Below are 115040 nucleotides of genomic sequence, written 5' to 3'. Positions count from 1 at the left end.
CATCGTGGACATGCAGGACTGGGCCGCAGGCACCTCCTCCTGGTCCTCCAAGCTGGTGCACGGCGGGGTGCGCTACCTGTACCAGCTGGACCTGAAGCTGGTGGCGGAGGGGCTGCGCGAGCGCGGCATCCTGCTCACCAGGACCGCCCCACACCTGGTCAAGGCGCAGCCGTTCATCTGGCCGCTGAAGCAGCCGGTGATCGAGCGCATCTACAGCGCGCTGGGCATCGGGCTGTATGACGCGATGGCGGTGGTCGGCATGCGCGGCAAGGCGGTGCCCACGCAGAAGCACCTCTCCCGGGACGGGGTGCGCAAGCTCTTCCCGGACGTGCGCCGGGACAAGCTGGTCGGCGGCATCGAGTTCTACGACGCGCGCGTGGACGACGCCCGGCTGGTGATGACGCTGGTGCGCACTGCGCAGTCGTTCGGGGCGCACGCGGCCTCCCGCACCCAGGTGGTGGACTTCGTCAACGGGCCCGGCGGGCGGGTCACCGGCGCCGAGGTCGTGGACCTGGAGACCGGGCAGCGGCACACCATCCACGCCCGGCACGTGATCAACGCGACCGGGGTGTGGACCGAGTCCACCGAGGCGCTGGCCGACGGGCAGGAAGGACTGAAGGTGCTGGCGTCCAAGGGCATCCACGTGGTGATCCCGAAGGAGCGGATCCAGGGCGACACCGGTCTGTTCCTGCGCACGGAGAAGTCGGTGCTGTTCATCATCCCGTGGCAGCGGTACTGGATCATCGGCACCACCGACACCCCCTGGGAGCAGGACCGGCTGCACCCGGTGGCCACCCGGGCGGACGTGGACTACATCCTGGAGCACGCCAACGACGTGCTCTCCTCCGACCTCACGTTCGACGACCTGATCGGGGTGTACGCCGGGCTACGGCCGCTGGTGCAGCCCGCGACCGACGGCGGGTCCTCCACGAAGGTGTCCCGCGACCACGTGATCGTCGAGCCGGCGCCGGGGCTGACGGTGATCTCCGGAGGCAAGCTCACCTCCTACCGGCTGATGGCCGAGCATGCCGTGGACCACGCGCTCGGGGAGGTGCGGGCGAAGGCAAACCCGTCGGTGACCCCGGAGACGCCGCTGGTCGGGGCGCCGCGGCTGAAGGCGCTGACCCGGCAGGCACCACGCATCGCGGCGAAGTACGGCTGGGACCGCGCCCGGATGGAGCACCTGCTCGGCCGGTACGGTTCGGACCTCAGCGTGATCACCGACCTGGTGGACGACGACCCGGAGCTGGGCGAGCCGCTGGCAGCCGCGCCCGCGTACCTGCGCGCGGAGGTGGTGATGGCGGTGACGCACGAGGGTGCGCTGCACCTGGAGGACGTGGTGATGCGCCGGATCCGGTTGTTCTACGAGCAGCGCGACCGGGGAGTGGGTGCGCTGGAGGAGATCGCCGGGATCGTGGCTCCCCTGCTCGGCTGGGACGAGGAAACGACCCGGAAGGAGATCGCCTCCTACACCGCCGCCGCCGAGGCCGAGGAGGTTGCGCTGAGCACCCTCACCGACGCGGAGGCCGAGGCCGCCCGGCAGGTGGTCGAGGACCTCGTGCCGCTGGTGCCCCTGGAGGACTGACCCACCTGATCACGAACGCCCTGCTTCGCGGCCCGCGCCCGGCGTGTCGCCGCAAAGGGGAGCGTTCGCGGGCTCGTCTCCATCGCCAAGGCGCTCCTGGAGAACGCCCGCATCCTCATCCTCGATGAGCCCAGTGCGATCCTGACTCAGAACGAGATCGACGTCCTCTTCGACGTCATCCGTCGGCTGGCCAGCGACGGCGTCTCGATCGTGTACATCTCGCACCGCCTGGACGAGCTCTTCGAGATCGCCGACCAGGTCACGATCATGCGCGATGGTCAGACCGTCTCGTGCGACCCGATCGAGAACCTGAGCGTCCGGGTCATCGCAGAACGCATGGTCGGCGGTGAGCTTGCCGAGGGGGTGCGCAGTGCCGCAGCCGCCGGGGAGCCGATGCTGGTCCTGGAACAGCTCACCCTGGACGGGGCTTTCCAGGATGTCAGCCTCACGGTGCACCGGGGCGAGATCGTCGGACTGTACGGGCTGGTCGGCTCCGGGGCCGCCGAGGTCGGAGACGTGATCTACGGTCTCCGCAAGAGCGCCAGCGGCACGGTCCGCATCGGCACGAGCACACGGGCAGTGCGGTCCCCTGCGCACGCGAAGCAACGTGGCATCCGGATGGTGCCGGCGAACCGGTCGCAGCAGGGCACCTTCTCGTTCCAGTCGATCGCCTTCAACATCGGCATCGGCTCCTTGAACCTGCTCTCCCGGCTCCCCGGCTGGGTCAGCCCCAGGGCAGAACGCTCGATCGCCCGCCGGCTGATCGACCGGCTGGCGATCAAGACCCCGAGCGAGCGAGTGCCGGTGCGGTCGATGTCCGGCGGGAACGCGCAGAAGGTGGTGCTCGCCCGGCAGCTGGTGGAACAACCGGAGGTGCTGGTACTCGCCGAACCCACCCAGGGGGTGGACGTCGGCGCGAAGGAGGAGATCCACCAGATCGTCTCCGACCTCGCGAACGAGGGTGCCGCCGTGCTGGTGATCACCACGGACCTGGGTGAGGTACTGCGGATCTCCGACCGGATCCTCATCTTCCGCGCGGGAGCGATCACCGCCGAGCTGCCACCCACGGCGAGCCAGGCAGAGGTCCTGGCCATCGCCGCCGGTCAGGTCGGAGAGGAGAGCTGATGACTGCCACCGAGACCGATCCTTCCGCGGGCCGCCAGGCGATCGGACGCATCCTCCCGCCGGTAGTCACCGGTCAGGAGGTCGTGCTCCTCGTGGTGGTCGCAGTGCTCTGGGTGCTGCTGGGTCTGTTCACCCCGTCCTTCCTCACCCTAGGATCGATCGGCCCCTTGCTCGTGGCGGTCGCCCCAGTAGCGCTGATGGGGATCGGCATGACGTTCGTGATCATCACAGCGGGGATCGACGTCTCCATCGCCGGGATGATCATGGTCTGCGCCGTGATCACTGCGAAGCTGTTGGTGACGGTGAACCTTCCGCTCCTGCCCGCAGTGCTGGTCGCGATGGCGGTCGGGGCGCTGCTCGGGACGGTCAACGGGGTGCTGGTCGCCTACGGGCGGGTACACCCGATCATCATCACCTTCGGCACCTGGAACCTGTTCCTCTACATCGGCTACCGGGTGTTCGACTCCTCGACGGTCAACGGCATCCCCGGCACGCTGAGCGTGTTCGGACGTGGCGCGGCCGGTTCCACCTTCGGGGTCCCACACTCGTTCGCCATCGCCGTGGTCGCTGTCGCGGCGGCCTGGTGGTTCCTGCGCTACACCAGGCCCGGACGAAACCTCTATGCGATCGGCGGCGACCAGGAAGCAGCCCGGCTGGCAGGTATCGCGGTCCGACCTCGACTGGTCTGGGTCTACGCGCTCACCGGAGTGATGGTCGGTCTCTCCGCCTGCATCACCATCGCCACGGGCACCTCGACACTGGACCAGTCGGTCGGTCAGGGCAAGGAGCTCGAGGTCATCGCGGCCGTCGTCATCGGAGGCACGTCGATCATGGGCGGTCGCGGTTCTGTGGTCGGCACCCTGCTGGGCGCCCTCCTGGTGCAGTCGGTGCGCTCCGGTGTCACCCAGCTGGGTTGGCCGTCCCAGCTGGCATTCCTCTTCGTCGGACTGTTCATCATCATCGCCGTGGGGACAGACCTGCTCCGGGAACGTGCGAGGAGAGCACCATGAGCGCACGTCACCGCAGCCTGGCTGCACAGATCCGGCGGTGGACTGAGGGCGGTGGCCTCCGTGACCGCAACGTGCTGCTGCTGGCGTTGATCCTGGTGCTGCTGATCGGGATGACCATCCTGGACTCGGTAGGTGTCACCACCGGGTCGTTCAACTCCGACTACCTGGCCAGCTCGCTGATCAACTACGTGCCGTTGGCACTGCTTGCGCTCGCTGAGCTGTTCGTGATCACCACTGGCCGGGGCAGCATCGACCTGTCGGTCGGATCGATGGTCTCCGTCGTCGGCATGATCTTCGGGATCCTGTATGTGAACGCAGGCTGGTCCCTGGCCTCGGCAGTCGTGGTGGCGCTGCTGGCAAGCATGCTGCTCGGCGGTGTGAACGGTGTGCTCACTGCCTATTTTGGCTATCCGGCGTTGATCACCACGCTCGCGACGTACTACGCCTACCAGTCGATCGCTCTGGTGATCACCGGTGCGAGCCCGATCTCCGGTGCGCGGATCGCTGGGCTGTACTCCGCTGCGGACTCGATCGAGCTGCCTGTGATCGGTCAGTACTTCCCGCTGGTGCCGCTCGGGATGTTCACCTTCGTCCTCCCGGTGGCAGTGGTTGCCTGGCTGCTGCTGAACCGCACCACGTACGGGCGGTCGCTGTACGCCATCGGTACGAACACGACCGCGGCACAGTGGGCAGGTATCCAGACTCGCCGCACGCAGCTGCTCGCGTTCGTCGCCTCCGGCCTGGTCAGCGGTCTGGTCGCGATCTACACCGTGGCACAGTTCGCCTCGGCCCGACCGGACGCCGGCACCAGCGGAGCCGGTATGGCCCTGCCGGCTATCACGATCGCAGTGCTCGGCGGCGTGGCCATCACCGGTGGCATCGGGCGGCTCAGCGGTGTGCTCCTGGCCGCACTGCTGATCGTCTGGCTGAATGCCTCGATCTTGATCGTCGTCCCCGGGAACGCAGGAACACAGCTGCAGTTCCTGGCTCTGGCAGTGGTGCTTCTCGGGGCCTCGCTCGTCGACGCCCTGCCCACCCGGCTGCGCAGACGTGGATCTGGGGCGGACGGCCCCACCCTGCCCGTGCCTACCACCACCAACCCTCAATAACCCGGCTCGCGGCTGCACGCCTCGACCGGCACTCCACAAGGAGGTCACCATGCAGATCGGTGTCCATGGTCTGGTCTTCACCGGCGTCTTCGACGAAGCAGGACTCGTCCGAGCCGCACACGGCGCGCGCGCCGCGGGCTTCGACCTGCTCGAGGTTCCACTGATGGACCCGCACACCTTCGACGGTGCGCAGGTGCGGCGGGTCTTGGACGAGCACGGTCTAGCCATGACCGCGTCACTGGGCTTGTCGGCGCAGACCGACCTGTCCAGCCAGGACGAGGCGACCTCGCGCCGCGGTGAGGACCTGCTGCTGCGGGCGATCGACGTCGTCGCCGAGGCCGGGGGTACGGCGTTGTGCGGGGTGATCTACTCCGCGATGCAGAAGTACCTGACTCCGGCCACGCCAAGGAACCGTGCGACCGCCGCGGCCGCACTGCGCCGCCTCGGGGACGCGGCTGCGAACGCGGGCGTGGAGCTGTCCCTGGAGATCGTGAACCGGTACGAGACCAACATCGCCAACACTGCCCGCGCTGGTCTGGACTTCCTGGCGGAGGTGGGCCACGAGAACGTGCATCTGCACCTGGACACCTACCACATGAACATCGAGGAGTCCGGGATGCTCGAACCGATTCTCGACGCCGGCGACCGGTTGCGCTACTTCCACATCGGCGAGAGCCACAGGGGCTACCTGGGCACCGGCACAGTGGACTTCGACAGCGCCTTCCGCGCGCTGGCGCGATCGGGGTTCGACGGGCCGATCGTGTTCGAATCCTTCTCGAGCGCAGTCGTGAGCGCCTCGTTGTCCAACACGTTGGGTATCTGGCGAAACCTGTGGGTCGACTCCGACGACCTGGCCGCCCATGCGAACCGGTTCATCCGGGATCACCTGCGGGCCGTGCAGACCATCGCCATGCACTGACCCACCTGATCACGAACGCCCTGCTTCGCGGCCCGCGCCCGGCGTGTCGCCGCGAAGGGGAGCGTTCGCGGGTGGGGATCAGGCGCGCACGGCGAGCGGGTTGGTCAGCTGCCGGGCTGCCTCCTGCAGGGCTGCCGCGACCTCGTGCACCGTCGGCTCGTCGGTGCCCTCGGCCGGCAGGGCTGCCCCGATGGCCAGCAGCGGATCGCTGGGCGACCAAGGCGTCAACGGCACCGCCACCCCGATGACGCCGGCGAAGGACTCCCCACGGTCGACGGCGTAGCCTCGCTGGCGTACCTCTCGCACCCGGGCGAGCAGGTCGTCCAGGTGCCGCGGGGCCGGTTCGGCCACCGCGCGGACCTGCTCACCGGCGAGCAGGTCGGCGACCTGCTGCTCGTCCATGGTGGCCAGGATGGCGTTGCCGGTGGCGCTGAGCGCCGCGGGCAGGCGGGAGCCGATCGGGGTGCCGAGACTGTACGGTGCCCGGCCTTCGTGGCGGGCCAGGTACAGCACGTCGGCGCCGTCCAGCATGGCGATCTGCACCACCTGGCCGGCGAGCGCCGGGGAGGCGGCGCACACGTCGAAGAACTCCCGCACCTGGTTGAACCCCAGCGCGTACGCACCGCCGAGCTCAGCAGTGCGGCGACCCAACCGGTAGCCCTCCGCAGTGCGCTGGATCATCTCCCCCTGCTCCAGGGCCAGGCACAGGTTCGCCGTGGAGGACTTCGCCAGGCCCAGCGCCCGGGCGATGTCGGAGAGGGTGAGTGCCGTCCCGCTGGAATCGGCGAGCAGCCCGAGGATGCGCAGGCTGCGGGTGACCGCCGGAGCCGGGTCACGGTGCAGCCCGGACTCGTGCGCCCCGTCGCGGCCCTGGCCGGTTGCCATCGTCGCCGGTCTCAGTAGAACTCGACGGTGTCCACCACGTTGCGCAGCGGGCGGCCGTCCAGCAACCGGGTGGCGTTCTCGGCGAACAGCCGCACGATCCGCTCCGGCTCGCTGTGGTTCAGTGCGGCAGTGTGCGGGCTGACCACGACGTTCGGGTGCTCCCACAGCCGGCTGTCGGCCGGCAGTGGTTCGGTGGCGAACACGTCCAGTGCGGCGAAGGACACCTGACCGTTGTCCAGGGCGCGCACCAGCGCCGGCTCGTCGATCACGCTCCCGCGGCCCACGTTGGTCACGATCAGCCCCGGCTTGGCTGCGGAGAACACCTCGTCGTCGATGAGCCCCTCGGTCCGGTCCGTGCCGGGCAGGGTCACCACGAGCGCATCGACGTCCCCCATCACCGAGACCAGGTCCTCGATCGGGACCAGGCGAGCCACGCCGTCGACCTCTTCCCCGCTCCGGGTGGTGCCCCAGACGGTGGCACCCAGGGCGGCGAACTTCGCGGCCGCGGCGCGGCCGATCCCGCCGAGCCCGACCACCAGCACGGTGAGCTCGTCCAGCTGGCGCATCTCCCAGCGACCGGTCCAGGTGCGGTCGGCCTTCTGCTGCTGCAGCCGCGGCAGGTCCTTGGCCCCGGCGAGCACCCCGAACAGGGCGAACTCGGCCAGCGGCACCCCGTGCACCCCGGCGCTGGTGGTGAAGGTGACGCGCTGCAGCGCCTCAGCGCCCAGGTTCGCCGCACGCACCTGCCCACCGCCGCCGGCCGCCGTGGTGTGGACCCAGCGCAGCCTCGGGTTGGCGGCCACAGTGCGCGCGAGCGCGGCGGCGTCCACGTCCGGCACACCGAACAGCGCGTCGGCGGAGTCCACCATCCCCTCGAAGGCGGCCTGCTCCTCGTGCGTACGCCGGTGCTCAGGGTCGCCGCTCCAGTCGGCGACCACCCGCTGCGGGTGGTAGAGCCGGTGGTCGCGGACCACCTCGCAGCGCGGCTCGATCTCCTCGATCCGGGCGCAGAGCTCTTCGGCCAGGTCCAGCGCCACCACGACGCGCAGCTTCTCCGGCACCGTTCCTCCTTCGATCGAGACTGGTCCGATCCTAGCCTCCTTCCACCTGGTTGGACGCTGTCCGAGATATTGGCCAGCCGGTAGGATGGCCGGCAGTCCCGCCCACCCGGAACGATCAGGAGAGATCATGGACCCCCAGCAGCCCACCATCGGAGTCCTCGGTCTCGGCGCCATGGGGGCGCCGATGACCCGCCGCCTGCTCGAAGCCGGCAAGCACGTGGTGATCAGCTCCCGGCGGGAGAAGCCCGACCTGGTCACCGCCGGCGCCACGTGGGCGAGCACGCCGCGCGAGGTCGGCGCCGCCGCGGACGCAGTGCTGCTCATGCTGCCGGACCTGCCGGAGGTGGAGGAGGTGCTGGACGGTCCGGACGGGCTGCTCGCCGAGGCCGGTGACCTGCTGGTGATGATCGGGTCCACCTCCTCGGCCACCGGGGTACGGGAGCTGGACCAGCGGCTCCGGGCGGCCAGCGGTGACCGGGTGCGGGTGCTGGACTGCCCGGTCTCCGGCGGCCAGGACGGTGCCGAGGCGGGCACGCTGTCGATCATGGTCGGCGGCACCGAGGAGGACGCCGCACTGGCTGGTGAGCTGCTCGCCCCGTGCGGCAACCCGGTGCACCTGGGTCCCCTCGGTGCCGGTGAGGTGGCCAAGGCGTGCAACCAGATGGTGGTCGCGGCCACGATCCTGGCGATCGGAGAGGCCAGCGTGCTGGCGGAGCGCTCCGGTCTGGACCTGGAGCAGATGTGGACCCTGCTCGGCGGCGGCTACGCCGGCAGCACGCTGCTGCGGTCCCGGCACCGGAAGGTGGTCGACGGCGAGTACTCCGCCTCCGGGATGGCCAAGTACATGGTCAAGGACCTCACCTTCGCCACCGACGTCGCCGAGGTGACCGGCACGAACGCGGCGCTGCTGCCGGCGCTGCGCGCAGCGTTCACCGAGCTGGTCGAGAACGGCCTGGGTGATCTGGACATGTCGGTCACCCGGAAGTTCGTCGAGGAGCGCTGAGCAGCCCGGCCCGCTCGGCCAGCACGGCTACCTGCACCCGGTTGCCCACCCCGAGCTTCGCCTGCGCCGAGGCCAGGTGGGTCTTGACCGTGGCCACGGAGACGTACAGGCTCCGCGCGATCTCCTCGTTGCCCTGCCCGTGCCCCACCGCTGCTGCCACGTCCCGTTCCCGTTCGCTCAGCCGGCCCACCAGCTCGACGGCGGAGCGTCGGTCGGTCTGGGCCGCGTCGCTGGCAAGGTGGTCGAGCAGGCGTCGGGTGGTGCGCGGGGAGAGGATGGCATCGCCGGTCGCCACGGCGCGGACCGCCTCGATGATCTCGGTCGGGCCGGCGGTCTTCAGCAGGAAGCCCGCTGCGCCGGCGGCGATGCTGCGCAGCACCGCGTCGTCGAGGTCCCAGGAGGTGAGCACCACCACCTGCGGCGGGTTCGGCAGCGCCCGCACCGCCCGGGTGGCGCTGATGCCGTCCATGCGGGCCATGCCCAGGTCCATCAGCACCACGTCCGGGGCGTGCGCCTGCACCGCCGGGACCACCTCGTCGCCGTCACCGGCCTCGGCGACCACCTCGATGTCGTCGGCGCTGGTCAGGATCATCCGCAGACCGGTGCGGACCATGGCGTCGTCGTCCACGAGCAGCACACGGTGCGGGCGAGGCTCGGTGGACATGCTGCGATCTTAGGCGCCGGCACCCACGACGGCGGTCGCGCGGTGCGGGGGACGAGGAACGTCAGGCGCTGGCGCGCTCCTCACCGTCCGCAGCAGCCTGCGCCTCCCGCTCGGCCCGGCGCTTCGCCCGCTCCAGGGCGCGGCGGCGCTGCTCCTTGGCCTCCTCCTCCAGCTCGGCGGCACGGTCCTCGTCCCGGGTGAGGCTGTCGCCGGTCTCGGCATCGAAGATGTGCATCGAGTCCGGGTGGAACCACAGCTCAGCAGCGTCCCCGGCGCGTACGGTGCTCATCGAGTCCAGCGTGACCACCAGCTGGGTGCGCATCCCCTCCCCGTCCAGGTCACGGTCCAGCTCGGCGAGCTTCTCCCGCACCGCGTCGTGGGTCTCGAACGGCACGTAGGCATACAGCACCTCACCGAGCCACTCGGTCACGTCCACGTCCGCCTCGAAGCGGACCCCGCCCTCGGCCTTGTGCGGTTCCAGGGTGTCCACGTCCTCGTAGGCGTCCGGGCGGATGCCGACGATCACGATCTCCCGCTCGCCCACGGCAGTGCGCAACCGGTCGTCCAGCGGCACGTCCACCAGCGGCAGCCGGATCCGGTCTCCCTCGACGATGCCGGGCAGGAAGTTCATCGGCGGGGAACCGATGAACCCGGCGACGAACAGGTTCACCGGCTGGTCGTACAGCCCGCGCGGGCTGGCCACCTGCTGCAGCTCCCCGCGGCGCAGCACCGCCACCCGGTCACCGAGGGTCATCGCCTCGGTCTGGTCGTGGGTGACGTACACCGTGGTGGTGGCCAGGTTCCGTTGCAGCCGGGCGATCTCGGTGCGCATCTGCCCGCGCAGCTTGGCGTCCAGGTTCGAGAGCGGCTCGTCGAACAGGAACGCCTTCGCCTGGCGCACGATCGCCCGACCCATCGCCACCCGCTGGCGCTGCCCGCCGGAGAGGTTGGCCGGCTTGCGCTCCAGGTGCTCGTCGAGCTCCAGCAGCGCCGAGGCACGCCGCACCCGCTCGTCCACCTCGCTGTCGCTGAACTGCCCACGGGCCAGACGCAGCGGGAAGGCGATGTTCTCGTACACCGTCAGGTGCGGGTAGAGCGCATAGTTCTGGAACACCATCGCCAGGTCCCGGTCCCGGGGGGCGAGGTCGTTGACGACCTTCTCCCCGATCCGCAGCTCGCCGTCGGTGATGTCCTCGAGCCCGACGATCATCCGCAGCAGCGTCGACTTCCCACACCCGGAAGGGCCGACCAAGATCACGAACTCGCCGTCGGCGATGTCCAGGCTCACTCCCTTCACGGCGGTGAACCCGTCCGGGTAGGTCTTGACCACGTGGTCCAGGCTGATCGATGCCATGGGGGACTCCTTCGATCGGTAGCGGGCCTCAACCCTTGACGGCGCCCTGGGTGAGGCCGGAGACGATGCGGCGCTGGAAGATCAGCACGACGATCACGATCGGCACGGTCACCACGATCGCCGCAGCGGAGATCGCGCCGGTCGGTTCCTCGAACTGGGAGGCGCCGGTGAAGAACGACAGTGCCGCCGGCACCGGGCGCGCCGCACTCGTGGAGGTCAGCGAGATGCCGTAGACGAAGTCGTTCCAGGCGATGAAGAACGCGATGATCGCCGTGGTGAACACCCCTGGTGCGGCCAGCGGCACCACTGCCTTGCGGAACGCCTGGAACGGGGTGGCGCCGTCCACCTGCGCCGCCTGCTCCAGCTCCCAGGGGATCTGCCGGAAGAACGCCGCCAGGGTCCAGATGGAGATCGGCAGCGTCAACGACAGGTACGGGATGATCAGCCCGGGCCAGGTGTCGTACAGCCCGATGGAGCGCCACAGGTTGAACAGCGGGGTCACGATGGAGACCACCGGGAACACCGAGACCGCGAGCGCGGTGGTCAGGATCAGCTTCTTCCCGCGGAAGTCCAGCCGGGCGATCGCGTAGGCGCAGAAGGTGGCGAGCACCACTGCCACCACGGTGGAGATCAGCGAGATGCCGATCGAGTTGCGCAGCGAGGGCAGGAACAGGTCCTGGGCGCTGCCGCCCGGGGCGAGGATCGTGGCGTAGTTCTCCCAGGTCCACTCCGGGGGCAGGAACTTGCCGGAGAACAGGCCGGCCTGGGTCTTGAACGACGTCATCAGGATCGACACCACCGGGAACAACGACCACAGCAGCACGACCACGGTGATCACCACCCAGCCGATCCTCTGCTTCGTCGACATGCCACCCATCAGGTATCACCCCTCGTCCCGGCCAGGTCCACCTTGAACCCCTTGATCGCGATGAACGCGATGATCAGCACGCACAGGAACAGCAGCACCGAGATCGCCGATCCCAGCCCGATCTCCAGCCGCCCGATCGAGGTGTTGTAGGCGAGCAGGGAGAGCACCTCGGTGTTGTTGGCGCCGTTGGTCATGATGTAGACGTTGTCGAAGATCCGGAACGCCTCCAGTGCCCGGAACAGCACCGCGACCATGATCGCCGCCTTCATGTTCGGCAGGATCACCCGGCGCAGCACCTGCGCGCCGGTGGCGCCGTCCACCCGGGCCGCTTCCTCCAGCTCCCCGGGCACCTGCGCCAGCCCGGAGAGCAGCAGCAGGGAGATGAACGGGGTGGTCTTCCAGATCTCCGAGGCGATGATCACGAACATGGACGTGCCCTGGGCAGCGAACCAGTTCAGGTCCTCGGTGATCCCCGGCAGCCAGGAGAACCAGTTGTTGATGTAGCCGCCGGAGTTGATGTCGAAGGCGTAGAACCACGCGAACGCCGAGACCACGGTGACGATCCCGTACGGCACGAGGATCGCCGTCCGGACGATACCGCGCAGCTGCGTGGCCGCCCGATGCATCACCATCGCGAGGATGAAGCCGAGCACCAGCTCCACGGCCACCGTGATCACGGTGATCAGCACGGTGACCCACAGCGACTGCCAGAACGCCGGGTCGCCGAGCACCACCTGGTAGTTGCGGAACCAGATGAACTCGGTCTCGTCCAGTGCGGTCAGGCGCAGGCTGAACAGCGAGTCCCAGAGCGCCTGCAGGATCGGGTACAGCGTGACCAGCAGCATGATCACGAACGCCGGGCCGGCCAGGTACCAACCCAGCCGGGCCTCCGAGCGGGACCGGTCGCTGCCGCGCCGCCGCTTGCCGTTGGTGGGGGTGGCCTTCTCGGCCGCAGATGCCGGGGTGGTCATAGCAGCCTCTCGTCTCGCAGCACTGCCGTGATGAACTCGGCCGAGCTCGCCGGGGTGGTGTCCGGATCGATGGCGGCCGGTGGGTGCCAGGTCTCCTGCAGCCCGATGGAGACCTCGTTGTAGTACGGGGTCTGCGGGCGCGGCACACCCTGGTCCAGGGAGTCCCGGATCGTCTCGGCCATCGGGAACTCCTCGGCCACCTCCTCGTCGTCGTAGGCGGAGATCGACGACGGTGGGTTGCCGTTGGTCACGAAGTACTCCGACTGGTTCTCCGGCTGGACGATGCACTCCACCGCCTGATAAGCCAGGTCGACGTGCTCGGAGAACTCGCTCACCCCGAGATTGATGCCACCGACCGGGGTGGCCGCCTCGGTGCCCTCCTCCACCTGGGGGTAGATGGTCCAGCCGATGTCGTCGATCAGGTCAGGGTCGGAGTCCGAGATCGCCGGGTAGACGAACGGCCAGTTCACCATGAACGACCCGTTGTCGCCGGCGAACAGGTTCATCGAGGCGTTCTCGTCCGCGGTGGGGAACCCGGGCCCGGCCAGTCCCTCCTGCCCGATCCGGGACATGATCTGCGCGGCCTCCCGGCCGGCGTCGGAGTCCAGGCCGAGCTGCACCTCGTCGGCCGGTGCCTCCGGGTTGGTGATGATCTCCCCACCGGCGGAGGCGATCAGCGCGTTGATCCACACGGTCAGGGACTCGGCCTTGGCCCCCTGCACGCCGAGCAGGGTGTCGGTCTCCGCGGCGGCGTCCATGATCTGCTCCCAGGTGACCGGCTGGTCCATGTCCAGCCCGGCCTCCTCGGCCACCGACTCCCGGTACCAGAGCAGCTGGGTGTTCGCCCAGAACGGCACGGTGACCAGCTCGTCGTCCCAGGTGGCTGAGTCCACGGCGCCCTGCACCACGTCGTCGGTGTCCTGCAGGTCGTCAGGCACCGGGGCGAGGAAGCCGGCGGCGGCCATCTCCGGGATGAACGGCGGGTCCAGGCTCATGATGTCGATGGAGGTGTCGCTGGCCGCCAGGCGGCGGGCGAGCTGCTCCCGCTGGGACGAGGCGTCCCGGGGCAGCAACGAGGTCTGGATCTGGTAGTCCCCGCCCGCTTCCTCGGTGCAGCGCGCCGCGATCTCCTCCTGACCACCGTCGTCGGGGTTGATGTACCAGGTGAGCACCGGTGGACCGGACTCACCGGAGCACGCCACCAGACCCAGCGTCAGACCCAGGGCCATCACGGCCACTGCTGCCTGCGGTCGTCGCACGTGTCTCTCCCTCCCCGGCGCCCGGTCGCCGCTGATCAGATCACAGCCAGACAACACCATCTGGCTGAGGTGCGCATCCGGAGCAGGAGCGATCAGCAGCGCCAGGGCAGGGTGACGGTGACCCGGAACGTAGCCCCGCCGTCGTCCAGACCGTAGGCGAGGTGCCCGCCAAGCAGCTCGACCCGTTCAGCCACCCCCTGCAGACCTTGGCCGGGGCCGTGGCCGGCGCCCGCGCCTAGGTACGAGTTGCGGGCGTCGATGCAGATGCCCTCGGCCGGTCCGCCCTGCACGCTCAGTCGCACCTGCGCACCGGATGCGTGCTTACGCGCGTTGGTGAGCAGCTCCTGCACCACCCGGTAGACGGCGCGAGCCAGGGCAGGGTCGGCGGTCTCGGCCCGGTCCAGGAACACCGACGAGCTCACCGGTGCACCGGCTGCCACCGCCTCCTCGATCATCGCCGGCAGGTCCGCCAGCGATGGTTCCCGCATCGTGGGCTCAGCATCCGGATCCTCCCGGAGCACGGCGAGCAGGGAGCGCAGGTCGTCCATCGACCGGGCGGCGCTGGCCCGCACCAGCGCGGCGCTCTGGGCGAGCTGCGCGTCGTCGCGGGCGTTCACCTCCAGCGCACCGGCGTGCAGGTTCAGCAGGGACAGCCGGTGGCCGAGCACGTCGTGCACCTCGCGGGCGATCCGTTCCCGCTCCCGCTGGCGGGCGAGCTCGTCGCCGAGCTGTGCACGTTGCCGGCCGGCGCTGGCGGCCCGGGCGTCCGCCAGGCGGGTGGTTCTGTTCGCGCGGCGCAGCAGCCCGATGCCGACTGCCGGGCCCACGGTCAGCACGACGGCGATCGGCACCACCCACCAGCTCAACGGCACCAGCGCCTCCGGTGGTGTGTCCGGCGGGGCGAGGACCGTCTGCAGGAAGGCGGCACTGGCCGAGGGGGCCAGCACGTCCCGCACGAAGGTGACGGCCGTGGCCACGGCGACTGCCGCCGTCGCCGGCCACTCCCAGCGACTGCTGCGCCAGGTGAGCAGCGAGACCAGGGCGACCAACGCCGTCGACGTGCCCAGGGGCAGCAGCAGCGCGACGCCGGACACGACCAGCGTGATGGCCAGGGGGGCACGGTGGCGCCAGCACAGGCTGACCGGCAGCACCAGGGCGGCGAGGATGCCGAGCATGCCGACGAGCGGCACCGGGTCCTGACCCACCTCGGAGAAGACGAAGCTGGTCAGGCTCGCGAACATGCACAGCAGCACGAGCAGCGCGGTGCGCCAGATCGGCGGCCGCGGCACCGGTTCCAGCTGCTCGGTCACGGTGGCACTGTACGGCCGGGCACCGACAGTGCGCCTCCACCGACCGGCTGGGCACCGGGCCCGCCACCTCCGCCGATCGGCCAACCAGGTCCAGGCGTCCGGGGGAGGTCCGGGAGGGGCCCGACGGCGTTGGCTGGGTGCCGTACCAACGTTCCCGTTCTCCGGAGGTTCTCATGTCTCAGCCACACCAGCAGCACAGCGGTACGCACTCGCAGCTACCGCCGAGCTACTCCACACCGGGGCAGCCACCGGCCGGTGCCGCCCAGAGCGGCAGCGTCCCCCCGCAGGGGCCGGTGCCGCCCCCGGAACCGAAGAAGCGCAGCTGGTTCGCCCGGCACAAGATCCTCACCGCACTGCTGGTCGTGGTCGCGCTGGTGATCGCGATCAAGGCGTTCAGCGGCGGCTCCGACTCCGCCCCGGACGCCGAACCGGCCGCTGACCAGTCCGCCGCCGAGGCTGCCGACAGCGGAGACAGCGCTGCAGGAGCGGCCGGCGACCAGGACGAGGAGGTGGAGCCCGCCGGTCGGGACAACTCCACTGCGGAGCAGACCACACTGGGGGCCGGCACCTTCACCGTGGGCGAGGACGTACCACCGGGCCGGTACGTGATCGAACCGGGCGCCGGGCAGAGCGGCAACCTGTCCGCCTCGAGCGAGGAGGACCCGCTGGCGATCAACGAGATCCTCGGTGGCGAGGTGGGCTTCGGGGTGCCGTCGGTGACCTCGACCCTCACCGATGGCGAGCAGCTGGAGATCTCCGGCCTGTCCGAGGTGACCTTCACCCCGGCGGAGACCGAGCTGCGCAGCACCCTGTCGGCCGGTGACTGGGTGGTGGGTCTGGACATCGCCGCCGGCGACTACGTGGCCACCCCTGCCGATGGCGAGAGCGGCAACTTCGTGGTCTACGACGACTGGGGGCTGCCGGCGACGAACGAGATCCTCGGCGAGGACGACGGCTTCAGCGTCCCCGAGGTGACGGTCTCCCTGGCCGACGGTGACGAGATCGAGATCTCTGGTCTGTCCGAGGTGACCTTCACCGAGAAGTAGCCACCCCCAGTCCCGGGCCGTCCTGCCCAGCGTGCGCTAGAGCGCACTCTCGGCAGGACGACCTGGCGTGGCCAGGGTGCGCAGGAACAGGTCGACCATCGCCGGGACGTCCACGCCCAGGGCCACGTCCACCAGCGGACCGGTGCCCGCCAGCCCGTGCACCAGGTCCTCCCCGAGGCGGGTGCGCCGGTCCACCACGGTCTGCCCGCGGGAACCGCCGGCCAGCTCCACCTGCACCGGCCACCGCTGGGTGCGCACCAGCTCCGGGGCCACCAGCGCGCACACCGCACCGGCGTCGCCGACCAGGCGCAGCGCGCTCTCGTCGGCCTCCCCCAGCTGGGCGCGGAAGCCGAGCAGCTGCCCGGCCGCCCGCAGCACCGGGTCGCCTGCGCCGGCGAGCCGGTCCACCTCCTCCGCCGGGACCACCACCTCGTTGAACACGTCCAGCCCGTACATGGTCAGCTCCAGGCCGCTGCCGAGCACGATCGCCGCAGCCTCCGGGTCGTGCCAGACGTTGAACTCCGCGACGGCGCTGGCGTTGCCCACCGAGGCCGAACCGCCCATGAACACCACCCGGGCGATCCGGTCGACCACCTCCGGGTAGGTGCGCAGCAGCAGCGCGAGGTTGGTCATCGGTGCCAGGGTCACCAGCGTGATCGGTTCAGGCGCTTCGGTGAGCAGGTCACGCAGCAGCATCACGGCGTGCCGGGCGTCCACCGGTCGGTCGCTGGCCGGCAGGCCGAGGTTGCCCAGCCCGTCGGCGCCGTGCATGTGCGCGGCGTCCCGCGCCGGTTCGATCAGTGGCCGCTGCGCACCGGCGGCCACCGGCACGTCCCGCGCGCCGACCAGGTCGAGCACGGCGCAGGTGTTCGCTACCACGTTCGCCAGCGAGGTGTTCCCGGCCACACAGGTGATCCCGCGCAGGTCCAGCTCTGGGTGCCGGGCGGCGAACAGCAGCGCCAGCGCATCGTCGATACCGGTGTCCACGTCCAGGATGATCGGTGTTCGCACACCCTGATCCTGCTACATCTGCGCCGCTGTGCCACCAGCCAGGTCGTCAGCTACCACGCCCGGTCGATACCCGCGGTATCGCCTCCGTGCAGCAAGTATCTACTGAATGGATTCAGCGGAGGTGGGGTGGGGATGGTGGCGAGGGTGGGTCAGAGTCCGGGTCGACGGCGGAGCGCAGCCAGGTCTCGATCCCGCCGATGTGCACGGTCAGGGTGGCGCGCACCAGGTCAGCGTCCCGCCGGCGCAGCGCCGCCACGATCGCCGCGTGCTCGGCCAGCGTGCGCGAGACCGCCCGGTCCTCGGTGATCCCGCGCCACAACCGGGCCCGGGCGGTGGAGGAGGAGAGCGCATCGAGCAGGCTGGTCAGGTAGTCGTTGCCGCCGGCCGCGGTGATCCGGTGGTGGAACGCCAGGTCGTGGTCCACCAGCGCCTCGACCGACGTCTCCTGGCCCAGGGAGTCGATCTCGGCGGCCAGGGCGTCCAGCTCCGCCTCGGCGATCCGCGGCACCGCCAGCTCGGCCGCAGCTGGTTCCAGGATGCGGCGGACCGCGAAGATCTCCAGCACCGAGGCGTCCTGGTGCAGGTCCACCACGAAGCTCATCGCCTCCAGCAGCAGCTCCGGGCGCAGGCTGGTCACGTACGTCCCGTCGCCGCGGCGTACGTCCAGCACCCGGATCAGCTCCAGGGACTTCACCGCCTCGCGCAGCGAGTTCCGGGACAGGCCGAGGCGCTCACCGAGCTCCTTCTCCGGCGGCAGCCGCTGGCCCGGTTTGAGCTCTCCGGAGACGATCATGTCCTTGATCGTGGTGATTGCCGTATCGGTCACTGCCACGGCATCATCCTACCTTCGCGTCCCGCATCCTGACCCTTCGTTGCCGACTTCCCGGGGCAGAGGTAGCGTTGCCGCCGATACATCCGATGTCTTCGCCGGTGGGTGCTGCACTCAACCCGACCGGCACACTCAGCTAGGAGGCTGTATGAAGCTCGCCCGACTCGGCGAGGTGGGTCAGGAGATCCCCGTCCTGGTCACCGACGAGGCCACGTTCGACCTGCGCCCGGTGGTCGGCGACATCAGCGGCGAGCACCTCTCCCCCGCCAGCCTGCAGACGATCGCGCAGGCTGCGGCAGCGGGCACGCTGCCGCAGGTCCCGGGCGCCGGAGACCTGCGGGTCGGTTCCCCGATCGCTCGCCCTTCCTCGATCCTGTGCATCGGGCAGAACTACGCAGCGCACGCGGCGGAGTCCGGGGCGGAGCCGCCGGACGTGCCGATCCTGTTCTTCAAGGCGGCCAATACCCTCACCGGCCCGTTCGACGGTGTCGACATCCCCCGCCGGTCCACCAAGACCGACTGGGAGGTGGAGCTCGGTGTGGTGATCGGCACCCGTGCGCTCTACCTGGACTCCCCCGAGCAGGCGCGGTCGCACATCGCCGGGTTCGTCACCGCCGACGACCTGTCCGAGCGGGACTTCCAGCTCACCGTCTCCGGTGGGCAGTGGAGCAAGGGCAAGTCCGCTCCGGGGTTCTCCCCGCTGGGCCCGTACCTGGTGACGGCGGACGAGGTGGATCCGAACAACCTGCGCCTGCGCAGCTGGGTGAACGGGGAGGTGCGGCAGGACTCCACCACCGCGGACATGATCTTCGACGTGGACTACATCGTCTGGCACCTGAGCCAGTACCTGGCGCTGGACCCGGGTGACGTGATCCTCACCGGCACACCGCAGGGGGTGGCGCTCTCTGGCCGGTTCCCCTACCTGTCCGCCGGGGACGTGGTCGAGGTGGAGATCGAGGGCCTGGGCCGGCAGCGCACGGTGATGGGCTCGGCGGAGGCGGTCAGCTGATGACCGCGCCAGCACAGCAGACGGGCAGCGGAGAGTTTGCCGCCCTGGTGGCAGTGGTCACCGGGGGCGCCTCCGGGATCGGCGCTGCGGTCGCGCAGCGGTTGCACGACGGCGGAGCCCGGGTGGCGATCCTGGACCGGGCCGCCGTAGCGGCCCCCTCGGGCACCGCCGCCGAGGCGGCGGAGACGACCTGGCTGGAGCTGCAGGCGGACGTGAGCGACCAGACCAGCGTGAGCACCGCCGTCGAGCAGGTGATCGAGCGCTGGGGCCGGTTGGACGTGCTGGTGAACAACGCCGGGATCGGGGCGCAGGGCACGGTGGCCGACGGGACCGAGGAGCAGTGGCAGAAGGTGCTGGACGTGAACCTGATGGGCATGGTGCGCACCGCACGGGCTGCGCTGCCGCACCTGCGGTCCTCACCGGCCGCCGCGATCGTGAACGTCAGCTCGATCGCCGCGACCGCGGGCCTGCCGCAGCGGGCGCTGTACTCGGCGTCCAAGGGTGCGGTGCTGGCGCTGACCCGGGCGATGGCCGCCGACCACGTGCGCGAAGGCATCCGCGTGAACTGCGTGAGCCCGGGCACGGCGAACACACCGTGGGTGAACCGGCTGCTCGATGCTGCCGACGACCCGGACGCGGAGCGCGCCGCCCTGCAGGCCCGGCAGCCGCACGGCCGGCTGGTCGAGCCGGAGGAGGTGGCCGAGGCGGTGGCCTACCTGGCCAGCCCGCGCGCCGGCTCCACCTCCGGGGTGACGCTCGCGGTGGACGGCGGGATGGACGCCCTACGGTTGCGGCCGGCCTGAGATGAGCGCAGCACCGACCGAGCTGATCGACGCCCACGCACACGTGTGGGACCGGCGCGCCACCCCGCAACCGTGGATCGACCCGGACACGATGGCCGCGATCGACCAGGACTTCTCCCTGGCCGACCTGGCCGAGGTGCGCACCGAGAACCAGATCACCGGCACTGTGCTGGTGCAGTCCGCGCACAGTGCCGGCGAGACCCGGTCGCTGTGTGCGGCGGTGGACCACCACAGCGTGCTCGGCGCGGTCGGCTGGGTGGACCTGGCCGGGGACGTGCCCGGCCAGCTCGCCGCGATCGAGTCCCACGCCCCGGGCGCGCTGGTGGGCATCCGGCACCTGGCGCACCAGGACCCCGACCCACGGGTGCTGCTCACCCTGACCGACGGCATCATGGCAGTGGGTGCCGCCCGCCTGGCGGTGGACCTGGTGCTCCGCCCGGACCAGCTGGACCAGGCGGTCGCCCTGGCCGATGCCTGCCCGCAGGTGACGTTAGTGCTCGACCACCTGGGCAACCCGCCGCTGCTGGACGGCGAGGCGCTGCGGGCGTGGACGGCCACGCTGACCGAGCTGGCACAGCGGCAGAACGTGGTGGCCAAGCTCTCCGGCATCACCATGGGCGCCGACCACCAGACCTGGACGGCGGCAGACCTGGAACCGGTGGTGGCCACGGCACTGACCACCTTCGGCCCGGGGCGGCTGCTGCTCGGCACCGACTGGCCGGTGGTGCGGCTGACCGGTGGCGCGACCCGGTGGTTGGCGGCAGTGCACGAGCTGCTCGCCGACCTCACCGAGACCGAGCGGGCGGCGATCTGCGCCGGCACCGCCCGCCGGGTGTACCAGCTGGGCCGGCGGGCACCGGCCGGGAGCGATCGTGCGCACGCGTGACCTCACCGACCGTCTCCGGGTGACCGAGGTCGGCTTCGGTGCGGCGACTCTGGGGAACCTGTACCAGGCGATGACCGACGAACAGGCCCGCGCCTGCGTAGACGCCGCCTGGGACGCGGGCATCCGGTACTTCGACACCGCACCGCACTACGGCCTGGGCCTCTCCGAGCGACGGCTCGGCCGGGCGCTGGCCGACCGGCCGCGGGCGGAGTTCGTGCTCTCCACGAAGGTCGGCCGGTTGCTGGTGCCACGGGCGACGCCGCTGCCTCGGGACGACGACCTGTTCGAGGTGCCGGGCGACCAGGACCGGGTCTGGGACTTCACCGCCGGCGGTGTCCGCCGGTCGGTGGAGCAGAGCCTGGAGCGGCTCGACCTGGACCGCATCGACGTGGCCTACCTGCACGACCCGGACGTCTCCGGGGTGCCCGGCGCCCTGGAGGAGGGGCTCGCGGCGCTGTTCGACCTGCGCGCCGAGGGGATGGTGCACGCCGTGGGCGTGGGCACGAACGACACGGCGACGGTGACCGACTCCTTCGCCCGGTTCGACGTGGACACTGCGATGCTCGCCGGCCAGTACACGTTGCTGCGCCAGGACGGGTTCGAAGCGCTGGCCGAGGCCGCCGCAGGACGGCCGGTCGTGCTCGCCGGGGTGTTCAACTCCGGGATCCTCGCCCGGCCCACAGTGCCCACCGAGGCGACGATGGACTACCAGCAGGCGCCGGCCGAGGTGCTCGAGCAGGCCCGCCGGATCGCTGCGCTGGCTGCTGAGCACGGCACCACGCTGCCCACGCTGGCGGTCCAGCACGGGCTGCGGCATCCCGCCACTGCGGCGGTGGTGCTCGGGATGAGCAGCCCGGAGCAGGTGCAGCAGAACGTGGCCCGGTACGCCGAGACCATCCCGCCCCAGGTGTGGGCCGCCCTCGGTGCGCCGCACTGACCTGGGGAGCACCGCCGTCGACCTGGCACGCACCGACACGACGACAGGAGACCTGATGGAACGCATCGCTCTGCACACTGTGCTCAAGGAGGGCAAAGAAGCCACCTACGACCGGGTGCACGCACGCATCCCGGACGACCTGGACCCCGCGCTGCGGGCGGCCGGTGTGCACACCTGGGAGATCTGGCGAGACGGGCGGCACCTGTTCCACCTGGTGGAGTGCGAGGACTACCAGGCGATGCGCGAGGCGTTGCGGGAGCATCCGGCGAACGTGGCCTGGCAGGCGCGGATGGCCGAGCTGCTCGAGGTGGCCGACGACTACAGCGGCGGCGACACCGGTCTGGCGCAGGTCTGGCAGCTGCCGCCGCGGGGACATCACTGACGATCGCGGGCACCCTCGCCGCGCCCAGCGGCGGCGAGCACACCACCGAGCAGCTCACCTCGAGCAGGCCGAGCATGTTCGCAGCCTGCAGGTGGAGGGTGACGTGGTAGGCGTGCGGACTCGTCCTGCCGAGTCCCGGCGGGACGAGACGGCCGTGGTTAGACTCGCCGATATCAGGGTCATGACGACACAGATGGTGAGTTGGTGAACGCCTCGACGACGTGGCAACGGGAAGAGGTCATCGAGGCGATCGGCCGCCTCGCAGGTGGGGACCGGACCGAGCTCGCGCACCACATGCTGGAGCATGTGGCCACCGAGGACCTGACCGAACGACCGGCGGAGGTGATGGCCGGGCTGGTCGCCACCATGCGGGAGCTGGCCGAGCAGCGCGCCGAGGAGCAGACCCTGATCCGGGTCTTCAACCCCGACACGGCTGAGCACGGCTGGACCACACCGCACACGATCGTGCAGGTCTGCACCGACGACATGCCGTTCCTGGTGGACTCGGTGACGGCCGCGCTGTCCGGCACCGACCACCTGATCGACCTGGTGATCCACCCCCAGCTGGCAGTGCGCCGCGATGCGCAGGGCACCTTGGAGCAGGTAGGTCCGCAACGCCCGTCCACGTCGACGCAGATGGTCGAGTCCTGGATGACGTTCGCCGTCGACCGGATGTCCGAGCGCAGCCGTGCCCAGCTGACCGAACGGCTGGAGAAGGTGCTCGCAGACGTCCGCTCCGCCGTCGGTGACTGGATACCGATGCGGCAACGGTGCGAGCAGGTCGCCCGGGAGCTGACGGCCGGCGTCCCGGCCACGGTCGACCCGGCCGAGGTGCAGCCCACCGCGGGATTCCTGTCCTGGCTGGCCGAGGACAACTTCACCTACCTCGGCTACCGGGAGTACCGGCTGGACACTGTGGACGGCGACGAGGTGCTCCGCCCCGTCCCCGGCACCGGGCTGGGCATCTTGCGCCATGCCCCAGAAGGACAGGACGTCTACGCACGGCTGCGCCCCGAAGCCCGTCGCAGCGCTCGGGAGCCGCACCTGCTGACGATCACCAAGGCGAACTCCCGGGCCACAGTGCACCGACCGGTCTACCTGGACTACATCGGCATACGCACCTTCGACGACGACGGTCAGGTGGTCGGCGAGCGCCGCTTCCTGGGCATGTTCACCACTGCCGCATATGCCGAGTCGGTGCTGCGGCTGCCGATCGTGGCCGACAAGGTGGGTGCGGTGCTCGACCGGTCCGGGTTCTCCGCCCGCAGCCACTCCGGCAAGGACCTGCTCGGCGTCCTCGAGGGCTACCCCCGCGACGAGCTGTTCCAGGCGGACGTGGACACTCTGGTGGCGGTCACCGCGGACGTGCTGCACCTGACGGAGCGGCGCCGCTCGAAGCTGTTCCTGCGGCGCGACGAGTTCGGCCGGTTCGTCTCCTGCCTGGTCTACCTGCCGCGGGACCGGTACAACACCACGGTGCGGTTGCGCATCGAGGCGATGCTGCGGGAGGCGTTCGGGGCCGAGCAGGTGGACTACACCACCCGGGTGAGCGAGTCGCCGCTGGCCCAGCTGCACTTCGTGCTCCGGATGCCGCGGGACACCTCGATCCCGGACGTGGACACCAGCGCGCTGCAGACCCAGCTGGCTGCCGCCACCCGCACCTGGGAGGAGGACCTGCTCGACGAGCTGCACGACCGCCCCGGCGAGGATGCCGGGATGCGGTTCACGCGCGGCTTCCCGGAGGCGTACAAGGAGGACTTCGGCGCTGCCGCCGCGGTCCACGACCTGGCTCAGCTGGATGGGCTCACCGGCACCCAGACCAGGGTGCACCTGTACGTCCCGGACCCCGACGACGCCGCGCAGCGGCGGGTGAAGATCTACCGCGCCGCACCGCTGATCCTCACCGACGTGCTGCCGATGTTCACCGACCTGGGCGTGGACGTACTGGACGAACGGCCGTACACGATCACCGACGAGGCCGACGATCAGCAGCACGTGTACGACTTCGGCCTGCGGCTGCGCAGCGGCCGGGACTGGCCGGAGGACGAGGCCGTCTCCGCTGCGTTCGAGGAAGCGCTGCTGGCGGTCCGAGAGGGCCGGGCGGAGTCGGACGCCCTGGGTGAGCTCGTGCTCACCGCCGGTCTGGACTGGCGCGAGGTGGTGGTGCTGCGCACCATCGCCCGCTACCTGCGCCAGATCGGCTCCACGTTCTCGGTGGAGTACCTGGAGTCGGCGCTGGTGGCCAACCCGCAGACGGCGCGGCGGGTGGTGCGGTTGTTCGAGACCCGCTTCGACCCGGACCACCCCGCCGGGGACGACACCGGTGCCCGCGAGCGCGCCGAGGAGGAGATCCGCTCGGCGGTCTACGCCGATCTGGAGCAGGTGACCAGCCTGGACCAGGACCGCATCGTGCGCTCCTTCGTGGGCGTGATCGAGGCGACGTTGCGCACCAACTACTTCCAGACCGGGGCGGACGGCGAAGCTCCCCAGCACGTCAGCCTCAAGCTGGCCTGCGGGCAGGTGCCGGGTATCCCGGCGCCGGTGCCGATGGCGGAGATCTGGGTGTACTCCCCCCGGGTCGAGGGAGTGCACCTGCGGTTCGGTGCGGTCGCCCGCGGCGGGTTGCGCTGGAGCGACCGGCGGGAGGACTTCCGCACCGAGGTGCTCGGTCTGGTCAAGGCGCAGATGGTGAAGAACGCGGTGATCGTGCCCACCGGGTCCAAGGGCGGGTTCGTGGCCAAGCAGCTCCCAGACCCGGCCACTGACCGGGACGCCTGGCTGGCCGAGGGCAAGGCCGCCTACACGGCGTTCGTCCGCGGCATGCTGGACATCACCGACAACCGCGTGGGCGGCGAAGTGGTGCCGCCGGACCGGGTGGTGCGCCACGACGGGGACGACCCCTACCTGGTGGTCGCCGCGGACAAGGGCACCGCCGCCTTCTCCGACCTGGCCAACTCCATCTCCGCCGAGTACGGCTTCTGGCTGGACGACGCGTTCGCCTCCGGTGGTTCGGCCGGCTATGACCACAAGGAGATGGGCATCACCGCCCGGGGGGCGTGGGAGTCCACCAAGCGGCACTTCCGGGAGATGGGCCGCAACTGCCAGACCGAGGACTTCACCGTGGTCGGCATCGGGGACATGAGCGGCGACGTGTTCGGCAACGGCATGCTGCTCTCGGAGCACATCCGGCTGGTGGCTGCCTTCGACCACCGGCACGTGTTCCTCGACCCGGACCCAGATGCGGCGAGCTCCTACGTCGAGCGGCGCCGCCTGTTCGACCTGCCTCGCTCCACCTGGGCGGACTACGACGACTCGTTGATCAGCGAGGGCGGCGGGGTCTACCCGCGCACCGCCAAGACGGTGCCGGTCTCTCCGCAGGTGCGCGAGGTGCTCGGGCTGGCGGAGGACGTGACGGAGCTCAGCCCGGCCGATCTGATCCACGCCTGCCTGCAGGCCCCGGTGGACCTGCTGTACAACGGCGGCATCGGCACCTACATCAAGGCCTCCACGGAGACACATGCCCAGATCGGGGACCGTGCCAACGATGCGATCCGGGTGGATGGCAACCAGCTGCGCTGCCAGGTGGTAGTCGAGGGCGGAAACCTGGGCGCCAGCCAGCTCGGTCGGATCGAGGCCGCCCAGCAGGGGATCCGGATCAACACCGACGCGATCGACAACTCCGCCGGGGTGGGCTCCTCCGACCGGGAGGTGAACCTGAAGATCCTGTTCACCTCGCTGATCGCCGACGGCGACCTCAGCCTGGACGAACGCAACGAGCTGCTCGCCTCGATGACCGACGAGGTCGCCGCGCAGGTGCTGCGGGACAACTACGTGCAGAACGTGCTGCTGGGCAACTCCCGGGCGCAGGCGCACGCCATGCTCACCGTGCACCAGCGGTTGATCCACTGGCTGGAGGAACGCGGCGACCTGGACCGGGAGCTGGAGTTCCTGCCGTCGGACGCCGAGATCGCCGAGCGGGACGCCGCCGGGGGGGGACTCACCCAGCCGGAGTTCGCAGTGCTGGTGGCCTACGCCAAGCTGGCCCTGAAGGACGACCTGGCCCGTACCGACATCGCCGACGGCGACTGGTTCCACAGCACGTTGATGAGCTACTTCCCCACAGTGCTGCGCGACCGGTTCGCCGAGCAGATCGAGGCGCACCCGCTGCGCCGGGAGATCATCGTGAACACCGTGGTGAACTCGATGGTCAACCGCGGTGGCATCACGTTCGCCTACCGCGCCAGCGACGAGACCGGCGCGTCCAGCGAGCAGGTGGCCCGCGCATACGTGACCGGCCGGGAGATCTTCGACCTGGCGTCCTACACCGATGCGGTGGAGGCGCTGGACAACAAGGTGCCGGCGGCGGTGCAGACCCGCCTGTACCTGGACTTCCGCCGGCTGCTGGACCGGTGCTCGCGTTGGTTCGTGCAGCACCGCCCGGACGGCGTGGAGGTCGCCCGAGAGGTGACGGCGTTCGCCGAGCCGGTGCGCACGCTGCTGGGCCGGCTGCCGCAGTTCCTGCAGGGAGAGGAGCGGGCGCGGTGTGCGGCGCTGGCGGACGGGCTGGTCGAGGCCGGGCTGCCGGAGGAGCTCGCCGAGCGGACCTCTACGCTGATCCCGGCGCTGGGCCTGCTGGACGTGGTCGAGCTCTCCCGGGAGACCGGGGAGAAGGCGCAGTCGGTGGCCGAGCTGTACTACGCCACCTCGGAGCACTTCGGTATCGACAACCTGCTCATCCGGGTGGCGGCGCTACCGCTGGACGACCGCTGGGACGCCTTGGCCCGGGCCGCGGTGCGGGACGACCTGTACACCACGCTCACCGACCTGACCCACACCGTCCAGCGCAGCACCGACGCCTCGCTGAGCGCCCCGGAACGGCTGGCGGCGTGGACCGAGGGGGCCGGAGCGGCACTGCAGCGGGTGCAGACGTCGCTGCCCAGCGAGTCCGACCTGGACTCGGCCGCGGGGTTGGCGCCGGTGTCCGTGGCGGTGCGCGGGTTGCGCTCGCTGGTGCGCCGATGACACCCGGTCACTCGCGAACGGGCCCCGGTGACCGACCTCGAGTGACCTTGCGGCGCGGCGCGGTCAGTCTCGGAGGCACTCCACCGCCAGCCGGGCCGCCCGGCCGATGGCTCGGTCGACCTCCGGCTGCACCATCGCCGGCACCGACGACTCGGTCAGCGCGGCGACCGCGATCCGGTCGCCGTCCCCGATCTCGACGACGCCCGCCTCGTGCCGGGAGTGCAGGAAGGTGCCGGTCTTGGACCGGATCCGGATCCGGTCCGAGGCCAGCTCGAGACCGAGCCGGTCGGCCGTCACGCGCGTGCCGAGCAGCTCTCGGACTCCGGCGGTGGCCGCAGGGGTGGCGACCTGGTCGGTCCAGATGTCGGCCAGCAGGCCGACCAGCGCTGCCGCGGTGGCGACGTTGCCGGCCACTGCGTCCAGCACCGGCAACGAGTGCCCGCCGCCGGCAGTGGTGGCACCGGCCGCCGTCTGCAGCGCCAGCCGCATGTCGTTCTCCGACCAGCGGGCGACCGCCTCGTAGAGGGCTACCATCCGGTGCCGGACGATGATGTCGTGGTGACCCCAGCTGCTCAGCTGGGCCGTGACCTCCTCCTCGGGCACCAGGTCGAAGAGTGCGTCGCTGGCAGCGTTGTCACTGACGGCGACGGCGAGGTACAGCAGGTCGGCGACGGCCACGGTGCAGGGGTGGCGGAACTGGGCGATCCCGGTCGGCCCGGGGGTGCCGCGGACCGGGTCGATCTGCACCGGCATAGCGCCGTCGAGCTGTCCTCGACTGATCCGGTCGGCCAGCACGAGCGCCTGCGGCAGCTTCACCACCGAGGCGAGCGGGAAGACGTCGTCGACGGCGAAGCCGAGCTCGGCACCGGTGGCCAGGTGCCGGGCGAGGAACGCGCCACGCAGCCCCAGCTCGGCCCAGCGGTCGGAGATGCTGTGCGCCACCTCCAGCGCCTCCCGGCTGGCTCCGAGGACGCTCATCGGTCGATCACCTGACCACCGAGCGCTGCTGCGACCAGCTGCACCGCTGCCGGCATCGCCTCGGCGAGCACCCGACCGGACGGGTGGTCCTCGCGGTACCGCAGCCGGTAGCCGCGGGCTACCTGAGGAACCAGCTCGCGGAACACCAGCTCGTGCCGGGCCGCCTCCACCTCGGCACAGACCAGCACGTCACCCCGTTCGTGGACGGCGGTCAGCGCCTCCGCCGTGACCACACCCACCAGCACCTGGTCTCGCCCCAGCCCGGCGCTGTAGGCGTCCTGGACCAGGAGGTCGCGCACGTGCGGCACGTCCTCCTCGGGCAGGATCAGCAGCCGGGGCGGGGGCTGGGCGCTGCCGGGGTCGGCGCGCAGCGCGCTCAGGTGCACCCGGCGGCCGCGGGGGTGCCTGCCGGCGGTCGCGGCGCCCAGCGGCACCCGCAGGTGCGCGCGGTCGATCGGTGCGGGGGTGAGCGCGAGCTGCAGGCGGCCCTCGGCCAGCTCGCTCTCCCGGCGGTGCGGCGGCACCTCGTCGAAGACCAGGTGCACTCCGGCGGCACTGAGCTGGCGGCGTAGCTCGGCAAGGCTGCGCGGATCGGCATAGTCGGGCAGTGCGGCCCGGACGTCGTCGAGCAGGTAGGCCCGGGCGGCCTCGGTGAGGTACTCGCCGCGGGCGACCAGGTCGCGGCTGAACGGCAGCAGGTGGCGACCCAGCGGGGTGAGTCTCGCACCGCGCGGCCCACGCTCCAGCAACCGCCCGCCGAGCTTCCGCTCCAGCGCCGCCACCCGGCGGCTGAGCACCGGCTGTGGCAGGCCGCAGGCCTCCGCTCCGCCGGTGAAGCTCTCCTCGTCCGCTACGGCGACGAACGCTTGGGCGTGTCTGAGCAGGTCCATCCCGCCACACTATGCACTTTCGGTATGACACGATGCCACATTGCGCTTAGACATGCCGCCGGCCGGTACCGAAGATGACGGCCATGACAAGCCATGGCCCCACCCAGGCCCGACGCCGTCGAAGCATCGCAGCACTGCTCGCCGCTGCCACCCTCCTGACCTCCGGCTGCCACACCAGCGAGGAGCCCGCGCCGGTGCCGCAGCAGGTCGAGCTGCTGGCCGCCGACCTCGCCACAGCACTGGCGACCGGCGAGGGCGAGAACGTCCGATGGGCGGGCACCGACCCCGACCTGCCGGACCTGCTCGGCACGCTGACGGACGTCCCGCGTACCGTGGCGGTCAGCGACATAACCGAGATGGAGCCAGACAGCCGCTACCAGGCGTCGCTGGACTGGTCCTGGCAGCTGCCCGGCGTCGCGGAGTCTTGGGACTACCGCACCGATGCGGAGCTCACCGCCCAGGAGGACGGCTGGGCAGTGGTGTGGTCGGCGGCGCTGGTCAGCGACGGCCTGACCGACGGGGCCCACCTGGTCCTGCAGCGTGAGCAGCCCGGCCGCGGCGAGATCCTGGACCGGGACGGGGCTGCGATCGTCACCCTCCGGCCGGTCCGCCGGATCGGGATCGACAAGACGCTCCTCGCCGATGCTGATGCGATCGCCGAGAGCGCCGACCGCCTGGCGGAGCTGTTCGACCTGGAGGGCTACACCGAGCAGGTCCTGGCGGCCGGCCCCCGAGCCTTCGTGGAGGCGATCGTGCTGCGTGCCGAGGAGGCGGACGAGCAGGCGATCGGCGCGATCCCCGGGGCGCGGGCGATCGCTGACGAGCTCCCGTTGGCGCCGACCAGCACCTGGGCGCGCCCGCTGCTGGGCCGCGCGGGCGCCGCCACTGCGGAGGTGGTCGAGGGGTCCGACGGTGCCGTGGTAGCAGGTGACCTCGTCGGCCTGTCCGGGCTGCAGGCCGACTTGGACGCGACACTGCGGGGGCGCCCGGGTGTGCGCGTCGTCGCCGAGTCCGACAGCGCCGAGGAGGTGCTGTTCGAGGCCCCACCCGTACCGGGCACCGATGTGACCCTCAGCCTCGATGCGGCCATCCAGTCCGACGCCGAGGACGTCCTCGCAGACGTCGACTCCCCGGCCGGGCTGGTCGCCCTCCAGCCGTCGACAGGCGAGGTGCTCGCCGCAGCCAGCAGCCCCGCTGCCGACGGGCTGGACATGGCGATGGCGGCGGAGCTCGCCCCTGGCTCGACCTTCAAGGTGGTCACCGCGCTCGCCCTGCTCCGCGCCGGGTACACACCCGAGTCCGTCCTGGACTGCACCGACGGGGCCCAGGTCGGTGGCCGAAGCATCGGCAACTACCCCGGCTACCCGCACCAGTTCCTCGGCGAGATCACGCTCACCGAGACGATCGCGCAGTCCTGCAACTCCGCGCTCATCAACGCCCGCAGCGACCTGTCCGGAGCTGCGCTCGCGGCAGCAGCCCGGTCCCTGGGGATGGCGGCGGAGCCGGGGGGTCCGCAGCCGGGCTTCACCGGGGCGGTGCCGGCGGAGATGGGCGACGCCGAGCTCGCCGAGTCCACGATCGGCCAGGGCCGGGTGCTCGGCTCACCGCTGACGATGGCCACCGTGGCCGGATCGGTGGCGGCCGCAGACACCCTCTCGCCGGTGCTCGTGCTCGGCCCGGAGGAGGTCGCTGACCAGCCGGCGGCAGCCGAGGAGCCCCTGACCGACGATGAGGCCACCCAGCTCGCGGAGATGATGCGTGCGGTCGTCACCGGCGGCACCGGGACCGAGCTGCAGGAGGTGCCCGGCGCGCCGGTGCACGCCAAGACCGGCTCGGCAGAGGCCGGCTCCGGGGAGGACTACCGGGTGGACTCCTGGATGATGGCCTACCAGGACGATCTCGCCGTGGCGGTCCTCGTCCAGGGCGGCGGGCACGGCGCCGGGGTGGCCGGTGCCCTGGTGCAACGCTTCCTCAGCGGGCTGGCATGACCACGGCACCGCCCCTGTCGCCGGGATCGAAGCTGTCGACCCTGGTGCCCCGCCCCTGGGTGGTCGTGCTGGCGGGCACGTTCCTTCCCCTGGTGGGCCTCCTGCCGTGGTGGATCTCGGGTGCCCGCTCGGTGCCGAGCCTGTCGGGTCCCTCACCGGTGCTGCTGATACCCCTGGCCGACGATGTGGCTCTGCTGCTCACCTCCCTGCTCGTCACCGGGAGCACCCTGACCGGTCTGGTGCTGCGCCGCCTGGCCGGCACGCACCGCTCGACCACCGCGTTCTGGGCGGCCTCCGGGCATGCCCTCGCACTGACGTTCCTCATGGTGCAGTCCGGCCTGGTGCTGGGCGCAGCGGTCGACGACGGTCCGCAGCAGAGCTACCACCATGCCCTGGTCGTGTGGTCGGTGGGCTGCGCCGTGCTCGCCCTGGCCGTGCTGGTGCTGATGATCCGCGTGTCCCGGCCTGGGGCGGCGCTGCTGCTCAGCCTGGCCGCACCAGCGATCGGCACCTGGGCCAAGCTCTGGGTACCCCACGCCGAGCCATGGTCGACCGAGGCCTACCTGCTGCTCCGGTGGCTGCCGGCGCTGCTGGTGGCGGCGGCCCTCATCTGGTGCGGGCTGCGGTCCTGGCCGGCTCGGGGCACCTGGCCGGCGGCCCTGGCAGGTCTGTGGGTCCTCCCGGCCGCAGACACCACGCTGCAGTACCTGGTCGGCTACCGGCGGGCGGACAGTCCGGACGAGTGGCTGCTGGCCGGGGTCGACCTGTTCACCCTCTCCCTGGAACCGGCGTTCGCCGGACCGTCGGTGCTCCTGGCGGCGCTGGTGGCGGTGGCGGGCACAGCGGTGCTGTCGGTCGTCACGAGGATCCGGTCACGGGTGACCGGATCCTCGTGACCTTGCGGGGCCGGGTGGCGGGGGGGGCGGTCAGCCGGTGAAGCTGTGCGTGCCGGCGGGTACCGTCACTGCACCCCGGAACCTGCCCTTCGGGCCGCTGGACCGGTTCGAGGGCGGGTAGACCCGGGCGGTGGTGCCCGCCGGGATGTCCACCTCCAGCTGGGTGACACCGTCCTCGTCCCGCTCCCAGGAGACCGTGACCTTCCCGTACGGTGTCTCGTGCACCGCCCAGGCGCTGTCGATCGGGCCGTCGATGATCGGGTTCACCTCCACCGCCCGGTAGCCGGGTTCCAGGGGCGCCAGCCCGGCGATGCGGCGGTGCAGGAAGTCGCCCACCGCGCCGAGGGCGTAGTGGTTGAACGAGGTCATCTGCCCCGGGTTGACGGTGCCGTCGGGCAACAGCGAGTCCCACCGCTCCCAGATCGTGGTGGCCCCCATGGTGACCGGGTAGAGCCAGGACGGGCACTCGGTGGTGAGCAGCATCTCCTGCGCCAGGTCGGCGTGCCCGGTCTGGGCCAGAGCATCGAGCACCTGCGGGGTACCGAGGAAGCCGGTGCTCACCGTGCCGCCGGTCTGGCGCACCAGCTCCGCGAGCCGGCGTCCGGCGAACGCCTGCTGCTCGGCCGTGGCGAGCAGCTTGAACCGGATCGCGAGCGCGTACACCGTGGGGCAGTCGGAGTGGACCAGTCCGCCGTCGCTGACGTAGTGCGTCTGGAACGCGGCTCGCGCGGTGTCCGCCAGGTCCTCGTAGTGGTCGGCGAGCGTGTCCTGGCCGAGCTGGCGCAGCGCGTGCATCACCAGCACCGCCGAACGGACCAGGTGGGCCTGCTGCACCACGTGCACGTCGGCCGCTGCGGCAGAGGGGTCCTCCGGTGGGGCGGTCGGGTCGAGCCAGTCGCCGAACTGCTTGCCGGTGGTCCACAGCCCTCGGTCGTCCAGCTCGCTGGCCATCCGGTTCACCCAGGCGCGCATCGACGGCAGCTGCCGGGCAAGTGCGTCCCGGTCGCCGTAACGCTCGTACAGCACCCAGGGCACCACCACTGCGGCGTCGGCCCACCCGGTGGCCATCGTGTTGTCGTCGCGCAGCACGTCCGGGACCACCACCGGCACGCCACCGTCGCCGTGCTGGTCGGCGGCCAGGTCCCGCGTCCAGGAGGAGAGGAAGCCGCCGGTGTCGAACAGGAACGCCGCCGTGCGGGCGAACACCTGGATGTCGCCGGTCCAGCCGAGGCGCTCGTCGCGCTGCGGGCAGTCGGTGGGCACGTCCAGGAAGTTGCCGCGGGCCGACCAGACGATGTTCTCGTGCAGCTGGTTCACCAGCGGTTCGCTGCACCCGAACCAGCCGGTGCGGCGCAGGTCGGAGCCGACCACCTCGGCGGTGACCTGCTCGGGGCGCAGGCTGCCCGCGCCCGTCACCTCGGCGTATCGGAAGCCGTGGACGGTGAACGTCGGCGCCAGGTCGCTGCGGCCGGGCGGCAGGTCGTAGGTGTCGGTGGCGGCGGCGTGGCGCAGCGGGCGGGTGCACAGCTCGCCGTCGGCGAGCACCTCGGCATGCCGCAGGCGCACGACGGCGGAGGTCGCCTCCGCCGGTCCCGCACCTTGGTCCGGGCTGCTCGGCCCCTCCGGGCCCGGCACGTCGGCCAGGTGCACCCAGCCGACCAGGTTCTGCCCGAAGTCGGCGATGTAGCGTCCCGGCTCCCGCTGGGTGAGGCTGCGGGCCGGGATGCGCTCGGTGATCCGCGGCGGCGGCCCCTCCGGGGCGACCAACCGGGTCAGGTCCACTGGCAGAGTGCGCACCGGCTGCGGTGCCCCCTCCGGGCTGGGCCGGCGCAGGTCGGTGTGCTGCCCGCCGTACAGGTCGTCGCTGCGCACCGGCCCGGTGCGGGCCTGCCAGGTCTCGTCGGTGCCGTGCAGCACAGTGCGCCCGTCGGCGTAGCTCAGCTCCAGCTGGGCGAGCAGCGCGAGGTGCTCGCCGTACAGGTCCCGGCGCAGGTCCCAGGTGAGCGCGCCCCGGTACCAGCCGTTGCCGAGAGTGGCGTGCAGGTCGTTGCGGCCCACGGTGAGCAGGTCGGTCACGTCGTAGCCGTGGAACCGGAGCCGGTGCTGGTAGCTGGTCCAGCCCGGGGTGAGCACATCGGTGCCCACCGGGCGGCTGTTCAGCAGCATCCGCACCGTACCCAGTGCGCTGAGCAGCAGCCGGGCGTGCACCAGGCCGGGCTCGACGAGCAGCTGGCCGGTGAGCACCGGAGCCGGGTCGTCCAGACCACCACCGACGGCCGGTGTGATGAACTGCGCCGTCCAGTCGGCAGGGGCCAGGGGTGCGACATGGACGCGCAACGGCTCGGACCACGGGGAGACTCCGCCGTCGTGCTCAGAACGAACCTGCAGAGAGCCGCGCTGCCCGCTGCGCAGCGGTTCCCCCGGCCAGGGCACGAACACCGACTCCTCGGTCTCCACCCGCCAGGTGCGCCGCTCGCCGCCGGCACCGGCATCGGTCCAGCGCACCTGCACCGCCTGCTGCGCCCCCGCTCCGGCCGGACGCCGCCAGCTCATCATCGGGTTCGCGACACCCAGGCAGGTGGCATCGTCATCTCGCTCCAGACGCAGCTGGCGCGGGGCAGCGTCGACCGCAGACAGCACTAGGGTCCTCTCTCCCAAGGAAGTGCTCTGGCTCACGTTATCGCAGTGTTCAGGACGGCGGGTCACCCTTACCCGGGATGCGCCGGTGACGTGATGGCACGAGGATGGGCGGTCCAGGGCGCCGCAGGGTGCCCGCCAGAGAGGACGGTCGTCGCGATGGGTGTCGGTGGTGGAATCTTCCTGATCGTCGTCGGGGCGATCCTCAGCTTTGCGGTCAAGGACAGCTGGGACGTGGTGGACCTGACCGTGGTCGGCTACATCTGCATGGCCGCTGGCGTGCTCGCGATCATCCTGGCGCTCGTCATCAACGCGCAGCGGTCCCGCACGCACCACATCAACACGGTGCAGCACCGGCCGCCGGAGACCGGAGACCCCCGCGACCGCGGCTACTGAACCGAAGTTGCTCGTCGATCTGGTCCCGCTGGGTGACCAGATCGACGAGCAGCTTCTGTCTCAGGGCTCCTGCACCACGGCGATCGCGCCCGCGGCCAGGGTGACCGACCCGTCCACGGCAGCGCCGGTGACCAGGTCGGTGCCGTTCGCGGGCACCTGGGCCTGCTCCTCGGTGTGGTTCAGCAGGAACAGGTAGCCGGTGCCGTCCTCGCTCCTGCGCCGCACCGCCTCCACCCCGCGCGGCACGTCCGCCTCGGGCTGCACCCCGGACTCGGCGAGCAGCGAGTCCATCAGCGCCGCCGTACCGGCCTCGTCCTGCCGGGTGGCGACGTACCAGGCGGCGCCCTGCCCGACCGCGTTGCGGGTGATCGCCGGTCCGCCGGGCAGCGGCCCGTCGGTGAAGGTACGCACCACCTCGGCCGTGGTCGTCTCGATCCGCTCGGTCCACACATCGGCGCGGGTGCCGTCGTCCAGGGTGACCTGTTCGGTGGCCAGCAGCGGGAAGAACTCGTCGGTGCGCACGCCAAGCAGGTCCCGGAAGGCGCCCGGGTAGCCGCCCAGGCGGATCTGGTCGTTCTCGTCGACGATGCCGGAGAAGTAGGTGATCGCGACCGTGGCGCCGTTCTCCGCAGCGGCAGCGATGTTGGCCGCGCCGTCGTCGGTGACCAGGTACAGCGTAGGCACCAGCACCAGGTCGTAGCCGGACAGGTCGCCGGTGGGGGGCAGCACGTCCACGGCCACACCCCGGTACCACAGCTCCCGGTACAGCGCCCGGATGCGGTCGCCGTAGCGGACGTCCTCGCTCGGGTGGGAGTCCAGCTCGGTGGCCCACCAGGCCTGGTAGTCGAAGACCAGGGCCACCTTGGCCCGCACGGTGCTGCCAGCCACCGGTGCGAGCGCGGTGAGCACGTCGCCCAGGCGCACCGACTCCCGCCAGATGGCTGAGTCCCGGCCGGCGTGCGGCACCAAGGCGGAGTGGAACTTCTCCGCACCGGCCTTGGAGGCTCGGAACTGGAAGAACATCACCGCATCGGCGCCGCGGGCCACGTGCGCCAACGAGTTGCGCAGCATCTCGCCGGGGCCCTTGGCCCGGTTGTGCGGCTGCCAGTTCACCGCGGCGCTGGAGTGCTCCATCAGGATCCAGCGCTTGCCCTGCGCCACGCCGCGGGTCATGTCCGCAGCCAGCGCCAGGTCGATCTCCCGCTCTGGGTCCGCAGCGATCGTGTAGTGGTCGGTGGCGATCACGTCCACCTCCTGCGCCCAGCGGAAGTAGTCCATCCACTTGGTGTTCAGGCTGACCATGAAGTTGGTGGTGGCCGGTACGTCCGGGGTGATCGGGCGGACGGCGTCACGCAGCTTGCGGTAGTACTCCAGCAGGGTGTCCGAGGAGTACCGGGCGAAGTCCAGCTGCTGGCTCGGGTTGGCGTAGGTCGGTGCGGCCAGCGGGGGCAGCACGTCCTTGAACGCGCCGTAGCGCTGGGACCAGAACGCGGTGCCCCAAGCCTCGTTCAGCCGTTCGATGGTGCGGTACTTGCGGCGCAGCCAGGTGCGGAAGCCCCGCACGGCCGACTCGGAGAAGTCGTGCGGCACGTGACAGCCGACCTCGTTGTCGATGTGCCACAGGGCCAGTGCCGGGTGCTTGGCGTACCGCTCGGCCATCGCCTTGGCCATCTTCACCGCGTAGTCGCGGTAGACGGTGGAGGACGGCGCATAGGACTGCCGGCCGCCCTGGTGGAGCACCACACCCTCGGCGGTCCGGGGCAGGATCTCCGGGTGCTTCATGGTCAGCCACGGCGGCGGGGAGGCGGTGGCGGTGGCCAGGGCCACCTTGACGCCCGCGGCGGCGAGCCGGTCCATGATGTTGTCCAGCCAGGCCCACTCGTACCTGCCTTCGCGAGGTTCGATGCTGGCCCAGGCGAAGATCGCCAGGCTGACGATGTTCACGCCCGCCTCGCGCATCAGCTCGATGTCCTCCAGGCGGGTGGCCATCGGCCACTGCTCGGGGTTGTAGTCGCCGCCGTAGCCGAGCACCTTCAGTCCGATCGGCCAGTCCGGGGTGGCGGGCTTGGTGGGGGCGGGCTTGGCGGGAACTTCGGCGGTGGTGGTCGAGTCCTCAGCGGCCGGTTCCGTCGGCGCGTCCGCAGCAGCCTCGGTCGGTGCTTCCGCGGAAGCGGTGCCTTCGGCCACCGGCGCGGCGTCGTCGTCAGTCACGGCTTCCGCGGCTTCCGCGTCGGACTGTGCCGGTGTGTCTGGTGCGGCTGGTGCATCGGAGGTGGGGTCGGTGACGTCGTCGGCCATGGGGAAAGCGTATTCAGCGTGCGCCGGAAAGACCAATCCCGACCAGTTGTTCGGGTTTTCGCTGGGCGCTGATCGAACCCGTTCGTGCGCACGCGGCTCCGAGAGACGGCACTCAGATGAGCTCCGCCTCACCGGACGTGGCCGGGCTGAGGATGGCACGCGCCACCGTGGGCCGGCTCTCCAGCTCCCGCTCGAGGCGAAGGAGCCGCTCACCCAGCTCGTGCTCGGGGGCGTCTCCCACGAGGTCTACTCGGGCCACCAGGAGCACCTTGCGCGGTCCGACGTACTCCACGTGCAGCATGGTCAACCGGTCGATCTCGGCATGCTCGCGCAGCCCCGCGACTACCAGCTCCCGCTTCGCCGGGTCCAGCACCTCCCCCACCAGGAAGTCTCGGTTGCGGTCGAACAGCACGAGCGCGACGACGCCAAGCAGCAGCCCGACCAGGATGGAGCCGATCGCGTCCGGCACCGGCGAGCCGGTGAGGTCGTGCGCCAGCACACCGCCGGTGGCCACCACGATGCCGATCACGGCGGCGAAGTCCTCGGCGAACAGGGCGCGCAGCGTGGGGTCGGAAGTCGTGAGCGCCTGCTCGAGCAGGTCACGGTCGGCCTCCTGGGCGCCCCGGCGCATCTGCCGGAACGCTTGCGCGAAGGAGATGCCCTCGAGCACGAACGCGACGGCGAACACCACGTAGGCGATCACGAAGTTCGACGCCGGCTCCGGTGCAACCAGCTCCTGGATGCCGTGCATGATCGAGACCGCAGCACCGGCCAGGAACAGCCCGAGCGCGGCCAGCATCGACCAGACGTAGGCCTCCCGCCCGTACCCAGTCGGATGCTCAGCATCGGGCGGGCGCGCGGCACGGCGCTCGGCGGTCATCAGGAAGATCTCGTTACCGGCATCCGCCCAGGAGTGCGCCGCCTCGGCAACCATGGACGCCGCACCGGTGAGCACCGCGGCCACCGTCTTGGCCACGCCGATCAGCACGTTGGCGGCGAAGGCGCGGATCACCGTCAGGCTCAGGTGGTGCTCCGACGGCGTGCCAGCACCTGCTCCCGGGTCCGCGGGCTGGGGCTGGCTCACCTAGGCACAGTAGCCCTGCACCCGTCGCTCCGCAGCCGCGGAACACCCCGCACCGGTCCGCACCCAGCACCGGTCACCAACGGTTGTGCACCTCTTCCGCCCAGCCCAGCAGCCCGGAGAAGGTGATCATCTCGCCGGCACCGGTACGCACCGAGCCGGACCAGTGCCCGAAGCACTGGTCGGTGCGGGAGGACAGCACACCGAGCTCCGTCCGGGAGCGCTTGGTGTAGAACGCCTCGAACTGGGCGTCCAGGCCGCGCCCGCTGACCCGCCACGGCCGGTCGACGGCCAGGTCGTAGTCCCACTCCAGCTCGCCGTGCAGCTTGTGCAGCCGGCCGTCTACCAGCACCGCGTTCTCGGTAGACCCGGTGCCCTCGGTCCACCTGCCACCCACCTGCAGCCCGACTACTCGACCGTCGCTGATGCCGGAGCCAGCACCCCAGTTCCAGGAGACGGCATACGGCCACCGGCCACGCCCGTGATCGAGCACCGCCCAGGACTCCCCCTCCGGCACCTCATGGGCTACGTCGTCGAGCCAGATCGTGCCGGTCACCGGGCGGGCCACGTCCTTGACCGTGTACTGGAACCGGCGGGAGCTCCACGGCACCACCACGGCAAGACGTTCGTGCCCGGCCGGGCGAGCCGCCACCAGGTCCACCCGCACCCCCGGAGCCTTCGCACGCAGGCGAGTCCCGCCGTCGACCTCATCGACGGCCAGCGCAAGGTTCTTCGCCGATGCCCGCGCCGGCCCGCCCTCGCACACCGCCGGCAGCCGCACCCCGCGTGGCGGGACCACTGTGGCACTCTGCCCCCAGCTGCGCTCAGTAGCACGCTCCAGCAGCCACAGCTCGTGCACGGCGGCGTAGTCGATGTGCGAGACGGTCAGCCCGAGCAGGTGGGTGGGCGTGACCACGCCCCAGTACTCCCAGCGCTTGTTCCGGCCCCGGCCACGCCCGATGCCGGCCGTGTCTACGAGCGGTTGGCGTGCCCAGCCGATGGCGCCGCGGTTCAACCGACCATCGGGCAGGGTGAGCGAGACCTCCTCGGTCAGCTCCCGCTCCCGCATCAACAGGCTGCTCCCGGTCATCAGTGGTCTCCTTGTCGTGTGCTGCCGGTCTCGCCCGGCTCAGGTGACCGCTCGGTCGCCTGCCCCGAGTGTGGCTGATGGTGGCTGCCCATCTCCGCAGCGACGGCCCGCAGCCGGTCGGTGATCTCCCGCAGTTCTGCGACCGGCACCTTCACCACGTCCCGGTCGTAGGTGACCAGGCCGTTCACCTCGTCCTCCACGTCGGTCAGCTGGGTGTACACGGTGGCGGCCAGACCGCGGCGGACCGCGGGCTCGATCTGCTTGTGGTGCAAGGTGCGCAGCGCCTCGGTGAGCTCGCGCGCGGTGCGCAGGTGCCGGTAGCCGAAGGTCCGCTCACCCCAGGTGTGCCCGGCCAGGGCCAGGCTGTACCCGCCGTACTCGGTGAGCGCGACGGCCCGCACCGGAGGGCGACGCAGCAGGTGCCCGTCCACCCAGCGGGGCCAGCGGCGGCGCGGCGCCTTCGGCAGGTGCACCGGCCGGAAGTAGATGTGCAGGCTGTGCAGGTCTCCGGCACCCTGGTCGTGCCAGCCGCTGGCATGGTCGATCGGGCGGGTCGGGTCCAGCTGGCGAACCAGCCCGGCGATCCGAGCGGCGTCGAACTGGCCCCAGCCCTCGTTGAACGGCACCCACAGGGCCAGCGAGGGCACGCTGCGCAGGTGCTCGATCATCGCGGTCAGCTCGTTCTCGAACTGGCTGCGCCCGGCGGCCTCCGACCGGCCGAACGCAGCATAGTTCGTATCCCGCCGGTGCGGCACGGGAGCCACCGGGGTGGTGATCACCCCGGGCCGGTACCTGGCCCCACCGTTGACGGCGTCCTGCCAGACCAGCATGCCGAGCCGGTCACAGTGGTGGTACCAGCGCAGCGGCTCGATCTTGATGTGCTTGCGCAGCATGGTGAAGCCAAGATCCTTGGCGAGCTGGATGTCGTAGACCAGTGCCGCCTCCGAGGGTGCGGTGTAGCCGCCGTCCGGCCAGTAGCCCTGGTCCAGCAGGCCCACCTGCAGGTAGGGGCGACCGTTCAGCAGCAGGCGCGCGTGGCCACGGTCGTCGGTGTCGAGCCCGAAGGAGCGCATCCCCACGTAGCTGACCACCCGGTCGGTGCCGAGCTCGACCTGCACGTCGTACAGGGCAGGCCGCTCCGGAGTCCAGAGTTGCACCGGTCCCGGCACCAGCACGGGGGAGGGAGTGTTCACCGGGATGACGGTGGAGGTCACCGGGGCTGCACGGCTCACCGAGGCTGCGGGGCTCCCGGGGGCGGTGACGCGGATCGTGGCGAGGTCCGTGGGCGCGGCGTGCTCGGAGTGCACCGTGACCTCGACGGTGCCGTCGTCCAGGGAAGGCGTCAGGGTGAGCCCTTCGATGGCCACCGCCGGGACGATCTCGCACCAGACGGTCTGCCAGATGCCCGACTGCGGGGTGTACCAGATGCCCCCGCGAGTCCTGGATTGCTTGCCGCGGGCCAGCCAGGCGGCGTCGGTGACGTCCCGGACGGCGACCACCAGCTCGTGCGGGCCGGCCACCGGACCAGATCCGGCGCCCCTGCTGCGGACGACGGCGGTCAGGTCCAGGGTGAACGGCAGGTAGCCGCCGGTGTGCCCGCCGACCTCCACTCCGTCCACCGCCACGCGGCAGGACTGGTCCGCTGCCCCGAAGTGCAGCAGCAGCCGCTCCCCGTCGGTCAACGGGCGGGGTGGTGCAAAGGTGCGGTGGTACCAGAGCGTCTGGTCCGCACCGACGGTGCGCTCGACCCCGGACAGGGGCGTCTCCGGGGAGAACGGCACTACGATCGTCCCGTCCCAGCGCGCCGGAGGCACGGTGGGATCCGCCACCGCTGGCGCAACGCCAGGTGCGGCGGACCGACCAGGCCGGGCTCCGCCGTCATCAGCGAACGCAGTGATGGCATAGGACCACCGCCCGTTGAGGTTCGCCCAGTCGCCGCGCACGAGCTGGGGGCGCGGGTACTCGGGCAACGGGTGGTCCCGGTCCAGCTCCCGGCCCCAGCGGGTGAGCATGGTCATGGCGCAGCACCTTCCACTACGGCCTGCTGGCGCTGGGCGCCGAGGTTCGGCCGCTCCGGGAACCGGCGCAACGCCAGCACCGGGATCACGACCAGCACCGCCACCATCGCCGCGGCGGCGAAGATCCACGGGGTGGGCACCTGCTTGACCACCCCGAGATCCACGTACGTCTCATTCGCGCCGGTGATCACCGCAGCGCCGATGAACGGTCCGATCACCATCGGCACCAGCACGGCGGCGACCATCCGCAGCCCTTGCACCATGCCGACCCGGTCGGTGGGGGTAGCGTCCCGCACGCTGGCGCCGATGGCGGCGAAAGAGAGCATGAAGCCGCCCATCATCGGGATCCCCCAGAGGATCAGTGGCAGCATGCTGCGCACTGTGAACACGCCGATCAGACCGACGATCATCACGATCACCGCCGGCAGGATTGCGCGGCTCTTGCCGATCCGGTCGATCACCCGGCCGCCGAGCACGCTGACCACCGAAGCACCGATGAGCACGCTGGCCAGCACGATCGCGTAGGTCTCCAGCTTCAGGTACTGCTGAATGTAGATGATCAGGTACGGGATGAACACCTGAGTGCTGGTGCCGACCACTGCCCAGGCTGTCAGCAGCACGTACAGACGTGGATGGCTCCGGACGGCGCTCGGTCGGACCCCGTGCACGAGCGAGGCCAGGTAGCCGTCCGGCGGGCTCTGCACGTGACCGGAGTCTCGGACCAGGAACCAGGCGAGCACCCCGACCAGAGACGTCACCGCCCCGACAATGCCGAAGAACAGCCGCCACTGGCCCGCCTGGGTGAGCGGGTCCAGGGCGCCGAAGACGACCAGCATGCCGATCAGCGGCATGATCGCCAGCACTCCGTCGACGCGGCCACGGTTGGCTGGTGTGGTGGACTCGGTGACCCACGCCTGGAAGGCGGCATCGTTGGCACCGGAGCCGAAGATGGACATCACGCAGTCCAGGACGATGATCGCTGCCACCGCGAGGGCCACGCTGCGGGCGGCGTCTGCACCGTGCTCGGGCTGGACGAAGCCGAACGTGGCGGTCGTCAGGCCCCACAGCACGTAGCCGCCGGCGATGAACTCTCGGCGGCGGCCGACCCGGTCCGAGGCTGCGCCGATCAGCATCGTGGCGGCGGTGGCGGCAATCGCGGAGGCAGCCACGAGCGTGGCGATCACGGTGGGGTCGGTGCTGATCACGTCATAGACGAACACGTTCAGGTACATGTTCTCGACCGTCCAGGCGAGCTGGCCGACCAGTCCGACGATGACCACCACCAGCCAGGAACGTCCCGGCAGCGAGGTCGGGGAGGCAGTCATCACTGCTGATGCTACGGCCGCGCACCGCACTGAGGCACTCTTGCGCGTCTGAGGCAGCGCAGGACTACCTCGAACGCACAAAAGTGCCTCAGTCGCAGGGGCGACGGGCGAGGGCGCCGGGGCCTGGTGGCACAGGGGCGGGCGGACCGCACTCCGCCTTTCGTCGCATTCCACCGGCACCCGCTTGCAGGCGAGAATGACCGCATGGACCACCTGACCGCCCTGTGGGCCCGCCTGCGCCTCACACCCCAGCGCCAGGCGGCGGTGGACGCCGGCGCAGTGCTCACGGTCGGCCTGCTGGTGCTCGCCTTCGGCTTCGGCGGCATGATGACCGACGTCGGTTGGGTGAGCGTCCCGCAGTGGTGGCACGCTGTGCTGCTGCTGGCCGGCTGCGCCCTGATGCTGGTGAAGTTCCGCGCCCCGGGAGTGGTGCTGCTGGCCGGTGCGGTGGTATTCGCAGCCGATCTGCTCATCGGCGGCAGCATCGGCGTGATGTTGGTGCTGATCGACCTGATCTACACCCTGGCGCTGGTCGGGTCAGCCACTGCGCTGCGTCGCCTGATCTCCATGGTCGCAGTCACGGTCGGGCTGCTGACGATCCTCGGCTGGTTGCTGCTGCAGGGGCCCCGCGGTGCGGTATTCCTCGGTCTGCAATCCTTCGCTGTGCTCGGCACGCCGCTGTGGTGGGGCCGGTCGGTGCGGCAGCAGCGCGAACTGGCCGAGCTCGCGCAGGTGCGTGCCGAGGACCACATCCACCTGGCCCAGCTGCGCCACGAGGAGACCGCCCGCGACGAGCGGGAGCAGATGGCCAGGGACCTGCACGACGCCGTGGCCGGTCACCTCTCTGCGATCGCGCTGCGCACCGAGGCCGCCCTGGTGGCCGACCCCGCACCGGCCGAGCGGGAGACCCTGTCCAGCGTGCGCTCCTTCAGCCTGGAGGCGCTCACCGAGATGCGCACGATGATCGAGCTGCTGCGCGGCACCGAACCACAGCGCGCTCCGTCCCGGCTCAGTGACCGCGCTGCCCGCGAGCGCCTCGTCGGCGAGCACGGCGCCACGATCAGCTGCCCGGACCTGCCTGCGCTGAGCACCAGCGTGGACCAGGCCGGGTACCGCATCCTGCAGGAGGCCCTGACGAACGCGACCAAGCACGGCCAGGGGCCTGCAGCGGTCACGGTGACCCCCGAGGAGGGAAGCATCCGGATCGAGGTGAGCAACGCCGTCGAGCCGGTGGTACCGATCTCGGACGGCGGAGCTCACCAGCCCCGGCCCACCTACCTGGGTTCTGGGCTCGGGTTGGCGATCATGACCGAGCGGGCACGCGCAGCAGGCGGTGAGCTGTCCGCCGGCCTGCGCGGGGGCCGGTGGCAGGTGCTGGCCCGGCTGCCGGTCCCGGCGCCGGCGCGCGGACAGGAGGGGCGATGACTGTGCGGGTGCTGCTCGCCGAGGACCACGCGGCGGTGCGGGCGGGGCTGCGGCTGATCCTCGAGGCCGACCCGGGCATCGAGGTGGTCGGCGAGGCCGGGGACGGGCACGCCGCGGTAACCAATACCCGGGCGCTGCGCCCGGACGTGGTGCTGATGGACATCCAGATGCCCCGGCTGGACGGTGTGGAGGCCACCACCCAGATCGTCACCGAAGGCCTGGCGGCGGTGCTCGTGCTGACCACCTTCGACCTGGACGAGTACGTGTTCTCCGCACTGCGGGCCGGAGCCGCTGGCTTCCTGCTGAAGTCGGCCAGTGCGGCCGAGCTGACCGCAGCGGTGCACCGGGTCGCCACTGGCGACGGGGTGGTCGCGCCCGAGGTGACCCGGCGGCTGCTGGCCGCCTTCGCCTCATCCCAACCGGGCGCCGTCGAGCAGGTGCACCGACCGGAACCAGACGGTGGTGCCCTGACCGGGCTGACCGAGCGGGAGCAGGACGTCCTCGCCCTGGTCGCCCGCGGACTGTCCAACCAGGAGATCGCTACCACCCTGGTGATCACCGAGGCCACCACGAAGACGCACGTCTCCCGGGTGCTGGCCAAGCTGGGCTGCAGCTCGCGGGTGCAGGCTGCGATCGTCGCCCGCGAGGCTGGTCTGACCTAGCCGCAGGATCCTGCGGAAATACTGACGTTTCAGTAATCGTGATCGAATCGTTGCCTGAAAATCGGGCTCCAGGGGCTGACCTGCAACGTGATCTGAGCCACGATGGATCTAGTTCCTGCGCAACGGAGCGCAGTTGGTTGAGGCCGGTGTACCCCCTGCTCCGGCCTCAACCCATGTCTGGGCACGGTTCGCTGGAGGCGGTCGGTCGCAGTTCATGCCACGGCGGGCCTCGCCTAGCCTGGTCGACATGTCAGCGACGCATGCGGCCGCCCGCTTCGAGGACGGCTTCCACCGCCGCCTCATCCCGTTCCTGCGCAAGCGTGGCTGGCGGCCGCGCACGATCAGCTACATCGGCTATGGCGACGCCGACTTCGTACGCGTGCTCGGGCGGGTGGTGCTGGGCCGGCAGCACCCGGTGCAGGACGCGCTCGGTGGTGTCTCGCTGGAGGAGGACCTGGTGGCCCGCCGGGGCTGGCGCTCGTACGTGACCGCACCGGTCTCCTACCTGCCGGTGGTGGTCCGCATCGGTCAGACCGAGCACCGCACGGTGACCGACCGCAGCGGCTACCTGGACCTGATGGTGGGCGACCACGGGCTGCAGCCGGGCTGGCACGACGTGCAGATCCTGGCCAAGGCGGCCCCGCCGAAGGCTGCTCGGGTGCGGATCGTCTCCGCCGAGGCTCGGCTCGGCATCGTCTCCGACATCGACGACACGGCGCTGGTCACCTTGGTGCCGCGGCCGCTGATCGCGCTGTGGAACACGTTCGTGCGGCACGGCAGCGCCCGGCACGTGGTGCCCGGGATGGCCAGCCTGTACTCGCGCACCCTGGCCGACCACCCGGACGCACCCCTGTTCTACCTGTCCACCGGGGCGTGGAACGTGATGCCGACGCTGGTGCAGTTCCTGCGCAGCCACGGCTTCCCCGCCGGGCCGATGCTGCTCACCGACTGGGGGCCGACGAACACCGGCTGGTTCCGCTCCGGGCAGGAGCACAAGCGGGTGGCGTTGCGTCGGCTGGCGGCGGAGTTCCCCCACATCCGGTGGGTGCTGGTCGGCGATGACGGTCAGCACGACCCGCAGATCTACCGGGAGTTCGCCCGGGAGTACCCGAACCGGGTGGCAGCGATCGCGATCCGCGAGCTCACCCCGGGTGAGCAGGTGCTGGCGCACGGCTCACCGGTGGCCGCTGTAGAGCCTGGTGAGCAGCGCAAGTTCACCCCGGCACCGGAGCTGACCGGTGCGGACGGATTCGACCTCGCCCCGCAGCTGCGCCGGGCGCTGGCCGGACACTGAGGAGCGGCGCCGGTCAGCCGCACTCGTCGCAGATGCCGGACGCCGGCAGCTGCACGAAGCAGTGCGGGCAGATCCGGGGTGCGTCCTCGGCGGGGGTGCTGCGCGGTGAGCTGCGCCGGTGCGAACGGCGTGTCCTGGTGCTGCGCCGCCGGGCAGCCTCGGCCTCCTGCTCGGCGCGAGCCTCGTCTGCCTTCGCGCGCTGTGCCGCCTCAGCGGCGGCCACCACCTCGGCGGGGACGTCCTCGGCGAAGCGGCAGTAGCAGGTGAGCCGGGCCTGCACAGTGGCCTCGTCGGGGCCGAGCTGACCATCGGCACGGTGCACCACCAGCGAGGTCAGCGGCGGCAGGTGCTGGGCGTGGCAACGGGCCACGACCGCAGCCAGCACGGCACCGATCCAGCTGCGAAACGAGGCACGGGTACGCAGCCCGGTGCGCGCCTGGACCTGTTCGGCCAGCTCTGCGTAGGTGATGACACCGCGATAGTGCCCGGCCACCTCGAGGAGAGTCTCGGTGGCGGCATCAGCCCACGCGTCCGAGGCTTCCTTGACTCCTACCCACCGTTCGCCCTGCGGCTGATCTGTCATGGTTCCAGCGTCGCACCTCGACGGGGGTGCCACGTCCGCTCAGCGGCCAGTGGTGACCGACGTCATGCCAACGAGGTGCCGAACGCCAGGCCGAGCAGGTACGTGGCCGCGGCCGCACCCCAGCCGATCGCAAGCTGACGCAGTGCCCGCCGCAGCGGTGGTGCCCCGGAGAGCACCCCCACGATCGCCCCGGTGACCACCAGCGCCGCACCCACCAGGCCGGCGGCCAGGGCGACCGCCGGCCAGCCGGTCATCCCGAACAGGTAGGGCAGCACCGGGATGATCGCACCGGAGGCGAAGAAGCAGAAGCTGGACGCAGCCGCCTGCCAGGCTGAGCCGATCTCCTCCAGGGAGTGCGCAGCGGTGCGCACCGGGGGGAGGGCCGGGTTGTGCGTGGCCAGGCGCTCCTCGGCACGAGTCTGGGCTTCGGTGGCGGACATGCCGCGGGCGCGGTAGACCAGGGCGAGCTCGTTGGCGTCCACGTCCAGGTCGCCGACCGCCTGGTGCGCGGAGTCGCTCGGCGTCGATGCTTCCAGCAGCTCCCGCTGGGAGCGGATGGACACGTACTCCCCTGCTCCCATGGACAGTGCGCCGGCGAGCAGCCCGGCCAGCCCGGTGAGCATCACCGTGCCGGTGGCCACCCCGGAGGCGCCGATGCCCAGCACCAGGGCGAGGTTGGACACCAGACCGTCGTTCATCCCGAACACGGCCGCCCGGAACGTGCCGGAGATCCGTGCCCGTCCGCGGACCGCCAGGGAGCGGACCACCTCCTCGTGGATCTGCTCGTCGGCGGCCATCGCGGCAGTGGCGTGGTCGTCCTCGCCGTAGTCGGAGCGGGACTCGGCGCGCTGGGCCAGGGCCAGCACGAACACCGACCCGAACCGGCGGGCCAGGGCGATCAGCAGCCGGGAGCGCATGGCCGGTTTGCGCGGCCGGCCGGCATGCTCACCGAGCAGCTTCTCCCAGTGTGCGGCATGCCGGTTCTCGGCCCGTGCGAGGGCGAGCAGGATCTCCCGCTCCTCCCCCTGCCGACGAGCCGCGAGCTGTGTGTACACGGCGGCCTCAGCGCGTTCCTCGGCCAGGTACCGCCGCCACCGGCGGAGCTCAGCAGGGCGCGGCGCAGCCACGGGATGGTCGGTGGGCATGCCGGTCATTCTTCCAGGCAGCAACGACCAGGGTCGAACCTCACGCGGGGAGGAGCGGCGCCGTCGACTGATCGACGGCGCCGCCGCGACGTGAACCAAGGCAGAAAAACTGGCGCGGGGGAGTCGCCAGCCCAAGGTGATCGCGTCGCTCTCCTACAGTTACATAGGGTCGGCGGCCTCGTCCTGCCGCTTCGTTGTCACCCCGATCACACCAGATTCCCGCCGCCGACACCCCTGCTCGGCGGCGGTCCGGAGGACGTACCGTCGCCGCGGGCTCAAATCGTTGCAACGGTGCGGTTTATCGCCTGTCGGCCGGGTGTAGCACAGCCCGCCGGGACGGGCACCTCCGTGGCTGGCCTCACCCTCTCCTCACCCGCTCGGTCCAGGAAAAATCACCCGTCGTCCATCCGGCCTGTGGATAGCTAGACGAGCGACGACGTCCGCCTGTCCACAGCCCTCCCCGAGCCTGGTAGCACTGGTGCGGACAGACCGAGAGGCTGGTGCGATGCCTGTCCGTTCGCCGGCCCGTCTCCTGGTGACCGGGGCGGTGGCCGCCGTGCTCGTGCTTGCCGTAGCGCTGCTGCTGCCCCGGTGGTGGCAGCATGTGCGGCAGGCGCCACCGTGGCCGGTACCGGCGGGTCACCTGGAGCGCGCCCGGGCGGCACTGCCCACGCTCACCGTTCGGGCCCCGCTCCCGCTGGCTGACTACGACCGGGACTTCTTCGGACCGCCGTGGGCGGACGTGGACGGCAACGGCTGCGACACCCGCAACGACGTGCTGCGCAGCTGGCTCACCGACGTCCACCTCGACCCGGTCGTACCGTGCGTGGTGGTCAGCGGCACCCTGACCGACCCGTACACCGGTCACCTGGTCGAGTTCCGCCGCGGCCCGCAGACCAGCACTGCCGTGCAGATCGACCACGTGGTGGCACTGGCGGACGCCTGGCGCAAGGGTGCGGCGGAGTGGCCGGCCTCGCTGGCCCTGCAGTTCGCGAACGACCCGGCCAACCTCATCCCGGTCGATGGTCAGGTGAACCAGGACAAGCAGGCTGACGACGCCGCCTCCTGGCTGCCCCCGGACGCCGGCTTCCACTGTGCGTACGTGGTGCAGCAGGTCCTGGTCAAGGACGCCTACGGGCTGGGCGTCTCCGCCGAGGAGGTCGGTGCGCTCGGTGAGGTCCTTGCCACCTGCCGGTCGGGCGAGGGGAACGCGGCAGGGTGTCAGCGGGCACCGATAGCCTCGATTCTGAGAGCGGCCGGGCAGCCTGTCGACCGTCCCGTTGTGCAGCATCGATCGAGGAGAACCCGTGTTCCTGGTGGACGACACCCTGGTCTACAGCGCCAGCGACCTGACCCTGGCCCGGGACTGCGAGTTCGCGCTGCTGTCGCGGCTGGACGAGAAGCTCGGGCGCCGCCCCCGGCTCGAGGTCGACGATCCGATGCGGGAGCGCGCCGCCCGGCTCGGGGATGCGCACGAGGCCCGCGTCCTGGCCGACTACCGGGCCCGGTACGGCGACGGGGTGGTGGAGGTCCCGCTGCCGGCCGGCTACGACGCAGCGAGCCTGCGCGAGCACGCTGACCGGACGTTGCAGGCGCTGCGCTCGGGTGCCGACGTGGTGTTCCAGGGCGGATTCTTCGACGGCAGGTTCCACGGCCGCTCGGACTTCCTGGAGCGCACGTTGAGCGTTGACGGCCAGGTGAGCTACGCCGTCGTGGACACGAAGCTGGCCCGATCGGTGAAACCGGGCGCGGTGCTGCAGCTGGCGGCCTATGCCGACCAGCTGCTGACCGCTGGTGTCGACGTGGCCCCGCGGACGGTGCTGCACCTGGGGGACGGCACGATCGCCACCCAGGACATGGCCGACAGCGTCGCGGTCTACCGGGAGCACCGCGCCTATGTGCAGCAGCTGCTGGATGCCCACCACGCGGGCGGGCAGCCGGTGGTCTGGGGGGACGACCGGTACCGGGCGTGCCTGTGGTGCGACTACTGCCAGGAGGCGGTGGTCACCGATCGGGACGTGAAGCTGGTCTGGGGCGTGCGCGCCCGGCACCGGGACGTGCTCCGCGCGGCCGGGATACGCACGATCGACGATCTTGCAGCAGCCGCCCGACCGGTGCCGAGGCTGCACCCGCAGATGTGGCAGAAGCTGCAGGCCCAGGCCCGGCTGCAGCTGCGCCAGGAGGAGGCGGAGGCGGCCGGTGCCCAGCCGCAGGTCTTCGCCGAGGTACACTCCCTGGCAGCCCTGCAGGCGATGCCGGCACCGGACCCCGGTGATGTGTTCTTCGACTTCGAGGGCGACCCGCTCTGGGTGGACGACGACCGCAGCACCTGGGGGCTGGAGTACCTGTTCGGGCTGCTGGAGGCCGACGGTGACCAGGACTACGTGACGTTCTGGGCGCACGACCGGGCGGCAGAGGGGCGGGCCTTGCGGGAGTTTCTCGACTATCTCCGCCGGCGCCGAGAGCAGTTCCCGGACCTGCACGTCTACCACTATGCTCCGTACGAGACGGCGGCGCTGCGCCGGCTCGCCGAGCGGCACCAGGTCGGTGTGGCCGAGGTCGAGGAGCTGATCGAGGCCGGCGTGTTCGTGGACCTGTACGCCTGCGTGAAGAGCTCGGTGCGCGTCTCCCAGCGGTCCTACTCGATCAAGAAGCTCGAGCCGTTGTACATGGGCAGCGAGCTGCGCAACGCCGACGGCGTCACCTCCGGTGGGGACTCGGTGCTCGCCTATGTGCGCGCTCAGGAGCTGCGCGCGGCCGGTGACCAGACGGGGTTCGAGGCGCAGGTCGCCGAGCTGGCCGAGTACAACCGGTACGACTGCCTGTCCACGCTGCGGCTGCGGGACTGGCTGATCGCTCAGCGGGAGGCCGCGCCCGACGGTACCGGAGAGGCGGTGGCACCGCAGGAAACCCCTGTGCTGACCGACGCGGCACAGTCGCCAGAGGCTGAGCCGGACGAGGAGACACCGGAGCAGCGGGAGCGGCGCGAGCTGTCCGAGGCCCTGCTCGCCCGTGTGCCCGCGCCGGTCGGCCCGCTGCTGGCTGCGGCGCTGGACTACCACCGCCGGGAGGACGAGCCGTACTGGCGGGAGCACTTCGAGCGGTTGCGCAGCGAAGGAACAGTCGGGGACACCCGGGACGTGCTCGAGGTGTTCCACGCCCGCCGCCGGGAGGTCGGTGACGACTACGGGCGCCCCCGCCGGCTGCTGGACCTCGCCGGCCGGTTCGGCACCGGCAGCACAGTGGAGCCCGGGGCGCAGGTGTTCGTCGTCTACGACCCGCCGCTGCCCAGCGGCCTGACCCCCCCGGCAGGGTGCGACCGGGTGGCGGTGCCGGCGCGGGTGCTGGCCCGCGACGTCTCCCCCACCGGGCTGGACCGGGTCACGCTCAGCGAGTCGGTGCCACCCGAGGCCGGTGCGCCGGCTGCGGACCCGGTGCTGGTCGCGCCGGGCCCACCACCGCCGGCCCGGACGCTGGTGCAGGCGATCGAGCTGGTCGCCCGCGGGGTGCTGGAGTCGGCCGCGGCCGAGCAGAGACCGGTCGGGGCGGCGGCACTGGACATCGCGGCCGGCCGGCCCCCGCGGCTGCCCGGCGGGCAAGGACTGCCAGCGCGAGCCGGGACCGATGCGGACGGAACAGTCGGTGCGGTCGTCACCGCGTTGACCGGGATGAGCGACTCCTACCTGGCGGTGCAGGGGCCACCGGGCACCGGCAAGACCTACCTGGGCGTGCAGGTGATCACCCACCTGGTCACGAAGCACGGCTGGCGGGTGGGCGTGGTGGCCCAGTCGCACACTGTGGTCGAGCACGTGCTGGCGGGACTGGTGCGCGCCGGGCTGCCCGCAGAGCAGATCGGCAAGCGGACCCGGGTGCCGCGCACTGCGGACCTGGCCGCGCTCGGGGTCAGCGAACCGGCCGAGACACCGTGGACCACCCTCGACACCTACGGGCACCACCACTTCCTCGCCCGGCACCATCCCGCCGGCGCCGTGGTCGGCGGTACCGCCTGGGACTTCGCGAACCGGCGCCGCTTCGACCTCGGCGAGCTGGACCTGCTGGTGATCGACGAAGCCGGGCAGTTCTCCTTGGCCAACACCTTCGCCGCGGCCCCTGCGGCCCGACGGCTGCTGCTCCTGGGCGACCCGCAACAGCTCCCGCAGGTCAGCCAGGGCAGCCACGACGCCCCGGTGGACGCCTCTGCGCTCGGCCACCTCACTCACGGGCACCCGACGCTCCCGCCGACCCACGGCTACCTGCTGCAGCAGAGCAGACGGCTGCACCCGGCGTTGTGCGCCCCGGTCTCCGAGCTGTACTACGACGACCAGCTGCACAGCCACCCGGTCGCCGCCGCACGGCACCTGGACGGCCTCGAGCCCGGGCTGCACGTGGTCACGGTGGACCATGCTCACCGCACCGTGGACTGCCCGGAGGAGTCCGCCGAGGTGGTGGCCCAGCTGGAGACGCTGCTGGACCGGCCCTGGAGCGACGGGGGACCCGCCCGTGCCCTGACCCCTGCCGACGTGCTGGTGGTGGCCGCCTACAACGCCCAGGTGCAGCGGCTCACCCACGACCTGTCCGCTGCCGGGCTCGGGGACGTGCGGGTGGGCACTGTGGACAAGTTCCAGGGTCAGGAAGCAGCCGTGGCGCTGGTGTCGCTGGCCACCTCCTCAGCGGAGGACGCGCCCCGCGGCCTGGAGTTCCTGCTGTCGGCGAACCGGCTGAACGTGGCGATCTCCCGCGGGCAGTGGGCAGCGATCCTGGTCCGCTCCCGGGCGCTGACCCGGCACCTACCGTGGGAGCCGGGCGCGCTGCGCGAGCTCGGCGGATTCATCGAGCTGTGCCAGCGCGCGCTCCCCCGCCGCCCCCGGCACCGCTGACCGCACCCAGCCACACCCACCCGCCCGCACCCACCCACCCCTCCCGGGCTGGATCGATGCAGGCGATACTTCCTGCGCGGGGTCGTGCTCCCGGGTATCGCCTCGACGCAGCAGGTATCGCCCGCACCGGCCGGCTCAGTGCTCGGCGCGCACCTGCCATCTACCGGTCTCCGGCCGCGGCGTCGCTTGCGACAACCGGAGGAGCAAGATCGAACGTCTCGGCCAGCAACGCGCGGGAGTGTTGGCGGACCTCGGGATCGGCGATGAGATCCTGCACCATGATCTCGTCGGCGCCGGACTCAGCGACCATCTGCTCCAGAGTGGTGCGCACATCGGCCGGTCCACCGGCAACAAACCTGGGCCACTGCCCGTCCACGATCCAGGTAGGTTCGTCCTTCTCCGCCTGGCTCAGCTCGGCGGCCGCCTCGTCAGCAGTGGGCACCATGACCCCACCGGCCTGGCGACCTGCGCGACCCAGCCTCGCGTAGAAGCCCTTGGGCGACCCTGCTCGGTGCAGGCCCTCGGCGCGGCTCTCGCCGACGGTGACGTTGACCGCCACGATGGCCCGCGGCGCCTCCAGACCAAATCCCTGCGGTTGGAAGGTCTCGCGATAGTGTCGCAAGGCGGGGGCCGCTCCCTGCGGGTTGATGAACCCTGCGAACGTGTAGCCGATCCCGAGGCCGGCTGCCAGATTCGAGCCGTTCGGGCTCGATCCGAGCAGCCAGGTCTGCGGCACGGTCGGCACACTCGGCATCAACGGGTGACCGGCGAACGGGTGATCATCGGGGAACTCGTCGTACAGCCACGCCAGCGTCTCCAGCACCTGCTGCTGGTGGTCGGCCCGCGCCGGGTGCTGCCGGTTCTGCTGCAGCGCAGCATCGAGCACCGGGCCTGCGGTCGCCCGGCCCATTCCCAGGTCGATGCGGCCGGGCGCCAGCGCTTCGAGCTGCTGGAACATCTCCGCGATCTTGAACGGGCTGTAGTGGTTCATCAGCATCCCACCCGATCCGAGCCGGATGGTCGAGGTCTGCATCGCCGCCGCTGCGATCAGCAGCTCCGGATGGTGCGAGGCACCCGAACGGGAGAGATGGTGCTCGGCGAACCAGACACGGTGGAAGCCCAGAGCCTCTGCCTGACGCGCCGCGGTCAGGGCATCGGCCAGCGCGTCGCTCTCGGTCGTGCCCGGTGCGACAGTCCCCAGGTCGACGATCGACAGCTTCACCGACAACGACTCCTCACACCTGGCACCGGCGAACACTACCCACCATAGGTGGACGAGTGCGGTGGCTCACAGCCGGTCCGGTCAGCCGGTCCGGTCAGCCGCGGCACCGGCACCCAGCGTGCGCTGAGGCGCCGGTGCCGGCACAGCTGCTCAGTGCTCGGCGCGCACCTGACGGGCCGCCGCCACGAGGTTCGTCAGCGCTGCCACCGTCTCCTCGTAACCGCGAGTCTTCAGCCCGCAGTCCGGGTTCACCCACAGCTGCCCGCGGGCCAGCGCACCGTCGGCCAGGCGCAGCAGGCCGGCGATCTCCTCGGTGGACGGCACGCGCGGGGAGTGGATGTCGTACACCCCGGGGCCCAGACCGCGGGAGAACTTCGCAGCGGCGAGCTCCGGAACCACCTCCATCGCCGAACGGGCCGCCTCGATCGACGTGACGTCGGCGTCCAGGCCGTTGATCGCGTCGATCACCTCACCGAACTCGGAGTAGCACAGGTGGGTGTGCACCTGCGTGTCCGCGGCGGCACCGCCGGTGGCGAGCCGGAACGCCCCCACCGACCAGTCCACATAAGCCCGGTGGTCCTCCCGGCGCAGCGGCAGCAGCTCGCGCAGCGCCGGCTCGTCCACCTGCACCACCCGGATCCCGGCAGCCTCCAGGTCGGCGATCTCGTCCCGCAGGGCGAGCGCCACCTGCTGCGCCACCTCCGGCACCGGCAGGTCGTCACGCACGAACGACCAGGCCAAGATGGTCACCGGACCGGTGAGCATGCCCTTGACCGGCTTGTCGGTCAGCGACGCCGCGTAGCCGGACCAGGCCGGGGTGATCGGCGCCGGCCGGCTCACGTCTCCCCACAGCAGCGAGGGTCGGGTGCACCGCGATCCGTAGGACTGCACCCAACCGTGCTGGGTCACGGCGAACCCGTCCAGGTGCTCGGCGAAGTACTGCACCATGTCGTTGCGCTCCGGCTCCCCGTGCACCAGCACGTCCAGGCCGAGCTCCTCCTGCAGGGCGATCACCCGGGCGATCTCGTCGCGGATCACCTGCTCGTACTCGGCCTGGGTGAGCTCCCCGGTGCGCAGCCGGGCGCGGGCCTGACGCAGCTCGGTGGTCTGCGGGAAGCTACCGATCGTGGTGGTCGGCAGGTCGGGAAGACCGAGCGCCCGCTGCGCCTCGACCCGGTCGGTGTAGTCGGCGCGGTGGGTGTCCTCGGGTGTCACAGCCGCGACCCGGTCCCGCACCTGGGTGCGGGAGACGCCGTCGGCCTGGGCCCGGTCGGCCAACGCAGCACGTGCCGCAGAAAGCTCGACGGAGACGTCCTCACCAGCCAGCCCCCGGGCGAGGGTGCGCACCTCGGTGACCTTCTCGTGCGCGAAGGCGAGCCAGCTGCGCAGCTGGTCGCTGAGCCCGTCCTCCACGGCGGTGGTGTGCGGTACGTGCAGCAGCGAGGTGGCGGTGCCCACGCTCACCTGCCCGGCGCGCTCGCGCACCTGCTGCAGCAGTGCGGTGGCCCGGTCCAGGTCGGTGCGCCAGACGTTGTGCCCGTCGACCACACCAGCGACCACGGTCACGTCGGCGGTGGCTGCTGCGTCCAGGTCGGCTGGCAGGGCGCCGTGCACCAGGTCGATACCGATCGCCTCCACGCCGGTGCCGGTGAGCGCTGCGAAGTTCTCCCGCAGCTCCCCGTACGGGGCGGCCACCAGCAGCGAGGGCCGGTCGGTGGCGCCGGCGAGCCTCCGGTAGGCCTGCTCGGCGGCGGCGGTGACCTGCTCGGCCGGGACGTCCCAGGTGTCGGCGACCAGGGCCGGCTCGTCCAGCTGTACCCAGGTGGCACCAGCGGCAGCCAGCTCGGCCAGCCATGCCGCGTACACCGCGACCAGGTCGTCCAGACGCTCCAGCGGTGCCGGGTCGCCGGGGTTCTCCGGCTTGGACAGCAGCAGCAGGGTCACCGGGCCGACCAGCACCGGGCGGGTGAGCACCCCCTCGGCCAGGGCTTCGCGCAGCTCGGACACGGCCGCGGCCCCGGGGATGTGCCGCAGCGGGGTCTGCGGGGAGATCTCTGGCACCAGGTAGTGGTAGTTGGTGTCGAACCACTTGGTCAGCTCCAGCGGCGGGGTGTCCGCATCGCCGCGGGCGAGGCGGAACTCCTCGTCCAGGCTGAGCGGAGCGTCCGACGGTTCGATGCCGAACCGTGCCGGCACCGCACCGACCTGGATCGCCGTGGTGAGCACCTGGTCGTAGTAGGCGAAGTCGGAGGGGATCGCAGCGCCCTCGGCATCCAGGCCGAGGGCGGTGAGTCGCTGCCGGGTGGTGCGGCGCACCTGGGCTGCGGCAGTGCGCAGGTCGTCGGCGCTGCTGCGGTCGGCCCAGTAGGACTCCAGGGCGCGCTTGAGCTCGCGGTTCTCCCCGATCCGGGGGTAGCCGAGGATGGTGGCGGTAGGCAGGGGGTTGCTCATCTGGGATCTCCAAGAAGGTGGTCGCGCGGCTGCGCGGGGTGGTCGAGGGGACGTCGCCCGGGGCGTGCTCAGCGAGGAGCGGCGGGCATTCGGCGCAGGCCGGCGTGGTGCAGCAGGTCGAGGACCGCACGGGCGGAGTTGAAGGTGTACAGGTGCACGCCAGGGGCGCCGGCCTCCAGGACGGCCTGCACGAGGTCCACCGAGGCGCGCATGCCGAGCTGGTAGGCAGCCTCGGCGTCCGGGGCCTCGTCCAACGCGTGCAGCAGGTCTTCGGGTACGGGCACGTCGGTGAGCTCGACCATCCGGCGCAGCCGGCGGGGGTCGGTGAGCGGGATGATGCCGGGCACGATCGGGATGTGCACCCCGGCGGCGCGGGCGGCGCGGACCAGCTCGGCGTAGTGCCGGGCATCGTAGAACAGCTGGGTGATGGCAAAGTCGGCGCCGGCGGCCTGCTTCTCCACCAGAGCCGCGACGTCGTCGGCGAGGACGACCGGTTGCCCCGTGGCGTCGTAGGCGCCGCCGGGATAGGTGGCCACCGAGACGCTGACCTGCTCATCCGGGTGGTGCTCGGTGGCGAGCGTGCGCAGCAGCCGGACCAGCTCGGCTGAACGGGTCAGACCCTCTGGGTGCGGGCGCCAGTCTGGCTGGCCGGCGGGCGGGTCGCCGCGCAGCGCGAGGAAGTCCCGCACGCCGCGTTCCAGCAGGGAGCGGACGTAGCCACCGAGGTCCTCGGCGCTGGCCCCGACACAGGTCAGGTGCGCCAGAGGGGTGACACTGGTGGTGGCGAGGATCACCTCGATCAGCTCCCGGGAGGTGGCCCGGGTAGATCCGGAGGCGCCGTAGGTGACCGAGAAGAAGTCCGGTTCCGCCTCCGCGAGCGCAGCGACGGTCCGGCGCACGGTCTCCTCACCGCGCGGAGTGCGGGGCGGGTACAGCTCGAACGAGACGCTCGGTCCGCGTCCGGGCGCGTCGAACAGGGGTGCGGTGCTCATCGGCGCCCCCACGGGAAACAACATGCCTGCATGAATCGACTCCATCGGACCTGGCGGTAGCACCCTTCCCCGCGGGAGGCTTCCGTTGGGGGGTTGCTGCGGCGTCCTCGAGCCAGGACTCTCGGCCGCTCTGGATGGTGTGCTCTCGATGGTACCTGCACTCGCAGGTCGGGCGATCATGTCTCGCATCGTGGGATGCACGACGGCGTTGCTCCCCTTCGCGAGTGCCGTCACCGGCCGTTGTCATACCTCTGGTGCACACTCGGGGCAACGGCAGGAGAGGAGCACATCATGGTGCGTGCACGAGAAGACCGTCCAGGTCCGGACCCGGCGGAGGTGCACCGGGCACGCCTGGAGCGAGACGCTGTCCTGGCCGCAGTGGTCGATGACGAGGAGGCGCTGCGGATGCGGGCCACCGGCGAGGGGCTGGACGCGGCAGAGATGGCGCTGCTGGAGGACCTGGACGCCCTGGATGCGGTGCTGCACCCCGAGCGTCGCAGCGCCTGAGGCTCCACCTCCGACGTGCCTGAGGCACCGGCATACTTGAGGGTGCGCTCGCGCCCGAACCGAGGAGGCTGCATGCTCACCGACGAGCCTGACTGGACCGCACCGATCGAGGAGCTGCTGGTGGCCCGGCAGGGTTCGCTGGGTCGGATCCGCCTGAACCGGCCGCGGCCGATCAATGCGCTCACGCCGGGGATGATCGCGGCGATCGACTCCCAGCTACGGGCATTCGCAGCGGACACGGGGATCACCGCGGTGGCGCTGGACGGCGCCGGTGAGCGCGGCCTGTGCTCCGGGGCCGACGTGCGCACGATCCGGGACTGGCTGGTCTCCGGCGAGGGGGATCCGGCCGGGTTCTGGCAGGCAGAGTATGCGCTGAACGCGCTCATCGCCGAGTACCCGAAGCCGTATGTGGCGTTCATGGACGGGATCGTGATGGGCGGCGGGATCGGGGTGTCCGCCCATGGGTCGCTGCGGCTGGTCACCGACCGCACGCAGGTGGCGATGCCGGAGACGGGGATCGGCTTCTTCCCGGACGTGGGGGCGCTGTACTACCTGTCCCGCAGCCCCGGTGAGACAGGCACGCACCTGGCGCTGACCGGGGTGAGCGTCACCGGAGCGGATGCGATCGCCGTCGGCCTGGCAGATGCCCTGATCGACCCGGCCGACTGGCCTGAGCTGTGCGCCCGGCTGTCTGCCGGCGAGCCGCTGGACACCTCGGTGGGCGAGGTGGCGCCGGCCAGTGGTCTGCTCGCGCAGCGGGACTGGATCGACGCCTGCTACGCCGGTTCGGATCCGGCGGCGATCGAGGCGGCGCTGAGCATGCACACCGACCCGGACGCCCGCGCAGCGGCCGGCACGCTCACCTCTCGCTCACCGCTGTCGGTGGCGGTGGCGCTGGCCGCGCTGCGCCGGGCGGCAGAGATGACCTCAGTGGCGCAGGTGCTGGACCAGGATCTGCGTCTGGGGACCGCGTTCATGGCCGGTTCGGACTTCGTCGAAGGGGTGCGGGCCGTGCTGGTGGACAAGGACAACGCCCCGCAGTGGCAGCACGGCTCGCTGGCCGAGGTGGACCAGGAGCAGGTGCAGGCGCTGTTCGGGTGACCGTGCACGCTGGTCGTCGACCAGACCGTGGGCAACAGGGCGATGGCCAAGCTCTACGACACCATCGAGCCGCAGCTCGTCGACTTCATCCAGCGGCAGCAGATGTTCTTCGTCGCCATGGCAGCAGCGCATGGACGGGTGAACGTCTCCCCGAAGGGACTGGACACCTTCTGCGTGCTCGACGCGAACCGGGTGGCGTGGCTGAACGGCACCGGCTCGGGCAACGAGACCGCGGCACACACGGCACTGGACCCGCGGATCACGCTGATGTTCTGCGTGTTCGAGGGGCGGCCGTGGATCCTTCGGCTGTACGGACAAGCGCGCGTCGTGCAGCCGGCCAGCGGGACCTGATGCACTCCTGGGCGGATCGTCGCGGCGCCGAGGGCCTGGCGCGGTACCAGCGGGAGAAGAACGCTCAGTCGATCGACGGATTCGACGCCCACCTGCCGGTGCACGTGCTCGAAGGCTGAGACGCAGCGTGCACCCGCGCGGGCAGCACCATCGGCCGCCCGTCCACCGGGTGGCTCACGATCGAGATCGGGTGCCGGTAGACCCGCTCCAGGTCCTTGGCTGTCACCTGCTCCACCGGCCCCGCCACGACCACCCGGCCCCGGTCGAGCAGCACCGCGTGGTCGGCGGTGGACAGTGCGGCGTCCAGGTCGTGCAGCACCACCACCACGGTGCCACCGGCAGCGGCGATCTGTCGGCACAGGGTGAGCGTGCGCGCCTGGTGCCGCAGGTCCAGGGCGGCGGTCGGTTCGTCCAGCAGCACCACGGCCGCGTCCTGGGCGAGCACCCGGGCCAGCTGCACCCGGGCCCGCTCGCCGCCGGAGAGGGTGAGCACGCGCCGGTCCGCCGCGGCCGAGGAGTCGGTGGCCGCCAACGCGCTAGCCACCACCTGGGCTCGCTCCGTGGCCCTCTCCTGCCCGCGCCAGGGCCGACGCCCGAGCGCAACGATCTCCGCACCCAGGTAGTCGAAGGCCACGGTGACCTCCTGCGGCAGCACCGAGCGCAGCTGTGCGGCCCGCGCCGCGCCGAGGCGGGAGACCGGCTGACCGGAGACCGTCACCCGCCCGGCGGCCGGCGCCAGATCGCCGGCGATCACCGCCACCGCAGTGGACTTACCGGACCCGTTCGGTCCGACCAGCGCAGTGACCGCACCCGGTGGGGCGGTGAACGTGACGTCCTGCAGCACCGGTGTGCCCTGTCGCAGCACCCGCAGCCCCTCGACCTGCACACCGCCAGCGGGTGCCCGGCTCGTCCCACGCTCACCACCAGCTCGGGTCTGCTCGCGCACCGCGGTCACGTCACGCTCCCGCGGCGGCGCAGCAGCAGGAAGAACACCGGCCCGCCGATCACCGCGGTCAGCGCACCGATCGGCAGGTCCACGAACTCGATCGCGGTCCGGGCGACCAGATCGCTGCCGGTGATCAGCAGCGCTCCGCCGAGTGCCGACAGCGGCAGGATGTACTGCTGGCGTGGACCGACCACCAGGCGCAGCAGGTGCGGCACGATCAGACCGATGAACCCGATGATCCCGGCGACCGACACCGCCGCTGCGGTCAGCAGCGCCGCGCACAGCACCGCCTGGGCACGCAGCGAGCGCAGGTTCACCCCGGTGTGTGCGGCGGCCCGTTCGCCGAGCACCAGCACGTCCAGCCGGCCGCTCATCGTCAACGACCAGATCAGACCGGCGAGCACCAGCGGGGCGGTGTAGCCCACCGCGGGCCAGGTGGCACCGTTCAGGCTGCCCAGCTGCCAGAACACCACCGCCTCCCGGCTGGCGGTGTCGGTGAGGAAGATCATCAGCGACGAGGCAGCCCCGGCCACAGCGTTCACCGCGATGCCAACGAGCACCAGGGTGAGAGTGCCGCCGCCGCGCACGAGCGCGGCCAGCCCCCACACCAGCAGAGTGGTGACCACACCTGCCGCGAAGGCACCCAAAGGCACGAGCAGGACGGCGGAGCCCGCCGTGGCCAGGACTGTCGCCGCGGCCGCCCCCACCCCGGCCCCAGAGGTGATGCCGATGACGCTCGGCTCGGCGAGCGGGTTGCCGAACAGGCTCTGGGTCACCGCACCGGCGGTACCGAGCGCGGCTCCCACCAGCACACCGGCACCGATCCGCGGCACGCGCACGTTCCACAGCACCCCGTCGGAGGCGAGAGCCGGTGCATCGGACAGACCCAGGCTGCGGGCCAGCCCGGTGACCACGTCGGCCACCGGGATCGGGTACTGGCCCAGGTGCATCGACGCCAGGCACACTCCCAGCAGACCGACCAGCAGCACCGCGGCGCTCCACCAGGCGCGCCGCCGCCCGGCCGAGGCCGTCAACCGTCCCGCCCGTCCCGGGGCGAGCGGGTGGGCCGGTGCGGCCACCTGCCCGGGCGACCGGGCGCCGTCGAACAGGCCCAACGGGCGGGCCAGCGTGCTCATCGGCTGCTCCTCACGGCTGGTAGATGGCGTCCGCGAGAGCAGTGAGCACAGCCGGGTAGCTCGGTCCGAAGGAGAGCACTGCACCGTCGGCCATGTCCACGATCCGCTCGGTCTCCCCCACAGTGGTCTGGGCGATCCCGGGCCGGTCCAGCAGCCCCTGCACTCCGCCGGTCGAGTCCAGCCCGCCGGTCATGGTGATGATCAGCTCGGGGTCGAGGGCGATCACCGCTTCGGCGGTCGCGGGGGTGACATCGGCCAGCCCGGCGTCGCTGGCGGTGTCGAGGCCGCCGACGTGCTCGATGAGGTCGTCGGCGCCGGACCCCTCACCCATGACGAAGAACACGCTGCCGGTGCTGCGCACGTACAGGAACGCCATCCGCAGCGGGTCCCAGCCCTCGGTCAGCGCGTCGACGTAGGTGTGCGCGGCCTCCAGGTCGCCCTCGAACCGGTCGGTGAGCAGGTCGCCGGCGGCGGGCACGCCGAGCGCCTCGGCCACGAGCTGGATCTGTTCGGTGATCAGGTCCACCCCGCGGTCGGAGGAGACCACCAGCACCGGTACCCCGGAGGCACGCAGCTGGTCGGGCACCTCCGGCGGACCCATCGTGGTGTCCATCAGCACGAAGGTGGGCTCCAGCGCGAGGATGGCCTCCACGTTCAGCTCGTGCCCGTTCTCGGTGACCACCGGCAGGTCGGCGAGCACGTCCTGGGTGTTCGACACGGTGCGGCCGACCAGGTCCTCACCCAGGCCGAGTCCCACGGTGATCTCTGCGAGGGTGCCGTACAGGTCGAGCGCCAGCATGCGGGAGGTGTCCTCGATGGTGACCTCCTGCCCGTCCTCGCCGGTCACGGTGACCGGCAGCTGCTGGTCGGGATCGGCGGTGACCGGTTCGGTGGCGGGCACCTGCGCGGCAGTGGACGGGCCGGTGAGGCTGTGCGGGTCCTCGGTCGAGGCAGCGGGTTGCTCCCCGGACGCGTCCCCAGAACCGCTCTCCTCAGCAGGCCCGGTCGCATCCGCGTCCGGCTGCCCTGTGGAGTCCGGGTCGGTCCCGGCTTCGGACGTTGCCCCGCTGGGATCGGTCGCGGCCGTCCCGCTCCCGGCGCACCCGGTGAGGGCGGCCAGGAGCAGGACGATCGCGAGCAGCCTGCGCCGGATCATCGCAGCACGGACCGCCGGAGAACGAGGGCGATGCCGAGCAGCATCAGCACCCCGGCCACTGCCAGCAGCGGCGCGACCGGGTCTGCGCCGGTGGCTGCGAGCGTGGTGCCGGCAGCTGCCGAGCAGTCCACGGGCCCGCCGAGCGGGAGCTCTGCGTCCAGGGTGTCCAGCGTGGTCCCGGCCTCGTAGAACCCGGCGAACCCTTCGGCGCCGGCGGAGGTCAGGGTGACCGAGGCCCCAGACAGGGTGATGCTCGACCCTGCGCTCACCGCCGGGAAGGACACCGTGGCGAGCTGGATGCCCGAGTAGGTGCTGGTGTTGCCCTCCATGTCGTTGGAGACCATGTCCGCGTACAGGCTCCCGGAGGTCGGGCCGGTCAGCCGCAGGGTCAGGTCGCTGATCTGCAGGTCGAGGATGCCGTCGTGCCCGGTGAAGTGCAGCGTGCCCGGGAAGGTCACCGACCCGCCCAGGGTCTCGGTGTTGATCGAGCCGCTGCCGTCGGCGAACGTCCAGCCGCCGTCGCTGTCGCTGATACCACCGCTGGTGGTCCAGCCGCCGTTGGCGATGCCGCCGGAGATGTAGCTGCGGAAGCTGGACTTCAGGCCCCAGCTGAGGGTGGCGCCGCTGACCGCGTTCGCGGTGCACACGGCCGCAGGGTCCTCGGTCTCCGCCGCCGGGTCGGTACCCGCGGGGTCCTCACCGGCAGGGTCGCCACCGGTCCCCTGGCCCCCCGCAGAACCTCCGGCATTGTTCCCGGTACCCGGGGTGGTCGGCACCTGCGGGTCGCCCGGCGGCGGCGGGGTGGTGTCATCCTCTGTGGCGACGAAGGTGATCTGAGCAGAGACTGGGTCCAGCTCAGCCCCGGCCTCGTAGAACCCGGCAAACCCACCGGCGCCCTCCTCGGTGAGCGTCGCGGGTGCGTCACGGAGCTGCAGGTCGCCCTCGGCCACCTCCGCCCCGGACAGGGTCACTTCGGCCAGGTCGATACCGGTGAACGTCTCGTACTCGCCGGTCTCCAACGACCTGGAGACCATCGTGGCGACGATCGCACCCGTGGTTGGGGTGTCGATGCGCAGGCGTAGGTCCGAGACCGTCAGGTCGAGCAGACCGTCGTGCCCGGTGAAGGAGATGGTGCCGGGGTAGGCGACCAGCGCGGTGCCGTCGGCGGAGTCGCCTGCGCCGCTGCCGTCGGAGAAGGTGAACGCGTCACCGTCGAAAGTGATGCCGCCGTCCGTGCTGACCTCCCCGTGGGCGATCGGGCCCTGGATGTAGCTGAGGAAGGACTGCTTCAGCCCCCAGGTCAGCGCGGTGCTCTCGGCAGCCAGGCTGGTGGTAGCGGTCTCGTCCTGCTCGACGGCGGGGCCTGGGTCGTCCTGGTCGGTCCCGGGGCTCTCCGGGTTCTCTGGGCGGTCCGGGCTCTCCTCGTCGGAGGGCTCACCGGCGTCCTCGTCCGGCTGCTCGTCCCCGGGCTGGTCCTCCTCACCCGGCTGCTCGTCCTCCGCTGGGTCGTCCTCGCCCGGCTGCTCGTCCTCCTCACCCGGCGGATCCTCACCGGGGTCCTCCTCACCCGGGTCCTCCTCCGCAGGCGGCTCGTTGTCCTCCGGCACGGTCACCGGCAGCGCGAAGGTGACCGGATCCATCGCCTCACCAGCGTCGTAGAACTCACCGAAGGCCACTGAACCGTCCGCGGTGATGGCGGTCGCGGCGCCGTCTGCGGAGACCAGCTCGTCATCGACCGTCACCGCATCGGCGTCCACGCTGACCAGCCGGACGCCCTCATGGGTCTCCAGGTCGCTCGGCTCGGTCATCGACTCGAACGGGCGAGAGGTGAGATCGGCCACCAGGTACACCTCGTCCGGTCCGGCCACCTCCACCTGGACGTTCTCGATGAGCATGTCCAGGATGTAGACCCCTGGCTCGCTGCTCTCGTGCCCTTGGAAGTGCACCGACCCGGGGAAGGAGACGGCTGCGGTCCCCTGCCTCGGGGTCGGCGACGCCGGCGCCGCCGGTGAAGTCGTACCCGGCGGCGGACTCGCTCACCTCGGAGGTGGTGATCTGTCCGTGCGCGATCGGGCCCTCGACGTAGTTGCGGAAGGACTCCCGCACTCCCCAGCTCAACGTGGCGTCGCTCACCGTTCCTTCGGCTGCGGACGCGGGCGCGGCCGCGAGCGTGACCGCTCCGGTGGCTGCGAGGAACACAGTCGCACTGGCCGCAAGAGCTCTCTTGGCGCGCGCGACGACAGATCGTTGCATGGAAATCTCCGTCGAGTCAGAACTAAGTTAAGGCTGCCCTAATTAAGGCAAGCCTTAACTTAGCCATCGCGATGGTCGACGTGCAACCTCGCCCGCCAGCACTGCTGCGCTCCTCGGAACGCAGCACCTCGGGTCCCCGGGCTACCCTGGCGACATGGTCGAGGCGCTGAACCAACCGGAAGCGCCGGGGATCCCCGGCGCGTCGATCGCGGTCACCCTCTCCACGGTCAGCGTGTATCCGCGCAAGGTGCCGTTCGCATTCGAGATCGCGGCCGAGCTGGGCTACGACGGCATCGAGGTGATGGTGCTGTCCGACCCCACCAGCCAGGACCGCAAGACGCTCAGCAAGCTCAGCGCCCGGTACGGGATGCCGATCCGCAGCATCCACGCGCCCACGCTGCTGCTCTCCCGGCGGGTGATGGGCTCCTCCCCCGGTGGCAAGCTGGACCAGACGGTCACCCTCGCCGAGGACCTCGGTGCCCCCACTGTGGTGGTGCACCCGCCGTTCCGCTGGCAGTACCGGTATGCGCGCGGCTTCGCCGAGCACGTACGGGCGCTGAACGCGACCCGGGACGTGACGATCGCCGTCGAGAACATGTACCCCTGGCGGGGCCGGAAACGGGAGATGAAGGCCTACCTGCCCGGATGGGACCCCACGGAGCACGACTACGAGAACGTGACGCTGGACCTCTCCCACGCCGCTGTGGCGCGGCAGAACAGCCTGGACCTGCTGGACGTGTTCGGCGGGCGGCTGGCTCATCTGCACCTGGCGGACGGGTCGCCGTCGATGATGGACGAGCACCTGGTGCCCGGGCGGGGCGACCAGCCGTGCGCGGAGGTGCTCACCGAGCTCAGCCGGCGCCAGTTCCTCGGGGACGTGGTGGTGGAGATCAGCACCCGAAGGGCCCGGTCTGCTGCGGAGCGGGTCGCCGACCTGGCCGCCTCGCTCACCTTCGCCCGCACCTACCTGGACCCCGAGCACCACGTGGAGTACGTGCCGCCCGAGGGCTCCCACCACCGCCACCTGGACGCCTGGCAGTAGCGAGCACACCGCACGCTCACGCTGCTCCCCCTGTGCGGTCGCGATAGCGTGCCGGTGGAGGTCGAGACAGTGGACTGGTTCGGCTGGTTCGCAGCGGAGCACTACGACATCGCCCGGGTGGTGCTGCAGCGCGGCATCGCGGCGATCTACCTGGTGGCCTTCCTCGCCGTGCTGCGGCAGTTTCCCGCCCTGCTCGGGGAGCATGGTCTGCTGCCGGTGCGTCCGCACGCCGGCCGGGTGAGCTTCTGGGCCCTGCCCACGCTTTTCCACGCCCGGTACAGCGACCGGGCGGTGCGCGTGGTCGGCTGGGTCGGTGTGCTGCTCGCTGCCGCAGTGGTGGCCGGGCTGCCGCAGCGTGGCCCCTGGTGGGTGCCGTTGGCGGTGTTCGGCGTGCTGTACCTGCTGTACCTGTCGGTGGTGAACATCGGGCAGGTGTTCTACGGCTTCGGCTGGGAGTCGCTGCTGCTCGAGGCCGGGTTCCTGGCCGCGTTCCTGGGCTCGGAGCAGACCGGCACCCCGGTCCTCACGCTGCTCGCGTTCAAGTGGCTGCTGCTGCGGGTGGAGTTCGGCGCCGGGCTGATCAAGATCCGTGGCGATGCGGTGTGGCGGGACCTGACCGCGCTGTACTACCACCACGAGACCCAGCCGATGCCCGGCCCGCTGAGCTGGTTCTTCCACCATCTGCCCCGCCCGTTGCACAAGGTGGAGGTGGCCGCCAACCACGTGGTCCAGCTCGGGGTGCCGTTCCTGCTGTTCGCCCCGCAGCCGGTGGCCACCTGGGCGGCTGCTGCGGTGGTCCTCACCCAGCTGTGGCTGGTCGCCTCGGGGAACTTCGCCTGGTTGAACTGGCTCACCATGCTGCTGGCGTTCGCAGCGGTGAGTGACGCGGTCCTGGTCGGCGACCCGGTGAGCTATGTCGGGGCACCGGTGGCGTTCGTGGTCGTGGTCTGCGTGATGGGTGCGGGTGTGCTGTGGCTGAGCCGCAAGCCGCTGATGAACCTGGTCAGCCGGCGCCAGCTGATGAACGCCTCCTACAACGGTTGGCACCTGGTGGGCGCCTACGGGGCGTTCGGCTCCATCACCCGCCGCCGCCAGGAGATCGTGGTGGAGGGCACGCTGGACGCCGACCCGGAGCACGCCGAGTGGCGCGAGTACGGCTTCGCCGGCAAGCCGGGCGACCCGCGGCTCCTGCCCCGGCAGTGGGCCCCCTACCACCTGCGCCTGGACTGGGGGATGTGGTTCCTGGCGCTGGGTTCCCGGGCGCAGCTGGCCTGGTTCGAACCGTTCCTGCGCCGGCTGCTGGCCGCGGATCCGGCCACGTTGCGGCTGCTCGCCCACGATCCGTTCGACGGCGTGCCGCCGGCCTGGGTGCGAGCCCGCATCTTCGACTACCGGTACAGCAGCCCCCGCGAGCGCCGCAGCCAGAAGGTGTGGTGGGTGCGCACGCCCGCGGGCACGCTGGTCGACCCGGTACGGCGCTGATGCACCAGGTGGTCTGCCCGGCGAGCCAGGCTGTCGGGGTACCGTGAGGCCAGCCGCACACCAGCTCGAAAGCCGATCCGTGACCGACCAGATCCGGGACACTACGCCCTACCAGGTGCTCGGGGTGTCGCCTGAGGCGAGCCCTGAGGCGCTGCGCCGTGCCTACCGGCGGGCGCTGCGGCGCACGCACCCGGACACCGGCGGTGATGCGGACTCGTTCCTGGCGGTGCAGCAGGCGTGGCAGCTGGTCGGCACCCAGGAGGCACGGCATGCCTACGATGCCGCGCACGCGGGGGAACGTGCTGCCTATGACGGCGGCGCGCACCCGGGCGGCGCAACGTCCGGGTCCGCGAGGGCTGCTTCCCGGGCGGCGGGCAACGGGCACGCGGGCGGATCGGCTCCCGGCCGGGTGTGGACCGCCGGGTCGACGGCGGGGGGTACCCGGGCGCCGTCCCGAGCACGGTCCTATGGTCACCCGGGTGGCTGGTCCCGGGAGCGGTACCTGACGCTGCTGCGGGAGTGGGTCGGTCGTGGTGTCAGCATCGACGACCCCTACGAGGCCCGCCTGGTTGCGAGCGCTCCGCGGGAGATCCGGCACGCGCTGGCCGACGCGCAGGCGGAGGAGGCGACCGCCCGGCTGCTGGCCGACCTGGGCTCGGCATTCACCGTCTGGCACGACGTGGCCACCGGTCGCGGGAACGAGCGTTGGGCCCGGGACGCCTCGGCCGGTGTCACCAACCCGGCGAAGATCGACCATGTAGTGCTCGGACCCACAGGTCTGTTCGTGCTGCAGTCCGAGGACTGGGGTGCCCCGGTGACGGTGAAGGGCAAGAAGCTGCACTGCACCGGGCTGGCGAAGGGCACCCGGCCGATGAAGGAGCTCGCGCACCGCGCGCGCATCGCCCGGCACTGGGGAGTGCGGCTGTCCGCACTGGTGATCGTGCTGGACGATGACGCCCTGACCACCGACCTGGCGTCGCTGGGCAGCAAGGGGTCGACGGCGCGGTTCGTCGTGCGCCGGCGCGTGCTGGCCACGCGGCTCGCCACCGGCCTGCCGGGGGTGGCACCCCTGTCCGCTGAGGACCTGTTCGCTGCCCGGACCGCGCTGCAGCGCACTGTGCAGTTCGTCTGACCCGTGCACCGCCCTGTTCCGGCCGGGGGGCGGCGCGCTCTAGCGTGGGGTCGATGAGCACAGCACCTGCGCGTCGGCTGCGGATGACCATCCTCCCACCGGACGAGCGCCCCAACACCGCGGGGTACGCCTATCGGATCGCGGGATTCAGCGGGGTGGAGGTGCTGCGGCCACCGGAACACCTGATGCCCCGGTTCCGCCAGCCGGGCGACCCGGCCGGGCTGGCCGACTGGCTCCGGTCCGTCGATACCTCGGTCGACGCCCACATCATCTCGCTGGACCTGTTGGTGCACGGCGGACTGGTCCCTTCGCGGCTCACCAGTGACAGCATCGCGGAGGTCATCGGCCGCCTCGAGGTCCTGCGCGAGCTCACCGCCCCGGTGCACGCCTGCCAGGTCATCACCCGGCTCCCGCACTACGACAGCAGTGGTCGGGGCCTGGAGGAGCCGGAGTACTGGGCCACGCACGGGCGGCTCCTGTTCGAGCTCTCCCAGTCCTGGGACCGCTACGAGCGGGGCGAGGCGTCGGCGGAGGAGGTCGCCGCAGCCGAACGTGCCGTCCCCGGCACCTACCGCGAGGACCTGCTGCGTCGGCGGCTGCGCAACCACGTGGTCACCCTCGCCGCTCTCGACCTGGCCGCCGACGGCGTGCTGACCGATCTGGTGATCACATCTGACGACACCGCCGAGCGCGGGCTGCCTGCTGCGGACCGGCTCGCCGTGGGCCGCTGGGCGAGGCGGCTGCACTCCGGCGCCCTGCTCTACCCGGGGGCGGACGAGGTGCCCAGCACCCTCGTGGCACGCGTGGCCGCCCGAGCGCGCGGGCTGGCGCCACGGGTGTACGTCGACTGTCCAGAGTCCGAGTCGCTGGCGCGCACCGCCCCGTACGAGGACCGCCCGGTCGGGGAGGGTATCGCCGCCCAGGTCGAGGCCGTCGGCGGGGTGAGCGTCGATCGCGCCGAGGCCGCCGACCTGGTCCTGCTCGTGCACGGCCCCGCCCCCGAACCTGGCGACTGGACGGGTCTGCCGATCACCGAGGACACCAGCCAGGAGAGCTCGAGGGTGGCGGCCGCGGGCCGCATGCACCTGGAGGCGGGCCGGCGCACGGCCCTGGCCGACCTGCGCTACGCGAACGGCTCCGACCCCCAGCTGGTACGAGCGCTGGATGACGCCGGTGTGCTCGGCGAGCTGGTCGCCTACGGCGGGTGGAACACGGCCGGCAACACGATCGGCACGACGCTGGCCGCGGGGGTGAGCGCACTGCACGAGCACTCCGCTGAGGCGGCGGTGGCGCGCCGGGAGTTCCGGGACCACAAGATCATCGAGGACGGTCACTACCTGCCAGTCGTGCGCAGGCGCCTGCAGGAGGAGTACGCTGCGCGCGGCCTGACCGATCCGCCCATGGAGGAGCTGGCAGGCCTCGCCGAGCGGGTCGCCGGCGAGCTCACCGCGTGGGCCGGCAGCATCAGTGCGCTCGGGTCGGTGCGGGTGCGGAACGTGCGCTGGCCACGCTCGTCGCTGTTCATCGTGGACTTCGACGTCGAGGGTCGTTGAGACGCCGGTATCGTCCTACCGGCAGGTCCAGCGCGCGGCCCAGGTCCGACCTTCGCCATGGCGGGCCGGCCCGACCGCCACGACGGCCGGTCCGGGACTGGGGGAGCGCCGCAGGTGAGGATCCCCCGATCGGGGGAGTCGTGGCTGCACCTGCCGGGCCGAGGCTGGGCGCATGAACACCACTCCACTGCCTCGCGCAGTCACCCGCGCCGCTACCCTGTGCTCTGCAGCCCTGCTGCTCCAGTGCGTGGTCTGGCTGGTGCTGCCCGGGCTGAATCCGTACGTCGATGCGCATCTGGCCCAGCTGCGTGCCGTCCTGCCACTGTCCGTCCACGCTGGTCTGCTCGCCGTGCTCGCCCTGGTCGGCACGGTCTGCGCCGTCCTGGCCGCACTCCGGCCAGCCGACGCCGGCGCGAACCGGGTCGCCGGCGGGGTCGCCCCGGTCCTGGTGCTCGGGCTGTTCGGTGCCACGGCGAGCATGCAGGGCCTGTCCCTCGCCGGGTACGTGGTGGCCATGGTGCTGCCGCTGGCTGCGATGGTCGTGGGAGTCGTCGCTGCCGTACGCGCTCCACGCAGCAGGTGGCCACTGGGCATCGCGCTGGCGGCCGGCGTGGCTGCCGTCCTCGTCTTCCGGGACCTGATCCGCACCGCATTTGCCGCCAACCTGGCGGTCTTCGCCGAGAAGGGCGCCCCGATCTGGGCGATGCTGCTCACCTACACCACGCTCGCACTCTGGATGACGCTCACCGTGCGGGCAGCCCGCAGGTCCAGCTGGCTGGAACGCCCCACCACATGGTTGGTCCGCCACCGCCGCCCGGTCACCGTGCTGGCCGCTCTCGGGCCGCTGCCCTACCCGCTCGCCCGGCTCACCTGGCTGACCCCGTGGCCGATCGGCCTGCCGGAGGGGGCGACCGACGCGATCACCGCCTGGGGCCTGATGCTCTCGCTGGGCGCCTGGATGGGGGCCATCCTCACCCTCGGCCTGATCCTGCCGTGGGGGGAGCGTCTCCCCCGCTGGGTGCCCCGGGTCGGCGGTCGACCCGTGCCGCCGGCAGCGGCGATCGTGCCGGGCTCGATCGTTGCTGGTCTGGTCTGCCTGGCGGCCGTGCCGTGGACGATCAGCTTCGTCCAGGACCCCACCGGTCCGTTCGCTCCGTACTTCTTCCTGCTGCCGCTGGGGTACTGGGGGCCGATGCTGGCGCTGGCGATCTGGGCCTATGGCAGCTACCGCAGCACGGGCGGGCAGGCCACGACTGGCCCGGACCCGACCGGGCACGGGGTAGCGCCGAGCGACCCAGCGGACACAATGGTCGGATGATCCGCACCACACTGATGCGCGGCGCCTGGCTGATGCTCGGCGCTGCTATCGGCCTGGCGGCCGGAGTGCTCGGTGCGGTCCTGGCCGTCTCCGCCTCTGGCGGCACCGACCTGCGCGACGGGCTGGCGTGGGGGCTGCTCGCCGTCCTGCTGGTCGGGGCAGGCGTCGGGCTGCTGCCCGGGGTGCGGGAGATCCAGGTCACCGCGGCCCGCACGCTCCTCAGCGTAGGCTCGCCGCTGCTCGCCGAGTCGCGGAGCTGGGCACACCGCTCACGCAGCGCGGCGTGGACCGTGCTGCACGCACTTGCCGGGTTGAGCACCGGATTCTGCGTCCTCGGCCTGCTGCCCGGTGCGGCGGTGACGTTCTGGGCGCTGGGGCAAGACCGTCTCGACCTCCTCGAACCTGTCGGACTGGGCGCCACCTGGTGGTCGGCTCTCCTCGGCGGCCTGGCCATGCTCGTTGCGACCGTGGCTGGGCCGGCGCTCGCCGGCGGCATCGCAGTGCGGCTGGCACCGGTGCTGCTCGGCCCGACGGCGGCGGACCGGCTGGCCCTGGCGGAGCACCGGCTCGCCGCAGAACGTCGGCACACTGTGCTGGCCCGCGAGCTGCACGACGGGATCGGGCACGCACTGTCCATCATCGGCATCCAAGCGGCAGCCGCCAGCCGGGTGGTCAGTGCCCACCCGGACCGCGCTGCCGGCGCTCTGCAAGCGATCGAAAGCACCGCACGTGACGCCCAGGCCGAGCTCGACCACCTGCTCGGCCTGCTCCGCGACCCACAGACCCCACCAGCCCGGTCCGTGCGGGAGGATCTGCCGACGCTGCTGGCCAAGCACCGGACCGCCGGCCTGACGATCGAGGTGCACCAGGACCACGGGCGTGTTCCTCGGCTGGTCTGGGACGCGATGCTGGACATCCTGGCCGAGGCGCTGACCAACGCCCACCGGCACGGCGAGCCCGGTGCCGTCAGCGTCGCGATCACGCAGGACGACAGATCGCTGCGGCTCCAGGTGGACAACCCCGCCGCTGCTGCAGGCCACGACGCTCAGCCCAGCGGCGGCCGCGGCATCCTCGGCATGCAGGAGCGGGCCGCGCTGCTCGATGGCACGGTGCGGGCCGGGGCGAGTGCACACAGCTGGCGGGTCGAGGCGCTGCTTCCGGCACCGGCAACTGAGGAGACGACGCGATGATCACCGTGCTGCTGGTCGACGACGAACCGCTGATCCGGCAGGGCATCGCGATGATCCTGCAGGCCGAACCGGACATCGAGGTGGTGGCCGAGGCCGGGGACGGTGCCGCGGGGATCGAGGCCGCCCGGCGCAGCCGCCCGGACGTGGTGGTGATGGACGTGCGCATGCCCCACCTGGACGGTATCCGGGCCACCGAGCTGCTGCTGCGCGCCGATGACCCACCAGCGGTGTTGGTGCTGACCACGTTCGGCAACGACGACTACGTGCAGGCCGCGCTGCGCGTCGGAGCCGCCGGGTTCCTGCTCAAGCGCAGCACTGCGGAGCAGGTCGTCGGCGCGGTGCGCACCGTCGCCTCTGGGGACAGCCTGGTCTTCCCGCAGCAGGTGCGCGAGCTGCTCACCGCCACCCCGGCGGCCACCTGGTCCGGTCCGCGGCCCAGCGACCGGGAGCTGGAGGTGCTCTCGCTCGTCGCCGAGGGATACACCAACGCTGAGATCGCTGCCGAGCTGGTGATCGGAGTGGAGACAGTCCGCAGCCACGTGGCCAACCTGATCGCCAAGCTCGGGGCACGGGACCGCACCAACGCTGTGGTGATCGCCTGGAGCCACGCCCTGCTGCCGCGCCGCTGAACCCGCGCCGCGAGACGCACCGATGCGGAGGTACTCCTGTGACATGGAGGCAGGAGAAGAACGCCTCGGTGTCTCAGGAGTGCCTCCATAGCCGGGAGCGGGGGTCACCACCCGCGGACCGCGCACCCGCCGGAAATCGGCTGGCCAGCCCGCCGGCCGCATCGGTGACAATGGGACACGGTGAGTGAGCAGAACCCGCGCAGCAGAACCCGGTCCGCCGGGCGCCCCGGCGACCGCTCCCGCCGGTCCGGGCAGCAACCGCCCGCGGACGCCACCGGCCCGGCGCGCCCACCACGCCGCGACCAAGGCAAGGGCCGCTCCCGGGGCTCCTCCCGCCGTCGGCATGCACGCCGGCACCCCAAGCCCGCGTTCCGGCCGCTGTCCCCCGAACAGATCGAGGCCCGCAGAGCCGCCGTCCCACGGATCACCTACCCGCCGCAGCTGCCGGTCTCCGCACGCTCCGAGGACATCGCCGCCGCGATCCGCGACCACCAGGTGGTGATCGTGGCCGGTGCCACCGGGTCCGGGAAGACCACCCAGATCCCGAAGATCTGCCTGGAGCTCGGCCGCGGGATCACCGGCACCATCGGGCACACCCAGCCGCGGCGGATCGCTGCCCGCACCGTGGCTGAACGGCTCAGCGAGGAGCTGGCGGTCGAGCTCGGCGACGTGGTGGGCTACCAGGTGCGGTTCACCGACCAGGTCTCGCCCACCACGCTGGTGAAGGTGATGACCGACGGCATCCTGCTCGCGGAGATCCAGCGTGATCCGATGCTGCGCCGCTACGACACGATCATCGTGGACGAGGCGCACGAGCGGTCGCTGAACATCGACTTCCTCATGGGTTACCTGCACCAGCTGCTGCCCCAGCGGCCGGACCTGAAGGTTATCGTCACCTCCGCGACCATCGACTCCGAACGGTTCGCCAAGTATTTCGGCCAGCCGGGCCGGCCGGCGCCGGTGATCGAGGTGTCCGGGCGCACCTACCCGGTCGAGGTGCGGTACCGCCCGCTGGTCCCGGATGCCGAGGAGGACGACGGCGCAGCCTCCTCGAGCGGACCGGGCGCCTCCCGTAGCGCTCTCCTAGACGAGACGGGCGCACGCGGGCGGGGCGGCCCGGGTGGCGAAGAGGACGAGCTGGACCAGCCGACCGGGATCTGCCTGGCTGCTGATGAGCTGATGGCCGCCGGCCCCGGGGACATCCTGGTGTTCTGCTCCGGGGAACGGGAGATCCGGGACGCCACCGAGGCCCTGGCCCGTCACCTGCGCGAGCGGTACGTGAGCCCTGGAGCGGCGAGAGCCTCTGCGCACGCCGCGGACGCCGTCGAGGTGATCCCGCTGTACGCGCGGCTCTCCGCGGCCGAGCAGCACCGGGTGTTCCAACCGCACACCACCCGACGGATCGTGATCGCCACGAACGTGGCCGAGACGTCCCTGACCGTGCCGGGCATCCGGTACGTGATCGACACCGGCACCGCCCGCATCTCTCGCTACTCCACGCGCACCAAGGTGCAGCGGCTGCCGATCGAGCCGATCAGCCAGGCCAGCGCCAACCAGCGGGCCGGCCGGTGCGGGCGGGTGGCCGACGGCATCTGCATCCGGCTGTACTCGAAGTCCGACTACGAGTCCCGCCCGGAGTTCACCGAACCGGAGATCCTGCGCACCTCGCTGGCGTCGGTGATCCTGCAGATGGCCGCGATCGGCCTGGGCGACGTGGCGAAGTTCGACTTCCTCGACTCCCCCGACTCCCGGGCCATCAAGGACGGTACCCAGCTGCTCGCCGAGCTCGGTGCCGTGGACGAGCAGAACCGGCTGACCAAGACCGGCCGCGCGCTGGCCCAGCTGCCGATCGACCCGCGGATGGGTCGGATGATCGTGGAGGCCTCCCGACTGGGCTGCCTGCGTGAGGTGATGATCATCGTGGCCGGGCTGAGCGTGCAGGACGTGCGCGAGCGGCCTGCCGATCACCAGCAGGCCGCGGACGAGAAGCACCGCCGGTTCGCCGACCCGACCTCGGACTTCCTCGCGCTGCTCAACCTGTGGGAGTACCTGGGCGAGAAGCAGCGGGAGCTGTCCGGCTCGGCGTTCCGCCGGCTGTGCAAGGCGGAGTACCTGCACTTCCTGCGGATCCGGGAGTGGCAGGACGTGCACACCCAGCTGCGGCAGATGGCCAAGCAGCTGGGCCTGTCTTGGTCGCACCGGGAAGACCACAAGGACGACCCTGGCCGTGCCGACTCTGTGCACCAGGCGCTGTTGTCCGGGCTGCTGTCCCAGCTGGGCTACTGGGACGAGCGGCGCCGGGAGTACACCGGTGCTCGTGGTGCGAAGTTCGTGGTCTTCCCCGGCTCGCACCTGGCGAAGAAGACCCCGGCCTGGGTGATGGCCGCCGAGCTGGTGGAGACCTCCCGGCTGTTCGCCCGCACCGTGGCCCGGATCCGGCCGGAGTGGGCGGAGCCGCTGGCTGAGCACGTGGTCAAGCGCGCCTACTCCGAGCCGTACTGGTCGTCCAAGCAAGGTGCGGCGATGGTCAAGGAGAAGGTGCTCCTCTACGGGCTGCCGATCGTGGCCGAGCGCCGGGTGCCGCTGGGCCGCGTGGACCCGGAGCTGGCCCGGGAGATGTTCATCCGGCAGGGGTTGGTGGAGGGCGACTGGCGCACCCACCACACGTTCTTCGCCGAGAACTCAACTCTGCTCGCCGAGGCGGAAGCGGTGCAGGCCCGCGAGCGCCGCCGGGACCTGCTGATCGACGAGCAGGGCCTGTTCGACTTCTACGACGAGCGCATCCCGGAGCACGTCACCTCGGCGCGGCACTTCGACTCCTGGTGGAAGCGCACCCGCGGCGAGCAGCCGGACCTGCTGTCCTTCACCACCGAGCTGCTGCTGCCCCGCGCCGAGGAGCTGGATCCGGGCGCGTTCCCGGACACCTGGCGCCAGGGCGACCTCACCCTGCCGCTGACCTACCAGTTCGAACCGGGCACCGAGCTGGACGGGGTGTGCGTGCACATCCCGATCGCGGTGCTCGCCCAGGTCCGCCCGGACGGGTTCGACTGGATGGTGCCCGGTCTGCTGGATGAGCTGGCGGTGGCCACCATCCGGGCGCTGCCGAAGCGGCTGCGGACCCGCCTGGTACCGGCACCGGACACGGCGGCGCAGATCGTCGAGCAGCTGCCGGAGTGGTCGCAGGTGGCGCCCGCACCTCAGGGGGCGCCCTCGTTCCTGGCGGCGTTCGCGGCCGCGGCCCGAGAGCTGCGGCAGGTGGAGGTCACCGAGGAGGATGTGGACGTCGATCGGCTGCCTGCGCACCTGCGGATGCTCTTCCAGGTGCACGACGAGCGCGGTCAGGTGCTCGGCACCAGCCGGGAGCTGGTGCTGCTGCAGCGGCAGCTGGCCCAGCAGTCCGCCGCCGCGGTGCGGGATGCCGTGCGCGGGGCGTTGCACGCCGCAGCCGACGACGGCGCAGCCCGGCCGAGCGATCCGCGCACCCGGGGTAGGGGTCGAGCAGGTGGGCCGGCCGCGGGGCCGGGTGGGTCTGGTGCGGCCGGCGTGGGCTCCGGCCCGGCCGGTGCGGGGGTGACCTCCCCGGGACTGACGGAGGTCGGCGGCCTGACCGGCTGGCCGGAGCCAGGCCGCATCCCGGCGACGGTCACCTCCACCGGTCCGGGCGGGTTGGAGGTGCGCGGCTACCCGGCGCTGGTGGCCGAAGGGGCCACAGTCGGGCTGCGGGTGCTCACCGACGCCGCCCGGCAGGCGATCGAGCACCGACGCGGGGTGGCGCAGCTGCTGACGCTGGACCTGGCACTACCCACGACCCGGGTCACCTCGCGGTGGAGTGGCACGCAGTCGCTGACGCTGGCGGCGAGCCCGTACCGGAACACGGACGCACTGGTGGCGGACCTGCAGGCGGCAGCGGTCGCCGCCCTGACCACCGGTCACGACCTGGCACAGGTGCGCACCCGGCAGGCGTTCGAGGAGCTGGTGGCCTCGCTGCGGGACTCCTTCGAGGACGAGGTGCAGCGCATCGCGGACCTGGCCACCACGATCCAGACCCGCTCCCGGGAGCTGGACCAGACGATCAAGCAGACCACGTCGATGGCGCTGCTGAACGTGCTCACCGATGTGCGCGACCAGCATGCCTCCCTGGTGCACGCCGGTTACCTGAGAGACACCCCGCCTCAGCAGCTGGTGCACCTGCCTCGGTACCTGAGGGCCGCCGTCCTGCGGTTGGAGAAGGCGGAGGCGAACCCGCACCGGGACGCGGACCTGGCCTGGAAGATCGGCGAGCTGTCCGACGCGTGGTGGTCGGCGGTGCGCAGCGCGGAGCACGAGCCGGTGCGCGCTGCGCGGCTGGCCCCGGTCCGCTGGCAGCTGGAGGAGCTGCGGGTAAGCTTCTTCGCCCAGCAGCTGGGCACCCCGGTGACCGTCTCGGAGAAGCGGATCCGCAAGGCCCTCGCGGACGCCTGACCACCTACCCCCACCCACCCCGGTCGCGAACGCTCGCCTTCGCGGCTGCTGAACCGATTCATGCCGCAAACCAGGGCGTTCGCGACCGTAAGATCAGGGGATGAAGAGTCGACATCCGGACACCTGATGGACGCCGAGACCTGGGGCAACATCGGGCTGGTCCTGCTGTTCATCCTGCTCGGCGGTGTGTTCGCGGGCACCGAGTTCGCGCTGGTCTCCCTCCGGGAGAGCCAGATCCGCCGGCTGGACGAGCGGGGACCTCGGGGGCGGCGGGTAGCGTCGGTCGCCCGGGACCCGAACCGGTTCCTGTCCGCCGTACAGATCGGCGTGACGGTCGCTGGGTTCTTCTCCGCAGCCTACGGTGCCTCCACCATCGCCCCGGACTTCGCCCCGCTGCTGGTCGACCTCGGGCTGCCGGAGCGGGCCTCGGCCACGACGGCGCTGATCGTGCTCACCCTGCTGATCGCCTACGCGTCCCTGGTGCTCGGGGAGCTGGTGCCGAAACGGTTGGCGCTGCAACGCTCGGAGCAGTTCGCCCTGGCCGTGGCGCCGCCGCTGGACCGGTTCGCCACCGCGATGCGGCCGGTGATCTGGCTGCTGTCCCGCTCCACGAACGCAGTGGTACGGCTGCTCGGCGGGGACCCGTCGGCGCGCAGCGAGGATCTCTCCGAGGAGGAGCTGCGGGACATCGTGATCGCGCACGAGGGGCTGCCCGACGGTGAGCGACAGCTGCTGGCAGACGTGTTCCGCGCCTCGGACCGGTCCGTGGCAGAGGCGATGCGCCCCCGTGGCGAGGTGGCGTTCCTGCACGGCGGCCTGCCCTTGACCGAGGCCGCTGAAGAGATCCGCGCCCACCCGTACTCGCGTTACCCGGTCACAGGTGCCGACTTCGACGAGGTGCTCGGCTTCGTGCACGTGCGCGACGTGCTGCAGCCGCCGGCCGGCACCGCCAGCAGCACCACAGTGGCCACCCTGGCCCGCCGCATCGTGCACCTGCCCTCGACCAACCCGCTGCTCACCTGCCTGTCGGCGATGCAGCGGTCGCACACCCAGCTCGCAGTGGTGGTGGACGAGTACGGCGGCACCGACGGCATCATCACGATGGAGGACGTGATGGAGGAGATCGTCGGGGACATCCGGGACGAGTACGACCCGCAGGAGCCGAGCCGGGCGGCGGACACCTACGACGCCGGGCTGACCATCGAGGAGTTCACCGCCGCCAGCGGCGTCCCGCTGGAGGACGGCCCCTACGAGACGGTCGCCGGGTACCTGCTGAGCACGCTCGGCCGCCTGGCGCAGGTCGGCGACCGGGTGCCGGTGGGCACGCGCACCCTGGAGGTGGTGGCCGTTGCCGGGCGCCGGATCCGGCTGGTGCAGGTGCACGGCGGGCCCGCTGCCGACGGTGCGGAGACTGCGGACGGTGCAGAAGCTGCGGACGCTGCCGGCGAGACAGGCAGGACAGGCGAGGCACCCCGCCCGGAGGCCCCGGGCGGGGTGCGCGGCCCGGAGGATCCGGGCGGCCACGACGATCCTGGGGCTGTTCCCAGGTAGCACCCAGCCTCTCTGCGGGTTCGGTCCGTAGGTTCGCGGCCATGGACACAGAACTGAACCGCTTCCTCCGCACTGCCGTCCCGTTCCAGGCCGAGCACCCCACCTACGAGGGTCGCCCGCTGCCGTACCCGGAGGAGGACGTCGAGGACCAGGGGCTCGCGTTCGACGTGGTGACCGTGCTCAGCCGGCGGAACCTGTTCGGGCTGCTCGGTGCCGGGGCGGCGGGCCTGACCCTGGCAGCCTGCAGCGCCGACGCCTCCGGTAGCACCGCGACCGACGACCTGGCCGGCGACCTGACCGAGATCCCGGACGAGACCGCCGGCCCCTACCCCGGTGACGGGTCGAACGGTCCGGACGTGCTCACCGAGAGCGGGATCGTGCGCAGCGACATCACCACCAGCTTCGGCGAGGCGTCCGGCGTGGCCGAAGGTGTGCCGATGACCCTGGACCTGACCATCCTCGACCTCGCAGGCGGCGGCGCGCCGTTCGCCGGGGTGGCGGTGTACGTGTGGCACTGCACCCGGGCCGGGCAGTACTCGCTGTACTCCGAGGGCATCACCGAGGAGAACTATCTGCGCGGGGTGCAGGTGGCCGACGAGGACGGCCGGGTCACCTTCACCAGCATCTTCCCGGCGTGCTACTCGGGCCGCTGGCCGCACATCCACTTCGAGGTCTACTCCGCCGAGGAGGACATCACCGAGTCCACGAACGCGATCGCCACCTCCCAGGTGGCTCTGCCGGAGGACGTCTGCCAGCAGGTGTACGCCACGACCGGGTACGAGCAGTCGGTCACCAACCTCGCTCAGGTCTCGCTGGAGTCGGACAACGTGTTCGGGGACGACGGCGGGGCCTCCCAGCTCGCGACCGTCACCGGGGACCTGGAGTCGGGTCTTGCGGTCTCGCTCACCGTGGGGGTGGACACCTCGACCGAGCCGACCGGTGGGGCAGCGCCCGAGGGTGGCGAGGGTGGTCCCGGGGGCGAGGGCGCTCCCGGCGGCGAGGAGGGGCCCGGGGGCGGTGAGCCCCCGTCCGGGGAGCAGCCCAGCGGCCAGCCGCCTGCCGGGCAGCCCGGTGACCAACCGCCGTCGGGGGGGCCCGGTGAGGGTGGCACCACCGGCGACCCTGACGGCGCAGCAACCCCGACCAGCCAGGGCTGACCATGGCGTGAGGTCCGGGCGGGCGCACCGTCCCGCGCGCTGCGCAGGTTCTGTCCACAACCGGTGCCCGCGGTGTGACCGCACGGTGCTAGCGTCCCGGTAGGCGGCAGAGAGGGGCGCGGAGGATGGACCTGACCGGTGCACGGGACCTGGCCCGGGAACTGATGGACGCGCACGGGCTGCGCCGGTGGACGTTCCGGTTCGACTCCGCGAAGCGGCGCGCCGGGCTGTGCCGGTACGACACGAGGGTGATCAGCCTGAGCCGGCACCTGACCGCGTTGTACTCCCCCGAGGAGGTGACCGAGACCGTGCTGCACGAGGTCGCGCACGCGCTGGCCGGTCCCCGCGCCGGGCACGGGCCGAAGTGGCGGCGCATCGCCAGGGAGATCGGTGCCAGCGGGCAGCGGTGCGTGGCCGCAGACGCACCGACCGTCCCGGCCCCGTGGGAGGGCCGGTGCCCGGCCGGGCACGTGCACCAGCGGTTCCGCCGGCCCACCCGGCCGATGTCCTGCAGCCGCTGCCGACCGGGCTTCTGTGTGGAGCACCTGGTGCACTGGCAGCTGCACGGCGAGGACGTGGACCTGGGGCCGCGCTACCAGGCGGAGCTCGAGGCCGCTGTGGCCCGCCACCGGCGGTCCAGGCTCGCGGGCTGAGCGGCCCCGGCTACTGCTGGGGCGGTGGTGGGGTGCGGGACTGCGCGGGGTGCGTCTGGTCCTGCTGCTGGGGCGCATCCGGGTAGCCGGGGTTCTGCTCGGCGGTCTGCTTGGCCCGGCGGTCCTGCCGGAACAGCACCACCAGCAGCACGATCACTCCGGTGACGACGAGCACCATGCAGACGACGGCGATCAGCACCGTCACCCAGGCGACCACCTCTGCCCACCTCCAGCTCCGACGATCCTCCCGGTCAGTCTATGGGCGCGCGCCGGGACATGCCTACTATGGCAGCAGAGGCGAAAACTATGGTGCACCCATTCTCCCGGGCCGACCGGGCCGAGCACGCGGCCCGGTTCGAGCGCGTGGACGCGGCGATGGCCGCCGTGCGCCGCGAGGGGTTCCTGCCCGAGCAGTGGCGCCGGGAGGCGCACCTGGACCAGCCGTTCGAGCTGGTCGCGGGCCAGACGTGCTCCCAGCCGACCACGGTGCGCGCGATGCTCGCCCTGCTCGACCCCCAGACCGGTGATGCGGTGCTGGACGTGGGCAGCGGTTCCGGCTGGACCACTGCGCTGCTGGCGCACCTGGTCGGGGCGACCGGCACTGTGCACGGGGTCGAGCTTCGCGAGGACCTGGCAGCCTGGGGCGGGCAGAACGTGGCCGCTGCCGGGATGCCGTGGGCGCAGGTGCACCAGGCCGAGCCCGGGATCCTCGGCTGGCCGGCGGCGGCGCCCTACCAGCGCATCCTGGTCTCCGCCGACGCCACCGAGGTGCCAGCGCAGCTGACCGACCAGCTGGCTGACGGTGGCCGGATGGTGCTGCCGGTGCACGGCACGATGATGGTGGTGGAGGCCCACGACGGCACTGCTGCGGTGGTGCGGACCGCCGGCAGCTACCGCTTCGTCCCGCTGCGCTGATCCGTGCCCTCCTCCGCCGAAGCTGTTCGTCGATCTGGTCAGGGGTGGGGGTAGCGTGAGCGGGTGATCTCCCGCTTCCAGGTGGTGCCGGCCGCGTACGTGCTGTGCTGCCGAGACGGCGCCGAGGGCACTGAGGTGCTGCTGCAGCTGCGGGCGAACACCGGTTACCGGGACGGGTACTGGGCGTGCGCGGCAGCCGGGCACGTGGAGGCCGGTGAGTCGGTGCTCGCTGCTGCCATCCGGGAAGCGGCCGAGGAGCTCGGCATCGCCATCGCACCGGCAGACCTGGTCCCGCTGACCGCGATGCACCGCACGCACGGCAACGGCCGGCCGATCGACGAGCGCGTCGACTTCTTCTTCACCTGCCGCACCTTCACCGGCACTCCGCGCACGATGGAGCCGGAGAAGTCCGCCGGGCTGGGCTGGTACCCGCTGGCCGACCTGCCCGAGCCGGTGGTGCCGCACGAGCTCGCTGTGCTCCAGGCGTTGCGGACCGGGACCGTGCCGCCGGTCCTCACCCACGGCTTCACCACCTGAGACGCTGACCGGCGACACGCTGTTTCGTAGTAACCTCGCCCGCGGACCGTGTGTGCCCTCATCGCGGAGGGCGGGCGTGGTCCAGGAGACGTGGTGAGAAGATTCGGCGGTGCGCGGCCAGAGGTCGGGAGCACTCGAGGAGGAACGATGCGAAAGACCCTGACCGTTGCCACCGTGGCCGCGATGGCCCTGACCCTGGCAGCCTGCGACTCAGAGAGCTCCGGCGGCGGCACGGACGGGGAGCTCGTCGGCGAGGGTTCCGGCGCCGACTGCAGCATCGACGCGCCGGTCCCGGTGGGTGCCGCGCTGTCCCTGACCGGTGGGGCCGGCAGCTACGGCGAGTCCCAGCGCAACGGCCTGGAGCTGGCCGTCGCGCACCTGAACGACGCCGACACCGGCGTCAGCTACGAGCTCAGGGTCGAGGACGACCAGACCGACCCGCGGCAGGGCATCACGGTCTTCGAGGGGTTCGTCGACGGTGGTGAGAGCGTCATCATCGGCCCGACCCTGTCGAACACCGCTTTCCAGGCCCAGCCGATCGCCCAGGAGGGTGGTGTGCCGGTGCTGGCCATCTCGAACACCGCGGACGGCATCACCGAGCAGGGTGACTTCATCTTCCGCGACTCCCTCACCGAGGGGCAGGTGATCCCGCAGACGGTGGCTGCCGCGACCGAGAAGTACGGTCTGGAGAACGTGGTGGTGATGTACAGCAACGACGACGCGTTCACCGAGTCCGGCTACCAGGTGTTCGCCGACTCGCTGGAGGAGGAGGGTGTGCAGGTCGCCGACACGCTCACCTTCTCCGTGGACGAGACCGACTTCCGCCCGCTGCTGACCGAGGCAGCCGGGCAGGACCCGGACGCCCTGGTCGTCTCCGGTCTGATCGAGGCCGCGATCCCGCTGGTCACCCAGGCACGCGAGGCCGGCATCGACGTGCCGATCATCGGCGGGAACGGGTTCAACAACCCCCAGCTGATGGCCGACGCCGGCGACGCCGCCGAGGGTGTGGTGGTGGGCGCCGCCTGGAACTCTGCCTCCGACAGCCCGGAGAACACCGAGTTCCTGGCGGCCTTCGAGGACGAGTACGGTCACCAGCCGGACCAGTTCGCCGCCCAGGCCTACGCTGCGATGACCATCATCGACACCGCTGTGCGGCACAGCTGCTCCGGTGAGCGCACCGACGTCCAGGACGGTCTGAACAACATCAGCGAGGTGCCCACCGTCCTCGGCTCGGTGTCCATCAACGCCGACCGGGACGTCGAGCACGAGGCGGTCGTGCAGATCGTCGAGGACGGCGAGTTCGCGGTCCTGGACTGAGCTCGGTCCCTTGGTCGACATCCAGCAGCTGTTCAACGGGCTCTCCCTGGGCTCGCTCTACGCGCTGTTCGCCATCGGGTTCGCCCTGGTGTTCGGCATCTTGGACCGGCTGAACCTGGCCCACCCCGCAGTGTTCGCCGTGGCGGCCTATGTCGGTATCGACCTGGTCACCAGCCTGAGCATCTCCGTGTGGCTGATGCTCCCGGTGGTGTTCGTGGTCGGCGCCCTGCTCGGGCTGGTGATCGAACGGGTCGCGTTCCGGCCGCTGAAGAACCGCCCGGACGCGCACTTCGCCGGACTGATCTCCTCGATCGCGCTCGCCGGGGTGTTCATCGCCCTGCTGCAGGGCACGTACGGTCCGGACACCCACCGGTTCCCGGCCGAAGCGCTCCCGGAGACCACGTTCACCGTGGCCGGCGCGCAGATCTCCCTGGTGCAGGTGGCGATCCTGGTGATCTCGGTGCTGCTCGTGGTGGCGCTCGGGTTCCTGGTCGCTCGGACGCGGTTGGGCCGCGGTATGCGGGCGATCGCGGAGAACCCGACCGCGGCCCGGGTGCTCGGCGTGAACGTGGACCGGGTCACCGCCACCACGTTCGCGATCTCCTCCGCGCTCGGTGCGGTCGCCGGTGCCCTGTTCGCGCTGAACGTGAACACCGCACAGCTGGGCATGGGCTCGGCGATCGAGCTCAAGGGCCTGGCGGTGATCATCGTCGGTGGGATGTCCTCGCTGCCCGGTGCGCTGGTGGGCGGCCTGCTGCTGGGCGTGGCCGAGGTGTTCACCGTGCAGTACATCGGCTCCAGCTGGCGCGACCTGGTGGCCTTCGCGCTCCTGTTCCTGATCCTCGTCGTCCGCCCGCAGGGGCTGTTCGGCAAGCGCAAGGTCCGGGAGGTGTGATGCTCGGCGACTCCACCCTGGTCTTCATCGCCATCGGCGCGATCTTCGCGTTCTCCTTCTACGCGGTGCTGGTCGCCGGCCAGCTCAGTCTCGGCCAGGCCGGTTTCGCTGCGATCGCCGCGTTCGGGTCGGTGACCCTGGGACCCAGCCCGGACCAGGTGGGTGACCTGCCGGCGCTGGGCATCGCGATCGTGATCGGCATGCTGCTCGGCGCTGCCGCCTCGGTGGTGCTCGGCCTGCCGACGATGCGCTTGCGCGGGGTGTTCCTGGCGATCGCCACGCTCGCGTTCGCCGAGGCGGTGCGCATCCTCATCGTCAACTCCGAGTCCCTCGGTGGTGCCGGAGGCCTGGCGGTGCCGAAGGTGGTCACCCCGGCCATCGCCTGGGTGGCGCTGGCGGTGGTCGCCTACTGGTTCTGGCGGCAGGGCCCGTCCCGGTACGGGCGGGCGCTGGCCGCGATCCGGGAGGACGAGCTGGCCGCGCGGGCCATGGGTATCGACGTGGGCCGGCACCGGCTGCAGGCATTCATCACCTCCGGTGCCGTCGCCGGCCTGTACGGGGTGCTCTGGGCGTACTTCGTGCGACTGATCGCACCGGAGGACTTCGACTTCGCCGCCGCGATCGACGGGCTGGTCACGGCCGTGGTCGGCGGCTCCACGCTGTTCATCGGCCCGGTGCTGGGCAGCGGCTTCCTCACCATGGTGCCCGAGGTGCAGCGAGCGGTCGGGATCGAGGCGGGCTGGCTGCGCCCGGTGCTGTCCGGCGTGCTGCTGCTGGTGGTCATCCTGTTCCTGCCCGGCGGCCTGGCCAGCTTCATCCCGCGGCGGCTGCGGATGCCGGCCAGCACCGAGAGCGAGACCCACGGCACCCTGACCACCCGGACCCACCCTCGTCCCGGCGACCAGGTGGTCCGCCTGCACGGGGTGACCAAGGAGTATGCCGGGGTGCACGCGCTGCGCGGAGTGGACCTGGAGATCTCCGGCGGGGAGATCATCGGCCTGATCGGGCCGAACGGGGCCGGCAAGACCACGCTGGTGAACCTGATCAGCGGCCTGGTGCCGAGCAGCTCCGGGGAGGTGGAGGTGCTGGGCACCCGACCCGGGCGCACCCCGGTGCACCGCGTCGCCGCCGCCGGGGTGAGCCGCACGTTCCAGCACTCGAAGCTGTTCGGCCGGCTGTCCGCCCTGGAGAACGTCCTGGTCGGGGCGCACCTGGTCTCCCGACCCACGTTCGGGCGGCGGTTGCTGTGGCTGCCCTCGGCCCGGCGAGACGAACGCCAGGCGCTGGCGCACGCAGCCCGGTGCCTGCAGCGGGTGGGTCTGGGGGAGAAGGCACGCGTGCCGGCCGCGGCCCTCTCCTACGGCGACCAGCGCCGGTTGGAGATCGCCCGCGCACTGGCCGCCGACCCGTCCCTGCTGATCCTGGACGAGCCGGCGGCCGGGATGAACCAGCCGGAGGCGGACAGCCTGTCGGACCTGATCGGCTCGCTCGCCGACGACGGGCTGACCATCCTGCTGATCGAGCACAACGTGGGCATGGTGATGCGCACCTGCTCCCGGATCCTGGTGCTGGACTTCGGGGAGCTGATCGCCACCGGCAGCCCGGCGGAGATCGTCGACAACCCTGCGGTGATCGAGGCCTACCTGGGCAGCGCACCGGACGAGGAGCGCTCCCGATGAACGATGCGATGCTCACCGTGGACCGGCTGCGGGTCTCCTACGGCCGGGTGGAGGCGGTGCGGGAGGTGTCCTTCCGCGCCGAGGAGGGGTCCCTGGTCACCCTGGTCGGCGCGAACGGGGCGGGGAAGAGCTCGATCGTGAACGCGATCAGCGGCATCGTGCGCCCCCGCGGCGGCCGGATCCGTTTCCGCGGCAAGGACATCACCCGCACGCCCGCGCACCGCCTGGTGGGGCAGGGACTGGTGCAGGTGCCCGAGGGCCGCCAGATCCTCACCAGCCTGACCATCGAGGAGAACCTGCAGATGGGCGGCTGGCACGCCGGCAGTGCCGGCATCGACGACGTGTACGACCGGTTTCCGGTGCTGGCCGAACGGCGCCGCCTGCCCGCCGGGTCCCTCTCCGGCGGGGAGCAGCAGATGCTGGCCATCGGCCGGGCCCTGGTGGCCGAGCCGTCCCTCATCCTGCTCGACGAGCCGTCGATGGGGCTCGCCCCGTTGATCGTGGACGAGGTGTTCGCGGTGATCGGTGAGATCCGGGCGCGGGGCACCACTGTGGTGCTGATCGAGCAGAACGCCCGCCGTGCCCTGGGCGTGGCCGACCGCGGCTATGTGCTCGCCAGCGGGGAGATCGTGCACGAGGGCACCGGTGCGGAGCTGCTCGCCGACGACCGGGTGGTCTCCGCCTACCTCGGCATCGCCACCTGACCGCCACCCCGTCGCAAGGTCAAGAGAACCCGGTCACCGGTGCCCGGTCTCTCGTGACCTTGCGGTGTCGGGGCGGGGGTCAGCGCACCGCGCGGGCGAGCACCTCGAGCACGTGCTCGTAGTCGCGGCCGGTGGCCCGGGTCATGCCCATCTCACAGGTCCGGTTGCAGGAGGCGTACGCCCCGAACCGGCCACCGCTGTTCTCCAGGTCGGCGATCTCGGCCGCCTCGACCTCGGTGGCCCCGGCGGTCAGCTCCGGGTGCAGCATCCCCCGGTCCCCGGCGAAGCCGCAGCACCCCCAGGAGGGCGGCACGACCACCTGCCGGGCAGCCGCCTGCGCGACGGCGACCAGGTCGTCTTCGATGCCCAGGTGCTCGGTGGAGCAGGTCGGGTGCACCAGCAGCGAGTCGACCTTGCCGGCCTCGTCCACCTCCAGCGCGGGCAGCACCGAACGGCGCACGAAAGTCACCGCATCCAGCACCTCCCACTCGGCCAGCAGCGTCGCCCGGACCGGGTCCAGGTGCGCGGCGAGACCGGCGAGCCCCTGGGTGCAGGAAGCGGCGTCGCAGACGAGCGGCACCGGTGGGGCACTCTTCGGACGGTCGGCCACTGCCTCCTGCATCGCGTCCGCCACCCGCCGGGCCATGAGGTTCTGTCCGTCGGTGAACCCCTTCGAGGACCAGGGCGTGCCGCAGCACAGCCCGTCGATGCCCGGCACCAGCGCCACTCGCAGCCCAGCTCGTTCGCACAGCTCCAGGAACGCTTGCGCCGCGCCCTCGCCGCCGCCGGCGGGACCGAACATGGCGCCGGTGCAGGAGGGGAAGAACAGCACGTCCGCGGCACCACCCGAGCCCGGTGACCCCGACGAGGCCGGATGAGCTGCGCCGTCAACGGCCCCGAGCAGGGCCGACCGGCGAGCCCCCGGACCGGGCAGGTCCGCCCCTACCTGCGGCAGCCACTCCGCATCGACGAACCTCCGCAGTGCGGAGGTGACACTGGACAGCGCCGCCAGCGGTACGGCGTCGGCGACCGTGAGCCCGGCACGCAGCCCGGCCCCGACCGGCCCCCAGCCCGCCGCCGCCACCGACCCGGCACGCTGCGTCAGCCGCCCGTGCCGCTCCGCACGGAAACCCTTCATCACTGCGCCGGTGTCGATGCCGACCGGGCAGGCCAACGCGCACAGCGAGTCAGCCGCGCAGGTGTCCACCGCGTCGTAGTCGAACGCCTCCTCGATCGCCGCCCGGGTCCCCGGGTCCGTTGTGGCCGCCGCGCGCATCAGTGCGATCCGCTGCCGCGGCGTAGTGCTGGTGTTCCGCGAGGGGCAGGCGGGCTCGCAGAAGCCGCAGTCCACACAGCGGTCGACGGCGGGGCTCACCTGGGGTACGACCTTCAGGTTGCGCAGGTGGGCACGTGGGTCGTCGTCGAGCAGCACACCGGGGGCGAGGATGCCGCGCAGGTCGCACAGGTCCTTGACGGCGGACATCACCTCATAGAGCTCGTCACCGAACTGCCGGCGTACGTAGGCGGACATGATCCGCCCGGTGCCGTGCTCGGCCTTCAGGGTACCGTCGGCGCCGAGCACCAGGTCCACCAGGTCCTCGGTGAACGCCTCGTAGGTGGCCAGCTCGCCGGGGTCGTCCAGGTGCGGGGTGATCATGAAGTGCAGGTTGGCGTCCCGTGCGTGGCCGAAGACCACCGCATCGTCGTACCCGTGGGTGTGCAGCAGGTGGCCGAGATCGCGGACAGTACCGGTGAGCGCCTCCGGTGGTACGGCGATGTCCTCGAGCAGGTTGGTGGTGCCGGTCGGGCGGGCACCAGCGACGGCGGCGTACAGGCCCTTGCGCACCACCCACAGCGAGGCGCGGGCGGCGGCGTCCCGGGTGAGGTGGGCGGGTGCGGACAGCGGCAGGTCGTCGATCACCGGGCGCAGCGCCTCGGTCTGCTCGGCGAGCTCGTCCTCCTCGGTGGTCTGCAGCTCGACCAGCAGACCGGTGTGGTGAGTGACCTGCAGCTGCTGCAGGGTGGTCGGGGCGGCAGGAAGCCCCTGGGCCACCCGGAGCGCCTGGGCATCCATCAGCTCCACCGCCCGGGCCCCGGCAGCCAGGAGCCCGGGCAGGGCCTCGGTGGCCGCACCGATGTCGTCCAGCATGAGCAGGCTGGTGGCGTGGGCGGTGGGGACCGGGACGGTGCGCAGCACCACGGAGGCGATGTAGCCGAGGGTTCCCTCGGAGCCGACCATCAGGTGCGCGAGGATGTCCGCCGGGGCGTCGTGGTCGAGCAGGGAGTTCAGCCCGTAGCCCATAGTGTTCTTCATCGAGAACTGGTGCTCGATGCGGCTGCGCAGCGTGGCGTCGGCGCGGACCTGGTCGCGCAGCCGGGCCAGACCGCGGTGCAGCTCCGGTTCCAGGCGAGCCAGCTTGGCGTCAGCATCCGGTGCGGCGGTGTCGATTACCGTGCCCGAGGGCAGCACGTAGACCATCGAGTCCAGCGTGCGGTAGGCGGTGGCGGTCACGCTGGAGGTCATCCCGGAGGAGTTGTTCGCCACGACACCACCGATGGTGCAGGCGATCTCGCTGGCCGGGTCCGGTCCGAGGCAGCGGCCGTACCGGGCCAGCATCGCGTTCACGCGGCGCAGCACGGCCCCGGGCTGGCAACGCACCCGCGCGCCGTCGTCGAGGATCTCCACCCGTTGGAAGTGCCGGCGGGTGTCGATGAGCACCCCGTCGGTGCCGGCCTGGCCGGAGAGCGAGGTGCCGCCGGCGCGGAAGGCGACCGGTAGCCCGGCACGGTGGGCGGCAGCCAGCGCGGCGACCAGCTCGGGCAGGCTTCCCGGGGTGACGACGGCACGTGGGGTGAGCAGGTAGTGCGAGGCGTCGTGGGACATCCTGGCCAGGTCGGCCGGCGCTGTGCTCCATGCTCCTGGCGCCACCACCGCCTGCAGAGCGTCCAGCTCGGCGGTGCGGCCGAGATCAGCGGTGCGGCTCATGGTCATCGAGCCTAGCTCGGACCGCCTGGCGGGCTGAGGACGCACCCTCTGGGAGGTTCTCCGGAGACGTCGAGCACTACGCACCTGGACGGGTGGGCAGAACTCCCCCTCGCCGCGCGGCCCGCGCTTTGCCACAATGGCAGCACCGCTAACTTTGGAGACATCTTGTCCTACCCCCCGAACCAGCCCGACCCGCAGGGGCCCGGCTACTCTCAGCCCAGTCAACCAGGCCAGCCCGGTCAGCCCTACGGTGGCCAGGCTCCGCAGCAACCGGGTGGTTACGGTCAGCCCGGCGGCTACGACCCGTCCGGCGGCTACGGCCAGCCGGCTGACACTCCGCCGGGAGTACCGGCCTACGGGCCTCCCGGTCAGACCCCGATGGCCCCCGGCCAGTACGGTGCCCCCGGCGCCTACGGCGGCGGGTATGGGCAGGGGGTCGCCATGCAGCGGCCCGGCACGGTGACCGCCGGTGCGGTCCTGACCTTCATCGGTTCCGGTCTGCTGGTCCTCATCGGCCTGCTGGTGATGATCTTCGGTGCCGCAGGGAACCAAGCGTTCACCGAGGCGTTCGGTGAGGCCTCCGGCTTCGCCACCGCTGCCCTGGTGATCGTCGGCATCGTGCTGCTCGTGATCGGCGCGATCCCGCTGGTGCTCGGCATCTTCGCATTCAAGGGCTCCAAAGGCGCTTTGATCGGACTGACCATCTTCGGTGGCCTGTACGTGCTGCTCACGCTAGGTTCGCTGTTCAGTGGCTCGAGCGACGCGAGCACGCTCATCCCGCTGCTGTGGGTCGGCGGTGCCACTGCGCTGTTCTGGACCGGCCGAGCCTGGTACGACGCACCGCACCGAGCCTGACCGGCACGCTGCTGCGGCGCTGGGGGCGTCGCAGCAGACGTACTACCGACACCCTGGGGGCCAGCATGTCGGACACCTCGAATCCATCAGCACCACACCAGCTCCCTGGAGCGAGCCTCGCCGGTGCGCTGCTCACCTGGCTCGCGGGCGGATTCGTGGCACTGCTCGGCCTGGTGCTGCTGATCGCCACCAGCACCGGTGCCACCGGTCTCGCCGGAGCGATCGCTGCGGTGGCCTCGGTCGGTAGCGGGGTCGACGACACCCCGTACCCGGCGGCGTGGGTGGTGCTGGTCCTGACCGGTGCGGTGCCCGCCGCGTTGGCCGTGCCGGCCGTCAAGGGATCCCGCGCAGGTCTGGCCGGGCTGACGATCCTCGGTGGGCTGTACGTGGTACTGGTGTTCGTGGCCCTCGGTCTGGACTACGCCTCACCCGCACTTCTCTTCGGACTGCTCTGGGTCGGTATCGCGACCGCACTGTTCTGGCTGGGTCAGCACCGGGACGGCGGCACGGCGAGCTCCCCGGCTGCGTCCACCCGCCGGCCGGCACAGGTCGCTGGGGGTGCGGGGCTGCTCGGTCTCGCGGGAGCGCTCGGCGTCGTGCTCGGCGGCCGGATGATGGGATCGGGCCTGTCCGCCTCCCTGCACCCGGAACCGGCTCGGGTCTTCGGGGCGTTGGACCTGCACTTCGGGGTGATCGTCGCAGCCGCCGGCGCGATCGTGCTGGTGCTGGCCGTGACGGCCTTCCTCGGCTCGATGGACATGCTCGTCGCCCTCACCGTGGTCTGCACCCTGCTGGCGCTGCTCACCGTGAGCGTCGCGATGTCCGGCGGCGACGGGCCGGCCGGGGCACTCGTCCTGGTCGTCGCCGCGTGGTTCGGCACCGGGATCGCGCTGCTGTGGTCCCGCACCGGCCGGCACTGGTACCGCCGGCAGCGCCGCTAGCTGCCGGAGAGGACGACCTCGACCAGCTCGTCGGCCGCCTGCGCGGTGTCATATCCCGGGTCCTGCAGGCTCTCCGCCACGATCCCGTCGATGGCGCCGCCGATGATGATCGCGCGGGTGCGTGCTCCGGCCGGAGGACACACCCCCGCCAGCTGCAGCAGGTCGGCGAGCGGCTGCCATCGCTGCGAGCGCTGGTGCTCGCCCACACCGTGGCTCATCGCCTCGATGAGCATCCGGGTGTGCCGCGGGTGCGCGCGCAGGTGCCCGATCATGCGCCGGACGTAGGCCGCCGGACGGTCGGCCGGGGCAGCCGCCTCCACCGCGCGGGCGACGTCGTCGGTGAGAGCCGTGAGGGTGTGCTCGTGCGCCGCCCGGACCAGGGCGTCCTTGGAGCTGAAGTGGTAGAGCACAGCCGCCTTGGAGAGTTCTGCGCGGGCAGCGATGCGCGACAGCGACGCGCCACCGTATCCCTCGTCGGCGACCAGCTCGATGGTCACCGCGACCAGCTGTGCCCGCCGGGCGCGCTCGGTGAACGTGCCACCACCCGACGACGTCGTCGAGAAATCCGTTGTCATATCACCGCAGCCTACCGTACGGTAAATGAACTGACCGATCGGTGAGGAGTACTGGTGGCTGACGAAGAGCCCGGGCTGAGCGGCACCGAGGCAGGGTCCGACACTGAGGCGCCAGCTGCTGGGGAGCCACCCAGACCCAGCGGCCGGCGACCGCGGCGGCACCGCCGGCTGCGCACCACCCTCGTCGTGCTCGCCGTGCTGGCGGTAGTGGCCGCGTTCGCCCTGCGCACCCCGTCCCCGGTGGGCCACTGGGACGACGCCGAGGGACAGGACCGCTACCTGGCCGCCTACGCCGAGGCGTTCCAGGACCTGCCCGAACCTGACGAGACCCAGGACCTGCGCACCGACTACGGCATGGTCCGGGTGTACCGGTTCGACGGCACCGGCTCTGCAGAGCACCCGATGCTGCTGCTGCCCGGCACCGCCTCCGGGGCACCGGTGATGGCAGACAACCTGCCCTCGCTCCTGGAGCTGGGCGACGTCTACCTCATCGACCTTCTCGGCGAGCCCGGCCGCAGCATCCAGGAGCGCCCGATCAGCACAGCGGCCGAGCAGGCCGAGTGGCTCGACCAGACGCTCGCCGCCCTGACCGAGGAGTCCTTCCACCTGGTGGGGCTGTCTATCGGCGGCTGGACGGCGACCAACCTCGCGCTGCGCTCCCCCGCCCGGATCGAGACACTCACCCTCCTCGATCCGGTGCACGTGTTCGACGGCATGCCCCTGGAGACCATCGTGCGATCTATCCCGGCAGCCTTCAGCTGGCTGCCGAAGTCCTGGCGGGACAGCTTCAGCTCCTACACCGCCGGGGGCGCACCGGTGGAGGACGTACCGGTGGCGCAGATGATCGAGGCCGGTATGCAGCACTACCGGATGAAGCTGCCGCAGCCGGAGCAGATCAGCCCCGAGCAGCTCGCCTCGCTGGAGATGCCGGTGCTGGCGTTCATCGCCGGCGAGTCGGTGATGCACGACCCGCCGACCGCCGCCATCACCGCCGAGCAGACCCTGGCCCACGGCACTGTGCGCGTCTACCCAGAGGCCTCGCACGCGATCAACGGTGAGTACCCAGAGGAGATCGCCGCGGACATCGGAGCGTTCCTCGCCGAGCAGGACTGAGTTGGCGTTAGGCTCCGTGCCATCAGTTCCAGCAACGGAGAGGACGACCCGGGGTGAACGCACGCGCGCGCCACGAGGCCCGTGCCGCGTACGCCATGCTCACCCCCAGCCTGATCGGCGTGGGACTCTTCCTGCTGGTGCCCGTGCTCGGGGTGCTGGTGCTCTCCTTCCTCAGCTGGGACCTGATCTCCACCCCGCACTGGGCCGGCGTGGCGAACTACGTGCACATCTTCACCTCCGGCCACTTCCTGAACTCGATGTGGGTGACGATCGCGTTCACCGTGATGACCATCCCCACGGCGATCGCCGGCGGCCTGCTGCTGGCGCTGGCCATCAACCGGAAGCTGCCGGGCACGTCCTGGTTGCGGGTGCTGTACGTGCTGCCCTGGGTGAGTGCGCCGCTGGCGCTGGGCGTGGTCTGGAAGTGGCTGCTGGACCCCTCCTACGGGGCGGTGAACGCGCTGCTCGGCCGCCGGGTGGAGTGGCTCACCGACCCGCAGCTGGCGCTGCCGTCAGTGGTGTTCGTGCAGGTCTGGTCCACTGTCGGGTACATCTCGTTGTTCTTCCTCGCCGGGCTGCAGCAGATCCCCACCTCGGTGTACGAGGCGGCCACGCTGGACGGCGCCGGACGGGTACGCACCCTCTGGTCGATGACGTTGCCGCTGCTGCGCCCGACGATGTTCTTCGTCACGGTCACCTCGGTGATCTCCTCGTTCCAGGTGTTCGACTCCATCTATGCGATGACCCGTGGCGGCCCGGGGTTCCGCACCGACGTGATCGCCAGCCGCATCTACGACGAGGCGTTCGTGAACCTCCGCCTGGGCCGGGCGGCGGCGATGGCCGTGGTGCTGTTCGTCGTCCTGGTGCTGGTCACCCTCGTCCAGCAGCGCTACTTCAGCCGACGCATCACCTACGACATGTCATGACCGAGAAGACCACCCTGCCCGCCACCACGGCCCCCGCGACCGGGGGCGGCCCGGCTGCGCCCCGCGGCACGCGAGGGCGCAGCGGCAGGCGAGCTGCGCCGTCGTGGGCCGCCTCCAGGCTCGGCGCGAACCTGCTCACCTACGCGTTCCTGCTCACAGGGGCAGTGCTGATGCTCGGGCCGTTCGGGTTCTCGGTGCTGACCGCCATCAAGACCCCGCAGCAGTTCAACACCAGCTGGCCGCTGACGCTGCCGGACCCGGTCACCGGGGAGAACTTCACCACCCTGTTCTCTGATGAGTACAGCTTCATCGTGCCGATCGCGGTCACCGTACAGGTGGTGGCCGTGCTGGTGCTCGGGCAGATGGTGTCCTCGATCCTCGCCGCGTACGCGTTCGCCCAGCTGGACTTCCCCGGGCGGGACCCACTGTTCTGGGTGTACGTGTCCACGCTGATGATCCCGGTGGTGGTCACGATCATCCCGCTGTACTCGATGATGACCTCCCTCGGGCTGAAGAACACCTTCGCCGGTCTGGTGGTGCCGTTCATGTTCGGCTCCCCGTACGCGATCTTCCTGCTCCGGGAGAACTTCCGCTCCACCCCCGCGGACGTGCTGGATGCCGCCACCATCGATGGTGCCGGGGTGCTGCGGCGGCTGTGGCAGGTGATGGTGCCGATGAACAAGCCGATCATCACCACGCTGCTGCTGATCACCGTGGTGAGCCAGTGGAACAACTTCATGTGGCCGCTGATCATCGCCCCGGCCGAGGAGTGGAACGTGATCACCGTGGCCACCGCCGCGCTGCAGACCCAGTACGCCGGGAACTGGACGCTGGTGATGGCGGCGACCACGATCGCGCTGGCGCCGCTGGTGATCCTGTTCCTGGTGTTCCAGAAGCAGATCACCTCTTCGCTCGGGGTGACTGGCGTGCGCTGACCGGCGGGGAACCGGACGGGCGGGACGGGGTGCACCAGCCTGGCCGGGCTGGATGGGTATCGTGGGCATCAGAGCCGGCCGAGTGCTGCCCGGTGGTGAGGAGTGCGGTGAGCGGGACCGACCTGTCGGAGGACTCCCGCGCGGGAGCGACGGTGCGCGACCTCTACGCCGGCTGGCGGTACGCGGCGATCGGCGTGCTGGGGGCGGCGATGCTGGTGCTCGGCCTCGTCGGGCACTACCAGACGGTCCCGGGGATAGGCTTCACCGACGCCCTCTACGGCACCATCCGGCTGTTCGTGTTCGAGTACGACGTCGACGACGACCCCTCGCCGGCGCTCGACATCGCACGGTTCGGAGCCGGTGCCGTGGTGTACCTAGCGGTCGCGATCGCCGCCCTGGGCATCCTCGAGCGTCAGCTCACGCTCGCGCGCGCCGCGCGTCTGCGCGGCCACGTGGTGGTGATCGGCAACGGCGCCGAGGCGGTACCGATCGCGATGAGCTTCCGCAGCAGCGGTCTGGTGCCGCGATCGCTGGTGATCAACGACGACGATGCCGTCGTCACCCGGCGGCGCAGTGGTGTGGTCCAGCTGCCCAGCGTCTCCGACGAGTCGCTGCGGCGGGTGGTCGACCATGCGGCGCAGGTCTTCGTGGTCGGTGCCACCGACGAGGAGACCGCCCAGCTGGCACACCGGCTGCGGGGCCTGCCCGTCGCCTCCGACTTCCCCACCACCGTGCTGCTGACCGACCGCAACCTGGTGGGCCACTGGGCGAGCGCCGCCCCGGAGGCGGTGGTCTGCCGGCCGGCCCAGACGGCGATCTCCGCACTGCGGATCGCGCCCCCGTTCGCCGACGATGCGATGGTGCCACCACCGGTGGTGGTCGGCGAGGGGGCGCAGGCGGCAGAGCTCGCCCGTTGGATCGTCACCGGCTGGCAGCAGCCCGGCGAACGGCTCCGGGTGTACTGCCTGGGCACGGATCAGCGTTGGGTGGACGAGGCAGCAGCCGGGATCGAGGAGCGCGCTGACCTGGTCTGGGTGCCGATGGAGCCGAACGTGGCCCTGGCACCGCGCACGATCCGGGAGCTGGCCGGCCGCTCACCGGGCCCGGACGAGCGGTTCGCGCAGGGCAAGCGCCGGGTGTACGTGGCCTACCCGCACACGTCCCGCACGGTGCCGATCGCTGCTGCGATCGCACGCCGGGTCAGCGAGGTGGACGTGACCGCCGTCGTGGACGACGCGGACGCGTGGAGCGGAACGTTGGGCGAGAAGAGCACGCTGCGGATGGTCTCGGCACTGCAGCTGTTGAGCGACCCGACCACATTGCGCCTGTCCGCCACCGACCTGCTTGCCGGGGAGCTGGTGGCCGACGCCAGCCGATGGCCGGCGGACGTGCCCGGTGTGTTCGGGTCGGTGCTGCGCGACGCGGACCGCAAGGCGGTGCTGGACGCACAGCCCGCAGCAGTGCGGGCGGCGGTGCGGGCAGTCGCCGAGAACATCGCCGACATCTTCACGGCCGCTGGCGTCGAGCTCGATGCCGGGTTCCCGGCGGAGGTGCCGACCCTGGTGCTCTCCCCCGGCGAGCTGACGCAGATCGAGGCGGTCCTGGCGCGGCTGCTGCCCGCAGCCGACCAGGAGATGCGTGACCCTGGGCGGGGTGGGTCCGCCCTGCGCCGGCCCGCTGACGAGCTGCGCCTGCGCCGCCTCGAGCTGGCGGCCCGGCTGCCGGTGCTCGCCGCCCGGGCCGGGTTGGTCCCGGTGCGCCGCGGCGGAGGCGACGCTCCGCTGACCGATGCCGCCGTGCGCGAGATGGCGCTGGAGGTGCATCACGACTACCTGCGCACGGCCACGACGACGCAGAACGCAACCCAGTCCCCCACTGCCAGGCTCGGCTGGGACGAGCTGGCCGAGACCGACCAGCGCTCCAGCATCGCCCAGGTGGTGGACATCCCGGTCAAGCTCGCGGCCCTCGGCCTCACCTGGCGGCCGGCTGAGGAGCCGCAGCTGTATGAGTTCACCGACGCCGAGGTGGAGCTGCTTGCGGAGCTGGAGCACCGGCGTTGGGTGCACTTCCAGCTCCGGAACGGCCGTGCCCGGCACACGTTCAACACCAGCTGGCAGGCGTTGAGCGCCGGTGTGCAGGAGTACGACCGTGGGCCGGTGCGGCTGCTCGCCCGGCTGCTGGCCAGTCTCGGCTACGAGGTCACCGACCAGCACTGACCGGACCGGTGCAGTCGGCTCGGCTACCGGCCGCTCAGCGGCTGGCGGCTCGGCAGTTGGCCGCTCAGCGGCGGCCGAGTAGCTCCTCGAACGCGCCGACTACCGGAGGACGTTCCGGGGAGGACCAGCTCCGGTTCGTGAGCAGCACACCGGTGCGGCAGGTCGCGGGGTCGTTCGTCCAGGTGGAGCCCAGCCCGCCGGACCAGCCGTAGCTACCGGCGCTCGGGCCGTGCTCGGCGGCCTCGGTCAGCACACCCACGCCGAAGCCCCAACCGGTCCCTGGGCCGGGACCGACGGCGGCGAGCTGGGCGTCGGTGAGCCGGTTGGTGGTCATCGCGTGCGCGAGGTCGGCGGGCAGCAGGCGGCGGCCTTCGACGCTGCCCCGGCCCCGCAGCAGCTGGGCGAATCGGGCGTAGTCGGCCACAGTGGAGACCAGACCGCAGTCCCCACCCTGCAGCGGCGGCGGAGCGGACCACTGCCCGTCGGCGGGGTCGTACACCTCGCTGCCCTCGCCGTAGCAGGGGCCGAACCGATGCCTGGAGTCCGGCGGGACCCAGAAGCCGGTGTCGCTCATCCCGAGCGGGGTGAACAGCCGCTCGGTGAGCAGCTCGGCCAGGGAGGTCCCGGTGGCGCGGGCGAGGAGGATGCCGAGCACCACTGAGGAGGTGTTGTACAGCCACCGGTGCCCGGGCTGGTGCTGCAGCGGCAGCGCGGCGGCGCGCTCCAGCCACTCCTGCGCCGGCACCTGCTCAGCAGGGGCGGGCGCGCCGACGCCGAGACCGAGCTCGACCCAGCGGCGGGTGAGCGGGGTGGCCTCCGGGTGAGCGAAGTCGATGCCCCAGCCGAGGGTGCTGGTGAGCAGGTCGCGGACCGTAGGGGCCCGTTCGGCGGGCACGGTATCGTCGAGTGCGGCGTCGGGGGTGCGCAGCACCTGCCGGTCGGCGAGCTCGGGCAACCAGGTGTGGACCGGGTCGTCCAGGGCGAAGACCCCTTCGCCCACCAGGATGAGCGTGGCGACGGCGGTGACCGGCTTGGTCATCGAGGAGATCCGGAAGATCTCGTCTGCTTCGAGCGCCTGCTGGCCAGCGACGTCGCGGGTGCCGAGGGCTCCGGAGAGCACCTGGTCACCGGTGCGCACCAGCCAGGTCAGTCCGGTCGCCTCGGCCGGTACATGCGCCCGCAGGCGGTCCTGGATCTCCTCGGCAGTGAGCGGTCCCATCCGCCCACGGTACGGCCAGCCGCCGCCATCTTTCTAGCCCGTTCAAGTCGCGGGAAGCGCGGGATTCGCGTTGAGTGGGGACTTCAACCGACGGGAGCGTGTCATGGACACCTGGATCTGGATCGTCATCGGAATCGTCATCGTCGTGCTGATCGTCGTCGCGGTGGTCACCGCTGCGACTGGCGCCCGGCGGCGTCGCCTGGAGGAAGAGGCGCAGCTGCGCAGGGAGCAGGAGGAGCGCGACCGCGCCGCAGCTGCGGACCTGCGTGCCCAGGCGGAGGAGCAGGAGCTGGCCGCCCGGGAGCAGGATGTCGCGGCCAAGGAGGCAGAGGCGCAGGCCGGTCGGGCCCAGCTGGATGCCGAGGCTGCCCAGCTCGAAGCGGACCGGCTCGAGCACGAGGCGGCCGAGCAGAACGCTGCCGCCGACCAGGTGCGGGCGGAGGTGCAGCAGGACCGGTCAGATGCGGACGCGCTCGACCCGGACGTCGGTCAGGGCGAACCGGGACCACCGGGGGAGCGGCCGACCGCGGCGGGGCCCCCTGCCGCACCGCAGACGCCGGCAGAGGACCGGTCCCACGGCCGGCACCTACCAGAGCAGCAGCCGAAGCCGGGGCGAGCGGACGAGCCACCGGCGCTGTGACCGTGGCCGGGTGAACGCCGGTCAGGAGCGATCGACGTCCTGGTCGGCCGGCTCGGACGGGTCCTCGCAGTAGAAGAGCTCACCGTCCGCACCCGCGTGGTACTCGTACTCCTGACCGCCGGCGGTCAGGACGAGCCGGTAGCCGTCCGTGAGCACCTGCGGGTAGGCCTGCCCGGGCGACGGGCAGCCGAGCGACCCGTCCGGCCAGGTGACCGGCTCCAGCGCTCCGGACTCGATGTCCGCAGCCGGGACATCGATCCGCTGCGCGAGGTCGTCGATGGCCGCTTGCACGTCCTCGGCCGGCGGGCTGGCGTCGTCAGTGGGCTGTTCTGCGGGCTCCGACGGATCTGTACCTGGCTCGGCGGGCGAGCTGGTGGGGTGCAGGGTGGTTGCGTCGTCCTGCGGATCGTCACCCTCGCCGCAGCCAGCAAGCAGCACGATGGCCAACCCGGCGAGGGCGGCCACAGTGCACAGGCGTTGACGCATGGTCTGAGGATAGTTGCCTGCTGCCCGTGCAGCACCGGTGTTCGGGAGGCGTGCTGTCCGGCGTACCCCCTACTGTGGCGGGATGACCGACATCATCCTGTTCCACCACGTCCTCGGCCTGACCGACGGCGTACGTAGCTTTGCTGACCTGCTCCGCGCCCAGGGCCACACGGTGCACACCCCGGACCTGTTCGAGGGGCGCACGTTCCCGTCGATCGACGAGGGGATCGGGTACGCCGGGACGATCGGCTTCGACGAGGTCATGCGCAGAGGCGTCGAGGCCGCCGAACAGCTGCCGAAGCAGGCAGTGTTCGGTGGGTTCTCCGTGGGCGTGATGCCGGCTCAGCAGCTGCTGCAGACCACCCCGGAGGCGTTGGGTGGGTTGTTTCTGCACTCGTTCATCGACCCCACCGAGCTGGAGGGCACGTGGCCAGCGGGCCACCCGGTGCAGGTGCACGGGATGGACCACGACCCGTTCTTCACCGGCGACGGTGACCTGGACGCCGCCCGTGCGGTGCAGGCCGAGCACCCGGAGCTGGAGATCTTCCTGTACCCCGGCAGCGCCCACCTGTTCACCGACTCCAGCAGCGCGGACTACGACCAGGCCGCGGCTGTCCAGGTGCTCGAGCGGGCCAGCGCGTTCCTCGCCAGCTTCGACCAGGCCTGACCCCCTCTGTTCGCGAACGCTCCGGTTCGCGGCTCCCGCTCGGCGTGTCGCCGCGAAGGCGGGCGTTCGCGATCAAGGGGCGGTCAGGCGACACCGAGGGCGCGCAGGCCAGCGGTAGCGGCTGCCGCCACCAGCAGCACGACCGGCAGGGGCACCCCGCGCCAGGCGAGCAGACCGGACAGCGCCACACCCGCAGGGCGGGCCCAGCCGGCGAAGGACTGCCCGTCGGTGATCGCACTGGTGGCCATCACCGAGCCGAGGATGAGTACCGCGGCATCTTCCACGGCCAGCTGCAGCCGGGGGTAGGGCTCGAGCAGGTCGCCGATCGCGCCACCGCCGGCGCGCATCGCATACGTCCCGACGGCGAGCACCAGCCCGCCGAGCAGCAGCACGGTCAGATCACTCATCGTCATCCTCTCCACCGTGTGCGATGCCGGGCTCCGCACCTGCCCCCGCGTGTTCCTGCGGAACGTCGAACACCTCTCGCGAGCGCCACAGCGCCAACGGCAGCGCGAGCACACCTGCGAGCGGTCCCAGCCCCTGCGGCAGCAACAGCGCCGCGGGTACGGACACGGCTGCGGCCGCCACCACGGCCGGACACAGCCGGGCACGTTTCAGCGCCGGGAGCACCAGCGCCAGGATGACCGCCGGGAAGATCGCGTCCAGACCGAAGGTGTTCTGGTCGATCCCACGGCCGAGCAGGCTCCCGGCCAGAGCCCCGCTGGGCCAGCCGATCAGCACGCCGGTGCCGATGCGCGTCAGCGCTACCCGGGCACGCTGCGGGTCCCGCTCGGCCAGCGCGAACGCCACCGACTCATCGTTCATCACGTGCGCGCGGTACGCCCGGGCAGCGCCCCGACCCAGCGCGGTGCGTAGCGCCATCCCGTAGGGCACGTGTCGCACGTTCACCAGCAGCGCCGCCGGCAGGGCCACCCACGGCGAGGTTGCCGTGGCGAGTCCGACGTAGAGCATCTCGGAGGAGCCGGCGAGCACGATCACCCCGAGCAGCGGCGCCACCCACACCGGCAGCCCGGCGCCGACGCTCATGGCACCGTAGGCGATGCCCACCAGGGCCATGGCCACGGTGATCATCACGACGGTGCGGAGGGAGACTGCCTCCGTTCGCTGAGACGAACGCATGGACGCTATGATGAACACCGCTGGTCCGATTGAGCAAGTCGGCGGCGACGCAGGCATCGTCGGCAGGCACACCGGCCGCGAGACATCGTCACGAAGGGCAGCGGACATGACAGCAGGACAGACGGAGCTGCCGCGGGCGGCGATCGCAACGAGCATCCAGCGAGAGCGGCACCGGGTGGGCATCTCGCTCACCGAGCTGGCCCGACGCGCCGGGGTGGCCAAGTCCACGCTGTCCCAGCTGGAGTCGGGCACCGGCAACCCGAGCCTGGAGACGATGTGGGCGCTAGCGGTGGCGCTGGGGGTGCCGTTCTCCCAGCTGCTGGACCCGCCCCCGAGCCCGGTGCAGGTGCTGCGCGCCGGGCAAGGCCCTGCCGTGGCCGCCTCGGAGGCGGAGTACGTGGCCACGCTGCTCAGTGCCAGTCCGCCGGGAGTCCGCCGCGACCTGTACCGGATCACCGCCGAGCCGGGCAGTGCGCGCCTCTCCGATCCGCATGCTCCGGGCACGATCGAGCACGTGTACCTGGCTGGCGGACGCGCCGTGGTGGGGCCCGCAGACGCCGCAGTCGAGCTGGCTGCCGGCGACTTCATCACCTACCCGGGCGACGAGCCGCACATCTTCGAGGCGCATGGCGGCCCGGCCGACGCACTGCTGGTCAGCGAGCAGCGCTGACCCCTCTCCCCCTCGGCGGGTCGTCATGGCCACAGTGCGCCATAGCGCACGCTGGACATGACGACCCGATCTGGAGAGTCAGCGGCCTACGGCGTAACCCTGCATCCCGCGTGGGTTCGCGGCAGCCATCAGCATCCCGTCAGCACGGATACCGGCAGCGCTGATCCGCCCGAGGGACCAGGCCGGGGCAGCGCTCACCCGGTGCCCACGCCCGGCCAGGTCGTTCAGCACCTGCTGCCCGAGCCGGTCCTCGGCGCGCACCCCGGCCGGTTCGGCCACCCGGGGAGCGAACGAGCTGGGCCAGTGCGTGCTGTGCCAGCTCGGGGCATCGATCGCAGCCTGCAGGTCCGTACCGTGCACCAGGTGGTTCACCAGGAACGGCACCACCCACTGGTCCTGCTGGTCTCCGCCCGGGGTGCCGAACGCCAGGTACGGCTTCCCCTCCCGGAGGACCATCCCGGGGCTGAGCGTGGTGCGGGGCCGCCGGCGGGGGCCGATCGAGGACGACAGTCCCTGCTCCACCCAGAACATCTGCCCCCGCGTACCGAGCGAAAAACCCAGGCCCGGCACCACCGGTGAGGACTGCAGCCAGCCCCCAGAAGGAGTGGCAGCCACGACATTCCCCCACTGGTCGACCACATCGAGGTGGCAGGTGTCCCCGCGGGCGACAGTCGGTTCACCCTGCCCCGGTGAGGCGAGCCCATCCGGCCAAGGACCGCCGTCGACCATCGCCTGCTGGACCCGCACCGCCAAGCGGGGGGAGCTACCCCCGGGCGAACCAGGCCGCAGCGTGCGATCCGCGACCGACCCGACCAGCGCAGCACGCTCGGCGGCATACCTCCGAGACAGCAGTGCAGCCACAGGCACCTGCACGTGGTCCGGGTCGCCGTAGAAGGCCTCCCGGTCGGCGAACGCGAGCTTGGCCACCTCCACCACCAGGTGCACCAGGTCCGCCGACCCTGGCGCCAGCCTGTCCACCCCAGCCGCCTGCAGCATCGCCAGCTGTTGCAGCAGCACCGGACCCTGCCCCCAGGGTCCGGTCTTGACCACCTGGTGGCCTGCGAAGTCAACGGCCAGCGGTGCTTCCTCAGTCGCCCGCCAGGTGTCCAGGTCCGCACCGGTGAGCAGCCCGCAGTGCCGGGAGTGACCGTCGACCCCCGGTGGGCCGACCACCGAACCGTCCACCTGCTCGGTGGCACAGAACGCGTCGATCGCCTCGGCCACGAACCCGGAGTAGAACGCGCGCCGGGCGCCCTCGATCTGCTGCTCCCGCCCCGGGCCGGCGGCCTCGCCCTCGGTGACGAGCCGGTCCAGGGTGTCGGCCAAACGAGGGTTCGCGAACCGTTGCCGCGGGCCGGGTGCGCGACCGCCGGGCAGGTAGATCTCCGCGGAGCTGGTCCAGTGCTCGGTGAAGATCGGCGCGACTCCCGCGATCGTGGCAGCCGCCTGTGCAACCAACGGGTAGCCGTTGCGGGCGTAGCCGATCGCCGGCTCGGCCACCTCCCGCAGGCGCATCGTGCCGTACCGGGACAGCATCAGCAGCCAGGCACCGAAGGCGCCCGGCACCGTGGCGGGCAGCAGACCGGTGCCGGGGATGTCCTCGATGCCGAGTGCGGTGCAGGCCTGCGCGGTCGCCGCGGCAGGGGACACTCCCTGTCCGCAGACCACGAACGTGCGGCCGGTGCGGGCGTCGTGGCCGAGGGCGGGCAGGTCGCCGCCGACACCGTTCAGGTGCGGTTCGACCACGTGCAGCACCAGACCGGTGGCCACTGCTGCATCGAAGGCGTTGCCGCCGCGTTCCAGGACTGACATCCCGGTCGCGGAGGCGAGCCAGTGCGTGGAGGCGACCATGCCGACAGTGCCGAGCAGCTCAGGGCGGGTGGTGAAGGTCTGCACCCGTGCAGCGTAGGGCGCCGAACCTGCCTGGAGGTGCTCGTGTCGACACTGAGGTGCTTCTTCGGCGCCTCGGGCACTGGCGAACCGTGGTGCGACCTCCGGCGGGCTCAGGCCCGGTGCACCGAGATGTTCCCGCTGGTGGTGCGCAGGCGCAGCAGCACTGAGGCCTCGTCGTCGCCGGGCGCACCGGTGGGTTCGAGCTCGCTGCGTACCCGCCCGGAGATCGACCGGCAGTCCAGCAGCGCGGCGACACCGTCGGCGACACCGACTGTGACGTTGCCGGAGGCGGCAGTGGCTTCGACCTCGCCGCCGACAGCGCGCCGCACCTGCAGGTTGCCAGAGCCGGAGCCGAGGCGGGCGATCGATACCTCTCCCACCCGAGCACCTCCGGAGCCGGTGTGGGCGCGGGCCTGGCGAGCCCGGTCGATGGTGATCTCCCCGGAGCCGACCCGGACGCCGACGTTGTCCCCGGTACCGACCCAGACATCGCCCGAGCCGGCGGTCGCCTCCACCTCGTGGGCACGTTCCACCCGAGTGCTGCCCGATCCAGTGCCGGCGCTCACCCGGTGGGCGGAGGCCACGGTGATGTCACCGGAGCCGGTGCGCAGCTCGAGGGTGTTCAGCTCGCCGACGAGCTGCAGGTCGCCGCTGCCGCTCTTGGCGGCCACGCTGGAGCCGGTCGGCACCACCACGTCGATCCGCAGCCTGCTGCCGAATCCAGCGAACAGGCTGGTGCGCAGCTGCGGCACGTCGATCTCCAGGACTTCGCCGACCATCTCCACCCGGGAGCGAGCAGCGAGGTCGTCCGCGCCGGTCAGCCGCACTGTGGCCACGGACACGTCCTCAGCGGAGATCGTGGCGTGGCCGCTGCGGGCGTGCAGGTCGACCTGCACCGGGCCGCTGACGGGAAAGTCGTGCTGGGTCATCTCAGAGCTCCGGACGGCGCCGGATCCGGCGCGGGACGTAGGGCGTGACGGTGCCGGGCCGGCGACGGGACTGCCTGGCGGGCTCCTCCAGGGGCCCGCCGATGCGCTGGGCGGCGATAGCGTCGAAGACGTTGTCATACATGGGATTCCTTTCAGCGGACCCAGCCGGTCATCCGCCGTCCGACGCCGGCCGGGCCGGTGGCGGTCGAGGTGGTGCCGGGTGAGGTGAGGATTTTCTGCACGGCTCGTACGAGCCAGGAGTTGATGGAGACGCCGTCAGTGGCGGCCGCCTCCTCGACACGGGCCTTGAGGGACTCCGGCAGCCGGAGCGTCACGCGGGTCAAAGAGGCGTCCTCCGGCTCAGCCGGCGGCACAGGCGGTTCAGGGGGGGTGGGCGGAGCGAGCTGCTCGGTCGCCGCCTGCTGGTCGACCACCAGCTCCGGCGAGCCGCCGCGCAGGCGTACTTCCACGACCGCTCCGTCCAGCCTGGAGGTAACCTCGGCGGCCAGGTCAGCGGCGAGCTCCATCAGCGCGAGCCGCAGTGCCGGTTCCAGGGACTGGGCCAGCCGGTCGGCGGCATCCTGGACCTCCGGTGTGGAGGTGCTCGCAGCGTTGGCCAGCGCCTGCCGCAACGAACCGAGGTAGGTGTTCACGTCCATGACGCCATGGTGACAGCACAATGGCGTCACTGTCAACAGCTCTGCTGTCATGACGCAGTCATAGAGGCGTCACAGTGCCGTCAGGGGCGCGCCAGACGCGGACACGGGCACCGGCCGCGTGATCACGATTCGGTCGCACCGGGTCGGCGCCCACCATCTCCGGCCCGGCAGCGCTACGGTTCGGTGCAGAGCATGTCTGCCGAGCCCACCCGGAGAGAGAGAACGATGACCATTCGGAAGAACACGCTGGTGACCGGGGCCGCGGTGCTCGGCGCCTCAGCGCTGCTGCTGGCGGCGTGCTCGCCCGGCAGCTCCGATGACGACTCCGGCAGTGACGGCTCCGGAGCCACGACGGTGACGTTCCGGCTCTGGGACGAGTCTGCGGCCGCTGCCTACGAGGAGACGTTCGCCGCGTTCGAGGACGAGCACCCCGACATCACGGTCGAGGTGGAGACCGTCCCCTGGGCGAACTACTGGGACCGGCTGCCCCAAGACATTGGCTCGGGCACGATGGCCGACATCTTCTGGACGAACACCTCCAACTTCGGGCTGTACGTGGACAACGGCAACCTGATCAACATCTCCGAGGCGATCGGGGACGACCACGACGAGTGGACCCAGTCGGTGGTGGACCTCTACACCCGGGACGGGTCGCTGTGGGGCGTGCCGCAGCTGACGGACTCGATCGCGCTGTTCTACAACGTGCAGATGCTCGAGGATGCCGGTATCGATCCGGCCACCCTGCACTGGGACCCCAGCGGGGACGGCGACACGTTCCTCCCCGCCGTGCAGCAGCTCACCGTGGACTCCAGCGGCGTGACCGCGGCCGAGGACGACTTCGACGCCGAGGACATCGCCACCTACGGTTTCAACTCCCAGAACGACCTGCAGGCCATCTACATCGACTTCCTCGCCTCCAACGGCGGGCAGTACCAGGACGGTGACTCCTACGCCTTCGACTCCCCCGAGGGGGTGGCGGCCTTCCAGTACCTGGTGGACCTGATCAACACCTACCACGTGAGCCCGTCCGCAGCGGAGACGAACGCCAACGGGGACCTGTCCCGTCAGCTGTTCGTGCAGGGCAAGATGGCGCTGTTCCAGTCCGGGCAGTACTCGCTGCCGGCAATGGCCGATGCGGACTTCGACTGGGCGATCGCGCCGATGGTCGAGGGGCCGGAAGGCCGGATCGGTGTGGTGCACGGTGTAGCCGCTGTGGGCAATGCCGCCACCGAGCACGAGGAGGCCACGCTGGAGGTGCTCCGCTGGTTGGGCAGCGCCGAGGGCCAGGTGCCGCTCGGGGCGACCGGAGCCGCCTTCCCCGCCGCGGTGGAGGCGCAGAGCTCGTTCACCGACTATTGGGAGAACCAGGGCGTGGACACCTCGGAGTTCATCGCCGCGGCCGAGCGCGAGACCGCAGCAGCACCGCTCGGCCCGCGCGCGAACGCGGGTGCGAACGCGATGGCGCCGTACTTCGAGCAGATGTTCGCCGGCTCCCTGCCGGTCGAGGAGGCCCTCGCGCAGGCGCAGCAGGCGGCGAACGAGGCGATCGCCGAGGAGTGACCCGCAGCGCCTCTGCAGGCTGGTACCACGTACGCTGAGGCCATGGCGCAGCGGACACCGGTAGCGCTGGTCGCCCTGGACTGGGGCACCAGCTCTTGTCGGGCGTATGCGCTCGATGCCGACGGTCAGCCCCTGGGCCAGCGCAACCGGCCGCTGGGGATCCTGACCGTCGGTGCCGACCCTGCGGCCTACCCGCAGGCACTGGCCGAGATCGCCGGGGACTGGTTGGACGACTCCCCGGCGGTGCTGGCCTGTGGGATGGTCGGCAGCGCGCGCGGTTGGCAGGATGCCGGCTACCGGGAGGCTCCGGTCGCGCTCGCCGACCTGGCCGGCCCGAGCGTGCTGAGCGTTCCGGGGCCTGTTGGGCCGGTGCACCTGGTGCCCGGGGTGCGCACGGTCACCGGGGTGATGCGCGGGGAGGAGACCCAGCTGCTCGGGGCTGCGCTGACCGGCCTGGACGACGACCCGGTGGTGCTGCCCGGTACGCACAGCAAGTGGGCGCAGCTGACCGGCGGCACCCTGACGGACTTCCACACGGCGATGACCGGCGAGCTGTACGCCATGCTGCTCGACCGCGGGACCGTCTCCCAGGTGGCGGCCCCGCCGGGTGAGCAGGATCGCGCCGCGTTCGACGGCGGAGCTCGCCGTGGTCTGGAGCGTTCCGCGCACGGACTGCTCTCCTTGGTGTTCGAGGCCCGCTCACGCGTGCTGGTGGGTTCCCTGCAGCCGGAGCAGGTGCGCGACTTCCTCTCCGGGCTGCTCATCGCTGCGGAGATCACGGGTGCGCTGGCATGGTTGGGGCAGCGCCCGCAACAGGTCACGCTGGTCGGTGGCGAGGACCTGTGCGAGCGGTACCGACGGGTGCTCGGGCTGGCCGGTATCAGCGCCCACCGACCGGAAGAGGACTTGGCGCTCACCGGTCTGGTGCACCTGGCCCGCGAGCTGCGTCTGCTGCCCGGTGCACCGGGCAGCGAGCAAGGATCACGGCGGAGGAGCAGATGACGAGTGACCGGCTGACCGGACTGGTGGCGATCCTGCGGGGTCTGACCCCGGACCGGGCCGCAGACGTAGGTGAGGCCCTGGTGAGTGCGGGCCTGACCACTGTGGAGGTGCCGCTGAACTCTCCGGATCCGCTGCAGAGCATCACCATCCTGCGAGAACAGCTGGGTGCGCGTGCCCGGGTGGGGGCGGGAACGGTGCTCGATCCGGTCTCTGTGGTTGCTGCGCAGGAGGCAGGTGCACAGCTGATCGTCTGCCCGAACACGGACCCGGACGTGGTGACCGAGGCAGTGGCCGCCGGGTTGCCGGTGTACCCCGGTGTCGCCACTGTCTCGGAGGCGTTCACCGCGATCCGGTACGGCGCCCGAGCGGTGAAGATCTTCCCGGCCGACCAGGTGGGTGCGGTAGCGGTCCGTGCCTGGCAGGCGGTGCTGCCGCCGGAGGTGGAGCTCGTGCCGGTCGGTGGTGTGGGCCCCGCCGGCTTCGCCGAGTGGGTCGCCGCCGGTGCGAGCGGGTTCGGCATCGGCTCGGCCCTGTTCACCCCGGACGCGCCCGTCGGCCAGCTGCAGGAGCGCGCCGAGACGATCGTGGCCGCCTGGAACGCCGTGTCCGCGCAGGTCCGCGACGTTCCCGGCGGCCGCTGAGCTACACCGTCAGCGGTACAGGTTGCCCAGCCCGCGCTGGCGCAGCTTCTTCCGCAGGCCGCGGGGTCGTACGGCGCTGCCGGTGCCAGCAGCCGGCGGGTACGGAGCACCACTCGGATAGGGCGTGCCACCAGGCGGTGGCGGATAGGGCGCGCTCTCCGGCGCCGGTGGCACCGGCGCGCTGGTCGCCCCCGGCGGTGCATGGCCGCCGGAGGGCTGCGCCCCACCCCCGTACTCGGTGGCACCCGGCGGAGTCGGGTGCTCGAGAGCCGCTGCGGCCATGGCGCCATAGCTCTGGGCGTTCCCGGCCGCACCCCGGGACATCAGCTCCTCGTACCACTTGGTCAGGTCGCGCGGCTTCAGGATCGGCCAGCGCTGCAGCACCAGGTTCCGCGATTCTCGGGTGCGCTGTCGAGACACGATGTCCAGCACTGCACCGAGTACCAGCAGCAGCACCGCCGCTACCAAGCCGATGCTGCCCCAGTCCTGCGCCGTACCCGACGCGATGGGCCGAGCCGGAAGGGCAAGCAGCAGCACCAGCGCGCCGAGCAGACCGGCGAAGTTGGACCACAGCGGGTCGACCGTGGACCAGTGCCGCGCGAGCACACCCAGCGGGGGTGGGCCAGCAGCGGGGTTGCGTGCGGAAGCCAACAGCGCGCGCAGCTCGCCGGTCCGGGCGATGTTCTGCATGACGGCGCTGATCACGTACAGCACGATGGCGCCCGCCAGCAGCAGCATCGAGGAGCTCAGCATGAGCGTCTCGCCGCGACTGAGGACAGAACGGGCCTCGAGCGCGGCAGCAGCCGCGATGATGGTGATGACGGCGGTGAGCGCCGCGATCCCGGTGAGAACGAGCGCAGCAGTGCCGACCTTGTCGCCGAGCTGGTCCAACGGCGTGCGGTGGAGCTGCGTGGGGTCCGCCGCGTCGCCGTCAGAGTCCAGCACCGGCTGCGTGACCCGCTCCTTGGCCGCGGCCTCAGGTTCCTCCCGCGCCGACTCCGGCCAGCGCCGTTCGATCTCACCCAGCGCTCGCTTCCGGTATCGCTGGAAGATGCTGGCCAGGCCGATCCCCGCCACCGGGATCCCGACCATGCGCCAGTCCTGGGCGACCGGCCAGGACTGCACCCAGGTGCCTACCGGGTCGGTGAGCACACCTGGGAAGGCAAGCACGATCCCGGCGAGCAGCCCGGCCACCACCAGGCTGCGCCCGCTCCACCCGCAGCCCGCTCCCCATTCGTCCGGATGAGGTACGGCCGTGGCCCCACCGCGGACTGCGCGTCGGAGGGCGCCGAGCATCAGTATCGTGCGCACCAGGTGCACCAGCGCCACCGCCAGCGGGGACAGGGCGAACACGAGCAGGGTCAGACCGAGACCGTACTCCGCCCAGAGCGTCCACACCTGCCCGGTCGGCCCGGCGCCGAAGCCACCCAGGCGAGCGATGTGCCGGGCAGCCAGGAACGGCAGGATCATCAGGGCAGCGATCAGCGGGAGGCCGAGCAGCATCGAACCGATCGCCCGCACCGGGCCCGCAGCGCCGGTGGGGTAGATCTGCCAGCGCGCGTCAGTCACAGCTCTCCCGGATCCAGGCGATGTCGGCGGCGTGCTCCGCCGCTCCGCCAGGGGTCTCCACGATCACTGGAGCACCCGCCTCGCGGATCAGCGTCGCGAGCTCGTCGGCAGGTAGCGAGCCAGTTCCCAGGTTCGCGTGCCGGTCCGCCCCGGAGTCGAAGGCGTCCCGGGAGTCGTTGGCGTGGACCAGGTCGATCCGTCCGGTCGCCTCCAGCACCCGCGATACCAGTCCTGCCAGGGGTTCTCCGCCGGCGTAGGCGTGGCAGGTGTCCAGGCAGAAGCCGACGGCGTCTCCACCGTCGGCGCTGCGCACCGCCTCCCAGAGTCGGGTCAGCTTGGCCACCCCTCGGGCCATCGCCTTCTTCCCGCCCGCGGTGTTCTCGATGAAGATCGGTACTGCCGCCTCGAGCTGGTCCACTGCCTTGCGCCAGTTGTCGAAGCCGACCTCTTCGTCGTCCGTGGCGAGCACGTGTCCACCGTGCACCACCACGCCGATGGCACCGATCTCGGCCGCGGCGTCGACCTGCTTCTGCAACAGCTTGCGACTGGGGATGCGGATCCGGTTGTTCGTGGTGGCCACGTTCAGTACGTAGGGGGCGTGCACCACCAGGGTGATGCCGGCCTCGGCGGCCGCCTCCTTCAATGCCTGGGCACCGCCCGGGTAGCGCACCTCCGGCCCTTTCCACCCCTGCGGGTCGCCGAGGAAGATCTGCGCTGCGTCCGCGCCCCGCTCGCGCGCCTGCGCGATCGGGTCGGACTGGTCCACGTGGGCTCCGATCACTGCCATAGTTCGAGCGTATCGAAGCGGCGGCGTCGCGCCGATGGGTCCACATGCACACCCGGCGGGCACCGGGTGTGCGGCACGCTGCCACCCAGTCCCGGCAACCAGGTGCTCGGGCCGGGCAGAAAATGCCTGGGCAGGAGGGCCGCACGGATCTACGGTGGCAGGTACACGGGAAAGGAGGTGATCCGAGAGTGAATTCTTTTCGGACGCGTGAGGTGACTGTCCGCTAGTCGCCCGTCAGTACCACGGACGGACCGCCGTCTCGAGGGTGCAGGGCACCAGCGAGAACCCGGCAGTCACCGCAGAGCCCGCGGGATGCGCCCCTCGTCCACTGCGCTGCTCGGCCCAGGCCGAACGCCCGCGGGCTCACCCGTGCCCGGGGGCCGCAGGCCCGGGGTAACGGTCAGCTGAAGAGCACGAACAGCACCACGATCAGCCCGACCACTGCCACTGTGGCGATCGCAGTGATACCGAAGACGCGGCCATAGGTCCAGCCCTTGGCGTCCACACCGTAGGACTTCAGCCGTTCGGTCCACCACAGCGGCGCCGGCACGGCCGCTGTCGCCATCCGCTCGTTGTACTGCGCCACGGACTCCCAGGGCTCCGGGCTGGGGATGGCGGCGTCCGGGTTCACAGCCACCTTCGTCTGTCCGGCCCAGAGGGTGAGCCGGCCGGGGTTGCCCGGCCAGTACCGGGCCTTGGTGATCTGGCCGGCGGCGGCATCGAAGACCACCTGGTCGCCGGCGGGGTTGCCGGTCGGGTCCAGGTCTAGCACCCGGATCCGGTCCTGTGCGGTCCACTCGATGCGGGCGGGCTTGGTCTGGAACAGGGTGATGCCGGTGCTCCGCTCCACGTTGAGCTTGACGGTCTGCGGGCCGGTGCTGGGCATGGTCATGAGTTCTCCTCAACTGGCAGTCTGCGGCAAGAATATCTGCTCCCCACTCACCTCTCCCTCCCCGGTTGAATCTATTCAGGCGATACTTCCGACGTGCGAACGTGCCCTGCGGTATCGCCGCGGCGCAGGACGTATCGACCGCATGGGCCTCGGCCGAACGCACCGGCCGTCACACCGCACGCACCTGGCTCTCTCGCACACGCCTGGCATCGATAGAGTGCAGTCATGCCGGAGGGGCACACGATCCACGCGCTCGCTGCGCGGCTGGACCGGGCGTTCGCCGGTGGTCCGGTCCGCGCGAGCAGCCCGCAGGGGCGGTTCGCCGCGGGTGCTGCGCTACTGGACGGGAAGGAACTGCGCGGCTCGCAGGCATGGGGCAAGCACCTGTTCTGCGAGCTCGAGGCAGACCACTGGCTGCACGTACACCTGGGGCTGATCGGAGTGTTCCCGGTCGTGCCGCTGGCCGCTGAGCTGCGCGGCGCGGACCCGGGCCGAGTGCCGGTGACTGGCACGGTGCGGCTCCGGCTCCTGAACCAGACGCATGTGGCCGACCTGCGCGGGCCGATGACCTGCGCGGTGCGCACACCCGAGGAGGTCGCCACTGTGGAGGCCCGCCTGGGACCGGACCCGCTGCGTCCCGAGGCGGACCCGGGCACCGGGTGGCAGCGGGTGCGGCGGAGCCGCAAGCCGGTGGCCGAGCTGCTGCTGGACCAGCGGGTGCTGGCCGGGGTGGGCAACGTCTACCGCTGCGAGGTACTGTTCCGCAACCGGGTGGACCCCTACCGTCCCGGACGAGAGCTGCGGGAGTCCACGTGGTGGGCCCTCTGGCAGGACCTGGTGACGCTGCTGCCGCTGGGCGTGGCGTTCGGGCAGATCCTCACCATGGACGACCAGGTCACCCACGCCCGGGCGGAGATCGCCGCCGGTGGCGTGGCTACGTACACCGCCTCCTTGACCGGTGAACGTCTCGGTGAGCACTTCGAGCGGCGCTTCTTCGTGTACCAGCGCACCGGGGAGCCGTGCCGCCAATGCGGTTCCCGGGTGCGCTCAGCGCCACTGGCCGGCCGCACGCTGTACTGGTGCGGACGGTGCCAGCGTCGCCGCTGAGCGACCGAGGCGTCCTACCCTCCGGCCAGCATGTCGTTGACCTGCGCGTTGACTTCGGTCAGGGTCGCGACATCCCGGCTGCCGATGTAGATCTCGTCCATGATCGGCGTCACCAGAGCAGTGATCGACCCGTAGGACCGCGTCACCGGGAAGAACAGGGTGTCCTGGTTCTCCACCCGATCGAGGAACGGGGAGACATCCAGGCCCTGGTCTGCGAATGCCTCCCGGGCCGCCTCTGTACCTGCAGGGCGGGCCGGGAAGACCACACCGGCCTGCCCGACCAGCACCTGGCAGTCGTCTGAGCCGAGGAAGCGCACCAACCGAGCTGCCTCCTGCGGATGTTCGGACTGGGAGCTGATCGAGTCGCCCAGCCCGTTGTACATGGAGACCGGGTGCCCCACGGGACCGCTCGGCAAGGAGGCGATGCCCAGGTCGATGCCTTCGAGGCTGGCGTAGCTGGGGAGCATCCAGGAGCCGTTCGCTGAGATCGCTGCCCGACCCGAGCCGAGTGCCTGCTGTGGGTTGGGCTCGGTACCGACCTCCTCGTAGGGCGCCATGAAGCCCTTGTCCACCAGGCCGAACAGCCATTCCAACGAGTCCTGCAGGCGCGGGTCGTCGAAGTTGTACTCGGTGCCCCACACGTCTGCGTTGGTGAACGTCCAGCCGGTGGAGCCGGCGAGCCAGGACCACTGCGTCTGACCGTCGACACCGCCCGACCCGTTCGAGGCGAGGCCGTAGACCTCGACGTTGTCCGCATCGAAACCGTCCTCGTCGCCACGCACCCCGTTCGCGTCCACGGACAGGTGCGCGATCACCTCCTCGAAGGAGCCACCGTCGTCGGGGTTCCAGTCCAGAGTCTCCAGATCCTCGGGACTGAGCCCGGCCTCCTCGATCAGCGCGGCATCGTAGAACAACGCGATCGTGTCGAAGTCCTTCGGCATGCCATACAGCTCGCCGCCCTGACCGGTCCACAGGTCGGCTAGGCCTTCCTGGAACTCACCGGCGTCCACCCCGGCGGTGGCCTCCAGCGTGGACAGGTCGAGCACCAGGCCACGGTCGGCGAGCTCGGGATACCGGGTGAGGTGGTCGGTGAACACGTCCGGGCCGGCTCCGGCCACGAAGCTCGCGGTGAGCTTGCGCCAGTAGTCGTCCCAGCCATACTGGCTGATCCGTACGTGCAGGTCGGGATTCTGCTCCTCGAACGCATCCACGCAGGTCTGGTAGGCCGGAAGCTGGTTGGCGTCCCAGAGCCAGTAGTCCAGGGTCACCTGCTGCTGCCCGGTGCTGCTGCCGGCACACCCGGCCAGTGCGACTGCTGCTGCAGCAGTGGCGGCGATGGCTGCCGCGCGGCGGCGGGTGGGACTCGGTCGAAGTGTCGTCGTCCTCATGTCGGCCTCACTTGATCCCGGAGAATCCGATGGAGTTGACGATCCGCTTCGCGAACACCAGGAAGAGCAGGATCATCGGCAGCGCGGCCACGAGGGTCGCCGCCATCAGCCCGGACCAGTCCGGCCCGGTCTGCGGGCTCTGTTCGGTGAAGTTCCCCAGCGCCACGGTGAGCACCCGGGACTCGTCGCTGTAGGAGACCATCAGTGGCCAGAAGTAGTCGTTCCAGGCCGTGATGTAGGTCAGGATCGAGATGGTAGCGATCGGTCCCACCGACATCGGGAT

The 115040-nt window shown here is 71.3% G+C and carries 97 protein-coding genes, 2 pseudogenes and 1 riboswitch (2 of these 100 only partly in view); of the genes and pseudogenes, 54 read left to right on the top strand and 45 right to left on the bottom strand.

The features are described from left to right. The 5 genes from K338_RS0107415 to K338_RS0107395 all read left to right on the top strand — a co-directional run. A protein-coding gene (locus K338_RS0107415; protein WP_022917545.1) for a glycerol-3-phosphate dehydrogenase/oxidase crosses the window boundary here: on the top strand, nucleotides 1-1585 show its 3' portion. It extends 149 nt beyond the left edge of the window; 1585 of the gene's 1734 nt are visible here — the last part of the coding sequence; its start codon lies off the left edge, out of view; its stop codon occupies nucleotides 1583-1585. A 210-nt stretch (nucleotides 1586-1795) separates the two neighbouring features. After that, nucleotides 1796-2710 carry an ATP-binding cassette domain-containing protein gene (locus K338_RS21125; RefSeq protein WP_022917544.1) on the top strand — a complete coding sequence of 305 codons (915 nt, stop codon included), beginning with the start codon at nucleotides 1796-1798 and terminating at the stop codon, nucleotides 2708-2710. After that, nucleotides 2710-3720 carry an ABC transporter permease gene (locus K338_RS0107405; protein WP_022917543.1) on the top strand — a complete coding sequence of 337 codons (1011 nt, stop codon included), beginning with the start codon at nucleotides 2710-2712 and terminating at the stop codon, nucleotides 3718-3720. The genes K338_RS21125 and K338_RS0107405 overlap by 1 nt, the downstream gene beginning before the upstream one ends. Beyond that, entirely contained in the window at nucleotides 3717-4829 is a 1113-nt protein-coding gene (locus tag K338_RS21120) for an ABC transporter permease (protein ID WP_022917542.1), read from the top strand. The genes K338_RS0107405 and K338_RS21120 overlap by 4 nt, the downstream gene beginning before the upstream one ends. A gap of 49 nt (nucleotides 4830-4878) precedes the next feature. Beyond that, complete coding sequence (locus K338_RS0107395) at nucleotides 4879-5748, top strand: sugar phosphate isomerase/epimerase family protein (RefSeq protein ID WP_022917541.1); 870 nt, start codon at nucleotides 4879-4881, stop codon at nucleotides 5746-5748. A 78-nt stretch (nucleotides 5749-5826) separates the two neighbouring features. On the opposite strand, the gene K338_RS0107390 is transcribed toward K338_RS0107395, so the two are convergent. After that, a complete protein-coding gene (locus tag K338_RS0107390; protein WP_022917540.1) occupies nucleotides 5827-6633 on the bottom strand; it encodes an IclR family transcriptional regulator in 807 nt (268 codons plus the stop codon). A gap of 11 nt (nucleotides 6634-6644) precedes the next feature. Continuing rightward, complete coding sequence (locus K338_RS0107385; RefSeq protein WP_022917539.1) at nucleotides 6645-7694, bottom strand: D-2-hydroxyacid dehydrogenase; 1050 nt, start codon at nucleotides 7692-7694, stop codon at nucleotides 6645-6647. A gap of 127 nt (nucleotides 7695-7821) precedes the next feature. Here K338_RS0107385 and K338_RS0107380 point away from each other — a divergent pair, with 127 nt between their 5' ends. Then, entirely contained in the window at nucleotides 7822-8697 is an 876-nt protein-coding gene (locus K338_RS0107380) for an NAD(P)-dependent oxidoreductase (RefSeq protein ID WP_022917538.1), read from the top strand. Here K338_RS0107380 and K338_RS0107375 read toward each other — a convergent pair. From K338_RS0107375 to K338_RS0107350, 6 genes are all read right to left on the bottom strand, one after another. After that, a complete protein-coding gene (locus tag K338_RS0107375) occupies nucleotides 8669-9361 on the bottom strand; it encodes a response regulator transcription factor (protein WP_022917537.1) in 693 nt (230 codons plus the stop codon). The genes K338_RS0107380 and K338_RS0107375 overlap by 29 nt on opposite strands. A 61-nt stretch (nucleotides 9362-9422) precedes the next feature. Beyond that, nucleotides 9423-10715, bottom strand: a complete 1293-nt coding sequence (locus tag K338_RS0107370; RefSeq protein ID WP_022917536.1) for an ABC transporter ATP-binding protein — start codon at nucleotides 10713-10715, stop codon at nucleotides 9423-9425. Between the two features lie 28 nt (nucleotides 10716-10743). Then, nucleotides 10744-11583, bottom strand: coding sequence for a carbohydrate ABC transporter permease (locus K338_RS0107365; RefSeq protein ID WP_040653290.1), 840 nt, complete (start codon nucleotides 11581-11583; stop codon nucleotides 10744-10746). Between the two features lie 8 nt (nucleotides 11584-11591). Then, nucleotides 11592-12554, bottom strand: a complete 963-nt coding sequence (locus K338_RS0107360; protein ID WP_022917534.1) for a carbohydrate ABC transporter permease — start codon at nucleotides 12552-12554, stop codon at nucleotides 11592-11594. Continuing rightward, on the bottom strand, nucleotides 12551-13783 hold the full coding sequence (locus K338_RS0107355) for a sugar ABC transporter substrate-binding protein (protein ID WP_040653288.1): 1233 nt from the start codon (nucleotides 13781-13783) through the stop codon (nucleotides 12551-12553). Before K338_RS0107355 ends, K338_RS0107360 begins: the two co-directional genes overlap by 4 nt. A gap of 122 nt (nucleotides 13784-13905) precedes the next feature. Then, complete coding sequence (locus K338_RS0107350; protein ID WP_022917532.1) at nucleotides 13906-15123, bottom strand: sensor histidine kinase; 1218 nt, start codon at nucleotides 15121-15123, stop codon at nucleotides 13906-13908. Between the two features lie 173 nt (nucleotides 15124-15296). Between K338_RS0107350 and K338_RS24375 the strand changes: the two genes are divergently transcribed. Next, nucleotides 15297-16169 (top strand): hypothetical protein, encoded by an 873-nt coding sequence (locus K338_RS24375; RefSeq protein ID WP_022917531.1) that lies wholly within the window; start codon nucleotides 15297-15299, stop codon nucleotides 16167-16169. 36 nt (nucleotides 16170-16205) lie between these two features. Here the strand turns inward: K338_RS24375 and K338_RS21110 are convergent, their stop codons facing one another. Next, nucleotides 16206-17180, bottom strand: coding sequence for a nucleoside hydrolase (locus K338_RS21110; protein WP_022917530.1), 975 nt, complete (start codon nucleotides 17178-17180; stop codon nucleotides 16206-16208). Between the two features lie 112 nt (nucleotides 17181-17292). Beyond that, a complete protein-coding gene (locus K338_RS21105; RefSeq protein WP_022917529.1) occupies nucleotides 17293-18012 on the bottom strand; it encodes a FadR/GntR family transcriptional regulator in 720 nt (239 codons plus the stop codon). 145 nt (nucleotides 18013-18157) lie between these two features. On the opposite strand from K338_RS21105, the gene K338_RS0107330 reads away from it, so the two are divergent. The 6 genes from K338_RS0107330 (at nucleotide 18158) to K338_RS0107305 (ending at nucleotide 27048) form a co-directional block, all read left to right on the top strand. Next, a complete protein-coding gene (locus K338_RS0107330) occupies nucleotides 18158-19018 on the top strand; it encodes a fumarylacetoacetate hydrolase family protein (protein WP_022917528.1) in 861 nt (286 codons plus the stop codon). After that, nucleotides 19018-19821 carry an SDR family NAD(P)-dependent oxidoreductase gene (locus K338_RS0107325; RefSeq protein WP_022917527.1) on the top strand — a complete coding sequence of 268 codons (804 nt, stop codon included), beginning with the start codon at nucleotides 19018-19020 and terminating at the stop codon, nucleotides 19819-19821. The genes K338_RS0107330 and K338_RS0107325 overlap by 1 nt, the downstream gene beginning before the upstream one ends. Nucleotide 19822: 1 nt before the next feature. Further along, complete coding sequence (locus K338_RS0107320) at nucleotides 19823-20707, top strand: amidohydrolase family protein (protein ID WP_022917526.1); 885 nt, start codon at nucleotides 19823-19825, stop codon at nucleotides 20705-20707. Further along, complete coding sequence (locus K338_RS0107315) at nucleotides 20694-21644, top strand: aldo/keto reductase (protein WP_022917525.1); 951 nt, start codon at nucleotides 20694-20696, stop codon at nucleotides 21642-21644. The genes K338_RS0107320 and K338_RS0107315 overlap by 14 nt, the downstream gene beginning before the upstream one ends. A 55-nt stretch (nucleotides 21645-21699) precedes the next feature. Continuing rightward, a complete protein-coding gene (locus K338_RS0107310; protein WP_027286549.1) occupies nucleotides 21700-22026 on the top strand; it encodes an L-rhamnose mutarotase in 327 nt (108 codons plus the stop codon). Between the two features lie 204 nt (nucleotides 22027-22230). Beyond that, the gene (locus K338_RS0107305; RefSeq protein WP_022917523.1) at nucleotides 22231-27048 is read left to right on the top strand and encodes an NAD-glutamate dehydrogenase; all 4818 of its coding nucleotides are present in this window, start codon (nucleotides 22231-22233) and stop codon (nucleotides 27046-27048) included. 63 nt (nucleotides 27049-27111) lie between these two features. Here K338_RS0107305 and K338_RS0107300 read toward each other — a convergent pair whose 3' ends face one another. Next, on the bottom strand, nucleotides 27112-28026 hold the full coding sequence (locus K338_RS0107300; RefSeq protein ID WP_022917522.1) for a serine hydrolase: 915 nt from the start codon (nucleotides 28024-28026) through the stop codon (nucleotides 27112-27114). After that, nucleotides 28023-28916 carry a LysR family transcriptional regulator gene (locus K338_RS21100; protein ID WP_022917521.1) on the bottom strand — a complete coding sequence of 298 codons (894 nt, stop codon included), beginning with the start codon at nucleotides 28914-28916 and terminating at the stop codon, nucleotides 28023-28025. The genes K338_RS0107300 and K338_RS21100 overlap by 4 nt, the downstream gene beginning before the upstream one ends. A gap of 83 nt (nucleotides 28917-28999) precedes the next feature. Between K338_RS21100 and K338_RS21095 the strand changes: the two genes are divergently transcribed. Then, nucleotides 29000-30904 (top strand): penicillin-binding transpeptidase domain-containing protein, encoded by a 1905-nt coding sequence (locus K338_RS21095; RefSeq protein WP_022917520.1) that lies wholly within the window; start codon nucleotides 29000-29002, stop codon nucleotides 30902-30904. Between the two features lie 44 nt (nucleotides 30905-30948). Beyond that, nucleotides 30949-31800: a hypothetical protein gene (locus K338_RS0107285; RefSeq protein ID WP_157612283.1), complete on the top strand. Its 852-nt coding sequence runs from the start codon at nucleotides 30949-30951 to the stop codon at nucleotides 31798-31800. Between the two features lie 30 nt (nucleotides 31801-31830). Here the strand turns inward: K338_RS0107285 and K338_RS21090 are convergent, their stop codons facing one another. Next, nucleotides 31831-34440 (bottom strand): alpha-L-rhamnosidase, encoded by a 2610-nt coding sequence (locus tag K338_RS21090; RefSeq protein WP_022917518.1) that lies wholly within the window; start codon nucleotides 34438-34440, stop codon nucleotides 31831-31833. Nucleotides 34441-34596: 156 nt separating this feature from the next. Between K338_RS21090 and K338_RS0107275 the strand changes: the two genes are divergently transcribed. Then, nucleotides 34597-34833 carry a DUF6458 family protein gene (locus K338_RS0107275; RefSeq protein WP_022917517.1) on the top strand — a complete coding sequence of 79 codons (237 nt, stop codon included), beginning with the start codon at nucleotides 34597-34599 and terminating at the stop codon, nucleotides 34831-34833. Nucleotides 34834-34893: 60 nt separating this feature from the next. Here K338_RS0107275 and K338_RS21085 read toward each other — a convergent pair whose 3' ends face one another. The 5 genes from K338_RS21085 to K338_RS21075 form a co-directional block, all read right to left on the bottom strand. Beyond that, nucleotides 34894-37131, bottom strand: a complete 2238-nt coding sequence (locus K338_RS21085; RefSeq protein ID WP_022917516.1) for a beta-galactosidase — start codon at nucleotides 37129-37131, stop codon at nucleotides 34894-34896. Between the two features lie 112 nt (nucleotides 37132-37243). Then, nucleotides 37244-38215 carry a cation diffusion facilitator family transporter gene (locus tag K338_RS0107265; RefSeq protein ID WP_022917515.1) on the bottom strand — a complete coding sequence of 324 codons (972 nt, stop codon included), beginning with the start codon at nucleotides 38213-38215 and terminating at the stop codon, nucleotides 37244-37246. A gap of 73 nt (nucleotides 38216-38288) precedes the next feature. Then, nucleotides 38289-39302: a DUF2804 domain-containing protein gene (locus K338_RS0107260; RefSeq protein WP_022917514.1), complete on the bottom strand. Its 1014-nt coding sequence runs from the start codon at nucleotides 39300-39302 to the stop codon at nucleotides 38289-38291. Then, complete coding sequence (locus K338_RS21080; RefSeq protein WP_022917513.1) at nucleotides 39302-41320, bottom strand: glycoside hydrolase family 2 protein; 2019 nt, start codon at nucleotides 41318-41320, stop codon at nucleotides 39302-39304. Before K338_RS21080 ends, K338_RS0107260 begins: the two co-directional genes overlap by 1 nt. Continuing rightward, complete coding sequence (locus K338_RS21075) at nucleotides 41317-42645, bottom strand: MFS transporter (RefSeq protein ID WP_022917512.1); 1329 nt, start codon at nucleotides 42643-42645, stop codon at nucleotides 41317-41319. Before K338_RS21075 ends, K338_RS21080 begins: the two co-directional genes overlap by 4 nt. Before the next feature lie 204 nt (nucleotides 42646-42849). Between K338_RS21075 and K338_RS21070 the strand changes: the two genes are divergently transcribed. The 3 genes from K338_RS21070 to K338_RS0107235 all read left to right on the top strand — a co-directional run bounded on the left by K338_RS21070 (nucleotide 42850) and on the right by K338_RS0107235 (nucleotide 46026). Further along, nucleotides 42850-44070 carry a sensor histidine kinase gene (locus K338_RS21070; RefSeq protein WP_022917511.1) on the top strand — a complete coding sequence of 407 codons (1221 nt, stop codon included), beginning with the start codon at nucleotides 42850-42852 and terminating at the stop codon, nucleotides 44068-44070. After that, a complete protein-coding gene (locus K338_RS0107240) occupies nucleotides 44067-44732 on the top strand; it encodes a response regulator (protein ID WP_022917510.1) in 666 nt (221 codons plus the stop codon). Before K338_RS21070 ends, K338_RS0107240 begins: the two co-directional genes overlap by 4 nt. 247 nt (nucleotides 44733-44979) lie before the next feature. Beyond that, nucleotides 44980-46026, top strand: a complete 1047-nt coding sequence (locus K338_RS0107235) for an App1 family protein phosphatidate phosphatase (protein ID WP_022917509.1) — start codon at nucleotides 44980-44982, stop codon at nucleotides 46024-46026. A gap of 13 nt (nucleotides 46027-46039) precedes the next feature. Here K338_RS0107235 and K338_RS24370 read toward each other — a convergent pair whose 3' ends face one another. Beyond that, nucleotides 46040-46609, bottom strand: a complete 570-nt coding sequence (locus K338_RS24370; RefSeq protein WP_022917508.1) for a hypothetical protein — start codon at nucleotides 46607-46609, stop codon at nucleotides 46040-46042. A 62-nt stretch (nucleotides 46610-46671) separates the two neighbouring features. Then, nucleotides 46672-47763: a VIT1/CCC1 transporter family protein gene (locus K338_RS0107225; RefSeq protein WP_022917507.1), complete on the bottom strand. Its 1092-nt coding sequence runs from the start codon at nucleotides 47761-47763 to the stop codon at nucleotides 46672-46674. A gap of 496 nt (nucleotides 47764-48259) precedes the next feature. On the opposite strand from K338_RS0107225, the gene K338_RS26145 reads away from it, so the two are divergent. Both K338_RS26145 and K338_RS0107215 read left to right on the top strand, forming a co-directional pair. Beyond that, a complete protein-coding gene (locus tag K338_RS26145; RefSeq protein ID WP_084480719.1) occupies nucleotides 48260-49333 on the top strand; it encodes an HNH endonuclease family protein in 1074 nt (357 codons plus the stop codon). Next, nucleotides 49275-52631, top strand: a complete 3357-nt coding sequence (locus tag K338_RS0107215; RefSeq protein WP_245542916.1) for a TM0106 family RecB-like putative nuclease — start codon at nucleotides 49275-49277, stop codon at nucleotides 52629-52631. Before K338_RS26145 ends, K338_RS0107215 begins: the two co-directional genes overlap by 59 nt. Before the next feature lie 160 nt (nucleotides 52632-52791). Here the strand turns inward: K338_RS0107215 and K338_RS21060 are convergent, their stop codons facing one another. From K338_RS21060 to K338_RS0107200, 3 genes are all read right to left on the bottom strand, one after another. Continuing rightward, nucleotides 52792-53853, bottom strand: coding sequence for an MsnO8 family LLM class oxidoreductase (locus K338_RS21060; protein ID WP_022917504.1), 1062 nt, complete (start codon nucleotides 53851-53853; stop codon nucleotides 52792-52794). Nucleotides 53854-54003: 150 nt separating this feature from the next. Then, nucleotides 54004-56304 (bottom strand): 5-methyltetrahydropteroyltriglutamate--homocysteine S-methyltransferase, encoded by a 2301-nt coding sequence (metE, locus tag K338_RS0107205; protein ID WP_022917503.1) that lies wholly within the window; start codon nucleotides 56302-56304, stop codon nucleotides 54004-54006. 68 nt (nucleotides 56305-56372) lie between these two features. Then, complete coding sequence (locus K338_RS0107200) at nucleotides 56373-57296, bottom strand: methylenetetrahydrofolate reductase (RefSeq protein WP_022917502.1); 924 nt, start codon at nucleotides 57294-57296, stop codon at nucleotides 56373-56375. Nucleotides 57297-57334: 38 nt separating this feature from the next. Then, nucleotides 57335-57437: riboswitch (SAM riboswitch) on the bottom strand. 150 nt (nucleotides 57438-57587) lie between these two features. Here K338_RS0107200 and K338_RS25495 point away from each other — a divergent pair. From K338_RS25495 to K338_RS21050, 3 genes are all read left to right on the top strand, one after another. Further along, nucleotides 57588-57803 carry a hypothetical protein gene (locus K338_RS25495; RefSeq protein ID WP_022917501.1) on the top strand — a complete coding sequence of 72 codons (216 nt, stop codon included), beginning with the start codon at nucleotides 57588-57590 and terminating at the stop codon, nucleotides 57801-57803. Between the two features lie 72 nt (nucleotides 57804-57875). Continuing rightward, nucleotides 57876-58904, top strand: a complete 1029-nt coding sequence (locus K338_RS21055; RefSeq protein WP_022917500.1) for a 3-hydroxyisobutyryl-CoA hydrolase — start codon at nucleotides 57876-57878, stop codon at nucleotides 58902-58904. Between the two features lie 42 nt (nucleotides 58905-58946). After that, nucleotides 58947-59255, top strand: a complete 309-nt coding sequence (locus tag K338_RS21050) for a pyridoxamine 5'-phosphate oxidase family protein (RefSeq protein ID WP_051154698.1) — start codon at nucleotides 58947-58949, stop codon at nucleotides 59253-59255. Between the two features lie 64 nt (nucleotides 59256-59319). On the opposite strand, the gene K338_RS21045 is transcribed toward K338_RS21050, so the two are convergent. From K338_RS21045 to K338_RS26565, 6 genes and pseudogenes are all read right to left on the bottom strand, one after another. Next, nucleotides 59320-60210, bottom strand: a complete 891-nt coding sequence (locus K338_RS21045) for an ABC transporter ATP-binding protein (RefSeq protein ID WP_022917499.1) — start codon at nucleotides 60208-60210, stop codon at nucleotides 59320-59322. Continuing rightward, complete coding sequence (locus tag K338_RS0107175; protein WP_022917498.1) at nucleotides 60207-61337, bottom strand: FecCD family ABC transporter permease; 1131 nt, start codon at nucleotides 61335-61337, stop codon at nucleotides 60207-60209. The genes K338_RS21045 and K338_RS0107175 overlap by 4 nt, the downstream gene beginning before the upstream one ends. A 10-nt stretch (nucleotides 61338-61347) precedes the next feature. Then, on the bottom strand, nucleotides 61348-62493 hold the full coding sequence (locus K338_RS0107170; RefSeq protein ID WP_022917497.1) for an ABC transporter substrate-binding protein: 1146 nt from the start codon (nucleotides 62491-62493) through the stop codon (nucleotides 61348-61350). After that, nucleotides 62490-64133: an HtaA domain-containing protein gene (locus K338_RS0107165; protein ID WP_245542915.1), complete on the bottom strand. Its 1644-nt coding sequence runs from the start codon at nucleotides 64131-64133 to the stop codon at nucleotides 62490-62492. Before K338_RS0107165 ends, K338_RS0107170 begins: the two co-directional genes overlap by 4 nt. After that, nucleotides 64128-64469: pseudogene (locus K338_RS26395) on the bottom strand (HtaA domain-containing protein); the annotation flags it as partial. The pseudogene K338_RS26395 and the gene K338_RS0107165, both read right to left, overlap by 6 nt. A 25-nt stretch (nucleotides 64470-64494) precedes the next feature. Continuing rightward, a pseudogene (locus tag K338_RS26565) lies at nucleotides 64495-64746 on the bottom strand (HtaA domain-containing protein); the annotation flags it as partial. A 154-nt stretch (nucleotides 64747-64900) separates the two neighbouring features. Here K338_RS26565 and K338_RS0107160 point away from each other — a divergent pair. The 11 genes from K338_RS0107160 to K338_RS21020 all read left to right on the top strand — a co-directional run bounded on the left by K338_RS0107160 (nucleotide 64901) and on the right by K338_RS21020 (nucleotide 80914). Then, complete coding sequence (locus K338_RS0107160) at nucleotides 64901-65788, top strand: sugar phosphate isomerase/epimerase family protein (protein ID WP_022917495.1); 888 nt, start codon at nucleotides 64901-64903, stop codon at nucleotides 65786-65788. 54 nt (nucleotides 65789-65842) lie between these two features. After that, on the top strand, nucleotides 65843-67270 hold the full coding sequence (locus K338_RS0107155) for a lipase maturation factor family protein (protein WP_245542912.1): 1428 nt from the start codon (nucleotides 65843-65845) through the stop codon (nucleotides 67268-67270). 79 nt (nucleotides 67271-67349) lie between these two features. After that, nucleotides 67350-68402: a nuclease-related domain-containing protein gene (locus K338_RS0107150; protein WP_022917493.1), complete on the top strand. Its 1053-nt coding sequence runs from the start codon at nucleotides 67350-67352 to the stop codon at nucleotides 68400-68402. 53 nt (nucleotides 68403-68455) lie between these two features. Then, entirely contained in the window at nucleotides 68456-69955 is a 1500-nt protein-coding gene (locus K338_RS21040; protein WP_084480709.1) for a DUF4127 family protein, read from the top strand. A gap of 172 nt (nucleotides 69956-70127) precedes the next feature. Next, complete coding sequence (locus K338_RS24365) at nucleotides 70128-71273, top strand: hypothetical protein (protein WP_022917491.1); 1146 nt, start codon at nucleotides 70128-70130, stop codon at nucleotides 71271-71273. Then, nucleotides 71270-72463 carry a sensor histidine kinase gene (locus K338_RS0107135; RefSeq protein WP_022917490.1) on the top strand — a complete coding sequence of 398 codons (1194 nt, stop codon included), beginning with the start codon at nucleotides 71270-71272 and terminating at the stop codon, nucleotides 72461-72463. The genes K338_RS24365 and K338_RS0107135 overlap by 4 nt, the downstream gene beginning before the upstream one ends. Continuing rightward, on the top strand, nucleotides 72460-73092 hold the full coding sequence (locus tag K338_RS0107130; RefSeq protein WP_022917489.1) for a response regulator transcription factor: 633 nt from the start codon (nucleotides 72460-72462) through the stop codon (nucleotides 73090-73092). The genes K338_RS0107135 and K338_RS0107130 overlap by 4 nt, the downstream gene beginning before the upstream one ends. A gap of 180 nt (nucleotides 73093-73272) precedes the next feature. After that, the gene (gene hrpA / locus K338_RS0107125) at nucleotides 73273-77553 is read left to right on the top strand and encodes an ATP-dependent RNA helicase HrpA (RefSeq protein ID WP_022917488.1); all 4281 of its coding nucleotides are present in this window, start codon (nucleotides 73273-73275) and stop codon (nucleotides 77551-77553) included. Nucleotides 77554-77679: 126 nt separating this feature from the next. Further along, complete coding sequence (locus K338_RS21030; RefSeq protein WP_022917487.1) at nucleotides 77680-79104, top strand: hemolysin family protein; 1425 nt, start codon at nucleotides 77680-77682, stop codon at nucleotides 79102-79104. 41 nt (nucleotides 79105-79145) lie between these two features. Then, the gene (locus tag K338_RS21025) at nucleotides 79146-80261 is read left to right on the top strand and encodes an intradiol ring-cleavage dioxygenase (RefSeq protein ID WP_022917486.1); all 1116 of its coding nucleotides are present in this window, start codon (nucleotides 79146-79148) and stop codon (nucleotides 80259-80261) included. A gap of 125 nt (nucleotides 80262-80386) precedes the next feature. Further along, on the top strand, nucleotides 80387-80914 hold the full coding sequence (locus K338_RS21020; protein WP_022917485.1) for a SprT-like domain-containing protein: 528 nt from the start codon (nucleotides 80387-80389) through the stop codon (nucleotides 80912-80914). Between the two features lie 10 nt (nucleotides 80915-80924). On the opposite strand, the gene K338_RS0107105 is transcribed toward K338_RS21020, so the two are convergent. After that, nucleotides 80925-81131 carry a hypothetical protein gene (locus K338_RS0107105; protein WP_022917484.1) on the bottom strand — a complete coding sequence of 69 codons (207 nt, stop codon included), beginning with the start codon at nucleotides 81129-81131 and terminating at the stop codon, nucleotides 80925-80927. Nucleotides 81132-81220: 89 nt separating this feature from the next. Between K338_RS0107105 and K338_RS0107100 the strand changes: the two genes are divergently transcribed. From K338_RS0107100 to K338_RS0107075, 6 genes are all read left to right on the top strand, one after another. Further along, nucleotides 81221-81829: a protein-L-isoaspartate O-methyltransferase family protein gene (locus tag K338_RS0107100; RefSeq protein WP_022917483.1), complete on the top strand. Its 609-nt coding sequence runs from the start codon at nucleotides 81221-81223 to the stop codon at nucleotides 81827-81829. 63 nt (nucleotides 81830-81892) lie between these two features. After that, a complete protein-coding gene (locus K338_RS0107095) occupies nucleotides 81893-82366 on the top strand; it encodes an NUDIX domain-containing protein (protein WP_022917482.1) in 474 nt (157 codons plus the stop codon). Between the two features lie 147 nt (nucleotides 82367-82513). After that, on the top strand, nucleotides 82514-83683 hold the full coding sequence (locus K338_RS0107090; RefSeq protein WP_022917481.1) for an ABC transporter substrate-binding protein: 1170 nt from the start codon (nucleotides 82514-82516) through the stop codon (nucleotides 83681-83683). Nucleotides 83684-83693: 10 nt separating this feature from the next. Continuing rightward, nucleotides 83694-84578, top strand: coding sequence for a branched-chain amino acid ABC transporter permease (locus tag K338_RS0107085; protein WP_022917480.1), 885 nt, complete (start codon nucleotides 83694-83696; stop codon nucleotides 84576-84578). Next, complete coding sequence (locus K338_RS0107080) at nucleotides 84578-86257, top strand: branched-chain amino acid ABC transporter ATP-binding protein/permease (RefSeq protein WP_022917479.1); 1680 nt, start codon at nucleotides 84578-84580, stop codon at nucleotides 86255-86257. The genes K338_RS0107085 and K338_RS0107080 overlap by 1 nt, the downstream gene beginning before the upstream one ends. Next, nucleotides 86254-86961: an ABC transporter ATP-binding protein gene (locus tag K338_RS0107075; RefSeq protein ID WP_022917478.1), complete on the top strand. Its 708-nt coding sequence runs from the start codon at nucleotides 86254-86256 to the stop codon at nucleotides 86959-86961. The genes K338_RS0107080 and K338_RS0107075 overlap by 4 nt, the downstream gene beginning before the upstream one ends. A gap of 79 nt (nucleotides 86962-87040) precedes the next feature. Here K338_RS0107075 and K338_RS0107070 read toward each other — a convergent pair whose 3' ends face one another. Then, the gene (locus tag K338_RS0107070; protein WP_040653239.1) at nucleotides 87041-89947 is read right to left on the bottom strand and encodes an FAD-binding and (Fe-S)-binding domain-containing protein; all 2907 of its coding nucleotides are present in this window, start codon (nucleotides 89945-89947) and stop codon (nucleotides 87041-87043) included. A 165-nt stretch (nucleotides 89948-90112) separates the two neighbouring features. Between K338_RS0107070 and K338_RS0107065 the strand changes: the two genes are divergently transcribed. Together K338_RS0107065 and K338_RS0107060 are read left to right on the top strand one after the other, a co-directional pair. Further along, on the top strand, nucleotides 90113-90802 hold the full coding sequence (locus K338_RS0107065; RefSeq protein ID WP_157612281.1) for a hypothetical protein: 690 nt from the start codon (nucleotides 90113-90115) through the stop codon (nucleotides 90800-90802). A 65-nt stretch (nucleotides 90803-90867) separates the two neighbouring features. Beyond that, the gene (locus K338_RS0107060; protein WP_022917476.1) at nucleotides 90868-91743 is read left to right on the top strand and encodes a hypothetical protein; all 876 of its coding nucleotides are present in this window, start codon (nucleotides 90868-90870) and stop codon (nucleotides 91741-91743) included. Here the strand turns inward: K338_RS0107060 and K338_RS0107055 are convergent. After that, nucleotides 91740-92318, bottom strand: a complete 579-nt coding sequence (locus K338_RS0107055; RefSeq protein WP_022917475.1) for a TetR/AcrR family transcriptional regulator — start codon at nucleotides 92316-92318, stop codon at nucleotides 91740-91742. The genes K338_RS0107060 and K338_RS0107055 overlap by 4 nt on opposite strands. Before the next feature lie 54 nt (nucleotides 92319-92372). Here K338_RS0107055 and K338_RS0107050 point away from each other — a divergent pair, with 54 nt between their 5' ends. From K338_RS0107050 to K338_RS0107035, 4 genes are all read left to right on the top strand, one after another. Further along, nucleotides 92373-93431: an alpha/beta fold hydrolase gene (locus K338_RS0107050; RefSeq protein WP_022917474.1), complete on the top strand. Its 1059-nt coding sequence runs from the start codon at nucleotides 92373-92375 to the stop codon at nucleotides 93429-93431. Between the two features lie 53 nt (nucleotides 93432-93484). Further along, on the top strand, nucleotides 93485-94357 hold the full coding sequence (locus tag K338_RS0107045; protein ID WP_022917473.1) for a carbohydrate ABC transporter permease: 873 nt from the start codon (nucleotides 93485-93487) through the stop codon (nucleotides 94355-94357). Continuing rightward, nucleotides 94354-95292, top strand: a complete 939-nt coding sequence (locus tag K338_RS0107040) for a carbohydrate ABC transporter permease (protein ID WP_022917472.1) — start codon at nucleotides 94354-94356, stop codon at nucleotides 95290-95292. Before K338_RS0107045 ends, K338_RS0107040 begins: the two co-directional genes overlap by 4 nt. Nucleotides 95293-95399: 107 nt before the next feature. Beyond that, on the top strand, nucleotides 95400-97508 hold the full coding sequence (locus tag K338_RS0107035) for a hypothetical protein (RefSeq protein ID WP_022917471.1): 2109 nt from the start codon (nucleotides 95400-95402) through the stop codon (nucleotides 97506-97508). Nucleotides 97509-97572: 64 nt separating this feature from the next. Here the strand turns inward: K338_RS0107035 and K338_RS0107030 are convergent, their stop codons facing one another. Then, nucleotides 97573-98727, bottom strand: coding sequence for a serine hydrolase domain-containing protein (locus K338_RS0107030; RefSeq protein WP_022917470.1), 1155 nt, complete (start codon nucleotides 98725-98727; stop codon nucleotides 97573-97575). A 103-nt stretch (nucleotides 98728-98830) separates the two neighbouring features. Here K338_RS0107030 and K338_RS24360 point away from each other — a divergent pair, with 103 nt between their 5' ends. After that, a complete protein-coding gene (locus tag K338_RS24360; RefSeq protein ID WP_022917469.1) occupies nucleotides 98831-99367 on the top strand; it encodes a hypothetical protein in 537 nt (178 codons plus the stop codon). A 21-nt stretch (nucleotides 99368-99388) separates the two neighbouring features. Here K338_RS24360 and K338_RS0107020 read toward each other — a convergent pair whose 3' ends face one another. Beyond that, complete coding sequence (locus K338_RS0107020) at nucleotides 99389-99853, bottom strand: hypothetical protein (protein ID WP_022917468.1); 465 nt, start codon at nucleotides 99851-99853, stop codon at nucleotides 99389-99391. Nucleotides 99854-99935: 82 nt separating this feature from the next. On the opposite strand from K338_RS0107020, the gene K338_RS0107015 reads away from it, so the two are divergent. Beyond that, nucleotides 99936-100520 (top strand): dienelactone hydrolase family protein, encoded by a 585-nt coding sequence (locus K338_RS0107015; RefSeq protein WP_022917467.1) that lies wholly within the window; start codon nucleotides 99936-99938, stop codon nucleotides 100518-100520. Nucleotides 100521-100603: 83 nt separating this feature from the next. Here the strand turns inward: K338_RS0107015 and K338_RS0107010 are convergent, their stop codons facing one another. Next, nucleotides 100604-100927 (bottom strand): AzlD domain-containing protein, encoded by a 324-nt coding sequence (locus tag K338_RS0107010; RefSeq protein ID WP_022917466.1) that lies wholly within the window; start codon nucleotides 100925-100927, stop codon nucleotides 100604-100606. Further along, complete coding sequence (locus tag K338_RS21010; RefSeq protein ID WP_084480736.1) at nucleotides 100920-101660, bottom strand: AzlC family ABC transporter permease; 741 nt, start codon at nucleotides 101658-101660, stop codon at nucleotides 100920-100922. The genes K338_RS0107010 and K338_RS21010 overlap by 8 nt, the downstream gene beginning before the upstream one ends. Nucleotides 101661-101766: 106 nt before the next feature. On the opposite strand from K338_RS21010, the gene K338_RS0107000 reads away from it, so the two are divergent. Continuing rightward, nucleotides 101767-102330, top strand: a complete 564-nt coding sequence (locus K338_RS0107000) for a helix-turn-helix domain-containing protein (RefSeq protein WP_022917464.1) — start codon at nucleotides 101767-101769, stop codon at nucleotides 102328-102330. Nucleotides 102331-102408: 78 nt separating this feature from the next. Here the strand turns inward: K338_RS0107000 and K338_RS0106995 are convergent, their stop codons facing one another. From K338_RS0106995 to K338_RS21000, 4 genes are all read right to left on the bottom strand, one after another. Beyond that, complete coding sequence (locus K338_RS0106995; RefSeq protein WP_022917463.1) at nucleotides 102409-104226, bottom strand: gamma-glutamyltransferase family protein; 1818 nt, start codon at nucleotides 104224-104226, stop codon at nucleotides 102409-102411. Between the two features lie 107 nt (nucleotides 104227-104333). Then, nucleotides 104334-105152: a DUF4097 family beta strand repeat-containing protein gene (locus K338_RS24355; RefSeq protein ID WP_022917462.1), complete on the bottom strand. Its 819-nt coding sequence runs from the start codon at nucleotides 105150-105152 to the stop codon at nucleotides 104334-104336. A gap of 1 nt (nucleotide 105153) precedes the next feature. Then, a complete protein-coding gene (locus K338_RS25810) occupies nucleotides 105154-105294 on the bottom strand; it encodes a hypothetical protein (RefSeq protein WP_022917461.1) in 141 nt (46 codons plus the stop codon). A 10-nt stretch (nucleotides 105295-105304) separates the two neighbouring features. Further along, entirely contained in the window at nucleotides 105305-105811 is a 507-nt protein-coding gene (locus K338_RS21000; protein ID WP_022917460.1) for a toxin-antitoxin system HicB family antitoxin, read from the bottom strand. A gap of 225 nt (nucleotides 105812-106036) precedes the next feature. On the opposite strand from K338_RS21000, the gene K338_RS0106975 reads away from it, so the two are divergent. The 3 genes from K338_RS0106975 to K338_RS0106965 are packed head-to-tail and all read left to right on the top strand — an operon-like array spanning nucleotide 106037 to nucleotide 109014. After that, a complete protein-coding gene (locus K338_RS0106975; protein WP_022917459.1) occupies nucleotides 106037-107371 on the top strand; it encodes an ABC transporter substrate-binding protein in 1335 nt (444 codons plus the stop codon). A gap of 42 nt (nucleotides 107372-107413) precedes the next feature. Further along, complete coding sequence (locus tag K338_RS0106970; protein WP_022917458.1) at nucleotides 107414-108373, top strand: 2-dehydro-3-deoxygalactonokinase; 960 nt, start codon at nucleotides 107414-107416, stop codon at nucleotides 108371-108373. Further along, entirely contained in the window at nucleotides 108370-109014 is a 645-nt protein-coding gene (locus tag K338_RS0106965) for a 2-dehydro-3-deoxy-6-phosphogalactonate aldolase (RefSeq protein ID WP_022917457.1), read from the top strand. Before K338_RS0106970 ends, K338_RS0106965 begins: the two co-directional genes overlap by 4 nt. Before the next feature lie 9 nt (nucleotides 109015-109023). On the opposite strand, the gene K338_RS0106960 is transcribed toward K338_RS0106965, so the two are convergent. From K338_RS0106960 to K338_RS0106950, 3 genes are all read right to left on the bottom strand, one after another. Continuing rightward, nucleotides 109024-110583: a hypothetical protein gene (locus K338_RS0106960; RefSeq protein WP_022917456.1), complete on the bottom strand. Its 1560-nt coding sequence runs from the start codon at nucleotides 110581-110583 to the stop codon at nucleotides 109024-109026. After that, nucleotides 110576-111370, bottom strand: coding sequence for a deoxyribonuclease IV (locus K338_RS0106955; RefSeq protein WP_022917455.1), 795 nt, complete (start codon nucleotides 111368-111370; stop codon nucleotides 110576-110578). Before K338_RS0106955 ends, K338_RS0106960 begins: the two co-directional genes overlap by 8 nt. Before the next feature lie 400 nt (nucleotides 111371-111770). Then, complete coding sequence (locus K338_RS0106950) at nucleotides 111771-112262, bottom strand: hypothetical protein (protein WP_022917454.1); 492 nt, start codon at nucleotides 112260-112262, stop codon at nucleotides 111771-111773. Nucleotides 112263-112487: 225 nt separating this feature from the next. Here K338_RS0106950 and K338_RS0106945 point away from each other — a divergent pair, with 225 nt between their 5' ends. Then, nucleotides 112488-113369 carry an Fpg/Nei family DNA glycosylase gene (locus K338_RS0106945; RefSeq protein ID WP_022917453.1) on the top strand — a complete coding sequence of 294 codons (882 nt, stop codon included), beginning with the start codon at nucleotides 112488-112490 and terminating at the stop codon, nucleotides 113367-113369. Between the two features lie 14 nt (nucleotides 113370-113383). Here the strand turns inward: K338_RS0106945 and K338_RS0106940 are convergent, their stop codons facing one another. Both K338_RS0106940 and K338_RS0106935 read right to left on the bottom strand, forming a co-directional pair. Further along, nucleotides 113384-114757, bottom strand: coding sequence for an ABC transporter substrate-binding protein (locus K338_RS0106940; protein ID WP_022917452.1), 1374 nt, complete (start codon nucleotides 114755-114757; stop codon nucleotides 113384-113386). Between the two features lie 7 nt (nucleotides 114758-114764). Further along, nucleotides 114765-115040, bottom strand: partial view of a carbohydrate ABC transporter permease gene (locus K338_RS0106935; RefSeq protein ID WP_022917451.1) — the final stretch only. 678 nt of this gene lie beyond the right edge of the window; the window shows 276 of its 954 coding nt (coding positions 679-954); the start codon falls outside the window, past its right edge; it ends in the stop codon at nucleotides 114765-114767.

The sequence above is a fragment of the Ruania albidiflava DSM 18029 genome, assembly GCF_000421225.1.
Taxonomy (GTDB): Bacteria; Actinomycetota; Actinomycetes; order Actinomycetales; family Beutenbergiaceae; genus Ruania; species Ruania albidiflava.
This window is presented reverse-complemented; position numbering and strand designations above follow the sequence as displayed.

Excerpts from the sequence above, each read along its gene's own strand:
- K338_RS0107365 (WP_040653290.1), bottom strand. The coding sequence starts at position 11,583 with ATGTCGACGAAGCAGAGGATCGGCTGGGTGGTGATCACCGTGGTCGTG.
- K338_RS21000 (WP_022917460.1), bottom strand. The coding sequence starts at position 105,811 with ATGGACGTGAACACCTACCTCGGTTCGTTGCGGCAGGCGCTGGCCAAC.
- K338_RS0107375 (WP_022917537.1), bottom strand. The coding sequence starts at position 9,361 with ATGTCCACCGAGCCTCGCCCGCACCGTGTGCTGCTCGTGGACGACGAC.
- K338_RS0107060 (WP_022917476.1), top strand. The coding sequence starts at position 90,868 with ATGTCGGACACCTCGAATCCATCAGCACCACACCAGCTCCCTGGAGCG.
- K338_RS0107075 (WP_022917478.1), top strand. The coding sequence starts at position 86,254 with ATGAACGATGCGATGCTCACCGTGGACCGGCTGCGGGTCTCCTACGGC.
- K338_RS0107130 (WP_022917489.1), top strand. The coding sequence starts at position 72,460 with ATGATCACCGTGCTGCTGGTCGACGACGAACCGCTGATCCGGCAGGGC.
- K338_RS24365 (WP_022917491.1), top strand. The coding sequence starts at position 70,128 with ATGAACACCACTCCACTGCCTCGCGCAGTCACCCGCGCCGCTACCCTG.
- K338_RS24370 (WP_022917508.1), bottom strand. The coding sequence starts at position 46,609 with ATGACAGATCAGCCGCAGGGCGAACGGTGGGTAGGAGTCAAGGAAGCC.
- K338_RS0107360 (WP_022917534.1), bottom strand. The coding sequence starts at position 12,554 with ATGACCACCCCGGCATCTGCGGCCGAGAAGGCCACCCCCACCAACGGC.
- K338_RS0107175 (WP_022917498.1), bottom strand. The coding sequence starts at position 61,337 with ATGAGCACGCTGGCCCGCCCGTTGGGCCTGTTCGACGGCGCCCGGTCG.
- K338_RS21100 (WP_022917521.1), bottom strand. The coding sequence starts at position 28,916 with ATGGACCTGCTCAGACACGCCCAAGCGTTCGTCGCCGTAGCGGACGAG.
- K338_RS26145 (WP_084480719.1), top strand. The coding sequence starts at position 48,260 with ATGCCTGTCCGTTCGCCGGCCCGTCTCCTGGTGACCGGGGCGGTGGCC.
- K338_RS21095 (WP_022917520.1), top strand. The coding sequence starts at position 29,000 with ATGACAAGCCATGGCCCCACCCAGGCCCGACGCCGTCGAAGCATCGCA.
- K338_RS21075 (WP_022917512.1), bottom strand. The coding sequence starts at position 42,645 with ATGACTGCCTCCCCGACCTCGCTGCCGGGACGTTCCTGGCTGGTGGTG.
- K338_RS21055 (WP_022917500.1), top strand. The coding sequence starts at position 57,876 with ATGCTCACCGACGAGCCTGACTGGACCGCACCGATCGAGGAGCTGCTG.
- K338_RS0107330 (WP_022917528.1), top strand. The coding sequence starts at position 18,158 with ATGAAGCTCGCCCGACTCGGCGAGGTGGGTCAGGAGATCCCCGTCCTG.
- K338_RS0107405 (WP_022917543.1), top strand. The coding sequence starts at position 2,710 with ATGACTGCCACCGAGACCGATCCTTCCGCGGGCCGCCAGGCGATCGGA.
- K338_RS0107020 (WP_022917468.1), bottom strand. The coding sequence starts at position 99,853 with ATGCGTCAACGCCTGTGCACTGTGGCCGCCCTCGCCGGGTTGGCCATC.
- K338_RS0107380 (WP_022917538.1), top strand. The coding sequence starts at position 7,822 with ATGGACCCCCAGCAGCCCACCATCGGAGTCCTCGGTCTCGGCGCCATG.
- K338_RS0107015 (WP_022917467.1), top strand. The coding sequence starts at position 99,936 with ATGACCGACATCATCCTGTTCCACCACGTCCTCGGCCTGACCGACGGC.
- K338_RS0106950 (WP_022917454.1), bottom strand. The coding sequence starts at position 112,262 with ATGACCATGCCCAGCACCGGCCCGCAGACCGTCAAGCTCAACGTGGAG.
- K338_RS21025 (WP_022917486.1), top strand. The coding sequence starts at position 79,146 with ATGGACACAGAACTGAACCGCTTCCTCCGCACTGCCGTCCCGTTCCAG.
- K338_RS0107100 (WP_022917483.1), top strand. The coding sequence starts at position 81,221 with ATGGTGCACCCATTCTCCCGGGCCGACCGGGCCGAGCACGCGGCCCGG.
- K338_RS21030 (WP_022917487.1), top strand. The coding sequence starts at position 77,680 with ATGGACGCCGAGACCTGGGGCAACATCGGGCTGGTCCTGCTGTTCATC.
- K338_RS0106975 (WP_022917459.1), top strand. The coding sequence starts at position 106,037 with ATGACCATTCGGAAGAACACGCTGGTGACCGGGGCCGCGGTGCTCGGC.
- K338_RS0107275 (WP_022917517.1), top strand. The coding sequence starts at position 34,597 with ATGGGTGTCGGTGGTGGAATCTTCCTGATCGTCGTCGGGGCGATCCTC.
- K338_RS0107325 (WP_022917527.1), top strand. The coding sequence starts at position 19,018 with ATGACCGCGCCAGCACAGCAGACGGGCAGCGGAGAGTTTGCCGCCCTG.
- K338_RS25810 (WP_022917461.1), bottom strand. The coding sequence starts at position 105,294 with ATGTATGACAACGTCTTCGACGCTATCGCCGCCCAGCGCATCGGCGGG.
- K338_RS21040 (WP_084480709.1), top strand. The coding sequence starts at position 68,456 with ATGAGCACAGCACCTGCGCGTCGGCTGCGGATGACCATCCTCCCACCG.
- K338_RS24355 (WP_022917462.1), bottom strand. The coding sequence starts at position 105,152 with ATGACCCAGCACGACTTTCCCGTCAGCGGCCCGGTGCAGGTCGACCTG.
- K338_RS0107390 (WP_022917540.1), bottom strand. The coding sequence starts at position 6,633 with ATGGCAACCGGCCAGGGCCGCGACGGGGCGCACGAGTCCGGGCTGCAC.
- K338_RS24360 (WP_022917469.1), top strand. The coding sequence starts at position 98,831 with ATGGACACCTGGATCTGGATCGTCATCGGAATCGTCATCGTCGTGCTG.
- K338_RS0107235 (WP_022917509.1), top strand. The coding sequence starts at position 44,980 with ATGTCAGCGACGCATGCGGCCGCCCGCTTCGAGGACGGCTTCCACCGC.
- K338_RS0107300 (WP_022917522.1), bottom strand. The coding sequence starts at position 28,026 with ATGAGCGTCCTCGGAGCCAGCCGGGAGGCGCTGGAGGTGGCGCACAGC.
- K338_RS0106970 (WP_022917458.1), top strand. The coding sequence starts at position 107,414 with ATGGCGCAGCGGACACCGGTAGCGCTGGTCGCCCTGGACTGGGGCACC.
- K338_RS0107200 (WP_022917502.1), bottom strand. The coding sequence starts at position 57,296 with ATGAGCACCGCACCCCTGTTCGACGCGCCCGGACGCGGACCGAGCGTC.
- K338_RS0107000 (WP_022917464.1), top strand. The coding sequence starts at position 101,767 with ATGACAGCAGGACAGACGGAGCTGCCGCGGGCGGCGATCGCAACGAGC.
- K338_RS0107160 (WP_022917495.1), top strand. The coding sequence starts at position 64,901 with ATGGTCGAGGCGCTGAACCAACCGGAAGCGCCGGGGATCCCCGGCGCG.
- K338_RS21050 (WP_051154698.1), top strand. The coding sequence starts at position 58,947 with ATGGCCAAGCTCTACGACACCATCGAGCCGCAGCTCGTCGACTTCATC.
- K338_RS0107310 (WP_027286549.1), top strand. The coding sequence starts at position 21,700 with ATGGAACGCATCGCTCTGCACACTGTGCTCAAGGAGGGCAAAGAAGCC.
- K338_RS21120 (WP_022917542.1), top strand. The coding sequence starts at position 3,717 with ATGAGCGCACGTCACCGCAGCCTGGCTGCACAGATCCGGCGGTGGACT.
- K338_RS0106955 (WP_022917455.1), bottom strand. The coding sequence starts at position 111,370 with ATGGCAGTGATCGGAGCCCACGTGGACCAGTCCGACCCGATCGCGCAG.
- K338_RS0107260 (WP_022917514.1), bottom strand. The coding sequence starts at position 39,302 with ATGACCGGGAGCAGCCTGTTGATGCGGGAGCGGGAGCTGACCGAGGAG.
- K338_RS0107395 (WP_022917541.1), top strand. The coding sequence starts at position 4,879 with ATGCAGATCGGTGTCCATGGTCTGGTCTTCACCGGCGTCTTCGACGAA.
- K338_RS0107040 (WP_022917472.1), top strand. The coding sequence starts at position 94,354 with ATGACCGAGAAGACCACCCTGCCCGCCACCACGGCCCCCGCGACCGGG.
- K338_RS0107355 (WP_040653288.1), bottom strand. The coding sequence starts at position 13,783 with ATGGCCCTGGGTCTGACGCTGGGTCTGGTGGCGTGCTCCGGTGAGTCC.
- K338_RS21085 (WP_022917516.1), bottom strand. The coding sequence starts at position 37,131 with ATGGCCGACGACGTCACCGACCCCACCTCCGATGCACCAGCCGCACCA.
- K338_RS0107055 (WP_022917475.1), bottom strand. The coding sequence starts at position 92,318 with ATGACAACGGATTTCTCGACGACGTCGTCGGGTGGTGGCACGTTCACC.
- K338_RS0107225 (WP_022917507.1), bottom strand. The coding sequence starts at position 47,763 with ATGACCGGCATGCCCACCGACCATCCCGTGGCTGCGCCGCGCCCTGCT.
- K338_RS0107170 (WP_022917497.1), bottom strand. The coding sequence starts at position 62,493 with ATGATCCGGCGCAGGCTGCTCGCGATCGTCCTGCTCCTGGCCGCCCTC.
- K338_RS0107030 (WP_022917470.1), bottom strand. The coding sequence starts at position 98,727 with ATGGGACCGCTCACTGCCGAGGAGATCCAGGACCGCCTGCGGGCGCAT.
- K338_RS0107010 (WP_022917466.1), bottom strand. The coding sequence starts at position 100,927 with ATGAGTGATCTGACCGTGCTGCTGCTCGGCGGGCTGGTGCTCGCCGTC.
- K338_RS0106940 (WP_022917452.1), bottom strand. The coding sequence starts at position 114,757 with ATGAGGACGACGACACTTCGACCGAGTCCCACCCGCCGCCGCGCGGCA.
- K338_RS0107070 (WP_040653239.1), bottom strand. The coding sequence starts at position 89,947 with ATGAGCCGCACCGCTGATCTCGGCCGCACCGCCGAGCTGGACGCTCTG.
- K338_RS0107080 (WP_022917479.1), top strand. The coding sequence starts at position 84,578 with ATGCTCGGCGACTCCACCCTGGTCTTCATCGCCATCGGCGCGATCTTC.
- K338_RS21010 (WP_084480736.1), bottom strand. The coding sequence starts at position 101,660 with ATGCGTTCGTCTCAGCGAACGGAGGCAGTCTCCCTCCGCACCGTCGTG.
- K338_RS21080 (WP_022917513.1), bottom strand. The coding sequence starts at position 41,320 with ATGACCATGCTCACCCGCTGGGGCCGGGAGCTGGACCGGGACCACCCG.
- K338_RS0106945 (WP_022917453.1), top strand. The coding sequence starts at position 112,488 with ATGCCGGAGGGGCACACGATCCACGCGCTCGCTGCGCGGCTGGACCGG.
- K338_RS21070 (WP_022917511.1), top strand. The coding sequence starts at position 42,850 with ATGGACCACCTGACCGCCCTGTGGGCCCGCCTGCGCCTCACACCCCAG.
- metE (WP_022917503.1), bottom strand. The coding sequence starts at position 56,304 with ATGAGCAACCCCCTGCCTACCGCCACCATCCTCGGCTACCCCCGGATC.
- K338_RS24375 (WP_022917531.1), top strand. The coding sequence starts at position 15,297 with ATGTCTCAGCCACACCAGCAGCACAGCGGTACGCACTCGCAGCTACCG.
- K338_RS0107090 (WP_022917481.1), top strand. The coding sequence starts at position 82,514 with ATGCGAAAGACCCTGACCGTTGCCACCGTGGCCGCGATGGCCCTGACC.
- K338_RS0107320 (WP_022917526.1), top strand. The coding sequence starts at position 19,823 with ATGAGCGCAGCACCGACCGAGCTGATCGACGCCCACGCACACGTGTGG.
- K338_RS25495 (WP_022917501.1), top strand. The coding sequence starts at position 57,588 with ATGGTGCGTGCACGAGAAGACCGTCCAGGTCCGGACCCGGCGGAGGTG.
- K338_RS0107165 (WP_245542915.1), bottom strand. The coding sequence starts at position 64,133 with ATGGATCCGGTCACCTTCGCGCTGCCGGTGACCGTGCCGGAGGACAAC.
- K338_RS0107240 (WP_022917510.1), top strand. The coding sequence starts at position 44,067 with ATGACTGTGCGGGTGCTGCTCGCCGAGGACCACGCGGCGGTGCGGGCG.
- K338_RS0107370 (WP_022917536.1), bottom strand. The coding sequence starts at position 10,715 with ATGGCATCGATCAGCCTGGACCACGTGGTCAAGACCTACCCGGACGGG.
- K338_RS0107135 (WP_022917490.1), top strand. The coding sequence starts at position 71,270 with ATGATCCGCACCACACTGATGCGCGGCGCCTGGCTGATGCTCGGCGCT.
- K338_RS0106965 (WP_022917457.1), top strand. The coding sequence starts at position 108,370 with ATGACGAGTGACCGGCTGACCGGACTGGTGGCGATCCTGCGGGGTCTG.
- K338_RS21020 (WP_022917485.1), top strand. The coding sequence starts at position 80,387 with ATGGACCTGACCGGTGCACGGGACCTGGCCCGGGAACTGATGGACGCG.